Annotated in this window: 102 protein-coding genes (2 of these 102 only partly in view); 63 read left to right on the forward strand and 39 right to left on the reverse strand. The window is 63.9% G+C overall.

Annotated elements, in window-relative coordinates; translation table 11 throughout:
• On the reverse strand, nucleotides 1–144 hold the 5' end (the start) of the coding sequence (locus ABQF30_RS01175) for a DEAD/DEAH box helicase (RefSeq protein WP_448460351.1). It extends 1,785 nt beyond the left edge of the window; only the first 144 of its 1,929 coding nucleotides appear in the window; the start codon lies at nucleotides 142–144; its stop codon lies beyond the left edge, outside the window.
• 54 nt (nucleotides 145–198) lie between these two features.
• Here ABQF30_RS01175 and ABQF30_RS01180 point away from each other — a divergent pair, with 54 nt between their 5' ends.
• A complete protein-coding gene (locus ABQF30_RS01180) occupies nucleotides 199–585 on the forward strand; it encodes a DUF1801 domain-containing protein (protein WP_448460353.1) in 387 nt (128 codons plus the stop codon).
• On the opposite strand, the gene ABQF30_RS01185 is transcribed toward ABQF30_RS01180, so the two are convergent.
• Entirely contained in the window at nucleotides 582–2,957 is a 2,376-nt protein-coding gene (locus ABQF30_RS01185; RefSeq protein ID WP_448460355.1) for a flippase-like domain-containing protein, read from the reverse strand. The genes ABQF30_RS01180 and ABQF30_RS01185 overlap by 4 nt on opposite strands.
• A 182-nt stretch (nucleotides 2,958–3,139) precedes the next feature.
• On the opposite strand from ABQF30_RS01185, the gene stpK7 reads away from it, so the two are divergent.
• Nucleotides 3,140–4,945, forward strand: coding sequence for a serine/threonine protein kinase StpK7 (gene stpK7, locus ABQF30_RS01190; protein ID WP_448460357.1), 1,806 nt, complete (start codon nucleotides 3,140–3,142; stop codon nucleotides 4,943–4,945).
• Nucleotides 4,946–5,023: 78 nt separating this feature from the next.
• On the opposite strand, the gene ABQF30_RS01195 is transcribed toward stpK7, so the two are convergent.
• Nucleotides 5,024–5,158, reverse strand: coding sequence for a hypothetical protein (locus tag ABQF30_RS01195; protein ID WP_448460359.1), 135 nt, complete (start codon nucleotides 5,156–5,158; stop codon nucleotides 5,024–5,026).
• A gap of 76 nt (nucleotides 5,159–5,234) precedes the next feature.
• Between ABQF30_RS01195 and ABQF30_RS01200 the strand changes: the two genes are divergently transcribed.
• Nucleotides 5,235–6,065: a transglutaminase-like domain-containing protein gene (locus tag ABQF30_RS01200; protein WP_448460361.1), complete on the forward strand. Its 831-nt coding sequence runs from the start codon at nucleotides 5,235–5,237 to the stop codon at nucleotides 6,063–6,065.
• A 4-nt stretch (nucleotides 6,066–6,069) separates the two neighbouring features.
• Here the strand turns inward: ABQF30_RS01200 and ABQF30_RS01205 are convergent, their stop codons facing one another.
• Nucleotides 6,070–6,942 (reverse strand): NYN domain-containing protein, encoded by an 873-nt coding sequence (locus tag ABQF30_RS01205; RefSeq protein WP_448460363.1) that lies wholly within the window; start codon nucleotides 6,940–6,942, stop codon nucleotides 6,070–6,072.
• A 119-nt stretch (nucleotides 6,943–7,061) separates the two neighbouring features.
• Between ABQF30_RS01205 and ABQF30_RS01210 the strand changes: the two genes are divergently transcribed.
• Together ABQF30_RS01210 and ABQF30_RS01215 are read left to right on the forward strand one after the other, a co-directional pair.
• Complete coding sequence (locus ABQF30_RS01210; RefSeq protein ID WP_448460365.1) at nucleotides 7,062–8,159, forward strand: fatty acid desaturase family protein; 1,098 nt, start codon at nucleotides 7,062–7,064, stop codon at nucleotides 8,157–8,159.
• A gap of 515 nt (nucleotides 8,160–8,674) precedes the next feature.
• Nucleotides 8,675–9,925 (forward strand): KasA/KasB family beta-ketoacyl-ACP synthase, encoded by a 1,251-nt coding sequence (locus ABQF30_RS01215; RefSeq protein ID WP_448460367.1) that lies wholly within the window; start codon nucleotides 8,675–8,677, stop codon nucleotides 9,923–9,925.
• Here ABQF30_RS01215 and ABQF30_RS01220 read toward each other — a convergent pair.
• Complete coding sequence (locus tag ABQF30_RS01220; RefSeq protein ID WP_448460369.1) at nucleotides 9,922–10,806, reverse strand: cyclopropane mycolic acid synthase family methyltransferase; 885 nt, start codon at nucleotides 10,804–10,806, stop codon at nucleotides 9,922–9,924. The two genes, ABQF30_RS01215 and ABQF30_RS01220, sit on opposite strands and share 4 nt — an antisense overlap.
• Nucleotides 10,807–10,837: 31 nt before the next feature.
• The gene (locus tag ABQF30_RS01225) at nucleotides 10,838–11,758 is read right to left on the reverse strand and encodes a cyclopropane mycolic acid synthase family methyltransferase (protein ID WP_448460371.1); all 921 of its coding nucleotides are present in this window, start codon (nucleotides 11,756–11,758) and stop codon (nucleotides 10,838–10,840) included.
• A 423-nt stretch (nucleotides 11,759–12,181) separates the two neighbouring features.
• On the opposite strand from ABQF30_RS01225, the gene ABQF30_RS01230 reads away from it, so the two are divergent.
• From ABQF30_RS01230 to ABQF30_RS01240, 3 genes are all read left to right on the forward strand, one after another.
• The gene (locus ABQF30_RS01230) at nucleotides 12,182–13,600 is read left to right on the forward strand and encodes an alkaline phosphatase D family protein (RefSeq protein ID WP_448460373.1); all 1,419 of its coding nucleotides are present in this window, start codon (nucleotides 12,182–12,184) and stop codon (nucleotides 13,598–13,600) included.
• A gap of 79 nt (nucleotides 13,601–13,679) precedes the next feature.
• Nucleotides 13,680–14,678: a PQQ-dependent sugar dehydrogenase gene (locus ABQF30_RS01235; protein WP_448463343.1), complete on the forward strand. Its 999-nt coding sequence runs from the start codon at nucleotides 13,680–13,682 to the stop codon at nucleotides 14,676–14,678.
• 67 nt (nucleotides 14,679–14,745) lie between these two features.
• Entirely contained in the window at nucleotides 14,746–16,080 is a 1,335-nt protein-coding gene (locus ABQF30_RS01240) for a cytochrome P450 (protein ID WP_448463345.1), read from the forward strand.
• On the opposite strand, the gene ABQF30_RS01245 is transcribed toward ABQF30_RS01240, so the two are convergent.
• The 4 genes from ABQF30_RS01245 to ABQF30_RS01260 form a co-directional block, all read right to left on the reverse strand.
• A complete protein-coding gene (locus ABQF30_RS01245; RefSeq protein ID WP_448463347.1) occupies nucleotides 16,066–16,617 on the reverse strand; it encodes a VOC family protein in 552 nt (183 codons plus the stop codon). The two genes, ABQF30_RS01240 and ABQF30_RS01245, sit on opposite strands and share 15 nt — an antisense overlap.
• Nucleotides 16,618–16,708: 91 nt before the next feature.
• On the reverse strand, nucleotides 16,709–17,332 hold the full coding sequence (locus ABQF30_RS01250; RefSeq protein WP_448460375.1) for a DUF4352 domain-containing protein: 624 nt from the start codon (nucleotides 17,330–17,332) through the stop codon (nucleotides 16,709–16,711).
• A gap of 27 nt (nucleotides 17,333–17,359) precedes the next feature.
• The gene (locus ABQF30_RS01255) at nucleotides 17,360–18,349 is read right to left on the reverse strand and encodes an ABC transporter ATP-binding protein (RefSeq protein WP_448460377.1); all 990 of its coding nucleotides are present in this window, start codon (nucleotides 18,347–18,349) and stop codon (nucleotides 17,360–17,362) included.
• Between the two features lies 1 nt (nucleotide 18,350).
• Nucleotides 18,351–19,400, reverse strand: a complete 1,050-nt coding sequence (locus tag ABQF30_RS01260) for an ABC transporter permease (RefSeq protein ID WP_448460379.1) — start codon at nucleotides 19,398–19,400, stop codon at nucleotides 18,351–18,353.
• 240 nt (nucleotides 19,401–19,640) lie between these two features.
• Between ABQF30_RS01260 and ABQF30_RS01265 the strand changes: the two genes are divergently transcribed.
• The 3 genes from ABQF30_RS01265 (at nucleotide 19,641) to ABQF30_RS01275 (ending at nucleotide 20,698) form a co-directional block, all read left to right on the forward strand.
• Complete coding sequence (locus tag ABQF30_RS01265) at nucleotides 19,641–19,955, forward strand: hypothetical protein (RefSeq protein ID WP_448460381.1); 315 nt, start codon at nucleotides 19,641–19,643, stop codon at nucleotides 19,953–19,955.
• 278 nt (nucleotides 19,956–20,233) lie between these two features.
• Nucleotides 20,234–20,539 carry an ADP-ribosyltransferase gene (locus tag ABQF30_RS01270; RefSeq protein WP_448463349.1) on the forward strand — a complete coding sequence of 102 codons (306 nt, stop codon included), beginning with the start codon at nucleotides 20,234–20,236 and terminating at the stop codon, nucleotides 20,537–20,539.
• On the forward strand, nucleotides 20,540–20,698 hold the full coding sequence (locus tag ABQF30_RS01275; RefSeq protein ID WP_448460383.1) for a hypothetical protein: 159 nt from the start codon (nucleotides 20,540–20,542) through the stop codon (nucleotides 20,696–20,698).
• Nucleotides 20,699–20,770: 72 nt separating this feature from the next.
• Here the strand turns inward: ABQF30_RS01275 and ABQF30_RS01280 are convergent, their stop codons facing one another.
• A complete protein-coding gene (locus ABQF30_RS01280) occupies nucleotides 20,771–21,325 on the reverse strand; it encodes a protein-tyrosine phosphatase family protein (RefSeq protein ID WP_448460385.1) in 555 nt (184 codons plus the stop codon).
• 52 nt (nucleotides 21,326–21,377) lie between these two features.
• Here ABQF30_RS01280 and ABQF30_RS01285 point away from each other — a divergent pair, with 52 nt between their 5' ends.
• The gene (locus ABQF30_RS01285) at nucleotides 21,378–21,875 is read left to right on the forward strand and encodes an O-acetyl-ADP-ribose deacetylase (protein WP_448460387.1); all 498 of its coding nucleotides are present in this window, start codon (nucleotides 21,378–21,380) and stop codon (nucleotides 21,873–21,875) included.
• Between the two features lies 1 nt (nucleotide 21,876).
• Here ABQF30_RS01285 and ABQF30_RS01290 read toward each other — a convergent pair whose 3' ends face one another.
• Nucleotides 21,877–22,356, reverse strand: coding sequence for a hypothetical protein (locus ABQF30_RS01290; protein WP_448460389.1), 480 nt, complete (start codon nucleotides 22,354–22,356; stop codon nucleotides 21,877–21,879).
• Nucleotides 22,357–22,419: 63 nt separating this feature from the next.
• On the opposite strand from ABQF30_RS01290, the gene ABQF30_RS01295 reads away from it, so the two are divergent.
• The 3 genes from ABQF30_RS01295 to ABQF30_RS01305 are packed head-to-tail and all read left to right on the forward strand — an operon-like array spanning nucleotide 22,420 to nucleotide 25,330.
• A complete protein-coding gene (locus ABQF30_RS01295) occupies nucleotides 22,420–23,166 on the forward strand; it encodes a Mut7-C RNAse domain-containing protein (protein WP_448460391.1) in 747 nt (248 codons plus the stop codon).
• A gap of 24 nt (nucleotides 23,167–23,190) precedes the next feature.
• Entirely contained in the window at nucleotides 23,191–23,859 is a 669-nt protein-coding gene (locus tag ABQF30_RS01300; RefSeq protein ID WP_448463351.1) for a thioredoxin domain-containing protein, read from the forward strand.
• Nucleotides 23,860–23,911: 52 nt separating this feature from the next.
• Nucleotides 23,912–25,330, forward strand: coding sequence for an SDR family NAD(P)-dependent oxidoreductase (locus tag ABQF30_RS01305; RefSeq protein ID WP_448460393.1), 1,419 nt, complete (start codon nucleotides 23,912–23,914; stop codon nucleotides 25,328–25,330).
• A gap of 18 nt (nucleotides 25,331–25,348) precedes the next feature.
• Here the strand turns inward: ABQF30_RS01305 and ABQF30_RS01310 are convergent, their stop codons facing one another.
• The 8 genes from ABQF30_RS01310 to ABQF30_RS01345 all read right to left on the reverse strand — a co-directional run bounded on the left by ABQF30_RS01310 (nucleotide 25,349) and on the right by ABQF30_RS01345 (nucleotide 31,120).
• Nucleotides 25,349–25,768: a type II toxin-antitoxin system VapC family toxin gene (locus ABQF30_RS01310; protein WP_448460395.1), complete on the reverse strand. Its 420-nt coding sequence runs from the start codon at nucleotides 25,766–25,768 to the stop codon at nucleotides 25,349–25,351.
• A complete protein-coding gene (locus ABQF30_RS01315; RefSeq protein ID WP_448460397.1) occupies nucleotides 25,765–26,016 on the reverse strand; it encodes a FitA-like ribbon-helix-helix domain-containing protein in 252 nt (83 codons plus the stop codon). The genes ABQF30_RS01310 and ABQF30_RS01315 overlap by 4 nt, the downstream gene beginning before the upstream one ends.
• Nucleotides 26,017–26,107: 91 nt before the next feature.
• Nucleotides 26,108–26,314, reverse strand: coding sequence for a hypothetical protein (locus ABQF30_RS01320; protein ID WP_448460399.1), 207 nt, complete (start codon nucleotides 26,312–26,314; stop codon nucleotides 26,108–26,110).
• A 201-nt stretch (nucleotides 26,315–26,515) separates the two neighbouring features.
• Entirely contained in the window at nucleotides 26,516–27,796 is a 1,281-nt protein-coding gene (locus tag ABQF30_RS01325; protein WP_448460401.1) for an amino acid ABC transporter substrate-binding protein, read from the reverse strand.
• A 16-nt stretch (nucleotides 27,797–27,812) separates the two neighbouring features.
• Nucleotides 27,813–28,526, reverse strand: a complete 714-nt coding sequence (locus ABQF30_RS01330; RefSeq protein ID WP_448460403.1) for an ABC transporter ATP-binding protein — start codon at nucleotides 28,524–28,526, stop codon at nucleotides 27,813–27,815.
• Nucleotides 28,519–29,235 (reverse strand): ABC transporter ATP-binding protein, encoded by a 717-nt coding sequence (locus ABQF30_RS01335; RefSeq protein WP_448460405.1) that lies wholly within the window; start codon nucleotides 29,233–29,235, stop codon nucleotides 28,519–28,521. The genes ABQF30_RS01330 and ABQF30_RS01335 overlap by 8 nt, the downstream gene beginning before the upstream one ends.
• A complete protein-coding gene (locus ABQF30_RS01340) occupies nucleotides 29,232–30,248 on the reverse strand; it encodes a branched-chain amino acid ABC transporter permease (protein WP_448460407.1) in 1,017 nt (338 codons plus the stop codon). The genes ABQF30_RS01335 and ABQF30_RS01340 overlap by 4 nt, the downstream gene beginning before the upstream one ends.
• On the reverse strand, nucleotides 30,245–31,120 hold the full coding sequence (locus ABQF30_RS01345; protein WP_448460409.1) for a branched-chain amino acid ABC transporter permease: 876 nt from the start codon (nucleotides 31,118–31,120) through the stop codon (nucleotides 30,245–30,247). Before ABQF30_RS01345 ends, ABQF30_RS01340 begins: the two co-directional genes overlap by 4 nt.
• A 199-nt stretch (nucleotides 31,121–31,319) precedes the next feature.
• Here ABQF30_RS01345 and arr point away from each other — a divergent pair, with 199 nt between their 5' ends.
• From arr to ABQF30_RS01360, 3 genes are all read left to right on the forward strand, one after another.
• The gene (gene arr / locus ABQF30_RS01350) at nucleotides 31,320–31,748 is read left to right on the forward strand and encodes an NAD(+)--rifampin ADP-ribosyltransferase (RefSeq protein WP_448460411.1); all 429 of its coding nucleotides are present in this window, start codon (nucleotides 31,320–31,322) and stop codon (nucleotides 31,746–31,748) included.
• Between the two features lie 299 nt (nucleotides 31,749–32,047).
• Nucleotides 32,048–32,446 carry an HIT family protein gene (locus ABQF30_RS01355; protein ID WP_448460413.1) on the forward strand — a complete coding sequence of 133 codons (399 nt, stop codon included), beginning with the start codon at nucleotides 32,048–32,050 and terminating at the stop codon, nucleotides 32,444–32,446.
• A 260-nt stretch (nucleotides 32,447–32,706) separates the two neighbouring features.
• Nucleotides 32,707–33,552: a DUF3427 domain-containing protein gene (locus tag ABQF30_RS01360; RefSeq protein ID WP_448460415.1), complete on the forward strand. Its 846-nt coding sequence runs from the start codon at nucleotides 32,707–32,709 to the stop codon at nucleotides 33,550–33,552.
• Between the two features lie 142 nt (nucleotides 33,553–33,694).
• Here the strand turns inward: ABQF30_RS01360 and ABQF30_RS01365 are convergent, their stop codons facing one another.
• Together ABQF30_RS01365 and ABQF30_RS01370 are read right to left on the reverse strand one after the other, a co-directional pair.
• A complete protein-coding gene (locus ABQF30_RS01365) occupies nucleotides 33,695–34,144 on the reverse strand; it encodes a hypothetical protein (protein WP_448460416.1) in 450 nt (149 codons plus the stop codon).
• A gap of 208 nt (nucleotides 34,145–34,352) precedes the next feature.
• Entirely contained in the window at nucleotides 34,353–35,405 is a 1,053-nt protein-coding gene (locus tag ABQF30_RS01370; RefSeq protein ID WP_448460418.1) for a DUF262 domain-containing protein, read from the reverse strand.
• A gap of 613 nt (nucleotides 35,406–36,018) precedes the next feature.
• Between ABQF30_RS01370 and ABQF30_RS01375 the strand changes: the two genes are divergently transcribed.
• From ABQF30_RS01375 to ABQF30_RS01410, 8 genes are all read left to right on the forward strand, one after another.
• On the forward strand, nucleotides 36,019–41,169 hold the full coding sequence (locus ABQF30_RS01375) for a DEAD/DEAH box helicase family protein (RefSeq protein WP_448460420.1): 5,151 nt from the start codon (nucleotides 36,019–36,021) through the stop codon (nucleotides 41,167–41,169).
• 4 nt (nucleotides 41,170–41,173) lie between these two features.
• Nucleotides 41,174–43,984: a DUF8741 domain-containing protein gene (locus ABQF30_RS01380; protein ID WP_448460422.1), complete on the forward strand. Its 2,811-nt coding sequence runs from the start codon at nucleotides 41,174–41,176 to the stop codon at nucleotides 43,982–43,984.
• Entirely contained in the window at nucleotides 43,981–47,832 is a 3,852-nt protein-coding gene (locus tag ABQF30_RS01385; protein ID WP_448460424.1) for an Eco57I restriction-modification methylase domain-containing protein, read from the forward strand. The genes ABQF30_RS01380 and ABQF30_RS01385 overlap by 4 nt, the downstream gene beginning before the upstream one ends.
• A complete protein-coding gene (locus tag ABQF30_RS01390; RefSeq protein WP_448460426.1) occupies nucleotides 47,829–48,746 on the forward strand; it encodes a hypothetical protein in 918 nt (305 codons plus the stop codon). Before ABQF30_RS01385 ends, ABQF30_RS01390 begins: the two co-directional genes overlap by 4 nt.
• The gene (locus ABQF30_RS01395; protein WP_448460428.1) at nucleotides 48,743–49,504 is read left to right on the forward strand and encodes a hypothetical protein; all 762 of its coding nucleotides are present in this window, start codon (nucleotides 48,743–48,745) and stop codon (nucleotides 49,502–49,504) included. Before ABQF30_RS01390 ends, ABQF30_RS01395 begins: the two co-directional genes overlap by 4 nt.
• A 22-nt stretch (nucleotides 49,505–49,526) precedes the next feature.
• On the forward strand, nucleotides 49,527–51,797 hold the full coding sequence (locus ABQF30_RS01400; RefSeq protein WP_448460430.1) for an McrB family protein: 2,271 nt from the start codon (nucleotides 49,527–49,529) through the stop codon (nucleotides 51,795–51,797).
• Nucleotides 51,769–52,965, forward strand: coding sequence for an McrC family protein (locus ABQF30_RS01405; protein ID WP_448460432.1), 1,197 nt, complete (start codon nucleotides 51,769–51,771; stop codon nucleotides 52,963–52,965). The genes ABQF30_RS01400 and ABQF30_RS01405 overlap by 29 nt, the downstream gene beginning before the upstream one ends.
• Nucleotides 52,966–53,053: 88 nt before the next feature.
• On the forward strand, nucleotides 53,054–56,146 hold the full coding sequence (locus ABQF30_RS01410) for a DUF3427 domain-containing protein (RefSeq protein WP_448460434.1): 3,093 nt from the start codon (nucleotides 53,054–53,056) through the stop codon (nucleotides 56,144–56,146).
• Between the two features lie 86 nt (nucleotides 56,147–56,232).
• Here ABQF30_RS01410 and ABQF30_RS01415 read toward each other — a convergent pair whose 3' ends face one another.
• From ABQF30_RS01415 to ABQF30_RS01445, 7 genes are all read right to left on the reverse strand, one after another.
• Nucleotides 56,233–58,170 carry a hypothetical protein gene (locus ABQF30_RS01415; RefSeq protein ID WP_448460436.1) on the reverse strand — a complete coding sequence of 646 codons (1,938 nt, stop codon included), beginning with the start codon at nucleotides 58,168–58,170 and terminating at the stop codon, nucleotides 56,233–56,235.
• A gap of 125 nt (nucleotides 58,171–58,295) precedes the next feature.
• On the reverse strand, nucleotides 58,296–60,557 hold the full coding sequence (locus ABQF30_RS01420) for an AAA family ATPase (RefSeq protein ID WP_448460438.1): 2,262 nt from the start codon (nucleotides 60,555–60,557) through the stop codon (nucleotides 58,296–58,298).
• The gene (locus tag ABQF30_RS01425) at nucleotides 60,538–61,749 is read right to left on the reverse strand and encodes a hypothetical protein (protein WP_448460439.1); all 1,212 of its coding nucleotides are present in this window, start codon (nucleotides 61,747–61,749) and stop codon (nucleotides 60,538–60,540) included. Before ABQF30_RS01425 ends, ABQF30_RS01420 begins: the two co-directional genes overlap by 20 nt.
• Complete coding sequence (locus tag ABQF30_RS01430) at nucleotides 61,727–64,930, reverse strand: DEAD/DEAH box helicase (protein WP_448460441.1); 3,204 nt, start codon at nucleotides 64,928–64,930, stop codon at nucleotides 61,727–61,729. Before ABQF30_RS01430 ends, ABQF30_RS01425 begins: the two co-directional genes overlap by 23 nt.
• Nucleotides 64,927–66,255: a protein kinase domain-containing protein gene (locus ABQF30_RS01435; RefSeq protein WP_448463354.1), complete on the reverse strand. Its 1,329-nt coding sequence runs from the start codon at nucleotides 66,253–66,255 to the stop codon at nucleotides 64,927–64,929. The genes ABQF30_RS01430 and ABQF30_RS01435 overlap by 4 nt, the downstream gene beginning before the upstream one ends.
• Nucleotides 66,245–66,910, reverse strand: coding sequence for a vWA domain-containing protein (locus ABQF30_RS01440; protein ID WP_448460443.1), 666 nt, complete (start codon nucleotides 66,908–66,910; stop codon nucleotides 66,245–66,247). Before ABQF30_RS01440 ends, ABQF30_RS01435 begins: the two co-directional genes overlap by 11 nt.
• 6 nt (nucleotides 66,911–66,916) lie before the next feature.
• Complete coding sequence (locus tag ABQF30_RS01445) at nucleotides 66,917–67,957, reverse strand: FHA domain-containing protein (RefSeq protein WP_448460445.1); 1,041 nt, start codon at nucleotides 67,955–67,957, stop codon at nucleotides 66,917–66,919.
• A 414-nt stretch (nucleotides 67,958–68,371) separates the two neighbouring features.
• Here ABQF30_RS01445 and ABQF30_RS01450 point away from each other — a divergent pair, with 414 nt between their 5' ends.
• The 4 genes from ABQF30_RS01450 (at nucleotide 68,372) to ABQF30_RS01465 (ending at nucleotide 70,250) form a co-directional block, all read left to right on the forward strand.
• Nucleotides 68,372–68,761, forward strand: coding sequence for a hypothetical protein (locus tag ABQF30_RS01450; protein ID WP_448460447.1), 390 nt, complete (start codon nucleotides 68,372–68,374; stop codon nucleotides 68,759–68,761).
• A gap of 171 nt (nucleotides 68,762–68,932) precedes the next feature.
• Nucleotides 68,933–69,157 (forward strand): hypothetical protein, encoded by a 225-nt coding sequence (locus tag ABQF30_RS01455; protein WP_448460448.1) that lies wholly within the window; start codon nucleotides 68,933–68,935, stop codon nucleotides 69,155–69,157.
• Nucleotides 69,158–69,202: 45 nt separating this feature from the next.
• Nucleotides 69,203–69,583, forward strand: a complete 381-nt coding sequence (locus ABQF30_RS01460; RefSeq protein ID WP_448460449.1) for a hypothetical protein — start codon at nucleotides 69,203–69,205, stop codon at nucleotides 69,581–69,583.
• A gap of 22 nt (nucleotides 69,584–69,605) precedes the next feature.
• Nucleotides 69,606–70,250: a vWA domain-containing protein gene (locus tag ABQF30_RS01465; RefSeq protein ID WP_448460451.1), complete on the forward strand. Its 645-nt coding sequence runs from the start codon at nucleotides 69,606–69,608 to the stop codon at nucleotides 70,248–70,250.
• Between the two features lie 31 nt (nucleotides 70,251–70,281).
• Here the strand turns inward: ABQF30_RS01465 and ABQF30_RS01470 are convergent, their stop codons facing one another.
• Nucleotides 70,282–72,963 carry an SIR2 family NAD-dependent protein deacylase gene (locus tag ABQF30_RS01470; RefSeq protein WP_448460453.1) on the reverse strand — a complete coding sequence of 894 codons (2,682 nt, stop codon included), beginning with the start codon at nucleotides 72,961–72,963 and terminating at the stop codon, nucleotides 70,282–70,284.
• A 130-nt stretch (nucleotides 72,964–73,093) separates the two neighbouring features.
• Here ABQF30_RS01470 and ABQF30_RS01475 point away from each other — a divergent pair, with 130 nt between their 5' ends.
• The 5 genes from ABQF30_RS01475 (at nucleotide 73,094) to ABQF30_RS01495 (ending at nucleotide 79,017) form a co-directional block, all read left to right on the forward strand.
• Entirely contained in the window at nucleotides 73,094–73,651 is a 558-nt protein-coding gene (locus tag ABQF30_RS01475) for an Ltp family lipoprotein (protein WP_448460455.1), read from the forward strand.
• A 181-nt stretch (nucleotides 73,652–73,832) separates the two neighbouring features.
• Nucleotides 73,833–74,630 carry a hypothetical protein gene (locus ABQF30_RS01480; RefSeq protein ID WP_448460457.1) on the forward strand — a complete coding sequence of 266 codons (798 nt, stop codon included), beginning with the start codon at nucleotides 73,833–73,835 and terminating at the stop codon, nucleotides 74,628–74,630.
• Between the two features lie 206 nt (nucleotides 74,631–74,836).
• The gene (locus tag ABQF30_RS01485; protein ID WP_448460459.1) at nucleotides 74,837–76,099 is read left to right on the forward strand and encodes an ATP-binding protein; all 1,263 of its coding nucleotides are present in this window, start codon (nucleotides 74,837–74,839) and stop codon (nucleotides 76,097–76,099) included.
• A 90-nt stretch (nucleotides 76,100–76,189) separates the two neighbouring features.
• Complete coding sequence (locus tag ABQF30_RS01490) at nucleotides 76,190–77,854, forward strand: SWIM zinc finger family protein (RefSeq protein WP_448460460.1); 1,665 nt, start codon at nucleotides 76,190–76,192, stop codon at nucleotides 77,852–77,854.
• Nucleotides 77,855–77,895: 41 nt separating this feature from the next.
• The gene (locus ABQF30_RS01495; protein ID WP_448460462.1) at nucleotides 77,896–79,017 is read left to right on the forward strand and encodes a hypothetical protein; all 1,122 of its coding nucleotides are present in this window, start codon (nucleotides 77,896–77,898) and stop codon (nucleotides 79,015–79,017) included.
• A gap of 14 nt (nucleotides 79,018–79,031) precedes the next feature.
• On the opposite strand, the gene ABQF30_RS01500 is transcribed toward ABQF30_RS01495, so the two are convergent.
• Entirely contained in the window at nucleotides 79,032–79,883 is an 852-nt protein-coding gene (locus ABQF30_RS01500; protein WP_448460464.1) for a hypothetical protein, read from the reverse strand.
• Between the two features lie 251 nt (nucleotides 79,884–80,134).
• Here ABQF30_RS01500 and ABQF30_RS01505 point away from each other — a divergent pair, with 251 nt between their 5' ends.
• The 3 genes from ABQF30_RS01505 to ABQF30_RS01515 all read left to right on the forward strand — a co-directional run bounded on the left by ABQF30_RS01505 (nucleotide 80,135) and on the right by ABQF30_RS01515 (nucleotide 82,057).
• Entirely contained in the window at nucleotides 80,135–80,989 is an 855-nt protein-coding gene (locus tag ABQF30_RS01505; RefSeq protein WP_448460466.1) for a hypothetical protein, read from the forward strand.
• An 88-nt stretch (nucleotides 80,990–81,077) separates the two neighbouring features.
• Entirely contained in the window at nucleotides 81,078–81,461 is a 384-nt protein-coding gene (locus ABQF30_RS01510) for a helix-turn-helix domain-containing protein (protein ID WP_448460468.1), read from the forward strand.
• Complete coding sequence (locus ABQF30_RS01515; protein ID WP_448460470.1) at nucleotides 81,458–82,057, forward strand: PIN domain-containing protein; 600 nt, start codon at nucleotides 81,458–81,460, stop codon at nucleotides 82,055–82,057. Before ABQF30_RS01510 ends, ABQF30_RS01515 begins: the two co-directional genes overlap by 4 nt.
• 14 nt (nucleotides 82,058–82,071) lie before the next feature.
• On the opposite strand, the gene ABQF30_RS01520 is transcribed toward ABQF30_RS01515, so the two are convergent.
• Entirely contained in the window at nucleotides 82,072–83,493 is a 1,422-nt protein-coding gene (locus tag ABQF30_RS01520) for an ADP-ribosylglycohydrolase family protein (RefSeq protein ID WP_448460472.1), read from the reverse strand.
• 43 nt (nucleotides 83,494–83,536) lie between these two features.
• Between ABQF30_RS01520 and ABQF30_RS01525 the strand changes: the two genes are divergently transcribed.
• The gene (locus ABQF30_RS01525) at nucleotides 83,537–84,226 is read left to right on the forward strand and encodes an NUDIX hydrolase (RefSeq protein ID WP_448460474.1); all 690 of its coding nucleotides are present in this window, start codon (nucleotides 83,537–83,539) and stop codon (nucleotides 84,224–84,226) included.
• On the opposite strand, the gene ABQF30_RS01530 is transcribed toward ABQF30_RS01525, so the two are convergent.
• Both ABQF30_RS01530 and ABQF30_RS01535 read right to left on the reverse strand, forming a co-directional pair.
• The gene (locus tag ABQF30_RS01530; protein ID WP_448460476.1) at nucleotides 84,221–85,231 is read right to left on the reverse strand and encodes a metallophosphoesterase; all 1,011 of its coding nucleotides are present in this window, start codon (nucleotides 85,229–85,231) and stop codon (nucleotides 84,221–84,223) included. The genes ABQF30_RS01525 and ABQF30_RS01530 overlap by 6 nt on opposite strands.
• Nucleotides 85,232–85,393: 162 nt before the next feature.
• The gene (locus ABQF30_RS01535) at nucleotides 85,394–85,756 is read right to left on the reverse strand and encodes a hypothetical protein (RefSeq protein WP_448460478.1); all 363 of its coding nucleotides are present in this window, start codon (nucleotides 85,754–85,756) and stop codon (nucleotides 85,394–85,396) included.
• Nucleotides 85,757–85,854: 98 nt separating this feature from the next.
• On the opposite strand from ABQF30_RS01535, the gene ABQF30_RS01540 reads away from it, so the two are divergent.
• From ABQF30_RS01540 to ABQF30_RS01580, 9 genes are all read left to right on the forward strand, one after another.
• Nucleotides 85,855–86,475, forward strand: a complete 621-nt coding sequence (locus tag ABQF30_RS01540; RefSeq protein ID WP_448460480.1) for a DUF2510 domain-containing protein — start codon at nucleotides 85,855–85,857, stop codon at nucleotides 86,473–86,475.
• Nucleotides 86,472–87,278: a hypothetical protein gene (locus tag ABQF30_RS01545; RefSeq protein ID WP_448460482.1), complete on the forward strand. Its 807-nt coding sequence runs from the start codon at nucleotides 86,472–86,474 to the stop codon at nucleotides 87,276–87,278. Before ABQF30_RS01540 ends, ABQF30_RS01545 begins: the two co-directional genes overlap by 4 nt.
• Before the next feature lie 81 nt (nucleotides 87,279–87,359).
• Nucleotides 87,360–89,165 carry a DUF6398 domain-containing protein gene (locus ABQF30_RS01550; RefSeq protein WP_448460484.1) on the forward strand — a complete coding sequence of 602 codons (1,806 nt, stop codon included), beginning with the start codon at nucleotides 87,360–87,362 and terminating at the stop codon, nucleotides 89,163–89,165.
• Nucleotides 89,166–89,248: 83 nt separating this feature from the next.
• Nucleotides 89,249–90,394 (forward strand): hypothetical protein, encoded by a 1,146-nt coding sequence (locus ABQF30_RS01555; protein ID WP_448460486.1) that lies wholly within the window; start codon nucleotides 89,249–89,251, stop codon nucleotides 90,392–90,394.
• A gap of 44 nt (nucleotides 90,395–90,438) precedes the next feature.
• On the forward strand, nucleotides 90,439–90,654 hold the full coding sequence (locus ABQF30_RS01560) for an antitoxin (RefSeq protein WP_448460488.1): 216 nt from the start codon (nucleotides 90,439–90,441) through the stop codon (nucleotides 90,652–90,654).
• Nucleotides 90,651–91,034, forward strand: coding sequence for a type II toxin-antitoxin system VapC family toxin (locus tag ABQF30_RS01565; protein ID WP_448460490.1), 384 nt, complete (start codon nucleotides 90,651–90,653; stop codon nucleotides 91,032–91,034). The genes ABQF30_RS01560 and ABQF30_RS01565 overlap by 4 nt, the downstream gene beginning before the upstream one ends.
• 148 nt (nucleotides 91,035–91,182) lie before the next feature.
• Complete coding sequence (locus tag ABQF30_RS01570; protein WP_448460492.1) at nucleotides 91,183–91,422, forward strand: AbrB/MazE/SpoVT family DNA-binding domain-containing protein; 240 nt, start codon at nucleotides 91,183–91,185, stop codon at nucleotides 91,420–91,422.
• Nucleotides 91,419–91,850 (forward strand): type II toxin-antitoxin system VapC family toxin, encoded by a 432-nt coding sequence (locus ABQF30_RS01575; RefSeq protein WP_448463356.1) that lies wholly within the window; start codon nucleotides 91,419–91,421, stop codon nucleotides 91,848–91,850. The genes ABQF30_RS01570 and ABQF30_RS01575 overlap by 4 nt, the downstream gene beginning before the upstream one ends.
• 384 nt (nucleotides 91,851–92,234) lie before the next feature.
• On the forward strand, nucleotides 92,235–94,526 hold the full coding sequence (locus ABQF30_RS01580; RefSeq protein WP_448460494.1) for an esterase-like activity of phytase family protein: 2,292 nt from the start codon (nucleotides 92,235–92,237) through the stop codon (nucleotides 94,524–94,526).
• Between the two features lie 2 nt (nucleotides 94,527–94,528).
• On the opposite strand, the gene ABQF30_RS01585 is transcribed toward ABQF30_RS01580, so the two are convergent.
• Both ABQF30_RS01585 and ABQF30_RS01590 read right to left on the reverse strand, forming a co-directional pair.
• Nucleotides 94,529–96,889, reverse strand: coding sequence for an AAA family ATPase (locus tag ABQF30_RS01585; RefSeq protein WP_448460496.1), 2,361 nt, complete (start codon nucleotides 96,887–96,889; stop codon nucleotides 94,529–94,531).
• Between the two features lie 25 nt (nucleotides 96,890–96,914).
• Nucleotides 96,915–97,265, reverse strand: a complete 351-nt coding sequence (locus ABQF30_RS01590; protein ID WP_448460498.1) for a hypothetical protein — start codon at nucleotides 97,263–97,265, stop codon at nucleotides 96,915–96,917.
• A gap of 102 nt (nucleotides 97,266–97,367) precedes the next feature.
• On the opposite strand from ABQF30_RS01590, the gene cax reads away from it, so the two are divergent.
• Complete coding sequence (cax, locus tag ABQF30_RS01595; protein ID WP_448460500.1) at nucleotides 97,368–98,447, forward strand: calcium/proton exchanger; 1,080 nt, start codon at nucleotides 97,368–97,370, stop codon at nucleotides 98,445–98,447.
• A gap of 23 nt (nucleotides 98,448–98,470) precedes the next feature.
• On the opposite strand, the gene ABQF30_RS01600 is transcribed toward cax, so the two are convergent.
• Entirely contained in the window at nucleotides 98,471–100,081 is a 1,611-nt protein-coding gene (locus tag ABQF30_RS01600) for a peptide chain release factor 3 (protein ID WP_448460502.1), read from the reverse strand.
• A gap of 201 nt (nucleotides 100,082–100,282) precedes the next feature.
• On the opposite strand from ABQF30_RS01600, the gene ABQF30_RS01605 reads away from it, so the two are divergent.
• The 14 genes from ABQF30_RS01605 to ABQF30_RS01670 all read left to right on the forward strand — a co-directional run bounded on the left by ABQF30_RS01605 (nucleotide 100,283) and on the right by ABQF30_RS01670 (nucleotide 113,468).
• Entirely contained in the window at nucleotides 100,283–100,816 is a 534-nt protein-coding gene (locus tag ABQF30_RS01605) for an LOG family protein (RefSeq protein ID WP_448460504.1), read from the forward strand.
• Nucleotides 100,817–101,056: 240 nt separating this feature from the next.
• Nucleotides 101,057–101,656 (forward strand): hypothetical protein, encoded by a 600-nt coding sequence (locus tag ABQF30_RS01610; RefSeq protein WP_448460506.1) that lies wholly within the window; start codon nucleotides 101,057–101,059, stop codon nucleotides 101,654–101,656.
• A gap of 126 nt (nucleotides 101,657–101,782) precedes the next feature.
• Complete coding sequence (locus ABQF30_RS01615) at nucleotides 101,783–103,042, forward strand: L,D-transpeptidase (protein ID WP_448460508.1); 1,260 nt, start codon at nucleotides 101,783–101,785, stop codon at nucleotides 103,040–103,042.
• Between the two features lie 465 nt (nucleotides 103,043–103,507).
• Nucleotides 103,508–104,515: a hypothetical protein gene (locus ABQF30_RS01620; protein WP_448460510.1), complete on the forward strand. Its 1,008-nt coding sequence runs from the start codon at nucleotides 103,508–103,510 to the stop codon at nucleotides 104,513–104,515.
• A gap of 15 nt (nucleotides 104,516–104,530) precedes the next feature.
• A complete protein-coding gene (locus ABQF30_RS01625; RefSeq protein ID WP_448460512.1) occupies nucleotides 104,531–105,637 on the forward strand; it encodes a hypothetical protein in 1,107 nt (368 codons plus the stop codon).
• A gap of 334 nt (nucleotides 105,638–105,971) precedes the next feature.
• Nucleotides 105,972–106,931: a hypothetical protein gene (locus ABQF30_RS01630; RefSeq protein ID WP_448460514.1), complete on the forward strand. Its 960-nt coding sequence runs from the start codon at nucleotides 105,972–105,974 to the stop codon at nucleotides 106,929–106,931.
• A 94-nt stretch (nucleotides 106,932–107,025) separates the two neighbouring features.
• The gene (locus tag ABQF30_RS01635) at nucleotides 107,026–107,982 is read left to right on the forward strand and encodes an AAA family ATPase (protein WP_448463358.1); all 957 of its coding nucleotides are present in this window, start codon (nucleotides 107,026–107,028) and stop codon (nucleotides 107,980–107,982) included.
• 7 nt (nucleotides 107,983–107,989) lie between these two features.
• Nucleotides 107,990–108,862 (forward strand): DUF58 domain-containing protein, encoded by an 873-nt coding sequence (locus ABQF30_RS01640; RefSeq protein WP_448460516.1) that lies wholly within the window; start codon nucleotides 107,990–107,992, stop codon nucleotides 108,860–108,862.
• Nucleotides 108,852–109,328, forward strand: a complete 477-nt coding sequence (locus ABQF30_RS01645; protein WP_448460518.1) for a hypothetical protein — start codon at nucleotides 108,852–108,854, stop codon at nucleotides 109,326–109,328. Before ABQF30_RS01640 ends, ABQF30_RS01645 begins: the two co-directional genes overlap by 11 nt.
• Nucleotides 109,319–110,401, forward strand: a complete 1,083-nt coding sequence (locus tag ABQF30_RS01650) for a hypothetical protein (RefSeq protein ID WP_448460520.1) — start codon at nucleotides 109,319–109,321, stop codon at nucleotides 110,399–110,401. Before ABQF30_RS01645 ends, ABQF30_RS01650 begins: the two co-directional genes overlap by 10 nt.
• Nucleotides 110,398–111,474 (forward strand): vWA domain-containing protein, encoded by a 1,077-nt coding sequence (locus ABQF30_RS01655; RefSeq protein ID WP_448460522.1) that lies wholly within the window; start codon nucleotides 110,398–110,400, stop codon nucleotides 111,472–111,474. The genes ABQF30_RS01650 and ABQF30_RS01655 overlap by 4 nt, the downstream gene beginning before the upstream one ends.
• Nucleotides 111,471–112,799, forward strand: a complete 1,329-nt coding sequence (locus ABQF30_RS01660; RefSeq protein ID WP_448460524.1) for a tetratricopeptide repeat protein — start codon at nucleotides 111,471–111,473, stop codon at nucleotides 112,797–112,799. The genes ABQF30_RS01655 and ABQF30_RS01660 overlap by 4 nt, the downstream gene beginning before the upstream one ends.
• The gene (locus ABQF30_RS01665; RefSeq protein WP_448460526.1) at nucleotides 112,780–113,130 is read left to right on the forward strand and encodes a hypothetical protein; all 351 of its coding nucleotides are present in this window, start codon (nucleotides 112,780–112,782) and stop codon (nucleotides 113,128–113,130) included. Before ABQF30_RS01660 ends, ABQF30_RS01665 begins: the two co-directional genes overlap by 20 nt.
• A 188-nt stretch (nucleotides 113,131–113,318) precedes the next feature.
• Nucleotides 113,319–113,468, forward strand: coding sequence for a hypothetical protein (locus tag ABQF30_RS01670; protein ID WP_448460528.1), 150 nt, complete (start codon nucleotides 113,319–113,321; stop codon nucleotides 113,466–113,468).
• Here the strand turns inward: ABQF30_RS01670 and recD are convergent.
• Both recD and recB read right to left on the reverse strand, forming a co-directional pair.
• Complete coding sequence (recD, locus tag ABQF30_RS01675; protein WP_448460530.1) at nucleotides 113,465–115,114, reverse strand: exodeoxyribonuclease V subunit alpha; 1,650 nt, start codon at nucleotides 115,112–115,114, stop codon at nucleotides 113,465–113,467. The two genes, ABQF30_RS01670 and recD, sit on opposite strands and share 4 nt — an antisense overlap.
• Nucleotides 115,107–115,343 carry the final stretch of an exodeoxyribonuclease V subunit beta gene (recB, locus tag ABQF30_RS01680; RefSeq protein ID WP_448460532.1) on the reverse strand. It continues 3,000 nt past the right edge of the window, so the window shows 237 of its 3,237 coding nt (coding positions 3,001–3,237); the start codon falls outside the window, past its right edge; its stop codon occupies nucleotides 115,107–115,109. The genes recD and recB overlap by 8 nt, the downstream gene beginning before the upstream one ends.

Consider the following 115,343-nt stretch of genomic DNA (forward strand, 5'->3'; position numbering starts at 1 on the left):
CAGGCGCTCCAGAGGCGCCGACTGCAGGGCCTTGTCAACCACAGCGTCGGTGTTGGACCGGAGGTCCGCGGCGATCTCAGCGCGGAGCTTGCCGATGTCCGCGAGCAGGCCGTCGGCTCGGCGGACCAGGTCTGCGCGATCCATGACAGTTGATCATCCCACTTCACCAGCACACGCGCGGCCACCTAGCGTGGCGATATGAGTGACGATCCATCAGCTCAGTTCGTGGCAGGTCTCCCCGCTGCAACTCGCCCGATCGCAGAGCGTCTCGTATCCATCATTACCGGCTATGCGTCCTTCGACGCGGCCATCAAGTGGCGGCAGTTGACGTTCGCCGTTGATGGCGATTTCGACCACTGGATCTGCGCTGTGGCGGCCACCAAACATCAGGTACACCTGGTGTTTCACTTCGGCAGCCTGTTGCGCGAGCCCGGCGCGGGGTTCGAGCCGTCGGGATCATCGAAGTTCGTTCGAAAACTCGGGTACAACTCGGTCGATGATGTGGATGACGCCGTCGTGCGGGATCTCCTCACCCAAGCCCTCGAGGCGCTGCCCCGCTTCAAGGCGACATGGAAGGGTCGCTAGATCATCTCGTTCTTGGTGAGCCACCGCATCACCGGCCAGCCGACGAACACCGGTAGCCAGCACGTCAACACCCGGTAGAGCAGCACCGCGGGGACTGCGATCGCGGCGGGCACGCCGAACGCGGCCAAGCCACCGATCAGGGCTGCCTCGACGGCGCCGACGCCGCCGGGGGTAGGCGCGGCAGAAGCCAAGGTCCCACCGATCATCGTCACGACCGTGACAGTGACGAACGAGGTGTCCCCGCCGAACGCCTCGACACTGGCCCACAGTGCCAGCGCGGCACCGAGAGTCGTTCCGGCAGCGCCCAATACGATCAACGCCAGCCGTTGCGGCTCGCGTGCGAGCTTCACCAGGTCGTCGGTGACTTCTTGCAGCCGGGGTCGAACCGCTGATGCCAACCATCTGCGCAGGTTGGGGACCGCCAGAAACACACCGATGAGGCCCAGTGCGACGCCGGCGATCAGATACAGCACTGTCGCGCTGGGCACGAAATGCGACAGGTCGGCCGACGCGCCGGCCGCGGTGCTGAAGAAGATCAGCAATAGCACGTGCACGATCACCTGCACCGACTGCTGCAGGGCCACCGCCGCGGTGGCACGCGCGGTGCTCAAGCCGCCCTTCTGCAGGAACCGGGTGCTGAGCGCAAGCCCACCGACTCCGGCGGGCGTGGTGGTCGCGGCAAAGGTGTTGGCCACCTGCATGATTGACAGATTCCGGAAGCTCACCAGCCGATCGGCGCACGCCCACAACGCGGCGGCCGCACCCACATATCGCAAGGCCGACACCGCGAGGCCAAGTAGCGCCCACGACCAGTTCGCCGTGAGCAGCTCGGAGAAGAACGTCGGCACCGCGCTGATGAACGGGTAGGCGACATAGACCAACGCCACCAACAGAACCAGCTGGATCACCTGGTTGCGGGTGAACCGGGTGATGGTCTCGGCTTGGATCTGGTCGGCGCCGGTCTGGTGCATCACCTCGTCGCGGGCCTTGGTAATGACTCCCTTTGCGTCCGGAACGGATTCGCGGACCGGCGCGGGCACCGCCGACTTCGTGAGTCGGCGTGATGCGGTCAGCACGGTGTCGCGGCCGAACGCCTCGATGGCCGCATTCACCGCCGACGGCGCGTCGTACAACGCGGTCGTGGTGACCAGGAGCTGCGCGATGTCGGACTGCAACTGGGCGTCGGTGGCGCCGTACTCGGCGCTGCCGAAGCCGCCGAACAGCACCGCACCGTCGTTGACAGTGATTTCCTTGCTGCGCAGATCGCCGTGGGAAATCTGGTGGTCGTGCAGCATGCGCAGCGCGTTCCAGACCCGGCCGACGGTCGTCTCGTCGGTGCTCTGATCCAGCGGTGTGCCCCGCTTGTGGTTGTGGGCGTACAGCGTCCAGCCGCGGTCGAGTGCAGCGACCGACATGGTCGACGTGCTTGCCAGCCCGAGGTCGCCGATCGCGATGGCCATCAGGGCGCGATGCTCGACGGCGCGACGCATCGAGGTCTGCAGGGGAGCGGTTTCGTTGGAGCGCAGGCGAAACTTGCGCCACAGCTGGCGCACCGCACCGCCGCTGCGCTGGTTGGGTCCGTACAGCTCGACGACGGCGGTGACGTCGGGATCGTGGGATGCGGCGTCGAGCTGCAGCGGTCCGGCACCGGCCGGGCGAACCACGGTGAACGCGGAGACGTTGAATCCGCGGCGGGCCAGCGCCCGCACCGCGCCGTCGAGCGGCACTTCCAGCGCCGGGGTGCCGACCACCCAGACGACCAGGGCCCCGACGAACCAACCCACGGACAGGCCGAGCAGCGATCGGGCCGGCACCACGGCGCTGACCACGAGGTGAATCGGGACGAATGCCAGCAGCAGAGTCCACCACCAGCGGCGTAGCCGTCGCGACAGCCACGGCCCGGACACCGTGAGGACCGCGGCCAGCATGCCGATCCAGCGCGGGTCGTCGAGGAACTGCGAAAGCTGGGTGTCGAGCCGGTCACCGAGGTCGAAATGCCAACGCGGGGCTGCGATGCCGTTGGCGGTGATGGACAGCGACAACATGGTGATGAGAGCTGCGGCCGCATAGGCGCCGAGCAGTTTCCATTGCCGCGACAGGACCAAGCTGACCAGGATCACGAACGGCAACGCCACGATCGCGATGCCATACAGCAGATAGACGAGGTTGGACTGGGTGGGCGTCAGCACGCCGACGATCTCGGAGATGGACTGTTCCAGCGCCTCCCACTCGTAGCGGGTGATCAGCGAACTGGTGATGACCGTAGCCAGGAACACTGAGGCCAACGTCAGGCGCAGGATGTCGTTGGTGCGTCGGGTCAACGGTTGCAGCAGCTTGCCGGTGACAGCGATGTCCCGTCCGTCAACGCGCATATTCCCCCTTTCGCGGTCCGCCGACAAAGGTAGCCGGGTAGATGTGCGATGTCGGTCATTGGTCGCGATCTGGGCAATTACGAATTCACATCGGTCCCATCAGTCACTGCGGGCGTCAATTTTGCCAATGTGATGTAACTTCGATCGACGGTGCCGGGGGGCCTGCTGCTGAGGAGCGACGAGTGGACGCGACACCATTCGGGCACTATGAGCTGCAAAAGCTGATCGGCCGCGGCGGGATGGGCGAGGTCTACCAGGCCTACGACACCAACACCGACCGCATCGTGGCGCTCAAGGTGCTGCCACCGCACCTGGCCCAAGACACCACCTTCCAGGACCGATTCAAGCGGGAATCGCACGCGGCAGCCGGGGTCAACGATCCGCACGTGGTGCCGATCCACGGTTTCGGCGAGATCGACGGCCGGCTCTATCTGGACATGCGGCTGATCGAGGGGCGCAACCTCGGGGCCATGCTGGCCAGGGCCGAGAAGCCGCTGGAGCCCTCATTCGTGGTGGACATGGTCGAGCAGGTGGCGAAGGCGCTCGACGCCGCGCATGAGGCCGGCCTGATCCACCGCGACGTCAAGCCGTCCAACATCCTCATCACCGACAACGACTTCGTGTACCTCATCGACTTCGGCCTGGCCCGTACCGCGGGTGAGGCGGGCATGACCACCGTGGGCAGCACGCTGGGCACATTGGCGTACATGGCGCCGGAACGGTTCGACACCGGCAAGGTCGACCCGCGGTCCGACATCTACGCGCTGGCGTGCGTGCTCTACGAATGCCTCACCGGGGCAAGGCCCTATCCCGTGGACAGCCTGGAGCAGCAGATCGCCGGCCACATGGTGTCGCCGCCGCCCCGGCCATCGGAGAAGAACGCCCGGTTGGCAGCCTTCGACGAGGTGGTCGCCAAAGGGATGGCGAAGAAGCCGGCCAAGCGGTATCAGACGGCCGCCGAGTTGGCGTCCGCGGCGCGCGCTGCGCTCGCGGTCGCGGTCCGCGCGACAGGGCGCTCCGGTCGGCATTCGGCGCGCCAGGTGCGGGGCCGGCTGCGGGTCCCCCGGCGAGTGGTCGCGATTGCAGGGGCGACGGTTGTGGTGGCGGCGTTGTGCACGCTTGGTGTCTGGCAGCTACGCGATTACGGCGGATCGGGGCGTGCACCCGCACTGGCCGATACGGCGTCGACGACGGGGCCGGTCGAGGCGCCGCTGGGTGCGGTGCCCGAGATCGCGGGAACCGTGCCCGCCGAGATCCGGGAGACGGGCCGCCTGGTGATCGGCGTGAATGTGCCATACGCGCCCAACGAGTTCAAGAATTCCGACGGCGAAATCGTCGGCTTCGACATCGACCTGATGAAAGCGATCTCGCGAACCCTGGGACTGGTTCCCGATTTCCGCGAGACGGGATTCGAGGGGATCCTGCCGTCGGTGCACGACGGCAATTTCAACGCCGGGATGTCGTCGATCACCGACACCATGGAACGCGAGCAACAGGTCGACTTCGTGACCTACTTCCAGGCGGGCACGCTATGGGCGCAGCAGACCGGGTCGACGGTCGATCCCACCGCCGCGTGCGGGCTGCGAGTTGGCGTGGCCTACAGCACGATTCAGGAGACCGAGGAGATTCCGGCCAAATCTGACGCCTGCGTTGCGGCTGGATTGCCGCCGATCGAGAAGGTCGTGCACACCCATCAGGACGAGGTGACCGAGGCGCTGATCGCCGGGGAAGTCGATGCCATGACGGCGGATTCGCCCGTCACCGGGTTCGCGATCAAGCTCAGCGGTGGGGCACTGCAGCCGGCCGGTGACGTGTTCGACTCGGCGCCCTACGGGTGGCCGGTGGCCAAGGGGTCCGGGTTGGCGGAGTCGTTGCGGCTGGCGCTGGAACACGTGATGGGGACCGGGGAATACCGGACCATCGCGACCATGTGGGGCGTGGAGAAGGGCATGATCACCCAACCGGTGATCAATGGGGCGTTTCGGTAGGCGCCCTTCACGTTGACCCTGCGCTGATGCACCTAATTACTCACACGATCGCGCCATACGCGCAGAGTCAGTCCAGACTCAGTGCTTCTTGGGGTGCAGGAGGGTCTCGGTGGATGACGCCTCAGCAGATTTACCGCGTTTTACAGCGCGTTTCTCCTTGAGCGATTTGCCGGATTTCTTGGTCATGCTCTGACGCGGAGACTTGTCGGCCATCGGAGGCCCCTTTGATGTGGGGGCCTGTGTTGGTCCCGGTTCCTCGACCGTACACCTCGCTCGCGCGCGCGGAGGCATGCCTGGCTGTGGGATTATTGGCCTTGTGAAAAGAGATGTGGGCGCGCAGCTCGAAGTCGATATCGTCGCGCCGACGACGCTGGAATTCCAGATCGCCGTCGCGCCACATCCGAATACTCAAGTATTCGAATCACTTTCCTTCATGCTCGACGGAAAACCCGTGCAGGCTATGGAAATCAGTGGCACACACGGCAATCGCATCCACAAATTGGATGCCACGGAAGGCCGGCTGAGTGTCGACTACACGGCGACGGTCATCGGCCGGACCGATCCGGCGCCGGTGACCGAATACGACCTCTCCATGTACCTGCGGCCCAGCCGCTACGCCGAATCGGACAAGTTCTTCGGCTTCGCCGCAACGGAATTCGGTAGCTACACTGACTCCGCGACGTTGCTGGAGAAGGTCTCGAAGTGGGTGGGCACCCGGTTGAGCTATGTCCCGGGTTCCAGCGATCCCATCGACGGAGCGGTCGACACCATGCTCGCCGGCGCCGGGGTTTGCCGCGACTACGCACACCTGGTGGTGGCGCTGCTGCGGGCGGTCAACGTTCCGGCGCGTGTGGTTTCGGTGTACGCACCGGGCTTGGAGCCGATGGACTTCCATGCGGTCGCCGAAGCCTTCGTCGACGGTCGGTGGCGGGCGATCGACGGGACGTTGCTGGCGCCGAGGCAGAGCCTGGTGCGCATCGCCACCGGACGCGATGCCGCCGACACCGCATTCCTGGACAACCACCGCGGTTCCATCACGCTGACGGAAATGCGGGTCACCGCCGTCGTCGACGGCGAACTCCCCAGGGATGAGCTCGACCATTTGGTGTCGATCGGCTGAGCGCTCACTCGTCGCGGCGCAACCGCACCATGCGCGTCGTCGAACTCTCGTCCAACTCGACGACGTCCAAACGGGACCGCAGGAAATCGCTGAAAGACCGGAAACCCAAGGACTTCTCACTAAATGACGGATCCATCCGCTTCATCTGAGCCTTGACAGCCGAGTTGTGCAGCCAGTCGACGTCGTCCTTCTCCAGTCCGATCTGCAGGGCCCGCGTCAGCAGCGCGGTTGCCGCGGTCTGGGGGTCTGGCGCCTCGGGCTCATCGGGTTCGGCCTTCTTGCGGCGGGTGCGCTTGGGCGGCTCGGGTTCGGAGGCGGGCTCCGGTTCGATCGCGGGCACGCCCGGCAGCGCGTCGTAGATGACGAACTCGTCGCACGCGGCCGCCAGCGCCCGGCTCGACGACCCGGCCACGCCGATGCCCACCACGTAGCGCCCCAGCCGCTTGCATCGCTGAGCCAGCGGGATGTAGTCGGAGTCGCCCGCCACGATCACCACGTGGGTCAGGTCGGGCAGCCGGAACATGTCCTCGACCGCGTCGACGGCCAGCCGGATATCGGCACCGTTTTTGCCGTAGGCCGCCGCCGGGAACAACTGCACCAGGTCGACCGCCCGGCCCACCAGCTGCTGGCGGTACCCCGCATTAACGTCTGCTGACCAGTCGGCGTACGCACGGGTGAGAACCAGGGTCCCGAACGACGATGCGAAGTCCAGAACTGCGCCGACGTCGACAGTGGAGTTGTCCAGTTTGTCCTGTTCGAGGCCCTTGGCCTTGTCGCGCTGGAACGAGTTACGCCCGTTGACCTGGTCATACCGCGATATCACGATGTTGTCGAAATCGAGGTAGACCGCGACACGGGTCGGGATAGGCTCGGTCATGGGCCCAGTCTCGTCCATCGACCTCGCGTTATGGCACAGATCTGTCTTGGCGCATAGGCTCATGGTCAACGAGGTGGTCCGGAACCTGCCGCCGCACATCGACAGACCGGGAATCCCAGTTGGCAATCACTGACATCGCTGCGTACGCGAAATTGACGCCGGTGGAGATCGAGGCGTTCGGCGCCGAACTCGACACCATCCGCCGTGACATCGAGGAATCGCTCGGTGCGCGCGACGCCGCCTATATCCGGCGCACCATCGCGTTCCAGCGGGCGCTCGACGTGGCGGCACGGTTGCTGATCGTCGGCAGCCGGTCCAGGGTCGGCTGGTGGGCGGGGACGGCTGCACTGGCGTATGCGAAGTCCGTCGAGAACATGGAAATCAGTCACAACGTGGGCCACGGCCAGTGGGACTGGATGAACGATCCGGAGATCCACTCCACCACCTGGGAATGGGACATGGTGGGGCCGTCCGCGCAGTGGCGGTATTCGCACAACTATCACCACCACGTATTCAGCAACGTACTCGGCGTCGATGACGATCTCGGCTTCGGAGTACTGCGGATGAGCCGCGACCAGCAATGGGAACCGCAACATCTCGTGCAGCCGCTCCGAAATGTGTTGTTGGCGGTGATCTTCGAATGGGGCATCGCCCTGCACGACTTCTACGCCGCGCGGGACCGGGCCGACACCGAGGCCGGCAAGGATCTTGCCCGTAAGGCGTTGCGTGCCAAGATCGGCCGCCAGCTCGCGAAGGACTACGTGATCCTGCCCGCGCTGAGCGGACGGAAGTGGCGCCGGACGCTCGGTGCCAACTTCACCGCCAATCTGCTGCGCAACCTCTGGGCGAACGTGGTGATCTTCTGCGGTCATTTCCCTGACGGCGCCGAGAAGTTCGGCCCGGAGACCCTGCAGGAGGAGACCAAACCCGAGTGGTACCTGCGGCAGATGCTCGGTGCGGCCAACTTCAAAGCCGGTCCGGTGATGGCATTCTCCAGCGGGAACCTGTGCTACCAGATCGAACACCACCTGTTTCCCGACCTGCCGAGTAATCGCCTGGCTGAGGTCGGCGAGCGCGTGAGCGCACTGTGCGAGAAATACGGGCTGCCCTACACCACCGGGTCGATGCCACGCCAGTACCTGCAGGTCTTGCGGATCATCTTCACCCACGCGCTGCCCGATAACGGGTGGCGTGGGGTTCTCCGACCGAAGCGCTGAGCTCAGACACGAAAGAGCGACGCCACCACGCTGGCCGGGATCCCGAAAAGGAACATCACTTCTGTTGTCCCTGTGCCGTCGAAAGTCGAACAGGGAGAAGCTGTCGGTCAGCGGGGCGGCGCGCCCTGTAGGTCCAGTACACGCCGATCTGGGGACCCTGTCAACAAGCCCGCAAATATGTTGCGGTACTGCGCATTACGCGCGCCGCGCGAACCGCTCCAGTGCGCGTCGATGCGCAAGACGGAGTAGTCGGCCGCTGACGGCGCCGGGTGGTTGGGGAGTCCCGAGGAGCTTGCCGGTCCGGGTGAGATTCGAGAATGCTTTAAGCGTCGTGCGGTCGAATATGAGCGTGCCCAGCAATGGCAAGGCACGCGGCCGGCGGGCCATTCACCGTAGGCCGCCAATGCGGGACTCGGCGCTGAACGGTACGAATTCGACTTGAGCGGGTATGTGCAGCCCTAAAGTAGTAAGTGTCACCGTGACAGCTCGCAAACGCAGAAACGAGAGCACACCTCATGGTTGCCAAGACCACCGGCGATGGGTTGGCCGACGTCGTTGTTACTGCGGTCGCATCGACGACGCCTCTTGCGACCCACGCCGAGGACACCTGGCAGCTGTTGCTGGAGGGCCGAAGTGGCATCGGCGTGCTCGACAAGTCGTTTGTCGCCGAGTTCGATTCGCCGGTGCGTATCGGCGGGCACGTGTTGGAGACTTTCGACCAGACTCTGAGCCGCATTGAGCGGCGGCGGCTTTCGTATATGGAGCAGATGTCGACGGTGCTCGACCGCCGGCTCTGGGACAGCGCCGGATCACCTGACATCGACACCAGACGCTTGCTCGTCTCGATCGGGCTGGCGCTGGGCACGACGGAGGAGATGACCCTCCAATACGACACCTGGCTGGAAAAGGGTTTGCGCGCTGTGCCCCCGACAGCCATCCAGAAGTACATGCCGAACGCGCCGGCGGCTGCGGTCGCACTGGATCGTAAGGCGAAGGCGGGAGTCATCTCTCCGCTGATGGGGGACGCCTCGGGCGCGTCGGCCATCGCACATGCGTGGCGGCACATCATCCTTGGTGATGCCGATATCGCGGTCTGCGGTGGGGTCGAGACCTGGATCGAGGCGGTGCCCGTCGCGGCCTTCTTCGGGTTGGGCATGTTGTCGACGTACAACGACGATCCGGCCGCCGCGTGCCGCCCGTTCGACAAGGACCGCGACGGCATGGTGCTCGGTGAAGCCGGCGCGCTGATGCTCATCGAAACCGAACAGCACGCCAAGGCACGCGGTGCGCCGATCCTGGCCCGTCTCATGGGGGTGGGCATCACGTCTGACGGCTATGACGTCATCAAGCCCGACCCCGGAGGGGAGCGGGCCGGTGCGGCGATCAGCCGGGCCATCCAACTTGCCGGCCTCACCGCGGCCGACATCGACCACGTCAACGCCCACGCCACCGGAACGGTGTTCGGTGACCAGGCCGAGGCTCGTGCCATCCACCATGCGCTCGGCCGTCACGCACCCGCGGTGTATGCGCCGAAAGCAGCTTTGGGCCATTCACTCGGCGCGGCCGGAGCGGTGGAGGCGGTGCTGACGGTGCAGGCCCTGCGCGATGGCGTCATACCGCCCACCCTCAACCTGAAAAACCGCGACCCGGAGATCGACCTGGATGTGGTGGCCGATCAGCCGCGCCGCGGCGATTACCGCTACGCGATCAGCGACTCATTCGGCATCGGCGGGCACAACGTCGTATTGGCGTTCGGCGCGTACTAGTTTCGCTTGTTGAAGGTGAACTGTGCGACCTCGGCGAGCCCACGCCGGAAGAAGTCCGCGCAGCCGGTCATGTAGTGCATGTAGCGGTCGTAGACCTCTTGCGACGTGATGGCGATGGCCTCGTCGCGGCGCTCGGCCAGGCTCGCCGACCAGGTGTCGAGCGTCCGAACGTAATGCTCATTCATGAGCTGTATCTCGTCGGTGGAAAACCCTGCTCCGGATGAGAATTCGACCATGTCCACATCGGAGGGCAGCTGTCCGCCGGGGAAGATCTCCTTACCGAGGAACCGCGTGAACTTCATGTCGCTCAAGGTCACTGCGATTCCATGCTCAGGCCAGTAGCTGATCGGATGGGTGAAGATCGTCTCGATCACCATGCGCCCATCGGCGGGTAACACCCGGTTGGTCATATCGAAATATGCCGCATACCGCGACTTACCGAACGCCTCGAATGCCTCGATGCTGACGATGCGGTCCACCGGGGCGTCGAATTGTTCCCAGCCCTGCAGGAGAACCTGGTGCGAGCGGTCAGTACTTGTCTTCCCCAAAAGGCTTTGGCAGTAGGCGTATTGGTTCTTGCTCAGAGTCAGGCCGATGACGTTGACGTCGTACTTCTCGATCGCGCGTTTCATCAGCGCACCCCAGCCGCAGCCGACCTCGAGCAGCGTCATGCCGGGCTGCAGACCCAGCTTGTCGAGGGCCAGGTCGACCTTGGCCATTTGCGCTTCTTCGAGTGTCATGTCGTCACGCGCGTAGAACGCGCAACTGTAGGTCCGCGACGGGTCCTGAAACAGCCCGAAGAAATCATCGGAGAGATCGTAGTGCGCTTGTACGTCCTCGAAATGGGGTCGCAGTGGCGCCGTTTCCGTCGTGACAGCCATGTGGATGACCTCCTCGATGGATCGTGCTGAGTTATGTTTTCTCGCAGGTGAACTGGCAAACGTCGGTGTAGCCCTTGCGGAACAGGTCCGCACAGCCGGTCAGGTACTTCAGGTACCGCTCGTAGACCTCTTCGGAGGTGATCGCGATCGCCTCGTCCTTCTTGGCCTCCAGGTTGGCGGCCCAGGTGTCGAGCGTTTTCACATAGTGCGGGCGCAGGCGTTGTTTGCGGGTGACGTGGAAGCCTGCACCGACAGCGCCGTCTTCGACCATCTTGATGAGCGGTATCCGGCCGCCGGGGTAGATCTCGGTGACGATGAACTTGAAGAACCGCAGCAGCGACATCGTGGTCGGGAGGCCCATCTCGGCCACTTCTTCTTTGCTCGTCGACACGATGGTGTGCAACAGCATCACGCCGTCGTCGGGCATCAACTCGTAGGTCTTCTTGAAGTAGTAGTCGTACTTCTCGAAGCCGAAGTGCTCGAACGCGCCGATCGACACGATCCGGTCGACCGGGTCGGTGAACTCCTCCCACGGCTGCAGCCGAACCTCTTTGCTGCGCTTGCTGCCAGACTCGGCGAAGCGCTGTTCGATGTGCTCGAGCTGGTTGTGCGAAAGCGTCAGGCCGATGACGTTGACGTCGTACTTCTCCACCGCCCGCATCATGGTGGAGCCCCAGCCGCAGCCGATATCGAGCAACGTCATGCCAGGTTGCAGGCCGAGTTTGCCCAGCGCCAGATCGACCTTTGCCATCTGGGCCTGCTCCAACGTCATGTCGTCGCGTTCGAAGTAGGCGCAGCTGTAGGTCTGGGTGGGGTCTTGCCACAGCCGGAAGAAGTCGTTCGAAAGGTCGTAGTGCGACCGGACTTCGTCCGCCGTCGATCCGTGTCGCTCGCCTGGGGGAGCGCCGATGAACGGTGCTGCGGTCTTCGCTTTATGTGGCGTTTCTGTCAATTTCCGGCCCCGCATGCTCTCGGATTCCGTAGCTGACTGACGTACCGCTTTCTACATACGTCGTCTCGCAGATTACCCCGGAGATGGGGCGCGGGGTAGGTTTTGCGAATACCCCGCCTGTCGCGTTCACCGGTTAGGGGCGTTAAGGAGTTTGCGTCGACGAACCGGACGGATGGCTCTTCACGTCGGTTCACTCGCCCGTTCTCGCAATACATCCGCTGGAAAGGGAACGTACGCAAGTTGTTTGCGTAATCGCGTTGCCGCGGGAGGACACCGTATGGCTGCCCGTCACCGCGCGGCAAGGTGCGCCACCGACACTGCGACGTGTCGCTGCGTCCAGCCCGTCGCACCGTGCTCAAGGGAGCAGTCGCGCTAGCTGTCTTGCCGGTCGTCGGGTTTACTGCGGAACGTCGGCTGACCCTGATGCCAGCTGACCCCTTCACCCTCGGTGTGGCCTCGGGCGAACCCACCCCGGACGGTGTGGTGATCTGGACCCGGCTGGCGCCCGATCCACTTGCCGACGACGGGTTCGGCGGCATGCCCGCCCGGGCGGTCGAGGTGGAATGGGAAGTGGCGACCGACGAGCGGTTCATCCGCATCGAGCAACGCGGAACAGTCACGGCTACACCGGAATACGCACACAGCGTGCATGTCGAACTGGCCGGGCTGCGCCCCGGCAGCGATTACTTCTACCGGTTCCGCACCGCCGGACACCTCTCACCGGCCGGGCGCACCCGCACCGCACCGTTGCCGGGATCGCTCGCGCCGCTGACCATGTGCGTCGCATCGTGCGCCAACTATGAGCAGGGCCTGTTCACCGCCTACCGCCGGCTCGCCGACGAACATCCGGATCTCGTTGTACACCTTGGCGATTACCAGTACGAGTACGCCGCCCGTGACGGCGGGGTGCGACGCCACGTCGGGCCCGAGACGGTGACGCTCGCGAACTACCGGCAGCGCCACGCCCAGTACAAGACCGATCCGGACCTGCAGGCCGCGCACGTGTCGGCGCCGTGGCTGGTGGTGTTCGACGACCACGAGCTGGCCGACAACTGGGCCGACGACGTTCCTGCCAAGCCGCAGGGTGGGTTCCGGGTGCGACGCGCTGCGGCGCTGCGTGCCTATTACGAGAACATGCCGCTGCGCCGGGCATCGCTGCCGCGTGGCATCGACATGCAGCTCTACCGCCGCGTGCGCTGGGGCGGGCTGGCGACGTTCCATCTGCTCGACACTCGGCAGTACCGCACCGACCAGGCCTGCGGTGACCGGATTTCCGACTGTTTTCAGGGTTTCGATCCTCACCGTTCCCTGACCGGTTCGGATCAGGAACGTTGGCTGCTCAACGGGTTTCAGCGTTCGACAGCCCGGTGGGATGTGCTGGGGCAGCAGGTCTTCTTCTCGCAGGTCGACCTCACGCCTGGGCCCGGCCGCGGTGTCAACCCCGACGCCTGGGACGGCTATGCCGCCAACCGGGACCGGCTCGTCGCCGGGCTGGCCGCCTCGTCGGTGCGCAACGCCGTCGTTCTCACCGGCGACGTCCATTCGCATTGGGCCGCCGAAGTGCGGGACAAGTCGGAGTCGGTGGTCGCGACCGAACTGGTCACCACCTCGATCAGTTCCGGCGGCGACGGAACACCCGACGACCGCGCAGCGATACGCGCCGAAAACCCACACATCCGGTACTTCGCCGATCGCCGCGGCTACATCAGCAGCCGCATCACCCGCGACGAGCTGCGCGCCGACTTCCGGGAGCTGCCCTACGTGACGCGGCCGGGAGCGCAGGCGAACACGGGTGCGTCGTTCGTGGTGCCGGATCGCGAGCGCGCATTGCACGCGATGTGACGCTCATCGGGGTCATACTGCCTGTGTGGCGGTCCGCAGATCGTTGACGCGTGCGGTGGTCGCAGTCGCGGCCAGCGTGATGCTGGTGATCGCGTGCGGAGACGACGTCGAATCGCGCGGACAGCCCAACGCCGCGGGGCCCTCTGACATCGCTACCAATCTCGATGTGCCGTGGGGTATCGCCTTTCTGCCCGACGGCAGCGCGCTGATCGCCGAACGTGACAGCGCCGCGATCAAACAGCTGACGGCACCCGGTGTGGTCAATCAGGTCGGTTCGGTGGCCGGCGTGGCGGCGCGCGGCGAAGGCGGTCTGCTGGGGCTGGCGACCGCGGGTACGACGGTGTTCGCCTACTTCACGACGGCGCAGGACAACCGGGTGGTGCAGATGCGCTTTGACGATGGGACCCTGAGCGCTCAATCGCCGATTCTCACCGGCATCCCCGCGGGTTCCCGTCACGACGGCGGACGGATTGCGTTTGGGCCTGACGGCAAGCTCTACGTGGCGACAGGTGAGGTCGGCGACCCTGGGCTGGCGCAGGACCGATCGTCGTTGGGCGGCAAGATTCTTCGTATCAACCCCGACGGCTCGATCCCGGCGGACAACCCGGATCCGGCCTCGCCGGTGTGGTCGTTCGGCCATCGCAACATTCAGGGGTTGGCGTGGGACTCGGCCGGTCGACTGTGGGCGACGGAGTACGGCGCGAATCGGGTGGACGAGCTCAACCTGATCCGGCCGGGCGCCAACTACGGGTGGCCGATGGCCGAAGGCCGCGCGGACACCGAGGGATTGGTCGACCCGATGATCGAGTGGGGCACCGGCGAAGCGTCACCCTCCGGGTTGGCGTACTTCGGCGGTTCGCTGTGGGTCGCGGCGCTGCGCGGTCAGCGACTGATTCAAGTACCGGTCTCCGGTGACGGTTCACTCGGCCCTGAGACGCTGCAGTTCGTCGGGCAGTACGGGCGGCTGCGCACGGTCGTCGCGGCACCGGACGGCACGCTGTGGTTCACCACCAGCAACCGTGACGGCCGGGGGAGTGCCCGCGACGGCGACGACCGGATTCTGCAGTTCCGGCCCTGAGCCCGCACTGGTTTGTGACTCGTTGCGGCGAGGACGCTCGTAGGGTGGGGGTGTGAGCGCGTCGACCATGCTGCCGCCCGGGCCCCGGCTTCCGTCGTCGGTGCAGGCCGCGCTGATGCTTCGGTATTGGCCGCGGTTCGTGTCCGCGTGCCGTCGCCGCTACGGCGACGCGTTCACGCTGCGGATCGCGTCGATGGGCACCTTGGTATATCTGGCCGATCCTGCTGACATCAAGGTGGTGTTCGCCGGTTCTCCGACGGTTTTCCATGCCGGGGAAGCGAACTCGATGCTCAGTGGGCTGCTCGGGGACAGTTCGGTGCTGGTGATTGACGAGGAAGTCCATCGCGATCGCCGGCGGTTGATGCTGCCGCCGTTCCACCGCGATGCCGTTGCCCGGCAGGCCTCTGTGATGGCGGAGATCGCTGCGGCCAACATTGCAGGCTGGCCGGTGGACCGGACGTTCGCGGCGGCGCCGAAGATGGCCGAGATCACGCTGGAGGTGATCCTGCGGACGGTGATCGGCGCCTCTGACCCGGCCCGGCTGGCCGCGCTGCGCGAGGTGATGCCGCGGCTGCTCAGCGTGAGTGCGTGGGAGTCTCTGGCTATCGCGACCCCAGGCCTGCAACGTCGACGTCCGTGGCGGGCTTTGGAGCGCAACATCGCGGCGGCTGACCGACTGCTGTACGCGGAGATCGCCGATCGTCGCGCCGACCCTGACCTGGCCGGCCGCACGGATGTGCTGGCCATGTTGGTCCGTGCCGCCCACGATGACGGCCGCGCCATGACGGATCGAGAACTCCGCGACCAACTGATGACGTTGCTCGTGGCGGGGCACGAGACCACCGCGACCGCGTTGTCGTGGGCGTTGGAACGGTTGACGCGGCACCCGGCGATCCTGGACAAGGCTGTGCGGGCTGCGCAAGAAGGGGACGACGAGTACCTCGACGCGGTGGCCAAGGAGACCCTGCGGATCCGGCCAGTGGTGTTCGACGTGGGCCGGATCCTGACCGAGCCGGTCGAGCTGGCCGGCTACCGGCTGCCTGCCGGGGTGATGGTGACGCCGGGGATCGGGCTGGTGCACGCCAGCGGCGACGTGTACCCGGACCCTTCGCGGTTTGATCCCGACCGGATGCTCGGCGAGACATTGAGCCCCACCACGTGGTTCCCGTTCGGTGGCGGCAACCGTCGCTGCCTGGGCGCGACGTTCGCCATGGTGGAGCTGCGGGTGGTGCTACGCGAAATCCTTCGCCGCGCTGAGCTTTTAGCGACGACGGCCGCCGACGAAAAGCAACGGGTCAAGCATGTGACGCTGGTGCCCAAGCGCGGGGCCCGGATTCGTGTGCGGGCGCTGCGGGACGTGCCGTCTTCTGTGGCGCAGGTAGGCCGATCACCGGGGCGGTAGGGTTCGCCTCGCCTGCCACATAACGCCGGGCACGGTGTTCGCCAGGTCTGGGCGCCGCTGTGTTTCGCTGCGAAGTGCACGATAGAACGACCACATTTGGCGCGGGGTGGGAATTTTCGGCATCCAGGCCAGCTCCCAATGAATCCCGTTGATCGGGTCGTCGAAGAACACGGCGTAATAGCCGGGCCGGTACTGCGGGTATTCCTTGGGTTCGTCGGTGACAGGGAGGTCCCGTTTGATCAAGAAGTCGCGATGAAAGCGGTCGACCTCGGTTCGGCTTCGGGCCCACAGCGCAATGTGATTGATCCCGACTGCTTGGTCGGTGTGCGCCAGCTTGTTCCCGGTATGCGCCGGCTGGATCCCGATGTAGCTGTGCGGGTTGTCAAACCGTGTCATGTAGTAGATCGACTGGTACTCCATGTCCAGCGTCGAGAAGGCGCTGTATCCGAGCCAGCCGAACATCGCGTCGTAGAACGCGATCGAATCGTCGTAGTCCAACACCGCGAACTCGACGTGAGAAACTCCGCGCCACCGCATCATGCCCCCTCGGCCTCGGCTACTACGGACTGTAGTACGAAGGGCCGTTGATGTGAAGGCCGCCCCGTGGACCAAGGGGCGGCCTTGCACCCTATGGCGTCAGATTCACCATCACTCCGCCGGAGAACATCGAATCGTGCAACTCGATGCTGGCCGGCGTCGCCGCGGCCGGCATGTCGTAGACAAGTGACACGTCGACCGTGTTGCCAGGATTGATGTTGTCCCACACCGGAATATCGGAGCTTCCCAACGCGATCTGAGCCATTGAGTCGCTCTCGAAACTGCGGCCCTCGGTGTCGAACAGCTTCTGGTTGGACGGGCTGAACCCCTGTGCCTGGTCGCCGATATTCGCCACGCTGAGCGTGACGATGACGAACTGTCCCTGAGCCTTCTCAATCAGGTACGGGTTGTCGCCGACCTCGGCGAGGCCCGGCTGGACAGCCTTGACGACGAACTCGAACTTGCCGTCGCGGACCGGGGTGTTCATCGTCGCGGCAACGGGTTCCGGTTCGGGCGCCGGGGCCGGGGCCTGAGCGACGGCCGTCGGGGCGGGCCGTGCGTCGTTCTCCGGCTCCTTCTTGTCGCCGCCGGAGAACGAGGACACCGCGATCAAAAAGACCACGACACCGGCGACCCACGGCCACTTCCGCTTCTTGGCGGGTACAGCGGGCTGCGGGTACTGACCGCCGGGCGCAGGAGGATATGGAGTACTCATGGGTACAAAACACCACCGACAAGTGCGTCAGTCCTCTGATTCAGGCTGCCCGATCAGGTTGCGGGCGCCGGTCGGGCCGAGCAATTCGCGGAACGCCTGCACCGTGTAGCCGATGAGGTTCACGTCGGTCTTCGCTCGCGCCGTGGCCGACCGGGGCAGGCTGAACAACGGCCCCATCTCCCCGAAATAGTCGCCAGGGCCGACCACTTTGATGACTTCTTCACCGCCGCTGGCCAATTCGCGGGCGATCTCCACTTCGCCGTCAGTGACCACATAGATCAGGTCACCCATCTCGCCTTGCGAGAACAGCACCTCGCCGGCATCGAGGTGCACGGACTCGGTGTTCTGATGTTCGACGGCGACGTGCGGGACGAGTTCCACGACGCGGTCGGCGAGCGGCAGGATGCGGGTGTCGTGGGTCGCGACGACCACGACATGTTCCCCGCTGGCGAGCTCGCGGATGAGCCTGAGCACTTCCTCGACCTGGATGAAATCGAGGTGAGCGGTGGGCTCGTCGGCCAGGACCAGTGGCGGGTCGAGCGCGATCGCGCGGGCCACCGCGACGCGTTGCTGCTGCCCGCCGCTGAGATCGCCGGGGCGGTGGTGCATCCGGTGCTCCAGCCCGACGCGCGTCAGCAATTCTTCGGCGCGTTCGCGCGCGGCGTGCCGGGTCCGGCCTGCGGCGCGCAGTGGCACCATCACGTTTTCCAATGCCGTCAGGCTGGGCACCAGGTTGAACGCCTGGAACACGATCCCGACCGTGTCGCGCCGGTACTTTGACAGTTCTTTCTTGGTCAGGGCCGTCAGGTCCACGTCGCCGAACTCGATGCGGCCCGCGGTGGGTTTGAGAATCCCGCCCAGACAGGAAAGCAGCGTGGTCTTGCCGCAACCGCTGGGGCCCAACAGAATTGCCAACGATCCGGCTGGCACATCGAGATCGAGGCCATCGATGGGGCGCACCGCGTAACCGCCGCTGGAGTACTCCACGACGAGGTCCTTGATGCGTAGGTCTGCCATGTCAGGGTCCTCGGAACGCCAGGGCGGGGTCGATGCTGACGGCGCGGCGCAGCCCGGCAACGCTGGCCAGCAGGCCGATCGCGACGGCCAGAACCGGCAGCGCGACGAACGCCAAGGTGGGGACGTCGCAGCGCATCGGAAACGGGGGTCCGAGCACCAGCGATAGGCCCGCGCCCAGCAGCGCCGCGAGTAGCGCGACCGTCACCGCCTGCATTGCCAATCCGGCCATGATGGACCGGGTAGCCACACCGACGGCCTTGAAAACCGCGAAGTCGCGGGTGCGTTCCAGCGCCGACAGGTAGATCACCGAGCCGACGATCAACGCCGCGACCGCCCACAGCAGGCCCGCCATCAAGCTCATCGCCTGGTTGGCGCCGCGCAGCGGTCGCACCATGTCGTCGATGGCGCCGACCCGGTCGACGATGCGGAAGTCGGGCGGTGGCGGCCCAGCAGTGCCGACGATGCCGACCGACGAGATCAGCCGTTGCCCGGAGAACAGCAGTTGTTGGGCGCCAGGGACCGTCAGGTAGACGTTGTCCTGGCCGGCCAGGGCGGTGGCGTCGTCGACCAGGCCGACGACGCGCAATTTTGCCGCGCCGATGTCGACGTCGGCGCCGATCGGGCGGTCCATTGTCGTCGACACCGCCACCTCGTCGGGGGCGTGGGCTGCCCGGCCGGCTGCTAGCGCCGGCGCGCCCGGGCCCTCATCCGGCACGCCGAATACATTGACGTTGCGCGGGGTGCCGTCGGCGGGGATGGTCGACGACCCGTAGACGAGCGGGACCGCTGTTTCGACGCCAGAGAGACGGGCGGCACGCTGAACTTCATTGGGCGGCAACGGAGATGAGCCGAGAAATGGGCCTGCCGCACCCGACTTGATCATGAACCCGTCGAGACCCAGTGCGTCGACACTGCGTTCGGCCTCGACCCGAAAACCATTGGCCAGGCCCGTCAACACCAACGTCATGGCAAACACTAACCCGGTGCCGACCACGGCGATCATGAATCGCCGTCGCCGCCACTGCAGATCGCGTAACGCCGCGATCAACACGTCGGTGACCCGCTCATCTCATTCGACGTTACCGAGATGGGTGTTGCTGGTGGTTGTTATTGGGGCATTTGGTGTGCGGCCGTGCCACTTCCGCCACATCTGCACCAGGTTGGAGGTGGCATATGGGTTGGAAATGCGGTACTACCGGCGGTACCGCATTTCGAGGTCGCTGCCCACGCGCTCTGGTTGTCGGTACTGCGTGCAACGATGCGCGGTTCACTTCCAAACCAGGAGGTTGTGATGAAAAGTGTGTTGGTGGCCGCGATGACGGTTGGCTTGGCCGTCGTGTTGAGCCCGGTGGCGTCGGCCGAGTCGGCGTGGACGATGCCGAATCTGATCGGCAAGGACCTGCAAGGCGCGCAAGATGCGATCCAGTCGTTGACGGGCGGTGAGGTGTGGTTCAGCAGCTCAACCGATCTGACCGGGCAGGGCAGGGCGCAGATCAGTGACCGCGGTTGGCAGGTGTGCACCTCGACTCCGCCGGCGGGGGCGAAGTTCACCGTGAGCACCGAGATCGATTTCGGTGTGGTGCGGATGTCGGAGGAGTGTCCCTGACGGGAGCAGCTATGGGCGTCGACGGGTCGAGTCGGCGGCGAATTCGCGTGCCAGGTATGCGTTGTGGGCCCCAATAATGGGTGAGTGGCAGCCGGTGACGATGGTACGGATGACCCTCTGCGGAAATACTGCTATGCCAGTATCGCTAGCGAGACACGATCACTCGATCGACTTTCAGATGAGGAGCGCGCAGCGATCGAATCGTTTGCCTTCAACGGCTACGAACGGATCAACGGTGCGTTGCGGGGCCGCGGGAAGTTAGTGGTGCTGTTTTCGGTATCACCGGACCGACTGCGGCGAGAGCTACCGAGGACATCGTCGGGCAGGTGTTTGATGAGCCTGGGTTCATGTCGACGTCCATGGCGGCAATACCGGCGCACTCTGAGCGGCGTGTAGAACCTCAGACGTTGGATTTGCTCGTGCCAGTCGGAACGCCGGCTCTGCCCGTTGGCGAGTTGTCTGACTATCCGTTGGAACACGAGATGCTGATCATCGATGCGCGGCGTTATCAGATCATTGGTGCGGCGTACGATCGGCAGCAGAACAGATGGCGGCTGTTTGGCGTTGTCGACCCGGAGGCATAAATGGGCAGCATGATCGATGACGAGCTCCAGCCGCGGCGCGTGAAGATCACCGCGGAGCAGGCGACCGCTCGTCGAAAAGCCGCTGAGGAGAAGCTGGGTGTCCCGTTGGAGGCGACGAAGTATGAGCTGCGCTCTGGCGAACCCGTGAAGCGGCAGTAGCCGTTTCGCCAAGTGGGCTTTGCTCGGATGGCAGACAGTGGGGGGCCTTGGCGTCGAGAACTATGCCAACGTTCAGCGAGCACAGCGCTCGCGCAGCAGGTCGTGCTGGACAGTACTTTCCGGGCAGGGAAATCCGGCTTTCCTTGTGCCTACACGCAATTCGGCGATGCGGGCGATGACAGCCTCGTAGCTCAGCCCGGACTCGGCGAGTAGACATCCAATCACGGTGCTGGTGCGGCCTTTACCGCCCCAGCAGTGCACGTACACGATCCGCCCGGCGTCCAACTCGGTGTGGATGCGTTCAAGGATGGCGTCGTAGCCTGCGTGATCGAGGACGCCGTAGTCGGGAATGGGATGCGCGTAACGCCGCACTGTCCGCCCAGCCTCGTCGGCTGCTACCCGGAGTTGGTCGTCATACGGCGTCAGACCGTCTTGCTCGGTGGTCAGGTCGATGACGGTGTCGACGCCGGCCTCTGCCAACAGGCGCAGCTTGGCCGCAGCCTTCTCCGGCGTCGTCGCACCCGGGTATTCGCCGGCGAGGAGTCGGCGAGGTTGCACCCACCATGCGTGCAGGACGTCGTCGTGTGGCCACGGCGTGCCGGCCGCCGGATGTTCGTTGCTTGTCATAGGCCGACCTTCACTATTCCGGACTGACACAGTGTGCTCGTACGCTGGAAGCGTGCCAACCATCACCGCCGTGCACGGGGACATCACCGCGCAGGATGTCGACGCGATCGTCAACGCAGCGAACAACGCGATGCGCGGAGGCGGCGGCGTCGACGGCGCAATACACCGCGGTGGTGGCCCGGCCATCCTGCGTGACTGCATCGAGAGGTTCCCCGACGGGCTCGCCACCGGGGACGCCGGGTGGACGACCGCAGGTGAACTGCCCGCCCGATGGGTCATCCACACGGTCGGTCCGAATTACAATGCGGGACAACGTGACCGTGCGCTGCTGCAATCCTGTTACCGCCGTGCACTGGAGGTCGCCGACGAACTGGGCGCGCGAAGTGTCGCATTCCCACTCATCAGCACCGGCGTCTACGGCTGGCCGCGTGACGACGCCATAGCAGCCGCCGTCGAGACCATCGCCGCGGCAGATACCCGCGTCGACGAGGTGAGGTTGGTGGCCTTTGACCGCGCGTCGTATGACGCAGTGTCGGCGGCGCTGGCTTGAATCAGCCGGCCGGAGTCAATCGGATGGCGGCGAGGTGCTCTCGGTCGACGGCTTCGGTGAACTCCTCCACGGTGGGAATCCGCTGCTCGCGGAACGTCAACCCCATCATCAGCTGCGCGCGTTTGACGCCGTAGGACTCGGTGCAGCGCCGCAACAGTTCGGCGAGCACAACGGGGTCCTCGATGAGTTCGCCGCGCATGGTCGTCGTCTGCCCGTCGTAAAGGACCTCGGCGGTCGCACCGTCGCGGAAGTTGTGCTTCCACGCCGCGTCGGTGATGGCGTAGAGGTCGTTGCCGATTCGATGTGCGCTCAGCGGAATCGTGTACTGCCGCCCGGTCTTTCGGCCACGGACGGTCACGACCATGAAGTGCTTGCGCGCGGGCCCTGCGACCGGCGTGCGCAACAATAGCCGCAGGATGCGGTTGACGGCACGCATCATCGGTTCCGGTGGATGCGCCACAGTGATCGCGTGTTCTGCCATGGTCCTACGGTAGGCCCGATATTCGACGTTGCCCAGGTCGTCGGCCGCGTGCACCATGGCGGTATGACCGGCTTCGTGGACATCCGGGCATACGCCGAGCTCAACGACTTCTTGGAACCCGAGGCGCGCGGTGTGACCGTGCGCCGTCCCTGCGAGAGCCATCAGACCGTCAAGGATGTTCTCGAGGCGATGGGCATTCCGCACACCGAGATCGACCTGATCCTGGTGGACGGCAACCCAGTTGGGTTCGAGCATCGACCGGCAGTCGGCGACCGCATCGCGGTGTATCCGATGTTCGAGGCGCTCGACATCGAGTCGACGGCCCGGCTGCGGCCGCAGCCCCTGCGTGATCCGCGGTTCGTGATCGACGTCAACCTTGGTCGGCTGGCGAGGCTGCTTCGGGTGCTCGGGTTCGACGTGTGGTGGTCGAGCGACGCCGACGATCAAACGCTGGCCGATATCAGCCTGGATCAGCAGCGGATCCTGCTGACTCGCGACCGCGGGCTGTTGAAGCGTCGCGCAATCACCCATGGCTTGTTCGTGCACTCCGATCAGGCGGAGGAGCAGACGCTGGAGGTGATACGGCGGTTGGATCTGCGGCGGCGGGTGGCGCCGTTCACCCGGTGCGTGCGGTGCAATGGGCGGTTGGCCGCGGTGCAGAAGGAAGAGGTGATCGACAAACTTGAGCCGTTGACCCGCCGCTATTACGACGAATTCGGCCGCTGCGCAGACTGCGGACAGATCTATTGGCCGGGAACACATTTTGCGAGATTGACCAGTCTGGTGGACGGACTGCTCGACCAACTCTGATCCGACCCGACCCGACACGACATGATGGGACCCATGCATCGAACAAACGTGGTCCGTGCCGTCGGGGTGGTTCTTGGATTGCTCGTGGCACTACTGATGTCCTTGCCGACCGCCGGAGTGGCCCACGCGGCGGCTGCGGCGCCGGTCGGGGATGCCATCTCGATAGGCGACCCGGCCGCGCCCGGGCAGATCGACCTCTACCTGGATCCGATGTGCCCGTTCAGCGGAAAGATGGTCCAGACCCAGGGCGACGACATAGGCAAACGCATCGAGGCCGGCACACTCCACGTCAACCTTCGATTCGTGGACTTCCTCGAAAAGTATTCGGCCAGCGGCACATACGACAGCCGAGCGATCTACGCGGCGTACGTTGTGGCCGGCCAATCACAGTCGAGCGACATCACGTGGCGCTTCGTGCAGCAGATCTTTTCGGCCGAGCAGCAGCCGGAAGAGCAGGGGGCCAGCGATCTCGACAACAATCAGCTGGCCGGACTGGCCAACCGCGTCGGCGCGCCCCCACTGGCCCAGGATCTCATCAGATTCGGTCTGCCGATCGGCCACGACCCCCATGCCGTCGCAACCAACAACCTCACCGTTCTGCGCCAGTTCCCCGAGCCTGGGGTCCCGCTCGTCGTGATCGACGGCCGGCCGGTCGACGGACAATCGGACTGGCTCGACCAGCTGCCGGGCTGACCGGCCGTTCGCTCGATATGGGATTTGGGCCCAACCCCAGTACCCTTCCACGGTGACCGCGATCGACCCCGACCAGCTCAGCGCGTGCCTGCGGGTGCTCTCCGAGGTGCAGGCCCTGCCGCCCGAGCACCCCGACGCCGTTGCTGTGCGCCGGGCCACCGCGGGCCTGTTCAAGGCAGTGAAGAAAGCCCGCAGGGACGCCAAACGCGACGCGATCGCTGCTGCTGACCGCGCCGTCATCGCCGCCACCGCCACCGGTGCGCCCGGCCGGATCGACGACGAAACCCAAGGTCTGCCGCTGGTGTCCACCGCGGTCGGGGCCAGCGCAGGCACGCTGCGGCGCTCGCGGGCCTGCTACATCTGCAAGAACCACCACACCGTCGTCGACGCGTTCTACCACCAGCTTTGTCCGGAATGCGCCGCGGTCAACCGCGCCAAGCGCGACGCCCGCACCGACCTGACCGGGCGCACCGCCCTGCTCACCGGCGGGCGCGCCAAGATCGGCATGTACATCGCGCTGCGGCTGCTACGCGACGGCGCGCACACCACGATCACCACCCGGTTTCCCAACGACGCGGTGCGCCGCTTCGCCGCGATGGAGGACAGCGCCGACTGGCTGCACCGGCTGCGGGTGGTGGGGATCGACCTGCGTGACCCGGCTCAGGTGGTCGCCCTGGCCGACGAGGTGGCCGCGCAGGGGCCGCTGGACATCCTGATCAACAATGCGGCGCAGACGGTGCGCCGCCCGCCGGGCTCGTATGCCGCGCTGGTCGAGGCCGAGCGCACCCCGCCGCCGGAGTTGGTGGACGTGGTCACCTTCGACCATGTGAGTGACGCGCATCCCCATGCGCTGGCCGGCAGTCTCGGCGAGCATCCTGCGGCGCACGCTTTGACTTCGCTTGCTCTGGAAGCTCGGAGTGCGTCGCCGGAGCGGATCGCAGCCGGGATCGCCATTGACGCGGGCGGACTGCTGCCCGATACTGCGTCGGTCAACAGTTGGACCCAACGCGTGCACGAGGTCGACGCGATGGAACTCCTCGAGGTGCAGCTGTGCAACCAGACTGCGCCGTTCATTCTGGTGAGCCGGCTGCGCCCGGCGCTTGCCGCGTCGTCGGCCCGGCGCAAGTACGTGGTGAACGTGTCAGCGATGGAAGGCCAGTTCAGCCGCGGCTACAAGGGCCCCGGGCATCCTCACACCAACATGGCCAAGGCCGCGCTGAACATGCTGACCCGCACGAGCGCGGGGGAGATGCTGGAGCAGGACGGCATTCTCATGACCGCGGTGGACACCGGGTGGATCACCGACGAGCGCCCGCACCCGACCAAGCTGCGGCTGGCCGAGGAAGGCTTCCACGCACCACTGGATCTGGTGGATGGTGCTGCGCGCGTTTATGACCCGATCGTGCGAGGAGAGTTGGGTGAGGACCTCTTCGGGTGTTTCTTGAAGGATTACTCGCGTTGTAATTGGTAGGTGGGTCGTCCAGGCTTGCTAGGGCTGCCAGGGATTGATCACGGGTACGCCCGCGGCATCGAAGGCCGTGGTATCCCGAGTGGCCACGGCCATCCGGTTGGCGGCGGCTGTTGCGGCGATATAACCGTCGGCGGCAGCGATTGCCCGCCCGGCTACGCGGGCCTTGCTCATCAGATCGGCATACGCTTGAGACGCGGGTAGGTCGAACGCCAGGACTCGGTTCGCGAAAAGTGGCAGCACACGGGTTTCCAGGCTCTCGGCGAGGCTCTTTCGGCGTTTGCCGGCAGGCAACGACGCGACCCCGAAACGCAATTCGGCAACGCTTATCGCCGAAAGGTAGAGCGTTTCGAGCGGTTGATTGTTGATCCACTCGATGACGCGCGCCTCGGGTGATTTACGCAAAGGTTCGGAGATGACGTTGGTGTCGACCAAGATCATTGCAGGTCAATCGGCTGTGCGGCGGTTTTCTCGCGCTGCTCGAACACGGCCATGTCCTCATCGGAAAGCGCGGCCCCACGGCCGATCTCGGCCAATAGGGAACCGAGCTTGACGTGGCCTTCGGGCTTGACGGCCTCTTCCAGGATTGCCCGCACCTCAGCCTCGGTGCTACGGCCATGGCTGGCGGCGCGTACCCGCAGTGCTCGGTGCACCTCGTCGGGCAGGTTCCGCACAGTGAGGATTGGCATGAGTCACCCCTTTGGTTTGCATTCGATGCAGTCATTATAGGACTGTGCAGTCACCCATGCCAGGCTCGCGCGGTAAGGGGTGGCGGACAAGTCAGCGGCTGGAACCGGCGTCCGGCGGCATCAGGCGCATAGCGCCGTTTCCCCACGGCTCGATGAGCACGTTGGGTCCAAAGGTGTAGCCGTCGGCGCGCAGGTAGTCGCCACCGACCGTGACGCTCTTGACGACGGCGCCGCGTTCTTCGAACACCAGCAGGCTGCCTGATTGGTGGGAGTCGGCCGAGATGACTGGGGATCCCACGATCTTCTCGACTGCCTCGCGCCGGGTGTATTCGTTGAACAGATCCGTCTCTTCATGTATCCCCTCGTCGAAGTCGGGGTTTCGGTTCGCACCCGCGAGAAACTCAGCAACTTACCCTCCTGCCGAAGGGTATGGCGGCATTCGCGGACGAACCTGAACGGCGCGTAGGGATTACGCCACCTCCGAGCAGACGGCCGGCGTTCAGGTCAGCGGCGGCAGCGGGTAGACGATCGGCGCTTGTGCTGATTCGGGCGGCGCGATCGCCTTGATCTGCCCGCCCTGGATCTGGACTAGCATCGGGTCGAGCGCGGTGTTGTTGTGGAAGTGGTCGCCCTCGGTGGCGAATTTGATCGGCCCGTAGAAGGTCTGCAGGTCGGTCGCGGCGATCAGGTCGTTCAGCTTGACCCGGGCGTCCTCGGACAGCGACGGTGTCTCACCCAGTGTCTCGACGGCGGCCTGCAGCACCCGTCCGGCGGCGCTGCACCCGGCGGCGGTGTAGTCCGGCGGTGAGCCGTACGCATCCTCGAATGCCTTCGCGTAGTCGGCGGCCGAGCCGAACAGGTCGTCGCTGAAGGACGCGGTCGGCAACCACACCGAGATGCCCATCACGCCATCGGCTTGGCGGCCAAGGGCTTTCGCGAAGGAAGCATCGGTAATCCCGTAGTGCTCGATGATCGCCTTCGGGGTGTAGCCCGTCGCGGCCATCGCCTTCACGAAGTCGACCAGCAGGATGTCGTGGCCGCCGACCGCCACGATGTCGGGCCGTTGCGCGGCGACCACCTGGGCGACCGGCGCCAAGTCGGCGTTCGGCGGGAACAGTGAGAAGTGCACCACATTGAGCTTCGCCGCCTCGGCGCCCGCGCGGAACCCTTGGGCAGTGTCGTCGGAGAACGGCTCGTTGGCGCCGACGACCGCCGCGGTGACGGGCTTGGGATTCGCGGTGTCCACGATCGACTGGATCGAGCGGGCCGCCGTGGTGTCGACGGCGGGGATGACGCCAAAGGTGAAGGCGGGCTGCTTCCTCCAGACGTTGGGCGACTCCGCGGAGCCGGCGATGCACGGGATCCGGTACTTGGCGCAGATCGGGTCCATCGCGAGCTGCACGCCGCTGGTGTACGCGCCGAAGATGGCGTTCACGCCTTCCTCGGTGACCAGTCGGGAGGTCGCGTCGGCACCGGTGGCGGGATCGCTCTTACAGTCTTGCACGACCAAGTCGACGTTGTACTTCCTGTCGCCAATGGTCAAGCCGCCCTTGCTGTTCACCGTGTCGGCCCACAGCTGGTATCCGCGCTGCGCGATCTGGCCGCCGGTCGCGGACTCGCCGGAGAGCTCGAGCACGGCGCCGACCTTGAACGTGTCGGTCGTCCCGCCGCCGCCTGTGTCGCCGCCGCACGCGGCGAGCACGCTTGGGGCGGCCACCACACCGCCCGCGATGAGGCCGGCCCGCGTCAGAAAGATGCGGCGGTTGATGTTGTTGGACATGATGTTTCCTCTCATATCAGCGGCCCCCGAGATAGAGGTGCATAAGTTCGCGGTCGTCCGCCACGTCGGCAGGGGTGCCGTCGAACCGGTTGCGACCTCCCACAAGGACATACATCCTGTCGGCCACCCGCATCGCTTCGCGGATGTTCTGCTCGATCATGATCACGCCGACGCCGCGCTGGGCGAGTTCGGCGGCGCGTACCAGGACGTCCCCGACGAGCTTGGGGGACAGGCCCGCCGACGGCTCGTCGAACAACAGGAACCGTGGATTCAACACGAGCGCACGGGCGATCGACAGGATCATCTGCTCACCGCCCGAGAGCTGGCCCGCCGGCACGGAATATCGCTCCCGCAGTCGGGGGAACTCCTCCAGCAGCGCCTCGATCCGTTGGTCCAGCTGCTCTCGGGAGCGAATCGTGTAGCCGCCGATGCGCAGGTTCTCGCGTACCGAGAGGTGGTGGAACACGCCGCCGCCCTGGGGCATCATCGCCAGCCCGCAGCCCAATGTCTTATGCGACGGTAGGTGGGTGATGTCGTCGTCGTCGATTTTGACGCTGCCCGCCCACGGGTCGATCACTCCCACCATCGCTTTCAGCAGAGTGCTCTTCCCGCAGCCGTTGGGCCCGAAGATGCAGGTGACCTCGCCGGTGCGGGCAGTCATCGACACCTGGTGCAGGATCTGCACGCTGCCGTAGCCCGCGTCGAGGTCCTCGACGGCAATATCACTCACTCGTTGGCACCCCCAGATACGCCTCCATCACGTGCGGGTCGTGCGAGATCTCCTCAAAACTGCCCTGCGCCACGATCTTTCCGGCATCCATCACGATGATCCGGTCGCAGATGTCCTGCGCGAGCTCCATGTCGTGCTCGATCACCAGGAACGTCGTACCCGCGTCGCGCAGCGTGCGAATGGCGTCGAGCATGATCTGGCGCAGCCGCGGGTGTACACCGGCGGCGACCTCGTCGAGCAACGCAACCTTCGGCTTCTGCATCAACACCCGGCCCATCTCCACCAGGCGCTGCTGGCCGCCGGACAAGGTGTTGGCGAGGTCGTCGGCGACATGGGTGAGCTCGAGGCGCTCCAGCACCTCGTCCGCGTCGGCGCGCGCGTTGTCCCAGTCGAATTGCACCGCGGCGGTCCAGAGATTCTCCCGCACAGTCATATTCACGAACAGCGCCGGGATCTGGAAGGTGCGGCCGAGGCCGGCTCGGGCGATCTTGTAGGCCGCCAGTCGGGTGATGTGCTTGTCGAACAACGTGACCGTGCCCTTGTCGGGCTTCAGGGCACCGGTGAGCAGGTTGAACAGGGTGCTCTTGCCGCTGCCGTTGGGCCCGATGATGCCGACGATTTCGGCCTGCTCGACCTCGAACGTGACGGCGTCGACCGCGCGGATGCCGCCGAACGAGCGGGATAGGTTCTCGACCTGTAACACGGTCATCGCCCGGCCCCGGTCTTCTGGGGCAAGAGGTCGTCGCGGGCACGGCCAAGGAGTTGGCGTACCAAGCGCATTCGTCGAGCGCGGCGCGCGAGGCTCACCAGCCCGTCAGGCAGGAACAGCACTACCGCCATCACGATCGCGCCGACGACGATGATGTAGGCGGTGGTCTCGCCGTAGCTGACCCGCAGCTGCTCCTGCAGCAGGTACATCGCGGTCGCGCCGAGCGCTGGGCCCCACGCGTGCCCGAGCCCGCCGACGAGCACCATCACCACCAGCTGGTCGGTGATGAGGGTGTTCAGCACGCTCTGGGGGTTGATGAACGTGATCCAGTACGCGTTGATGCCACCCAGCACGGCGGGGATGACCGCGCTCAGCACGAACGCGCCGATCTTGACCAGGGTGGTGTTGATGCCCTGCGCGCGGGCGGCGATCTCGTTGTCGCGCACCGCCTTCACTCGGAAACCGAACCGGGAGCGTTCCAGCAGCAGATAGCAGACGGCGTAGGCGATCGCCGAGGCGGCGAGCATCGTGTAGAAGAAGAAGTTGTCGTCGGCGCGGATCGGCGTACTGAGTCCGCCGGAGCCGCCGGTGAACTCGACGACCGTGGTGAGCTCGCGGACTGCCTCGGCCAGCGCCCAGGTCGCGATGGCGAAGTACGCGCCTTTGAGTCGAAGCGCAGGCCAGCCGACCAGTGCGGCAACGGCGCCGGCGATGACGGCCGCGACGGGAAGGGTCGCCCAGAAGTTCCAATCGTGTTGGGGCTGCATCAGGATCGCCGTGGTGTAGGCGCCGATGCCGAAGAAGGCGACGTGGCCGAAGCTGATGTAGCCGGCATACCCACAGATGACGTTCCAGGACAAGGCGATTCCAGCCCACAATGCGACGCCGGTGGCCACCCGGACGTAGTACGGCGACGTCATCATCGGCAGCAGACACAGCGCCGCGACGACGAGGGCGAGCACGCCGAGGTTGAGGAATGGATTGCCGCCGGAGGCGGGCCTTTTGGTTCTCATGCCAGCCCCCGCCGCGAGATGCCTTGTGGGAACAGCAACAGCGCGACGAACAACACCCCGAAGACCACCAGCAGTGTGTAGTTGGCGCCGACGTAGGTCGTGACCAAAGACTGCAGTACGCCCAGGAACAGTCCGGCGACCAGGACCCCGACCACCGAGCCGAGCCCGGCCAACACCACGACGAAGAACGCGAACAGCGTGTAGCGCAGGCCGACTTCCGGAGTCATCGCGTAGATGGCGCCCAGCAGCGCGCCGGCCATCGCGGTGAGCCCGGTGTAGATGGCGTACACCAGGCTGCTGATCCGCTTGACGTCGATGCCCATCAACCCGGCGTTTTCTTTGCTCTGCGCGGTGGCTCGGATCGCGAGACCGGTGCGGGTGTAGAACAGGAACGCCAGGAACAGGCCGGTGGCGACCAGTGCGAAGGCGAAGCCGGCCACCCGGATCGTGGGTGCGGTGATGCCGAGCACCTCGATGTTGCCGGGAAAGAGGTTGGTGGGCACGGTGCGTGGGTTGTAACCGAACACCGTGAGCAGGCCGCCGCGGATCATCGTGGCGAGCCCGAAGGTGAACGCCAGGCCCATCAGCGCCGGCAGGGCGTACTTGCTTGTCCGGACCCGATAGATCAGGGGCGCGATGAGCCAGCCCACGACCCCGAAGACCACGAACACGGCCGGGAGCAGGGCGAACGCGTCGATCTTCAGCTTCTCGCTGGCCACGATCGCGGCGAACGCACCGATGACCACCCACATCCCGACGGCGAGGTCGACGACATCGAGAACACCGAACGACAACGAGAAACCGATGCTGATGGCCACGTACAGCCCACCGATGAGAAACCCCCCGACAAGCGCTTGCGCGAGTGCGGTCATGGAGTCCTCTCGACGGGAGGTCAGGACTCTTCGGAGCGTATCCACGGCGTGGGTGGGTTTTCAGCGGATCGATCGGAATCGCTGTGCGCCACCGGTTCTGGCGCTGTTCCCACTCTCACTATAAGGCGGGGGGTGGGGCTTGCGGCAAGGCCCCGTGTGTGCTGCACAATCGTCCGACCGTGAATGACAGGGGGATGTTGTGACGAGTACGCCGAAACCGTTTGAAGTGCACGAGTCGGGTGCGTTCCTGCACGGCACCAAGGCTGACCTTGCGGTGGGGGAACGGCTGGTGCCCGGGCGCGAGTCGAACTACGAAGCAGGACGCATCATGAACCACGTCTATGTGACCCAGACATTGGATGCCGCGGTGTGGGGAGCCGAAATGGCAACCGGCGAGGGACGGGGCCGCATCTACATTGTGGAACCCGAAGGTGCGCTGGAAGACGACCCGAACGTGACAGACAAGAAGCTTCCCGGAAACCCGACCCGCTCCTACCGGACCCGCGAGCCCGTGAAAATCGTCGGTGAGGTCACCGACTGGGTGGGGCATACGCCTGAACAACTGCAAGCAATGCGGGACACTTTGGCCGATCTTCGGAGGCGGGGATTGGACGTCATCTATGACTAGGGTGCTTGGGTTGGCGGCTCGCGCGGTCTATCGGGGCAGTTTGTGCTTGTGGAAGTCGTCAAGGTTATTGACGACCATCTGCGGCTGATGTGTACGCCTGGTCAGTGTCAGCTCCCGTTCGAATTGACACAGCCTGTCACCCCGCCGCGCTAACCTCCCCGCGTGGACGCCGGACGGTACGTATCTTTGCTCATCGAGCGACTCAATGCTGCCTGTGGTGGTCACACGGTGGACTGTCGATCGAGTATGAGGCCGGCCGGTCGGCGCACCGCCAACCCAGCACTACAGATTGGACGTTCGTGGACTCTGAGTCGCCCTTCTTCGACATTCCCCAGGCAGAGTGGATCGCGGCCAATCGATCGGCGTTTGCGATCTGGGACGGTTACCCAGTTTCGCCCGGCCATGCGCTGGTGGTGTCGCGACGGCTCATCACCAACTGGTGGGAGGCGACGCCCGGTGAGCGCGCCGACATCTTCGACTTGGTCGACATTGTGCGAGACAAGATCGCCGAAATGCATGGCCCAGATGGGTTCAATGTCGGCTTCAACGAAGGATCCGCGGCAGGCCAGACGGTCGATCACCTGCACATCCACGTGATTCCGAGGTTCGCCGGCGACGTGCCCGAACCCAGCGGCGGAATCCGCAATGTTCTCCGACGGTCACCCAATCATTCGACTGGACCGACGCCTGCATCCTGATCTTCCCGAGGGCCATGTGTCGTTCATGGCCGAGGGGATCGAGTTCGAAGCGTCGTTCGCGAAGGGAGCGGTCGCTGCGGCTACTCGCGCGGATTCGACGGGCCACGCCCTACCTGCCTTGCTGCGGGGCTGGTTTGGACCATCGGCAGGGCGCCCGGGAACATCGCATCGGGTTTCGATCGAACAGATCGACGGCATTCTGTTGATTCAGCCTGACCGGTCCGATCACGCAGAGGTGCCAATCGACTACGTACCGCTCTTTGGACTACACGGTCGCTTGCGGATCGGGAGCGCAGGCATCCTGGAGCGATCATGCGTCGACCGAGGTTCCGATCAGAAGGGTTACAGGACAGCCGCTTACGCCGTCGTCGCACTTCGTGTGCTTCGCCCATGGCGACTCCATGGATGGTGGCGCGGACCCGATTCGGCACGGCGATCCGTTACTCTTCGAATGGATCACCGGCGGGTCGGCCCGCGACTACCTGGGCCAACCCGTGCTGGTGGAGACGGCCGGGACGTCGGGTGTCGCAGGGACGTTGAAGGTGCTTCGGCGAGAAGGTGGGATCTACACACTCGAGTCCAATAACCCTGCTGTCCCGCCGATCGAGGGTCAGTCCGACATGCGGCCAGTGGCCCGGCTCGTATCCAAGCTCGGCCAGCAAGAGATCAATCCGCTTGCTTCCCGCATTGGCGAACAGTTCAAGAGCATGGACGTGCCGCCGCTCTACGGACAGGTGTACAACCCAGGCAACTGGCGTTCAGGCCATGTGTCGCTCGAGAAGCACACGATCCTCTTCGTCTCATTGCAGAAGCGCGCCGACCGCACACAGTATGTCGAGCACTTTGAGGGTCCGGATGTCTTTGTATGGAGCTCGCAGACGTCGACCAAGCCAACAGGCAAGAAGGGTAAGGAGATCCTCGAGTCGCTGTCGACTGGCAAGTCGATAGAGCTCTGGATGCGACGACGCGGCGATGATGTCGCGTTCACCTACCTTGGGCGGGTGGTGCCGCTGAGCTACTCAGGGTCTGAGCCGATGCTGGTGACCTATCGACTGCTGACGCCGCTGACGAGCGATCTTCAGTCGCAACTTGGGCTTTCGTTGTGACGCTACTGTGGAGGAAGGCAAGCACGCCCGTTCATAAGCACTGGCCCCGAATTGCCGCTCGACCAAGCCAAGTGAGCGCCGATAATTGTCAGGGTGAGCTTCGTGCACGGTGTCGGAACCGTTACTGGCGAACGTTCTCAGGTCATTGCGCTGCAGATTCTGCGATGGCGATCATGCAATCACCCCACTCGTGAAATGCTTCCACGCCTGCGTTCTTGCGCCGCAGATGATCAGACAATGTTGAGAACACGTATGCTGCATAAGATTGAACCCTAGATAGCGTTGCCGAAGATTTGTGCGCAACGAAATTTCTGCACTCGCGAACCTCCTCTATTGGGTTGTTAACTACGATCGGGTCAAGCCTCACAGTGGCCGCCCCTAAAGCTGAGATTATGACGTGGGCGTTAGGTGCGTCGAGTGTGCCAAGGATATCGACCAAATGTAATAAATTGTGCCAATTTGGCTCACCATTTATTAATGAGTAGGATTTCCCCTTCTTGTTTGCCCGAAGATGTGCAAGAGCTGCTATTTCATTTCTGGGCGCAACGGGTGTGTACACGGTGCCACTCAGGCCCATGGAATTAGTGGCCACCGAGGAGAGCGTAAGGTTGCGAAGGAATCTGTTCCAAGCGTCCCAAAGGGAAACGAGGCATCCATCTTCGAACGGGCAGTAGGGAAAGAGGTAGCGATCTACAGTTCGGGAACCACGACATGTATCGAAGATTGACCGGATCTGGTCAATCTCTGCCGTGAACTCATCGATTATGGCCACAAGTGGCTGGGGATTCACAGGTCTCTACCTATTGAGCGTACTGTCCCGCCAGCGCTCGCGTGAAGTACTCGAACCGTATTTGACGGCTTTTTGTTCGCTGGCTTGTGGAGCGAGCCGCGCGGAAAGCCGAAAACCCATCCTCTTGATCATTGGTCAGTGCCGTATTGAGCACGGCAAATGATTCCTGTATGGCGCTGTCGTGGGCTCGCGTAAGTTCTGCTGAGCTGGGAATATTCTCAAAATCGAGTCGCCCAACGGGGAGCTTGTCTTTCTTGTATAGAATTGCGGCATAGATCATCAGGAAATGAGGACGAGCGACGATGGCTTCATCTTTGAAGTCCTGAAGCAGGGTAACGGTAGAGTCGAGAGCATCGTCCACACTCGCACTGCTCGGAAGCTCTGCGTGGGCCTTACTCATGCTTTCATAGAACCGAGTAATATCGGCCTCCGCGCCGTCGCGGACGCCATTGGCCAGGATCGAGTACGCTTCAGCAATCAGCGACTGATCAACCATGCGTACCCTTTCTCTTTCGGAAATGACGCCCAACTGCCATAGGCCTCTGTGGTGTTCGACGGATTCTTTGACTAAGTTACTGAAATCGTTGTCGAAGCGGGCATTTCTCAATTCTGCTTCAGAGACTGGAACGGCATATGAATTGATTCGAACGAAAACTTCCAGAACGTCCTCATTGCTTGCATTAAGTAGCTGTTCGCAAGTGAGTTTGTACGAAAGGAACTGGTCTTTTAGATCGTTCTCCAGCTGGCTGTATTTGAGTCCTTTAAACTCCCGAGCCTTTGTTCCCAGGGTTAGTTTATCGGCACTGAAATCTATTATCGTTTTAAGCCGTTGCTGCCCATCCACCACGTCACGTTTCGTGCGTCTGGTGTCACGATCGACTTCTGTTCGAAGCAGGAGCTTTGGGATCGGATAGCCTCGGAGGATTGAATCGATCAAATAAGTTCTGGCTTGCGGTGACCATACGGATCCGCGTTGGAAGTTGGGATTCAATACGAGTTCCTCGTCATCGTGCCATTTCAGAAAATCGGCGATCGTATATACCTGAGGTGTGCTTCCCTGCATGATCTCTCCCTCTGGAACGGCGCTCCGTGAGCTATTCGACCTTGACCCGCGCTTCGCATCGTCCGTCATACATAATGGATTCACTGTCCGGCAACCATGGAATCGAATCTGGGACAACCGTTGCCGCCAGCCCTCGAACACAAACTAGCCTCTGAGGTCTGCAGCCAGATCCTATAGACGACACGAGGGCCACGACGGGCTCACCTCATACCCTTTGACGGCCAACGAGCCCAGATGGGGCGAGGCTGCAACCATGGGGGTCATCTGTCGATTGCTTCGGGAAGGCAGCGAGTAGCCGTGGCGGCGACGCTGGGCCTTGTGGTCGCACCCTACCCGCGTGGACAAGTGACAAGGAGGCTGATTGCCGCCGATCGACCACTTGTCGGACGCAAAGGCCATAATCATCGCTAATTGACGGGGGTGATGGATAGGCTCCGTCGGTTGCCGGCGGCGGTCACGTCGAGCTGGAGGGGGGCAATGCGTGCGCATCTGGTCGCTGAATCGGGATCTCATTATCCGGTTCCAGTGGGTGTACCAGCACTAGGTTGATGGCGGAGTTGGCTGACGGCGAGCGGATGCCGGTCTTGGATTGATCTAGCGGGTGGGAACAGCAATGGATATTTTCCAAGTACACAAGGACCTGATTGACGACTACAAGTCCTTCACGACCAGCGCCGTCGCGCCGCGCGACCCGAGGATCAACCAGCATGTGACCGAGGAACTGGCCGAAGGCAAGCAATGGCCCGAGCCGTGGTTGTCACTCAACCCGATGTTCGCCTCCGGAGGCTCGATCGACCAGCTCGTGGCCGAAGACCTGCTGCACCCGGAGTGCTCGAAAATCTTCCGGCCAAAGGCGCACCTCGAAGACACCGGCACTGCACCAATCACGCTGCACCGTCACCAGCGCGAAGCGATCGAAACGGCACGATCGGCCAAGAGCTACGTGCTCACCACCGGAACGGGGTCCGGCAAATCCCTGGCCTACATCATCCCGATTGTCGACCGCGTACTAAGCCAAGAGCGAACCCCTGGCGTCAAGGCGATCATTGTCTATCCGATGAACGCTCTGGCCAATAGCCAGGTGGGCGAACTCGAGAAGTTCCTCCGCTACGGCTACGGCGAGGGTCGCGAACCGGTGACGTTCGCGCGCTACACCGGCCAGGAACAAGGCGAGAGACGGGAAGCGATCCTCCGCAACCCGCCGGACATCCTGCTCACCAACTACGTGATGTTGGAGCTGATGCTCACTCGGCCGGATGAGCGCCGCAAACTCGTCGGTGCGGCGCAGGGGTTGCAGTTCCTGGTCTTGGACGAATTGCACACCTACCGCGGCCGCCAAGGCGCTGACGTGGCTATGCTGGTCCGCCGGGTTCGCGACGCCTGCCAGTCGCCCGACCTGCAATGCGTGGGCACGTCGGCCACCATGGCCAGTGCTGGCACGGAGGCAGACCAGCGCCGTGTCGTCGCCGAGGTCGCCTCCGGTCTGTTCGGGACCCAAGTGACGCCCGACCGCGTGATCGGCGAGACCCTGGACCGCGCCACCACCGGCGATCCGCAAGACGTCGACGCCCTTACCCGTGACGCCCGCCAGGGGGGTGCGCAAGGTGACTATGACACCCTGGCCGGCTCCGCGTTGGCCGCGTGGATCGAAAACAGGTTTGGACTCGACACCGAACCTGAAACAGGGCGAGTGATCCGGCGCAGTCCCGCCCGGGTGCGTGAGTCAGCCGCGCACCTGGCCGACGTCACCGGCTGCACCGTTGACGAATCCGAGCAGGCCATCCGCACAACGCTACTGGCCGGGTCGGCCGTGCAGCACCCGGCAACGCGACGGCCGTTGTTCGCGTTTCGGCTGCATCAGTTTCTGTCCAAGGGTGACACGGTCTACGTATCGGTCGAGGACGAGCCGCGCCGCCACATCACCTCGCAGTACCAGGTGACGGTTCCGGACCGGCCCGACCACCTGCTCATGCCGTTGGCCTTCTGCCGCGAATGTGGGCAGGACTACCTGGTGGTTGCCCGATCGACCGAGGGCGCCGACGTGATCTACCGCCCGCGCCGTGACCGCGACGCCAGCGGTGGCGACCAGGCCAACGGCTACCTCTACATCTCGACCGTGCACCCGTGGCCGGTCGATCCGCTGCCCGAGGGCCGCCTACCGGACTCATGGCTGCTCGACGGTGCCGTCGCCGACCGGCGTCGCCCATACCTCCCGCGCCGGGTCAGGGTCGATGTCGGGGGCACGGAGGTGACCGCCGGCAGTACCGAGGCGGCATTCGTTCCCGCGCCGTTCCGGTTCTGCCTGCGTTGCAAGGTGTCCTACGAACAGGCCCGCGGTAGCGACTTCGCCAAGCTGGCCACGCTCGACATGGAGGGCCGCAGCTCGGCGGTATCGATGCTAAGCACCTCAATTGTGCGGTCACTCAACAAGATTCCGTCCGAGGAGCTCAGCCCGGAGTCGCGCAAGCTGCTGACGTTCGTCGACAACCGTCAGGACGCCAGCCTGCAAGCCGGCCATTTCAACGACTTCGTGCAGATGACACAGCTACGCGGGGCGGTGCACCTCGCAACTCAGCAAGGCGCGCTGCGGCACGATGACGTCGCGCAGCGCGTTGTACAAACCCTCGGCATCCGGTTCGAGGATTATGCCGCCAACCCGGAGGCCGTGTACGGGGCACGCAGCGCCGCTGAGCGGGCGTTCAAGGAGTTCATCGAGTATCGGCTGTATTCCGATCTGCAGCGGGGCTGGCGGATCACCATGCCGAACCTGGAGCAGACCGGGCTGCTACGGATCAAATACGAGTCGCTGGGCGAGATCGGCGCCGACGTCGGCCTGTGGGGCTCGACCTATCCGCCACTGCGCGACGCCAGCCCGGGGCAGCGGGAAGAGTTGTGCCGCATCGTGCTTGACGAGTTCCGGCGCGAATTGGCGGTCGATGTCGACTGTCTCACCGACGACGGATTCGATCGGATCAAGCGCCAGTCAGATCAACACCTCACCGGCCTGTGGTCGGTGCCGCCCCGCGAGCCTCGGCCCCGACCCGGTGTGGTGTCCACCCAGTCCGGCGCACCGGGCCGCCCGCGCGACGAAGTGCGGTTGACCGGCCGTTCGGCCCTTGGCCGCTACATCCGCGAGGCCAGCGGGCTGCGCATGCCCGACGCCCCCTTGGACACCGGTGACTCTCAGAAGGTCATCGAAGATCTGCTCACCGTCCTCGAACGGGCCGGATTGTTGACGAAAGTCGATGTCCAAGGCATTGCCGGCCCGAACTATCGCCTCAAGGCATCCGCTGTGATCTGGACACCCGGTGACGGCACGCTGGGAGCCCCCGATCCATTGCGCAAAGGTTTCGACCCCGATCAAGGCACCCGGATCAACCCGTTCTTCCTCGATCTGTACCGCCGTATCGCGCCCGAACTTGCCGGAATGCAGGCCCGGGAACACACCGCGCAGGTCTCCACGGTTGATCGGGAAGATCGCGAAAAGGCTTTCCGCAAGGGCGAATTGAAGGTGATGTACTGTTCGCCGACGATGGAGTTGGGGGTCGACATCGCTAGCCTCAACGCAGTCGGCCTGCGCAACGTTCCACCGACTCCGGCGAATTATGCCCAACGCAGCGGCCGGGCGGGCCGCTCCGGACAACCCGCTTTGGTGACGACCTACTGCGCGACCGGTAACGCACACGACCAGTACTACTTCCGGCGGTCGGCCGACATGGTCGCGGGTTCGGTGGCCGCGCCGCGGCTGGACCTCACCAATGAAGCGCTGCTGGCGTCACACCTGCATGCGTTGTGGCTGTCGGAGACTGGGGCGAACCTGCATTCCCGGATGCCGCAGTTGCTCGACCTCGAAGCGAAAGACATGCCGCTGGCTCCGGATCTGCAACGGGTGCTGGCAGATCCCGATGCGGTCCAGCGCGCGACCGACCGCGCCGGCCAGCTAGTCGCCCCGTTAATGGACGAACTGCAGCGCACCTCGTGGTGGCATGACGCATGGGTATCCGGCGTGATCGCTGGGGCACCTGAGGGGTTCGATCGGTCCTGCGATCGGTGGCGGGATCTCTACCGCGCAGCGCTGGATGACCAGCAAGAGCAGAACCGCATTGTTTTGGACATCTCGGTGACCAAGCGGGCCCGCGATGCCGCCGAGGCCCGACGACGCGACGCCGAAGGCCAACTGCGGCTGTTGCGCAACGAGGACACCGACCGCATGTTCTCCGACTTCTACACCTACCGATACTTCGCATCGGAGGGTTTCCTACCGGGATACAGCTTCCCGAGACTGCCTCTGGCAGCATACATTCCGGGAATTCGGACTGGCGCAGGCGTCCGTGACGGTGGCGACTACCTGCAACGCCCGCGGTTCCTGGCGATCAGCGAATTCGGCCCCGGTGCCATCATCTATCACGAGGGCGCCCGCTACGAGGTCAAGCGCATCCAAGTGCCGATGACTGCGGGCGGTATCGGCACAGTCGAGCTGCAAGATGCCTACCGGTGCGAGTCGTGCGGCTATCACCACGTTCGCCGGCCCGGTCTCGATGTGTGCGAGCATTGCGGTGATGCGCTGGGAACACCGCAGTACGGGCTCATGCGCATGCAGACGGTGTTTGCCCAACGGCGAGAACGAATCTCCAGCGACGAGGAAGAGCGGCGCCGGGCTGGATTCGAGCTGCGCACGTCGTACCGGTTCAGCCAACACGGGCCGCGGACAGGACGCTGCGACGCAGTTGTGACGGTCAGCGAGAGTGGTGAAACCCGCGATGTGGCGACCTTGAGCTACGGCGACACCGCCACCGTGCGCGTGACCAATGTCGGCCGGCGGCGCCGCAAACGACCCAATGAACTCGGGTACTACCTGGACACCGTCAAAGGAAACTGGCTCAGCGAGAGCGCCGCCGAGGACGCGACGCCCGAGGACGGGTCGTTAGAGGATGCTGCCGATGTGCCGACGAAGCAGAAGGTGATTCCGTACGTCGAGGACACCCGCAACATCATGGTGTTTCGGCTGAACGATGCTATTCCCGACGAGGTCTCGACCACCTTGCGCTATGCCCTGGAACGAGGAATCGAAGCTGCGTTCCAACTGGAAGACTCCGAGCTGGCCAGCGAGGCCTTGCCGGACAACGAGGGCCGGGGCCGGATGCTGTTGACCGAATCGGCCGAGGGCGGCGCCGGGGTGCTGCGCCGCCTGTACGCCGAACCTGACGCATTGGCCCGGGCGGCGCGCCAAGCGCTCGACATCGCCCATTTTGCACCTGATGGAACCGACCGCGGTCGCGCCGAAGGTGCGCGTGAGCGCTGCGAAAAGGCGTGTTACGACTGCTTGTTGTCGTACGGGAATCAGGGTGACCACGCCGACATTGACCGGCATGTGGCGCGAGACCTGCTGGTGGCGTTGGCTTCTGCCGTTACCTCGCCAGTAACCCAGGAGAAGCCGCGCGCCGATAGAGCCGATGAGATTCGCCTGCAGTGTGAATCAGAGTTGGAACGTGATTTTGTTGAGTTGCTGATCAAGCATGAGCTCGCACTTCCAGATGGAGTCCGTCAACTCGTAGGGTCTGCAAAGATTCGCCCCGATTTCGTATTTCACGGTGAGGGCGCCGGGTTGGCAGTCTTCGTCGAACAGGCGGCACCGCGCGATGCGGCCGACGTCGAGGATCAATTGATCGACGCCGGGTGGTCGGTGCTGCGGTTGCATCCTGGCGAGGACTGGCTCGCGAAGGTGCGCGAGCACGCGTACGCATTTGGTGAAGGAAGGGTGTGACACGGTGGGATTTGCCCCCGGCAACTTGGTAACCGCACGCGGACGCGAATGGGTGGTGCTGCCTGACAGCACTGACGACTTTCTGGTGCTGCGCCCGCTCGGTGGGGTCGACGACGACATCGCGGGTGTCCTGGTCAGCGAAGGGGTCAGCGCCGCCACGTTCCCGCCGCCGCTACCCGATGATCTCGGCGATCACCTCAGCGCCTCACTACTGCGCAGTGCCCTTCGGATCGGATTCCGTTCCACCGCAGGGCCATTCCGGAGCCTGGCCTCCATCGCGGTCGAGCCGCGGGCCTATCAGCTCGTGCCGCTGATGATGGCATTGCGCCAGGACGTGGTGCGGCTGCTGATCGCTGACGACGTCGGCATCGGAAAGACAATTGAAGCCAGCTTGATCGCCGTCGAACTGCTCAAGGTCGGCGACGCGCGCGGGCTCACCGTGCTGTGCAGTCCAGCGCTGGCTGAGCAGTGGCAGGGCGAACTGCGAGGGAAGTTCGGGCTGGAAGCCGAGCTGGTGCTGCCCAGCACGGTGCGTCGCCTGGAACGCGGACGCATCGGCGCTGAGTCGATCTTCGAACGCTATCCCATCACCGTAGTCTCTACCGATTTCATCAAGAGCCCACGGCGGCGCTACGAATTCCTGCGCACTTGCCCGGATTTGGTGATCGTCGATGAAGTTCATACCTGTGTTGCCGACACAACGGGTGCCAGCTCGGCGCGCACCCAGCGCTATGAGTTGGTTCGTGATCTGGCCAAGGACGCATCGCGGCATCTGATTCTTGCCAGCGCAACACCGCACAGCGGCAAGGAAGGCGCCTTCCGCAACCTGTTGGGACTCCTTGACCCCGAGCTAGCCACCGTTGACCTGGAGGATCGTCGGGGGCGTGAACGCTTGGCCAAGCACATGGTTCAACGGCGCCGCGCCGACATCCGGCGTTACCTCGACGAGGACACCCCGTTCCCCAAGGACCGGCTCACCAAAGAAGTGCCGTACACACTTAGCCCTGAGTACCACGCGCTGTTCACCAAAGTCCTTGACTACGCCCGCGAAACGGTGCGCAGTGGCGACGGCGGGCTGGCGCGGAGGGTCAACTGGTGGTCGGCGCTGGCGCTGCTGCGCGCGTTGGCGTCCTCACCGCGGGCCGCTGCCCAAACCCTTCGCACCCGCGCCGCCTCCGCGGCCGCCGGGACACCGGAGGAAGCCGACGCTATCGGGCGTGCCATCGTGCTCGACCAATCCGACGACGAGGCCCTGGAAGCCGCCGATACGACCCCCGGGGCCGACAGCGGCGACAGCGACCCGACCACCCGGCGGCTGCGCGGGTTCCTCGCTGAGGCGATCAAGCTGGAAGGCAAGCCCGACAAGAAGGTTGCCGCGTTGGTCAAAACCGTCAAGGAGCTGCAGGCCGACGGCTGCGACCCGATCGTGTTCTGCCGGTTCATCGAGACTGCCGAGTACGTCGCCGAACAGCTCTCCGGCGCGCTGGGCAAGAACGTGACCGTTCGGGCCGTGACCGGCACCCTGCCGCCAGCCGAGCGCGTCGCCCGGATCGAAGAGCTGCCCGGGCTGCCGGGCAGGCATGTGCTCGTGGCGACCGACTGCCTTTCCGAGGGTGTGAACCTGCAGGAGAACTTCCAGGCGGTAGTGCATTACGACCTGGCCTGGAATCCGACCCGGCACGAACAGCGCGAGGGCCGGGTGGACCGCTTCGGGCAGCGTGCCGACGTCGTCCGCGCCGTCACGATGTATGGCCGGGATAACCAGATCGACGGCATCGTGCTGGAGGTGCTGCTGCGCAAGCATGAAGCCATCCGCAAAGCCACCGGCGTATCGGTGCCCGTCCCGGACAACACCGAAGCCGTGGTTGAAGCCCTGATGGAAGGCCTGCTGCTGCGCGGCCAGGACGCCGAGCAGCTCAGCCTCGATCTGGGTGTGCAGGAAAAGCAGTCACACCTGTACACCCAATGGGATTCGGCCGCCGAACGCGAGCGCGTCGCGCAAACCAAGTATGCCCAGCACGGGATCAAGCCCGAAGAGGTTGGCACCGAGCTGCGGGCAGCGCGGGAAGCGCTCGGCACCAACGCCGAGGTAGCCGAGTTCGTGGAGCAGGCGCTGCGGTCGTTGCGATCTACTGTGACAGCCGCTGATTCAGGATTCACCGCTACGCTCGGGCCGCTGCCACTGGGCTTGCGTGACGCGCTGCCACCCCGACGCAACGACCCGCTGCACTTCGCAGCGGATCTTCCGGTGCCTCGCGGCGATGCGGTGCTCACCCGTACCGACGCGACGGTGGAGGCCGTCGCACAGTATGTCCTCGAATCCGCGCTCGACCCGCAACTGCCCGCCGAGCAGCGCCCTGCCCGGCGTTGCGCCGTCGTCCGCACCGACGCGGTCGACACTCGGACCACCTTGGTAGTGGCGCGTTATAGATTCCATCTGGAATTGCCGTCTCGCTCAGGCGTCAAGCAGTTGGTCGCCGAGGATGTGGCCACCCTTGCCTTCAAGGGTGCGCCCGCCCAGGCCCGTTGGCTGTCACCGGAATCGGTGCCACCGCTGCTGGCCGCCCGCCCCGCCGGGAATGTGCCGGGCCCGCAGGCCACCCAGTTTCTCAGCCGCAGCCTCGACGGCTTACCCGACATCGTCGGTCACCTTGAACAGCACGGCCGCGACCTGGCTGACCGGCTGCTCGACGCGCACCGTCGGGTGCGGCAGGCGGCCGCCGAGATCGTCCGCGGCCTCAAGGTCACTGTGGAACCCGGTGCCGATGTGCTCGGAGTGTTCGTGTTCGTCCCGCCGGCAGGAGCCACCAAATGAGCAGCGATGCCACCGCGACCTTCATCGGCGTTCGCGTTCAGGGTGGCCTGCTACCGGCGGACCTGCTGGCCAAGCTGGTCACTGGCGCCGACGTGCCGGGCCTGTCCTCCAAGGACTTTCATCTCGCCGCTGGCGAATCAGTGCGTGACGCCGCCAACCGGGTGTGGGCGTATCTGCGGGGCGCATGGGCTGGGTACCGCGACGCGCTGGCCGCGCTGCCGGAAGGTGACCCCGCGACATCGCTGACCCGCGAACGATTCACCCTGGTGCTCCTGGATCAACTCGGCTACGGCCGTGTCCCCACCACCGGCAAGGGCGGTATTACCGTCGGGCAGCACAGCTTCCCGGTGTCGCATCACTGGGGCGTGGCGCCGATTCACCTGCTCGGCCGGGTGGCGCTGGACACCCGCACCAAGGGGGTTGCGGGTGCGGCGGGTGCCTCACCGCAGTCGATGATGCAGGAGTTGCTCAACCGCTCCGATGAGAATCTGTGGGCCATCCTGGCCAACGGCACTACGTTGCGGCTGCTGCGGGATTCCACGTCGCTCGTCGGGTCGGCCTACATCGAATTCGACCTGGAGGCGATTTTCGACGGCGACCTGTTCGCCGACTTCCTGCTGCTGTACACGATGTGCCAGGTGTCGAGGGTTGAAGTGCGTGACCCTGAGATCGGACCGGCTTCGTGCTGGTTGGAGGAGTGGCGCCAGGGTGCGGTCGAATCCGGTTCGCGCGCACTGAATCTGTTGCGCGACGGTGTCATCGACGCGCTGCAGACCCTCGGTGCTGGGTTCCTCACGCATCCCGACAACGGCGCGTTGCGGCAAAACTTGGCTGACGGCACGGTGTCGGTACATGATGTGCACCACGCGCTGCTGCGGGTGGTGTATCGGCTGCTGTTTACCTTCGTCGCCGAGGACCGCGGCGCGCTGCTTGACCCGGCCGCCGACCCACAGGCCCGGCAACGCTACTGGGACTACTTCTCGACCGCGAGGCTGCGTCGCACCTCCCGCCGCCGCCGCGGCGGTCGCTACGGCGACAAATGGCAAGCGCTGACCCTGGTGTGGCGGGGGCTAGGCGACGAGAGCGGGCTACCGGAGCTGGCACTGCCCGGCATCGGCGGCCTATTCGATGCCGGCGAGTTGGATTTCCTCACCGACTGCATGGTGAGCAACAAGGCCCTGCAGTCGGCGGTGCGCTCGCTGTCGTTGGTGCGCGAGTCCGGTTCGCATGTGCTGCGCGTGGTCGACTACCGCAACCTCGGCGCCGAGGAACTCGGCAGCATCTACGAGGCACTGCTGGAGTTCGTGCCGCGCTGGGACCCGGCAACCAAAACCTACGACCTGTCCATCGCGTCGGGCAATCAGCGCAAGGACACCGGCTCGTACTACACCCCAACCTCACTGGTGGAGTCGCTGCTGGACACCGCGCTGGACCCAGTGCTCGATGACGCGCAGAAATCAGCCAATCCAGAAGAAGCGCTGTTGAGTCTCGCCGTGTGCGACCCCGCATGTGGCAGCGGGCACTTTCTTGTTGGCGCGGCCCGCCGAATCGCCAAGCGGGTAGCCGGTATTCGGACCGGCGATCCCGAGCCCGCGCCCGAGGCTGTGCGCGCTGCGATGCGTGATGTGACCGCCCGGTGCATCTACGGTGTCGACGTCAACCCGCTCGCCGCCGAGCTGGCCAAGGTGTCGCTATGGATGGAAGCGCTCGACCCCGGTCGGCCTCTGACGTTCCTGGATGCCCAGATCAAGGTTGGCAATGCGTTGGTGGGTGCCACCCCAAAACTGCTCGCTGACGGTCTGCCCAACGACGCGTTCAAACCGATCGAGGGTGACGAGAGAAGCATCGTCGCGGCTATTACTAGACAGAACAGGGCGGAGCGCAGCGCACAGGGCAGCCTATTCGACTTCGACTTGGTGGCGGCCAACGCCAAACTGGCACAACAAGTCCAGAAGGTAGTTGCCGCGCCGGCACTGTCGCTGGCCGACGTGCATGTGCAGCAACAACGACTACGCGCCTATGCCGATTCGGCGGACTACCGCAGCCAGCGGCTGGCGGCCGACGCGTGGTGCGCCGCGTTCGTATGGCCCAAGCACGCCGGTGCGCCCAAGGCGATCACCCACCGCAGCATTTCTGCGTTGGCTGAGGGCGAGAATCCGCTGAACGCGGAAACTCAAACCGAAGTCGATCGGTTGGCCGCCGAGTATCGGTTCTTCCACTGGCACTTGGAGTTTCCGCACCTCTTCCCGACCGCAGCGGCCAGCGGTGACACGGTCAATCCGGCCACCGGATGGACCGGCGGGTTTTCGGTGGTGATCGGGAACCCGCCGTGGGAACACATCGAGCTCAAGGAGCAGGAATACTTCGAGGCGCGCGACGCGGAGATCGCCAAGGCGGCAGGGGCTAAGCGTAAGAAACTAATCGCCGAGCTGGTCGCAACCGACCAGCCTCTCGGCCGCGAGTACTTGGCCGAGAAGCGGCGGATTGACGGGTTGCGCCACTTCGCCGCCAACTCGGACCGCTATCCGTTATGTGGGCGTGGACGCATCAAAACCGATCCGCTATTCGCCGAAGCGGGACGCGATCTGCTGGCTGGTGCAGGCAGATTCGGAATGATTCTGCCGACCGGCATCGCCACCGACGCCACCACCCAGTACTTCTTCAAGGATCTCGTGGTGAGCGGATCGATCGCCAGCCTGTATGACTTCGAGAATGCGAAGCCCTTGTTCGAGGGTGTGCATCGAAGCTACAAGTTTTGCCTGATCACCTTGGTAGGACGCGATACCCATGAACAGGCAGCCGATTTCGCGTTCTTCGCGCACGATCCCGTCGACTTGCAACGCCCGAACGCGCGCTTCACCCTGACGCCCGAGGAGATCACGCTGCTCAACCCAAACACCGGCACCTGCCCGGTGTTTCGCACCCGTCGCGACGCAGAAATCACCCTTGGCATTTACCGGCGTGTACCCGTCCTCATCCGCGAGGGCGACCCCGACGGGAACCCCTGGGGCATCAAGTTCATGCAGGGGCTATTCAACATGACCAGCGACTCGCACCTGTTCCACACTCGCGATGAGCTGGCGGCTGACGGGTGGGTGCTGAACGGCAATGTGTTTGAGAAGAACGACGGGGGGGGGGTGACTCAGATGCTGCCTCTGTATGAAGCGAAGATGATCCACCACTACGACACCCGCTGGGCGACATATGAACCCGACGGTTCGACGAGGTATCTGACAGAGATCGAGAAGGCCGATCGAGTCGCGCCGATGCCAAGGTACTGGGTGGCGGAAAGAGAGATCGACTCCAAGGTCGGCACCACCTGGAACAAGGACTGGTTCTTGGGCTGGCGCCGCATTGCCAGGTCGACGGACGAGCGCACGCTCATCGCATCGATGGCTCCTAAGGTCGGATTCGGCGACAGCGTCTTCCTGATGCTGCCAACCAAGGCGCCGAGCCGTCGAGCAACGCTCCAAGCTGCATTGACTTCATTTGCCTTGGACTTTGCGGCCCGGCAGAAGATCGGCGGCACCAACGCAAGTTTCTTCCTCATCGAGCAGCTGCCAGTGCCAGGCCCCAGTGCGCATCTAGTTCAAGTTGATGCCGAGTGGGTCGGTTCGCGCGTAGACCGCCTCAACGGCTGGGTTACAGACATCGACGAACGCGCCCGAGTTCGGGCCGAGCTGGACGCCTACTTCTTTCACCTGTACGGCCTTGACCGCGACGACGTTGACTACGTGATGGAGACTTTCCCGATCGTGAGGCGTAAGGACGAGGCCAACCATGGCACCTTCCGGACGAAGGATCTCATCCTTGCTGCTTATGACGAGCTGGCGGTGGCAACGGGGTGATCACCGTACCGGAGGCATTAGCTGCCGAAATGGATGAGTGGGCGCGCCACTCGCGCTCACTCGTTGCCGCCTGGTTCGTGGTAGGGAAGCAAGCTGGCGCAGCCCCGACGTCCGGACCTAGAGCGCAAGACGCGCGTGGATTTCGCAACGCCTTGCCGATGGCACCCGTCAACTTGGCGTACGCACCAGGCGACTCCGCCGGTGTGTACGTGGATGCGATCGCTCAGCACGTCTTGGCGATCGCCGCGCTATTCGAGGCGCGACAGGTGGCCCTGTCAGTGTGGCCGCTCATCAGAGCGGAGCTGGAGATCGCCGGTCGGGTTGGATGGTTGCTCGATCCGGGAACTGATTCCGAGCCGGTCACTGCTGACGCTCGAGTAGCTCGTTTCAGCATGGAACTTCTCGCGTCATGGTGCCGGGAAGGCTTCACCGCGTCGAAACTGCGACAAAAGAACCGGAAGCGGGCCGCGAAGGCGGAACGAGATCGCCAACGAGACGCGCTGAAACCAGTCTTTCCTGAGGCGCACACCGACTGGGGGTCTCCTGGCGACGAGACGGAATGGAATGTGCGCGACGAGCCTTGCCTGACGCTCGGTCGCGGTGTCGAGAAGTTTGCACAAGTGCACTTCAACGGGATGCACGGTCTCTACGACCTGCTCTCCGATTACTCGCACCCATCGCTCATCCGATTGAGCAATCAATCACGCCGACATGACGATGGCTCCGTGGTAGCAGTGTTGTCCTACGAGCTCGACCGTGAGCTGCTTGAATGGCAGGTCCGGCTTGGCTGCCTGATTCTCTACAAGGCCGCCCACCTGGCGGCCGGATACTTTGCCCTCGATGATTCACCGCTTGAGGCGTGGGCCGTTGCGGCGCCGAGGAATTGGTTCGACGATGGGATAGAAGAATCGTGACAACGCACCGCATGTTGCCGCTGTACGAAGCGAAGATGATCCACCACTATGACCATCGGTGGGCGACGTACGAGCGAGACGGTTCGACGCGAGACGTGACTCCGCAGGAGAAGCAGGATTCCAATTTTGTTGTACTGCCCCGCTATTGGGTGCGTGAAGAGGTTGTTGCTGACCGGCTAGGTACCCGCCGTGACCGCGACTGGATCCTAGGGTTTCGCGATATATGCCGGTCAACTGACGAGCGGACGATGATCGCCGGCCAGCTGCCCACAACGGCAGTCGGCCATACGCTGCCCATCGTGTTTACACAGAGGGGACAAGCGGTGCTTCAGGCTGCTTGGTCGTCCTTTGTGTTCGACTATGTGGCAAGGCAGAAGGTTGGCGGTACTCACATGACCTACAGCTACCTAATGCAGCTGCCCTTTCCGCTGCCGTACCTTTATCCGGCCGGCCAGATTGATGTTGGGTGGTTAGCAGGACGCGCGCAGGTCTTGCAACGCACAGACAGCTGGGTCGGCATCGACCGGGATACCATCCGCGCTGAACTAGACGCCGCGTTCTTCCATCTCTACGGCATCGAGCGCGACGACGTCGACTACATCATGGACACCTTTCCGATCATCAAGCGCAAGGACATGGCCGTGCACGGGGAGTACCGCACCAAGCGGATGATTCTTGAGATCTATGACGCGATAGCCCAAGCGGAGCTGACCGGTGTGCCATACGTATCGCCGTTCGATGATGCGACCGCTAGCTGAGTGCTGATGAGGAGGATGCAGCGTGACTACCGATGAAATGGCCTCGTTCGGTCGGAACACGGCGCCGCAGGTTGAGGAGATCGGCCGTCGCCTGATCGAATCTGGTTTCGGACATGATGATTCGCTGCTTACACCCGGGCATCCAATCTGGACCGCCGAGCATTTGGCCGAGCTCAAACGCGACTATGTGGACCGACCCGACATGGGACCCGACGATTTCTTCGAGAAGCTCGAACAACAGCTGGCCGCGAGCTCGTCTGGTGCGATCCAGCTATTCGCCGAGCTGCTGATTGTCAATGTCTTGCCCCTCACCAACCTCGGCGGGCCACTCAAGGTTAAGCATGTGCGGACGGTCTTGAACCTCACGGACCCGTCAGTTGAGATACCGGCCGACGTTGAGCAGGTCCTGGCCGCTGGCGGTGTCTACCACGGTGGCCAGGCGTTTGGGAACTATCGGTGGAAGCAGCTGGTCTACCTCATCGAAGTGGCTCAGCACTTTAAAGCCCTGACCGAGAAACGCACGGCGGACGCCCTCGCCGGTCCGCTGGTGTTCCGGGCCGAAGTCGATGCCGTGCCGACTGGGCAAGCCGCGCAACGACAGTCGCTACTGTACTTGGCATTCCCGAAGTTCTTCCTGCCGATCGTGAACGGGACGCAACGCCGGACAATCCGTGATGCGTTCGCTTCGCAGTACCTAGACCGCCCCGTCGGTGATGTCGACAGCGACCTGCATGACATCAACGAGGCGATCATGGCCGAACAAGGCGGGCCGGTCGACCTGTACGCGTCCCCGTGGGTCGAACGATGGCAACAGGTCCAGCCACCTCCTCCTGCCGATGTTCAGCATGCGTGGAAAGTGCACGGATCCAACGTCAAAGGCCAAGACATGGTGCCGACTTGGCGGAGGAAAGGAACGGTCTCCCTCGCCGCCAGCCTGCTTCGGGCCGTCGATCCAGATGTCAGCCGGGACGAACTCAAGGCATTTGTGGATGAGGACTATCGATCCTCGGGATACGCCGCCCGCCAAGAGAAGTTCGACGAGTTCTACACCTTCCTTGCCCGGATGCATCCCGGAGACTTGATCGTCACCGTGAGCCAAGGCCAGGTGTACTTCGCCAGTGTCACCGGCGAGGCTGAGTTCGCGAAGAGCAGTGACGGCCGCTCTAACCTGCGTCGCACCGTGAAGTGGCATGACCGGCCGCTGCCGTGGTCGGAATTGCCCAGTGAAGTCGCCGCGCGTATGAGCGCACAAGGCGAAGTGCTCGATCTCAGCCAGCATCTCGACACCATGCTGGCACTTGCTGACCGCCGTGCTCCGGCACCGCGCGCGTCATCGTTGAACCTGCCCGACGCATCCGACGAGTTGGCAACCCGCCTGCACGTGTCCAAGGGTTGGCTGCAGGAATGTATCGACCTGCTCCGGGACCGTCCCCAGCTCATCTACTACGGGCCACCTGGAACCGGAAAGACCTACCTTGCCAAGGAACTCGCTCGATACCTGACCGATGCGGCGAACGTCACCATCGTCCAATTCCATCCCGCGTACTCCTACGAAGACTTCTTCGAGGGCTTCCGGCCGCACGGCGGTAACGGGGGACAGGTGGGCTTCGCGCTCACCCCAGGCCCCTTGCGATCGCTGGTCGATCGTGCAACCGACAATCCTGACGCCGTCTACGTACTCATCGTTGACGAGATTAACCGTGGCAACCTGCCGAAGATCTTCGGAGAGTTGTACTTCCTGCTGGAATACCGTGACGAAACCATCGATCTGCTGTATTCGTCGGACAACACCGAGCCGTTCTCACTGCCAAAGAACATCATCATCCTTGGCACCATGAACACCGCGGACCGCTCGATCGCCCTCGTCGATGCCGCGATCCGTCGGCGCTTTGCGTTCCTGCCGCTCCATCCATCCGAACAACCCACCAACGGAATCTTGCGCAGCTGGCTGGCGGCGAAGGGGCACACTGGGGAGGTTGCCGACCTGCTCGACGAACTCAACGCGCGGATCGCCGACGTCGACTTCAAGATCGGGCCGTCGTACTTCATGCGGCCGGCAGTGTTCGACAGCAGCGGGAAGGGCCTCGAACGGGTGTGGCGCACCGATATTCTGCCGCTGCTGGAGGAACACCACTATGGCGACCGCACCATCGACGTGCGCTCCCGATATGGACTCGATGCGATCCGCAAGGCTGTGAAGGCGAAGGAGGCTGTCGCTGTGGGCGTTAGCGGCGAGCCCTCCGCGTCGACGGATGCAGGTTCCGATGGCACCGCCACCGCTGACGCTGACTGAGGGCGGGTTAGCGGCGCCTGTCGCATTTACGTCGTCGGAGTATCTGGCTCTGCAGCTGGTGGGATTCGTCTCCGTTACGCCCACGCTAGAGGCAGGGATTTATGAGCTGGCCGCGGGCCGCAAGGTCGGGGCTGTGGCCCTGGGTGAGCGGCAAATCGTGGTCCGCCCCAAGATCACCGATCTGAACCGCCTGCTGTTTCTGTTGGGATATGCGAGGGATCCCAGTATTTGGCGCGATGATCCGGTGGACCTCGCCGGCGCGGACGAGTTGCTGCCCGGCATCGCCGAAGCGTTCGCGCGCATCGCATCCCGGGCAGTCGAGCAGGGGCTGTTGCAGGGGTACCGAACGATCTCCGAGCGGCTGCCGGTGTTGCGCGGACGAATGCTGGCTGGGGAGCAGATGACCCGCCTGTACGGATTGCCGGTCCCGCTGGCCGTCGAGTACGACGACTTCACCGTCGACATCGCCGAGAATCGGCTGCTACTCATGGCGACCATGCGGTTGCTGACGGTGCCGCGTCTCAGCGAGACAGCCCGCCGACGGCTACTGCGGTTGCGCCGCTCTTTCGCCGACGTTTCTGCCTTGCCGCGCGGGGCCGCACTGCCCAGCTGGCAGCCGAGCAGGTTGAATACGCGCTATCAACCCGCTCTGCGGTTGGCCGAAATCATTCTTGCTGCAGAGTCTTTCGAGCATCAGGTCGGCGACGTCAGGGTCACGGGCTACATGTTCGATATGTGGCGGGTTTTCGAGGATTTCGTGACGATCGCACTCAGCGAGGCATTGGGGAAATTGGGCGGACGATGCGTGCCGCAAGACCCGCTGCACTTGGATGACGCGGATCAGGTCGACATGAAGCCTGACCTGGTCTGGTATTGCGACGATGAGCCGCGGGCCGTCGTAGACGCGAAGTACAAGGCCGAGCGGCCAGACGGCTTCCCTAATGCCGACCTGTATCAAATGTTGGCGTATTGCACCGTGCTCCAGCTGAGGGAGGGACACCTTGTGTACGCGAAAGGGAATGAGCCAGTTTGCGCCCACGCGGTGCGGGGCTCTGATGTGGTGATCCGTTGTCATGCTTTGGATCTGGCGCGGTCTCCGATGCGACTGCTTGCACAAGTCGAGGAACTGGCCCAACTTCTCGCTGATGATTGGGTGTTGCGCGAGTGAAACGGTTTTGCGGTAGCCCTATACACCGCGAAACGCGGGCCCCTCACTGCTCGCTGCTTCTGTCACCTCTATCTCCTAGGGTGAGGCCGTGCCGGAACTGAATCCTGGAATCTACGAGGTACTCCTCACCGAGGCGCTGCGTGCAAACCTCGACCCAGCCGAAAGTTCGTTTCGCAAAACGCGACCGCTACGCAATGTCGAGGCCGCAGATCGGATCGCTCTGCATCTAAGCCGGCAAATCGAACAATCCCTAGCGGCGGTAGGTGAGGAGACCCGGGTTCAAGTCGGCGTCGAAGTGGCACGAGCGCTCATCGCACGGCTTGCCGAAATCATCAACGTCGACACTTCCGACACACTCATTGAACCGGGCGAGGTCCTGCACGCGATCCTAGGGCGCCGGCCGGACGGGACACCGCGGCCGATCGCGGAACCGCTCATCCCTCTCCTCGACACGACCCTGCTCACCAATGCCCCTGGCGAGCCGGGCCTGCTGAACCAGCTCGATGCCGAAATTGACTCGGCCGATGCGATCGACGTCGTCATGGCCTTCATCCGACGCAGCGGCATCAATCCCCTTCTCGGGTCACTGCGGGGGCACTGCGAGCGCGGCAGACCGCTGCGCATCCTCACCACGACCTACACCGGCTCCACCGAGCGGACTGCGATCGACCAACTCGTCGGTCTCGGCGCAGACGTCCAAATCTCGTACGACCTCAGTACTACTCGTCTGCACGCAAAGTCCTGGATCTTCCACCGTCGTTCCGGCTTCTCCACCGCCTACGTCGGATCGTCCAACCTGACCCACTCCGCCCAGGTGACCGGACTCGAGTGGAACATCCGCGCCTCCTCGGCCCGAAACCCCGACATCCTCTCCAAGTTCGAGGCGGTGTTCGAAAGCTACTGGCAAAGCACCGACTTCGTCCCCTACGACCCAGCGCAGTTCGACGAGGAGTTACAGCGGGCCGGCCGCACCGACACCGGTCCCACCGTCATCCTCAGTCCCATCGAGCTGCGTCTCGAGCCATTTCAGGAACGCCTCCTTGAGCAGATCGAGCTCTCACGCGAGCGCGGCTACCATCGCAATCTGCTCGTCGCCGCTACCGGCACCGGCAAGACCGTCATGGCCGCCGTCGACTACGGGCGCCTGCGTGAAGAGTTGCCACGCTCAAGGCTGTTGTTCGTGGCGCACCGCAACGAGATCCTCGATCAGAGTCTCGCTACCTTCCGCTATGCGCTGCGCGATGCGTCATTTGGTGAGAAGTGGATCGGGGGTTCGCGTCCGCAGCGCTTCGATCATGTCTTTGCCTCGGTGCAGAGCCTCAACGCCGCCGACCTTAATGACCTTGCCCCGGAACATTTCGACGTCGTCATCGTCGACGAGTTCCACCACGCGGCTGCACCTTCATACCGCAAGCTCCTCGATCACCTGCAGCCCGTCGAGCTACTCGGTCTCACCGCCACACCGGAACGCAGCGACGACCTCTCGATCCTGCATTGGTTCGACGAACGCATCGCCGCGGAACTGCGATTGTGGGACGCCATTGACCAGCAGCGTCTTTCGCCGTTCATGTACTTCGGCATCCACGACGGCCTTGACCTCACGGAGATCCCCTGGCGCCGGGGTCAAGGCTATGACCTTGAAACCCTGAGCAGCCTCTACACAAGTACCGACGCCTGGGCCCGCACCGTCCTACAAGAGGTGCTCCGCCTGGCCGATGACCATCGCGTCATGCGCGCCTTGGGCTTCTGCGTCAGCATCGACCATGCGAAGTTCATGGCGAACCACTTCAACAAGGCCGGCGTACCCGCCGTCGCGGTATGGGGTGACAGCCCGCAGGCCGACCGCAAGGCGGCGCTTCAGGACCTCGCCGCCGGGAAGATTCGCGTCGTCTTCTCGGTCGACCTCTTCAACGAAGGCGTCGACGTGCCCACCGTTGACGTCGTGCTCATGCTGCGCCCGACAGAGAGCCCAACGCTGTTTCTGCAACAGCTGGGGAGAGGTTTGCGGCGTTCCAAGGGCAAGACCTTCTGCACCGTGCTCGACTTCGTCGGCATACATCGCCGTGAGTTCCGTTTCGACCGGCGCTACCGTGCGCTCATCGGTGGCACCCGCCGTGACATCGAGCGCGCTGTGCAGCAAGGCTTTCCCTTCCTCCCAGCCGGGTGCTACATGCAACTGGACGCAAAGGCGTCCGAAATCGTGCTGCGCAGCCTGCGTGAAGCGATTCCCACACGGTGGCCCGCGCGCATCGAAGAATTGCGAGTCATCCACGCGAAGTATGCCGACGTGACGTTGTCGACGTATCTCGCCGAGTCCGGTCTCGATTTGCCGGACGTATACGACGGCTCGCGCGGCTGGTCGGATTTGTGCGAGGCGGCAAGGGTGCCGACCGAACCCGCAGGGGAGCACGAGAAGCCGCTGCGCAAGGCGCTCGGCCGCCTACTCCATATCGACGACGACCAACGTATCGCCACCTATCGGCAACTCCTCAAATCACCGACCCCGGTTGATGTTTCGGGATTGTCGGAGCGCCAGCGACGCCTCATCCGGATGCTCGTTGCCAGCACTGGCGACCAGGTCTTGAACAAGGAGACTTCCTTACAGGAGGCGGTTGATCTCTTGTGGGAACACCCGCAGGTGCGCGCCGAGCTTGCCCAGCTGCTGTTCGAACTCGACAACCGGGTTGACCACCTTCATGGCGCTCTCGACGATCACCCCGACGTGCCGCTGCAAGTGCATGCCCGCTACTCGCGGATCGAGATCCTGGCTGCTTTCGGCATTGGTGGCAACGCCAAGGTTGCCCCCTGGCAGACCGGCGTGTACGAAGCCAAGAGCGCCAACGCCGAGCTGTTCGCCTTCACCCTGGACAAGAGCAGCGGTGCATTTTCGCCGACGACCCGCTATCGCGACTACGCCATCAGCCCTTCGCTCATCCATTGGGAGAGCCAGTCAAACACCCGAGCAGATAGCGACACCGGTCTACGCTACCGAAACCACGAACGTGACGGCCGCTCGATCATGCTGTTCAGCCGCCTACGCGCCGACGACCGTGCCTTCTGGTTCCTCGGCCCCGCCACGTATCGCGGCCACGTCGGCGAGAAGCCGATGGCCATCACCTGGGAGTTGCACACGCCGTTATCTGGAGATCTGTACCAGTCCTTCGCCGCGGCGGTGGCGTGACGGGTCAGCTAACCATCGAGGATTCGCGCAGAATTCCTCGGTGGATACCTTTTCGGGGACCTCAAGTCTTCGCCTTACGGTAGCTGTCAACGTTCAGGTGCCGTCGACACAGTGTTGCAACGTTGGCATTCTGCACTCGCTGTGGAGGATTCAGAACATGACCCGCACTCGGTGCAGACGTACTTTCCAGTAACCGTCATCGCCCAGCACGGTGACGCGAGGGCATCCTGGCCGTAGGTCCGTTCGACCCAACCCGGCTCGCGTACTTCGGGGTTTCTTAACTCACGTTCCGGCTCGATGATGGGGATGCGTGCTCGGCAGACTCCACATCGCTCGAGTCCCCATCGGCAACCACATGATCGGCAGAGGAGGGAGAAGACATCTCCCTCGCGCTTCACCTCGGATGTGTCGGCACGCTGTTGGCATGAAGGGCAGTTAAGCAGCGGGACAAGGGATTCTGAGGCATCCTCGATCGCACTGCTCAGGACGCCGATAGGCCCAACGAAATCCTTTTCCCACCCAGTCGATTTCGCTCGATCCTTTAGTTGGCGGATCGCATTGTTGAGTGTCGTCCTTTCGCTAGGCGCCAACGGCCGGCGGAGAGCCAGCTTGTCAGGGCTGGCGCTGTGGAACAACGGACTGAGACCTCGTTGAGTGGGATCAGAGCTGAGTAGGTGTGCGATCAGGCGTCTCGGAACACGCTCTTCTCCGAGTTGAATTTCGCGTGGAAAGTCTTGCAGGGCAGGGGATTGCAACGCCAGAGCAATCGCGCGGGCGACGCGTTCGAGGCTGGTCGTTTCCAGAGGCGAAACCGGAACTCCTGAGACGAGCGCACGGCCGTTGGTGCTGTCAGGTCCGGCGGACATCATTGCCCTGGCTACCCGTGGTGGAAGCTCGCTAACTGCCGCACTCGCGGTCAGGTGTAGAACGACGGTCTGGACCTTGACCGCATCCGTGATCGACTCCCACCGATCCACGATCGCGGGTTGGTCGTCGTCTGGCCCGATAACGTCGCTGAGCGGCACAAATCGGGTGTGTACGCCGTGGCTCGACAGGGCAATGGACCCATCGGCGTGTCGCAGCAATTCCGCTTGGCCCCATGGCCCGTGGAGAACGATTGGCATCCCAGAGGCTGGAAGGTCGTCGTCGGCGGGCTCGTATCCAAGCTGGGCGAGGGATCTGATGACAAGACCCTGGGCGTAATTGTCGAAGGCAACGTGTCGCGAGAGATATCGGGCCGTGCGTTCATCCGGGGACTCCACGGCTTCTTGTTTGCGTTCGTACGCGGACCAGACCAGGCTGGCGGCTCGGTAGTGGCGGTCGTTGGCAATCACGTTGGTAGTCCGCAAACTTCGTTGCCCGGTCCGCTTCCCGCGCAACTTCACCCCGAGCGTGCTCCCTCGGAGCGTCTGGATCCGAGCAGCCATCGCCTCCAGCGTCGCAATGGTGCCTTCCGCACGGTTCGATGTTTCGGCGGCGCGGGCAGCGTCCGCGCCCCAGAACGAGTACAGGCGGTCCCTCCGCCTGTATGTGCCTTCATCCTTCGCCCGCTCCAGATCGGCAAGATCGGATGTGAGCCGTCGAAGTTGACGAATCCGACTCGCCAGCGTCGATGACAAAATCGGATGAACCAGCTCGATCACCATCCGGTTTTCGTAGAGGTCTGCGTCAAGCTCCCGAGTGACGGCGAGCGCGCGCCGTGGCACGGGGCCTGAGAGCGTTCGAGCCGCCCAGTCCTCAGTGTGGGCCGACAGGCGCTCCAGAGCTCGTCGCGCGGGCCGTTTCACGCGGGAAACCGGTAGCAGTTCCGACCGTTCACCGAGCCGCGTGACAAACCGTTCGCAAATGCGAGCAATCGACGCGAGGTTCACCTCAAGGATGTGCTCACGATCTTCGAGGTCGAGCGTGTTGTCATCATGCCTGGCAAGCAGTGGTACCTCTGCGAGTGCGAGCCATGATCCCGATTTCACGGCGGCAGCGAGACTTGTTTCCAGCGAGGCGACAGCTTCTAGGTCATCTGACATTGTGGTGTCGCGGCTAGCACTGCCTCCTACAGGATCAAGCAGATGCTCGGCACCTTGGGCCCACCGACCCGTCCAACCCTCGGATGGAGGTCCAGGAACGCCGGTAACCCGGTCGTGAGGAACGATCACGAGCCGTACCCGCCCCGAAGACGGTTGGCCTCCCTGCGAATTCGCTCGGTTGTCTTCGTTGGAGATTCACCGTCGAGATCCCAGATCATCTCTAGGTTATCGGCCAACTCGCCCAGGTCGTCGGGGCTGACGCCGAACCGGTCCTCGAGCTTGCGGGCCAGCTTGGTTGAGACGAGGTGATCGACGGCCTCCGTGAGGCTACCGCCGGCCTGCACTATCACCGGAACGAATCGCTCAAGCTGACGTTCCAGGCGGTTACCCCATCCGACTCCAAATCGCCCGAACTGATCGTGAAGCTTTCCATTCAGGAACGTGCGCACCAGCTTGACCTCCTCGCGAAGGTCTTGCGACGCTGTGGCAAAGGCGGCTTGGAGATCCTGGAACGAAATCGGGTCGTCGACTCCTTGTCGGCGGGCGTCGAAGACTTCGTGGCGCGAGGGGAGTTCTTGGACGTGGGCTCGGTCGTACGTCTTGTCGGCGAACGCGACAGTCGTCTCGTCGTGGTTCGCGGTTCCGACGAACCAGACATTCCGAGGTAGCGGCAGACGCGAACCGTCAAATTGCTCAGGTAGTCCGGGGATTTCACTGGTCAGCAAGTCGACGTAGCCGACCTCGGTGACTGCATTCTCCAGAACCGACAGCATGGTTCCGAAATACTGCTCGGGGTGAGCGAGGTTCATTTCATCCAGCACGATGACCATCGGCCGATCCGCGTTCGCCGGAAGCAAGGCTCGGTAAAGCGCCTTGGTGAATTCACTTTCAGCGAACCGCTTCTCGAACGCGTTGTAGAAGCCGAACAAGTCGTCTTTGTCGCGCCAGCCGGCCTGGACCTCAACAATTTGCGCTGATCCTGGCTCGCCGCTGTTGAGCGCCTTGAAGAATTCCCGGGGGAGGCTGGTCTTTCCTGTCCCCGAAATGCCTTGCAGGAGATGCAGGCGACTTGACGCCAGACCGGCCAGGAAAAGCCGAACGTCCGATTCCGAGTAGTAGAACGGGGTCGTTGAGTCTGTCGCCATGCGGTGGCGTACCTCGGAGACCAAGCCAGCCAGCGAGTCAAAGCCACGTGTGTCGGCCGGCTGTGAGAGCGCAGAGTCACGGTCGTAGGCCGAGCAGGCCGGAAAAGGTTCCTTTGAGCCCTCTTTGGCTTGAAGCTCTTCCCAGTCGGTGCGCTGTTGTGTGATGGCTTGTCTCAGCGTTTCACGTTGCGCCGCCAAGGCGTCACGCTCGTCACGAAGGACCTCCAGCTCACCCACATTCGTTAGTTGATAGCGGAGCTGACGATCGATCTGATCGTGCCGTTGACGCCAATGCGAGGCTTCATCTTGGGCTTCGACAAGCGACTTGGCCTTCTCGCGAAGCTCGGCTACGTCATCGGCGGGCGGTCGCCGTGAAAGCTCGTCGCGCAGTTCATTGACCTGTCGCACAAGTTCGTCATTTCGGTGCTTGGCGGCGTCTGGATCGGCGCCATACCGCGCGAGTTCAGCCCGCAGTCTGCGCAGTTCGTCCTCACGCTCGCTCTGCCGCTTGCGCTCCAACTCTAGGATCGCGCGTTGCTCGTCAAGCTGCTCATTGGAATGAGCGACCTGAATTTTGAGTCGATTCTCGAACTGCTCCTTAAGCATCGTGACCTTTTTCTGGGCGAACGCCAGATCGTCTTCCATCTGGGATTCCCGCTGGCGCAGGGCCGATTCATCGTGTCGAAGCTGGGCTCGCTCCGCTGCCAGATCCGCACGCTCAGTGTCCAGAGCTTCTTGCGCGTCGCTCACGACGGCGTTTGTGCGGACGCGCGCGTCGTCTTCCAGACGCGCAGCTTCGGCGAGTATTTCATCGCGCCGTTTCGCGGCCTCCGCGGTCAGCGTGCGGAGTTCTGAGGCGAAGCCAGCTCTGGCATCCGATCGGTGCTGCTCAAGCTCCAACTCGGCCTTCGCAAGATCAGCCTCTCGGGAGGCCAACTGGTCGAGTCGCTCGGTTAGCGCTGTCTTCTCCACCTCCAGTGACGCGCGCTCGTCCTGGAATGCTTTCGTCTCGCTCTCAGCCTTCTCGCGAGCCTTGATCCAAAGGCGTTCGAGATCTTTGACCTTGATCCAGATGTTCTTGAGTTTGGTCGCGTTACTGATCTCGGACCCTGGGGGCTCAAGTGGTTCGTCATCCATGTCGATGTCCTCGAGCCACTCGGTTGCGGCGACCTCCGCCTCCAGCTCGGCGATCTTGTCCTCTTCTGAGACCGCGGCGCGGTTCTTACCCTGCCTGCTTGCCATCCGTACCTTCCGATCCGAGTGCGAGGCGATCGCAAATATCAATCGTTCTGTCAACGAGGTCGTCGACTGCTGGGCGCGCAGCAGACTCCGGCGAGATGGCGGTGAAGGCGGCGGCGCTTCTCACGAAGTCCAGTAACAGCGGATCGAGGTTTGGTTTGGCGAGAAGTAGCCGCAAGACCTTATGGCCAACACTTCCACGTTCCGACTGCGCCATCTTTGCTGATTCGCCCTTGCTGAGGCCCGCACGCCCACCGGCGCGGATCGCCGCATCGACGTCAATATCGGAGGTGCCACTGATGCCGTGACTGTATTGGAACTGGTCCACGAAACGGCTCAAACACAGTCCAATGCGGCTCAAAACCGTTACGGTGTCCAGTGTCTGGTGGCCGGACCTGCGTTCATCTGTAACTTCCCGCAGCTCGGCGATGGCTTGGCGCAGCGGTAGTTCGTCGTGTGGCGTCGCGACCGACATCGGCACCTTGGCTAGCCATCTTCTGACGGCTTCCCGTTCCTGTCCCAACTGTGTAAGGCGTTGGCTCAGGGTCAGATGAGGCGCTCCGCGAGTCGTCCAAATGGCATGCCCGGCTGCGTTACCGATAACTGGGCTCGCCACCAGGCAACGTTCGCCGGAGCTCACGAGCGCCGTGCGGCGGTTGATGTCTGCTGATGTGCGACTGAAGCGGGCTAGTTCGATGCTCGTTGGCTCGGCCGCCGTGGTCTGTGTGGTGTCCATGAGGAGGCATTCGACAGGCTGCGGCCGGCCCGCCGTACCGCGGTCGAACCGTGCTCGTTGAGGCGTTGTAAAGCGAAGCTGCAGCGGCGGTACTTCCATTGAGGGGTGCGGCCACAGTTCGCCGGTCTCGACGTCGCGATAGATCCATGACACGCGCGATGCGCCCGCCTGGAGTCGCCCATCGTGGGAAACTTCCATGCGCGCCGCCGCGGCGTGAGACAGCAAGTGTCGCACTAGGTCCTCGGGTAGTTGGAGTAGATCGGCGATGCTGGTTGGCGACTCTTCGCCTGCCGCCCGGATCCGTAGTACGGCGTCGAGCATGACGTCGTGCTCGATCTCGACAACGTCTTCGACAACTACACGCCACCGGACCGCGGGGGTGAGTGCGACGTGTCGCGTTCGGGGCGGTAGCTCTGCGAGCGTGTAAGCGGGAAGGTCACGCCAGTCGACGGAAGCCATGGGCACCTCCCGTCAGCTCATGGAAGGCGGCGAGGGCCGGCACGGCTTCTCGTCCTTCTGCCGAGGTCATCTGATCTGCATCCCCGACCGCAATCAGCAGCTTGCGTTGGCGGCTCATCGCAACGCACAACCGGTTGGGGAGGACTAGGAAGCCGAACCTGTTTCTCGGTCGTTGGCTCGGCTTGCTTGAACGAGTCGTCGACAGGAATACCACGTCGAACTCGCGCCCCTGGAACGCGTCAACTGAGCCGATGCGGACCCGCGGGAGACCGCGGTCGGTGTGAAGCCACGGGACGGAGCGGTTGAGGCCAAAGGTGTTGTCCTGTCTAAACGCCATGCCAGCGTCGGTCATGGCTTCCCAGATCGCCGACACCTGACCCGAGTAAAACGTGATGACACCGAACGTGAGGTTGGCGGACGCCTGGAGGGCAGCGATCAACTCCTCGACGATGACCGTTGCCTCCGCAGGACGACTGATGCTGGTTCCCGCGGTGCGCTCAGACCCGTATGTCAGCGGGACATCGATCCACCCACATGCCGATGTGCCGTAACGCTCAAGGCCGTGTGCGAACGCTGAAGCCTCGGGGTTTCCATTTCGCAGATGTTCCCCGAACGGCTCATAGAACTGCTCGCTGACGAAGGTGCCCAGGATTGGATGAGTTCTGAACTGACGATCCAGCGTGATCACTCGCTTGGTGCCGTCAACGCGCTCACAGTCGCGAAGCTTCAGGTAGAGCCGCTCGAACATCGACCGGTTGAGCACGGTCGAGACCGTGTCCTGGTCGTGCCTCTTGGACAGGTTCGGCACCAGGCTGTCGTCGAGGAGCTGCGGTAGTTGCCTGTGGTCTCCCACGAGGATGACCCGTTCCTGAGCCAAACTCAACGGCACCATCAAGTCGAGGGGGTTCGCCCGTGCAGCTTCATCGACGATCACCGTGTCGAACGGGACGGTCTGGGCGTTGCGCATGGGGCCCGAGACTGACTGCTGACAAGTCGCGGCCAGCGCTCGCGTATGCCGCTTGAGCGACTCGCGGAGCGCGGTCTGTTGGTGATCGACAGCGTCTCGGAACTTTTCAACGGCCAGATCGATTGGGCTGGTTGACAATTCAACTTCTCGGTCGGCCGCCTCTAGAGCACGGTGTAGCACCGCCTCTACGGCCGGCATCGTAGCGACGACACTCGCACGGGCCCGGGCATCAAGTAGCCGGTCCAGCAGACTCCGCTCGATTTCTGCGAGGTTCACGGCTGCCAGCTCGGCGTCTTGCCCCTTGGCGGCAGTCTCAAGTACATCGCGCTCATGCTCATTGAGCAGATCGAACACAGCCTGTGTGTCGTACGCAGCCGTGGCCGTGAGCGCACCGTCGTCGGCGTAGGACTCGGCGGTCGTTCTGAGCCGGCGTGCGCACGTCGCTACCAACGCCTGAGAACGTGGTACGGAGTCCGCCCCAAGGTTATAGGCAAGTCGCTTAGCCAACTTGCCGGCCTCGTGGGCTACGTCGCTGCCCACGAGATGTAGTTGGCCGGCGACCCATTCGAGTAAGTCTACGGTGTTGCGGACGTCGAAGGGCTGCTGGCGGTACGCGGTTGTCCTGTCCAAAAGTGCCCGGCGAGCCCGCACCGCCTGATTCATTGGGACGTTCTCGTAGCGCATCGCCAGGCGCTCCTGAAGGTCGCCCGTCCATGCAACCAAGTAGGTGTCATCCTCGGCACTTTCGTTGCGGCCCAGTTTGACTGGTGGCAGGTTGCCGTCATTTGCGGCGAGCACGAGGTTCGCCACGGCATCGTGCTGGTAGCTGGTCAACAACACTCGCTTGCTGAGCGCGGAGGCGTGCTGGTTGAGTTCCGTGAGCCTGGCCTGGATTGCCGCGATCACCCGGGTTTTGCCAGTGCCCGGTGGTCCCTGAATTAGCACAACGTCCCGGGAGTTGATCGCGAGATCGATCGCCTCCACTTGGGCATCTGTCGGGTTGCCCCCCAACAGTTCTCTGACTCTGTTAGACAACGGATTGTGGCGCCGTATTCGACCTACGGGCTGAGGGCGTCTGTCAGCGAGGATCAGGCCCAGTTGACGCGCAGGCATCGTTTCACCCTGGGCGATACGCTGTTGCGCGCTCTCCCGTCGTCCAACCCTGATCTTGTCCAGGGTGTACGCCCCCGACAGAGATCCGCGAGGAGGCAGGGTGTCAGGCTCATACGCTTTGTCGGGACGAAGCCGCACTTTGTGGCCGTGCAACCATGCTTCGCCGATGACGGCAGTCCGCGAGTCGTCGTCCTTGAATGCGACGCCACGTCCTGCCTCAAGTCCGACCGTTTCAGTACCGATCCGTTCACGTAACTCGTCCGACTGCCGGTGCTGAACCAGCTCGAATTCCAGCGTGCCGTCACCGAGCTCACGAACGCGGTCATAGTCAGCCCAGCCGATGTCTCTCGCGGCATGCTGCGCCGCCTTGCGCTCCAGGCTGTTGTATTCCTCCCAGATAGCAAGATAGGCGTTATCGGCTTCAGCAAGTCGCCGAATTTCCTGCTTTTCGGCGACGCTGAGACGCCCCAGCCGCGTGGCGTCGACGACTTCAACCTTGCCGCGAGCCAGGACGAGTCGTTGTTTCTCGGACTGTTGTTGGCGCCGGGTGATGCGGGAAATGATGAGGCGGTCGTCGACCATTCGGAAGTCGGCGAAGATCGATGCGCCGACGATTCGAAAGGCGCCGTCATTCACTTCGCCGCCTCCTGCAGCAAGCACGGCGAACGGTTCCCCATCGTCCGGGATCAGCTCTCGATGGAGCCACTCAATTACCCGAGTAATTGAGTCGTTGGAGTCGCGAAATCGATTCACGTCCTCGACAGTGGTGTCATCTACACCGAGCGCGCGGCCGTCCGGCCAGCGTTCGGCCCCGTCGAAGGTGACGATGCGGACGACAACCTCCGATACCCCGGCCTTCGGAGCGCGTCCGGCCGAGATCAACTCAGCTACGTACGCCCCTGTGGCAAGCGTCATCTCAAGCCACTCGGAGTCCAAGGTGTCCGGCCGTAGACAGAGCGCGGCATCCGAGCCTGCGTGGACTGTTACACCGGTCGGCGTCATGTGGAGCCGGACTGAGCTTCGTTTCTTGACGTCGACCGTTCCCGCCGGTGTGAGTCTCAGGATTCGCTCAGAGGTATGGGCAATCTCGTTGAGCTTCATGCTGGTTGCACCGAGCGGATCGCGAGGAATCGGGACGGGCGCCCGGCGACTTCGAGGCGCAGGTGATAGACCTTGTCGCCTTCAGGCTTTGGAATCGAGGTGACACACTTACCGGAGCTGTCGACTATCTGAGTCTCGTCTTGAGCGCTGACCTCGAATCCGCTTGACACGGGCCGGAATATCACGACGGGATCGGGTTGCTCGAAACGTCCCCAAAGGTGACGGGGCATCACCGTGGTATCACGATTCGGGCTCGCCGCCAGGGTGTCACGGGCTGGTAGCGACTGCTCCTCGGCCGCGGGATACACGGTGATCAGCGTTGTGGCTCCGGTGGGAGTTCCACAGCTCGGACACTTCGCTTGGAGCCGAAAGTAGGTCCATCCGCATCCGTTTGGGCAGTCGATCACGTTGTCTAGTGCGTTGAAGAGCACCTCGCGCCATCGCGCGGATCCAGGCCGCTGCGTCGGGTCGAGTCTCCCTGCGCCGAAGGTTTGTTCGGCGAGTTTGCGCATACGTCCACTCATCACAAGGGGAAAGATTCCAGCCGGAAAACTCTGTTGCGCAAGATGATTTGAGAGATCCTGAGGATCGGCGACATACGGCAGCTCGCCCTGATCCATCAGCTGTTGGGCTGTGTCGCCGTCGACATCGTCGGCAGCGACCCCTTCGAGCGGATGCTGCATAACCAACATGCGGAACACGTGAATGGCGAGGGTGTACGCGTCCGCCAATGTTGACGGTGGGCTGTCAGGCCGTCTGGCACGCTCGGGGGCCATGTACCCGGGGAACCCGCGGATGTCCCACCTCGGATTCGACCGCGATGTGACGTTGTCGGTGTCTATCAGCCACGTCTCGGTCCGGGTGAGGTCGTTGGAGACCATGACGTTGTTCGGATTGAGGTCGACGTAGGCGAGTCCGCGCTCGTGGAGCGCGGCGATGCTGCCAGCCATGTTGGCGGCGATCGCCAGTCTCCGCTTGAGGCCACCCGTACTGGCGTACCACTCTGTCTTGGTTTCGCGCGGGCCGAACACTCGCGGAAGATACGGCTCCCTGGCCGCGGTCATGTCGCTGGCCAGGCGCATGAGGTAACCAAAACCGCCGCTTCGGATCAAGGTGAGCGGTGCCGCGACGGGGAGCCCGTCGAGGGGCAGCCGCCGTACCGTGGCGATCCGTTCGAGGTCACTTGGCCGATCGAGCAGTTTGATGGCGTATTCGGGATAGCCCGCTACACGATAGACTGCACCTTGGTTGCCTCTTGCAATTTCCGTGTCGAGGGTGAACTCGACTCCCGCGTCATCGGCAACGCGCCGTAGTTCAGAAGGCATCGTCACTCTGTAGCCGCAGGATCGACTGCTGCGAGTCGACCTCGGCGGGGACGTCGGGAGCGAACACGGACAGCGTGGCTTGAGTGATAGTCATCGTCACAAACTGAAGAAACTTCCGGATCTCGGCTGCTTCGCTGGCTTGGTGTACTTCACCGCCGCTGAATCGTGCGAGCAGGTCGCGGTCTGCGTCTGCCCCGATCGCCAGGGCAAACCGGCTGGCCTTTTGCCCGCGTTTGCTTGTTAGCAAGTGATCCAGCTCCGGCTCCCAGCTCGGGTCGGTAGGGATGCCATCAGAAACGAGAGCAACGGTGGGCAGAAAGGAACGGGACGGGAAGTCTTCGATGAGCTCGCGGGCAATGCGCAGCGCGGAGCCCATGGGGGTCCGTCCCCTCGCCATAAGTGACGAGTACTCGATGTCGGCGACTGGGACATTGTTTGTGACCATTGTTGCGGAATCCCCGCCGAAGGTGATGATGGTCAGAGTGATGTAGCCGTGGCCCGCATCGATATCCGTAAGCGCCTCGACCATCTCGGTCACGCTCTCATTCAGCACGTCGATCTTGTCGTCTGCCCGCATGCTGCCGCTCGTGTCGAGCAGCAGGACAACGGGCAGCGTTCGCGCAGCAACAGGCTCGTAGGCATCCAGAAGAGACATGTGGGATTAGTTCCTCTCGTTGAGTTGCTGTGGAGGTGCCGTGAGGTCGGGTTCATAACGGCCGTGGGCACGTCTTCGCCCCGACGGCCTGATCTGCAGAGCGCCCCGGGCGAGGCTTAGTCGGTCCGACTTCTCGAGGTTCTGAAGCATGCCCGCTTGAAGCGGAGACTCGTTCCCGTCCTGACGAATCAGCGACGTCCCATTGCGTGATCCGAGGTCCTCGACGCGCAGCCGCCCCGAATCGTTGGTAATTCGCAGGTGGTCCCGGCTGACGGACGCGTAGTCATTCTCGTCGAGGACAGTCCGGACGTCGTACCGTGACTTGCCACGTCCGCGACCGACCACGAGCGAGATCCCTTCGGTCATGGGGAATCTGTCGACTTCACCGTGGCCGAGAAGGACCACGATCTCACGTGTGTCCTCACATGCCCCCACCTTTCGCGCAGGCACTCGGCACTCTGGGCAGCACACTTTCCCGTCTTTGTACGCAGGATCGTCGTCAATGACCGCCGTCCCGCCCCAGACACAGGCCGGGTTTGTACACGACCACTCGAATCGGAGTGCTTGGCGTGCCTCGGGGCTATTGACACCTTTGGGCTTGAGGTCAGCCTCCTCCGCCCGCATAGATACCTCGTAGTCGGCGATAGGTGAATAGTCGAGCTGCTCGAACGTCACGGTTTGGTTGTTAATCAGTGGTCCTACTACGCGCGTCGTCGCTTGAAGCCACGGGAATTTGCGCCGGTGGTCGCGGAACAGGTCGGTCGTGATGATGGTCGCGTCGGGATGCTCTGCAGCGAGTTCGAGAACCTCGGGGTCTGCCCATGAGACAGACCGAGCCCGTCCGTTCTTCTTCCAACTGTTGAGGCCCCGCTTACCGTAGTCATCCAACTTGTACCAGAGGCTGTTGTCGGCGATTCCGTAGAACACCGCTCCGGCATCCTTTTGTTCGCGCCAAGCCGTGACGACCATCTCTACATGACGCCAATCGTTCTTTTGGTCGAGTCGCACGATGGGGGAAAGGTCGATGATGACTGTCGGTGCGGTCATGCGTTTCCCCTGGTCCTTCGCTCTTTGACGCTCATGTCAGGAAGACCCTAGGCGGTGGGTCCGACAGAGTTGTGCCCTGGGCCTGCTCCAGACGTAGCGAGCGCGGGTGGGTATCAGCGAACCGGTAGACCGGCGCTCGCAGGGACTGCACGGGAGGCCGGACCCTGCTGATTGCCTGGCGTTGACTCCCGTCTAGAGCGTCAAACGAATGCGACACTTGATTAGGTCGGTCGATGGCTGAAGTCTCCGGCCCGGGGCTTGGCGCTCCGCAGTTCTCCGACTTGGAGAGCCCCATTGGACGGCTGCGCGAAATCGGCTGTTTGTCGGAGGTCTCTGTCATTCTGTTCGGCTCGCTTGAGTGCGTACACGGCGCCACCAATCGCGAGCGGATTGAACGATGGGAGGCAAGAACGAATGACTCGTGATACCGGAGGTAGTCGCAAGGCGGCGGAACTCGACGACGACCTGCTGCAGCGCATCACGGAAGTGGTCACCGGCAGCGATGTGATCGAGACGTTGAGTAACAAGCGCACCAATTGGATGGTGTCGTTCGACCGTACGGGCGTGTGGGTGGAGACGGAGCGGTCCAGGGCCCGGGCATCCGGACCGCAGCTGGTGCCGGCATGGATGATCGTTATGGCCTGGGAACAGTTGTGTAAGAACGGAACTCTCAGCCACATCGAACTGCTCAACGACCTTAAGGTCATGCGGTCGGCGTTCGTCTGCGCATTGCTCGCGCAGTTCGATGATGTCGTGGTGGTGCAAGATCGTCCGGCACTCCTGGAAAGGATCACCGCCCCGTGAAGTCGAACACGATTAGGACGCCAAGGCAGGGCTGGGAGTATTGGCAACCGCATCGACGACGACAGTCTGCAGTGGCTGGCCATCAGCCGCCCGGAGGCGCGGGCAGTCATCGACCGACCCAAACTGTGGACGTTGATCCCGGATCGGCAGATATTTCTCGCCAATTGGGTTGTGACTGAGGATCATCACCGTCAGGAAGAACCGGGCATCTGGATCCACGAGAACATCGACATCGATGAGGCCCGGGAGATGGCCCTCGAGGTGCCACGGGTGCCCTCGGAGGACCTGGCCCGGATTCTGCGCCCGGAGCGCTGCCTCAGCCTCGATCAACTCGACCGGTATCCGGCGGACAAGATCCTCGGCACGCGGGTCGCCCGACTCCTGCGTCGCGAATGATCCGCAGTTATTGCGGATACCGCAGTTTTTGCGCTATGGTTGGTCATGTCCAACCCCTACGAGAAGATCCGCAGCCACCTGGACCACGCAGAAGCCGCCGACACCGCTGCCCAAGCCCTGCAACACCTGCGGCTCGTCCTGACAGAGGTCGGCGCGTTACTCGACGAGCAGCTGGCCCGTGCGGTCGTCGACGACGAAATATCAATCGCGGCAGCGGGAAAGAGCGCCGGCCTGACCGAGAACGCTGTGGGACCGCGCCTGGCCAACACGGCCCGACTGGCTCCGTACGCAACAGCTGGAGGCCGCGTCACCGCCGAGGACGTCAGGCGTGCCCGCAATGACAAGTGGGCCAACACCCCGCTGCCGCCGGCAGCTCCACCCGAACCAATGCGGTTCAAACCGCGCCGAAACAGCAAGCGCTCCTAGCTTTTCCCGGAAAGGACCAATCATGACCAACCCGAACCTCAGCCACCTCGTGTTCCTGCTCGACCGCTCCGGGTCGATGCAATCGATCAAGTCCGATGTCGTCGGCGGATTCGATGCCTTCCTGACCGAGCAGCGTGGTGCGGACGGTCAGTGCGTCGTGACCCTGGCGCAGTTCGACAACGAGTACGAGGTCGTCTACCACGGTGTTCCACTGGACCAGGTGCCGGCACTGGATCTGTCCCCGCGCGGATGTACCGCGCTGCTGGACTCGATGGGCAAGCTCATCACCGACACTGCTGCCGAGATCGATGCGCTGCCCGAGGACGACAAGCCGGGCACAGTGGTGGTGGCGATCATGACCGACGGTCTGGAAAACGCGAGTGTCGAATGGCAGCGGCCGGCAATCAAAGCCCTTGTGGAGCAACAAACCAACGACCACGGGTGGGAGTTTCTCTACATGGGTGCCGACCAAGATGCCGTGGAGGTCGGCGTCGGCCTGGGCGTCAAGGCTGAGCAATCCGTCACCTACGGACGAGGGAAATCCCGCGAGGCGTGGGCGGCGGCAGCCGGCAACGTCCGCAGGTACCGCGGCGCGAAGCTCATGGACCCGGAAGCCGCGATGCCCGAGTTCACGGACGAACAACGTTCCGAGTTGTCCGACGGGTAGCCTGTCGAGCTGTGACCATGGGTGCCGGCTCCTAGTCGGCACCCAGTCGCGTCAAGAACTCCCGCACCTGATCGCCGACGGTGTGCTTCCCGCTCGTCGCGGTCAGACTCACGAGTTCCTTGAGGGGCTTGATCAACTCCGATTCGCTCTTCGTGAGATCGGCGTAAGACTCATCGAGGAAGAACGCCGCCGGTGGGACGGCCAGGTAGCCGACGAGGTCGAGGAACAGCTCGAGCTGCCGGGCCGCCCCAGAGAGGTCGTCCTTGCATTCATCGCCGACCACAAGCGGTACGGTGTCCAGGTCCTGCTTCCACAGTTGGCGCTCGAGATCGTCGTCGCTCAACGTAAGCACCGTGCCGCGACCGGCTTCGACGTTGTCGCCGCGGGCCGCCCGCACCTCATCCACCAGATCGTGAAAATCCTCGTCGCTCAACGAATAACCGACGAATACCATCTTGCGCATCATGAGCAAGCCTTGAACCAGCCCCATCAAGGCGCCGTACTGGCGCGGCATCCTGAGGTAGTCGGCTCGCGTCAGGATCATGTCTTCAGGCTGGTCGATGCTGCCGTGGAGTTTGAGGAGCAACCGGCCATCGGTCTTTCGAGCGTCTTTGGGAAGGACTGCTATGGCCTCACGACCGACGGCATCCTCAAAGAGTTCGTCAAAGTTGGTGGTAACTGCCTCCTTGCTCGGCAACGAGGCAAGCAACCCGTGGGCCAGTGAGTAGTGCTGCCTCTCGCAAATGCGCTCCGCGACGCGCTTCTTGAAACTATCGCCCGTCTCGGGCAACGCGGATTCGATCAGCGTCGCTTGGTCCCGCAAGTCTTTTGCCTTGAGGAGTTCTCGTTGGTCGCTGGTGAACTCGGCTTCGACCGCCAGGTTCTCCAACAAACCCTTCCAGGTATCCACGCCTGCGCCGGCGCTCACTCCGGCGCCGATGAACAAAACGAGTTGGCGTTCTTGTGCGTCGTCGGCCAACGCTTCCGCTTTCGATATCAGGTCGTCACGCAGCGGCCAGGCATCGGATTCTTTGGCTTCTCCGAGCAACTTTCGGCGTGCCCATTGCGCGGCCGCGTAGGCCTTGTCGCCGCGGGTGACCAGGATGATGTCCACCTCGTGCTCTTGCGCCAGTGTGGTTAAGGTCCCAACCAGGCCCACGGTCAGATCGCCCTTCTTCCCGCGGCCACCACCCTTCCCGGATCCCACCACATTGACAGCGAGACGTGGCAACGGCCAGTCATAGATACGCTCCCGGTGTGGTGTGTCGGCCGCTTCGGCGGCGGCGTTGTCGACGAATTCTTCGACGACGGACGCGAATACGGAGAACTCCGAGTGCTCGCCGTACTGTCCGACGTTGCCCAGCCACACCCGCGGCTTCTTGTGTCGCGCACTGAGCGGAATCACGTTTCGCCCGTCCCACATATCGGGTATTTCGTCGTTGTAGTCCTCGACCAAGCCATCCCACTTGGACTCGATCGTGAACTCGTTGTCGGTCGGAAGCAGTACCGCGTCGCACGCGATCTTGTTTAGGTCGCCGTTGATGATGAAGAGATGGCCCCTCATGGACGCAGAGGGTAACGAGGGCGCGGCTGGACTCTCGTCGGAATCGTCTTTCTCAACCGGCGGGATGGACGGAGGGCGATTGGCCGGCGATCCAGCAGTGCCGGCCCCGGGGTAGGAGTCCGGCAGCGCTCGGGTGTGCAGGGCCTCATTGGCACGGACCGCGGGGTTGATGTCGGTGAGTCGTCGCAGGAAAGCCTTGGTGTGGCTGATCAGTTCGGGTGACAGGTCGCATCTGAGGAGGTAGCGATAGCCGTAGGAGTTGGTCATCGCTGCGGACTTGGTGGCGGGCAGAGCGCCGGTGAGCATCGCGTCGACGCTGTTCTTGAACTTCTGCGCGTTTGCGCGGCTTGTACCCATCTGCTCGACACTGTGCCCTTGTTCCATGGCGCGGAAGACTTCTCCGTGCCGTACAGGATTGCCCCTCAGGTGTCGCTTGATCTCGTCTAGCAGCTCAGGACTCAATGTGCTCGCGGTGTGTTGCGGCAATTCGATGACTTCCGTGATTGAGGGAGTAGGTGTGAAATCTGTTGAAACGACGGGATTGTCGTCAATGGATTGGTGCACCTGGACGGGGTAACCAGACCGCAATGCTGCTACCGACAGCGGAGGCGTGATGACTTCGGCGGATACGAACCCTGCGTCGGCGATTGCGACCGCATCTGTGTAACTGTCGTGCGACCAACGGTGCAGCGCATTGTTCCGGACAAGTCGAAAATCGTTGTCGCCGTTCATGATGAAGGTGCCGTCGGGCAACTCCGCGATCGGAGCCGTCAACCGCGGCCGCCTGCGTGATTCATTCAGCAGCCTGTCGAGATCCTGCGCGCCGCTGATCCGATTGTCTCCGCCGACATTCGCAGCGTCGATGAATGCCCGATACTGCCTGCGCCGGCACTCACCACACGGGCGGTGACCTGCAGCGAGTGCAACGGCCTCATCGAGAAAGAACAGCTCGGTGTACGTGCCCGGCCCCATCACCTCGCGACGGCGCCCATTGAACTGGAGGCGGCAGATCAGCCACATCGAGGACCGGGATTGTCGGACGATGCGCTTGGTTTCGTCGTGCAGGATTCCCCGATTGCCCATGAAGGTTCCCCGCGTGGTCGTCGCGACGATCTCGCCGGTAGGAGTGACCCGATTCTGCAGAGGCATGAGGTGACGGTAGCGGGACGATCCGACGACACCGATCCAGAACCACAGAACACCTACTTGTCGGTGGGCCCTGTCATTCTGTTGGGCTCGCGTGTGCGAGCGATCATGAACAACAGATGGAGCACATACGATGATTAACTACTTGGTCAAGACGGCCGCGACCCTGGATCACGAGGCGAGCCGCACTATGACGAGAATGAACCAACTCGGCGCCCTTGCCGTGAGCACGCTGTTGGCCATCGGTTGCGCCGCGGCGTGGTGGGTCTATGCCATCACCGGCGGACTCGACGTGGCTGCGCAGTCAGTGCAGTTGGCCGGCACTGCCACGAGCATCGAGGAGCACGGTGAACCGCACGTCCGAACTCTCTCCGGACCCACGATCCCGTTGGAACCTGCTTCGACGGTAAGTCAGCGCAATGCGGTGCGCGCCGCCGAGGACTACCTCGACTACACCGCCTTTTCGAGACAGGGCCTGATCGAGCAATTGGAATACGACGACTTCTCAACCGCAGATGCGACTTTCGCCGTCGACCACATCACCGTTGACTGGAATGAGCAAGCCGCGGAAGCTGCGAAGGACTATCTGGACTATTCAGCGTTCTCCCGTGGCGGACTCATCGACCAGCTCGAGTACGACGGGTTCACCTCGGCACAGGCGGCCTACGGAGTGACCGCAGCGGGGCTGTAGTGGCGATGGTCTCGGCCTCCCCGACCACTACGCGATGCCGGCTGCGTACTTGCCCAAAACTTCTCGGTGGCCGGTGTGATACTGAGCGGCTCCCGTGAGCCCGGCCAGCCGGGGGAGCCGTTCTGGCCCAACCGAATCAACGACATGACGGCGTCCATGGACGCATCTCAGGAGGTGTTTCATGAGCAATAAGAGCTCCTCGGGCGTGGGCGGCCTGATCTTCTTCGTCTTCTTGCTCATCGCGCTGGTCCCGAAACCGGTCTGGATCGCCCTCGGCGTCATCACTGCGGTAGTTGTGGTGAGCTGGGGTGCCTACAAGATTGCTGTTGCGCTGGAGCAGCGCAGTTACGAGGCGCAGGAGCGAGCTCGCATCGAGCAGGCGGCGCGGGCCGCGGACGCCAAACGTCAACGCGAAGAAAGGATCCGCAAGGAAAAGCAACGGCGCATCGACACGCTCGGCAAGGAGAACGCCGCGCTCTTGGAGTCCGCGCTGAGCGCTGTGAAAAAGGTAGCCGCATCCGAAGCCGCCCGCGCCGGATGGCTGGGCGACGTCGACTTCAGCGCCGACATCAAAGGGATCACCGACAACTTCGAGAAGGCGTATGCATTGCATGGCGTCATCGGAAAGTTGTCGGCATTGGACAATCCCAGCGCCGACGATCGCAAGATTCTCGCGGAGGCCAAGATCACTGCTGCGAACCTGGAAGTCGTTGCGATCGAACGGGTGGAGCTCATCGGCAAATGCGCCAAGGAAGCGCAGCTCATCGACAAATCACTACGCACCGAACGCGAGGACGCCCGGGTCGCCGAGCAGCGCGCCGAGTTGCACGCGAAATTGAGCGCCATGCTCTACGGCATCGAGGCCACCCCAGAAACCACGCAGCAGGATTCGGCGGTGGATGCCGTGATGGCACGTGTGCAGGCCTATCGGGAGATTAGGAACCAGATTCAACAAGCCCGTGACGACGGTGCCGCGTAGTTGCGCCGCGCGTCGAGGACACACAACAGTCACAGGGCCGTCGTCTTGCTGAGCCCTCACCCGGCGACTCCGCAGTAGTCCAACTGAAGGTCGTCGAAAGAGGCGAACCCACAGTGTCGAAAACAACGAGTCTAATATGTCGAAAACGAAGAGTAATTCTTGTCGAAAAAGAAGTGCAGCAACGGCCAGAAACGTAGACTGATGCCGTGTTCGACTATCGTGCCCGTGTTGCTGACGCGGAGTTGTCAGACCGCCTCGCCTCGATCGGCGCTGTCCTGATCGACGGCCCTAAAGGCTGCGGGAAGACGGAAACCGCACTTCAGCAGGCCAAGAGTTCGGTCCGCTTCGACACAGATGCAAACGCACGGGCGCTCCTGGGGCTCAACCCGGCCGAGTTGTTTGATCAAGAGACGCCGATCCTCTTCGATGAGTGGCAGCGCGCACCTGAGGTGTGGGACCAGGTGCGGCGGCACGTCGATGATCTGCGTGCTCGTGGCCTGTACATCCTCACCGGTTCGGCGACTCCGAAGTATGAGCGTGAGTTGCACTCGGGCGCGGGACGCATCGGCACGCTGCGGATGCGACCGATGAGCCTCTTCGAGTCTGGCCACTCCACGGGGGAAGTGTCGCTGACCGCTCTTCTCCGTGGCGAGGACCAGGCGGCGAAGCGCACCGCAATGACTGTGCCGGGCCTCATGGAGCGAATCGTGGTCGGGGGTTGGCCGGCGCTGCTCGACCAATCGGAGCGGACCGCTCGGAATTGGCTTGGGGACTATCTCACGCAGATCGTCGACATAGATATTCCGGACCTCGGCGTCGGTAGGCGGACTCCGGCGCGACTGCGTCGCACCCTCGCGTCGCTCGGGCGATCCGTCGGGACGGCGATCAAACTGACTGCACTGGGCGCGGACATCGCTGGTGATGATCAACGTCCTCCGGCAAAGGAGACGGTGAACTCCTATCTCGATGCGCTTGATCGGCTCAAACTGACGGAGAATTCACCTGCGTGGAAGCCGCACATGCGTTCTCGCACGGAGTTGCGCGAGGCCCCGGTCCGCTACTTTGTCGATCCATCACTGGGCACCGCCGCGTTGAAGGTCGGCTCGAAGGATCTGCTCGCGGATCTTGCGGCAGCAGGATTCCATTTCGAGGCGATGGCCGTACGCGACCTTCGCATCTATGCGCAGCCTCTTGGCGGCGCGGTCTACTCCTGGCGAGAGTCTCATGGCCGCAAAGAGGTTGATGCGATAGTCGACACACCAGACGGCTGGGCCGCGTTCGAGGTCAAGTTGACGGGCGATCAAGAGGTCATTGACAGGGCGGCGAAGGGCCTTGTCGATTTCGCGGCTGCGGTGGACGCCTCGAAGCACGGCAATCCGTCAGCGCTCGTTGTCGTGACGGCGACAGGCGGTGGAGGGAAACGCGCCGATGGGGTTCACGTGGTGCCGATCTCCGCATTGGGGCCGTAGGGCTCTGGCGCGCCCGTCGCGCATAGCGGCTTCCGACGCGCGCGCAGTGCCGCCCCAAGCCTCGACGGCCGAATCGGGCACGATGGTCATGTGCCGCTCTCCGAAACGGCCCTGTTCAGCGTGGCCGGTGACCTGATCTTCGCCCGGGGCGAGGAATACGTCCGGTATGTCCGAGGGCTTCGCATCACCGAGTTCAAGGCTTACGCGTCGATCCAGGCCAAGAACGTCTACACCGTGGAACTCGACTGGTCCGGTCCGCTGCCCGACGGCGTCTGTACCTGTCCGCACAACGCCGACGGCAACTTCTGCAAGCATCTGGTTGCGACCGGGCTCGCCGCGATCGACAGCGGTCGGGTCTCCGTCGACGACGCACCGGGCGGTACGGCCGACGCTGCGCTGCAAGCCGTGGTGCGGGCGATGGACGTCGACGAGCTGCGCGAGCTCGTCATGACACTCGCCCAGCGCGACGGCGAGGTACGCCGGATGCTGGAGATGCGCGCTGCGACAGTGTCCGGTGACGACGCGCAGGCCAGGGCCGAGTTCGAAGAATATGTGCTAAACACGTTGGCGTTTCGGGGTTTTGTCGACTACCGACGTTCCTTCGAGGTCGCGGAAGCGGCCAGTGACATGCTCGATGAGCTCGAGAGCCACTTGGACGCTGGGGCGGCTGAAATCGTGCGCCCGGCGTTGGTGCTCGCACTCACCGAATTGCGCGACATCATCGGGCAGGTTGACGATTCCGATGGCTGGATCGCTGAGCAATGCGAACGTGCTGCAGACCTCTACGCGCGGGCCTGCCGGCTGGGTGAGCCCGACCGTGTGGCACTCGCCAAGTGGCTGGTCAAATTCCGTGCTGACTCGCCAGGGTGGCCGAATGTGGGCCTGGCGGACTTCGTGGACGCGTTCGACGAGAAGGCACTCGCGACATACCGCCGCGCGGTGGCGGCGCTGGACCGAAAGCTCAAGGACCGTGGGGAATTGCATCGGTTCGAGGCCGACCGAATGCTGCTGGAGCTCGCCGATCACGACGGCGATGTCGACCAAGCCATCCACCTGCTCAGCCAGGGAGATCACCCCAAGTACGGGGCGATCGTCGATAGGTTGCGTGCCGCCGGACGCCACGGGGAGGCGGTGGGATGGATTGATCGCGCAGTCGCCAACGGTCGAATCAGCAGCCACGGCGGTGGCAACGACTACTGGCTGAACCCCGACCGCGTCGCCGCGACCTATAAGGCACTGGGCCGCATCGAAGATGCGATCGCCGTGCTTCGTGCGGACTTCGTCCGCCGACCGACGGTCCAGAACTACCGCGTCCTACTGGATTTCGCCGCCGGCGTCGACCGCGCCGACACCGAACGAGTCTGGGCCTACGACCGCGCGCGAGAACTGGCCTCCGACCGCTTCGCCGCCGGGGCGGTCCTGGTCCAGCTCTATATGAGCGACGGCGATATTGATGCCGCGTGGCAAGCCGCCGACCAGTACGGCCCCGGCTGGGCCTGGCGGGAACTGGCCGACCGCGGCGCCGAAGCCCGGCCCGTCGACGCTGCAGACCTGTACCGCCCGGAGCTCGAGAAGGATCTGCGGTACCCCAACTCAAAGCTTTATCCGGACATCGCCGCAAGACTGGCGACGATGGCCAAACTCTACGAACGAGGCGGTCGCAGCGCGGAGTTCGCGTCGTTCATCGCGCAGATCCGCCAGGAGTACGGCAGGCGGCCTTCGCTGATGAAGGCGCTGGACGCTAAGGGGCTCTGAGCGGCAGCGACTTGTCACAGCGCGTGAGTAGCGTCCGCGGCATGACCGACAAACGACGAGCGCGCAAGGCCAAACAGGTCCGCCGTGATGTGCGGCGGGCGAAGAAGCGCAACGGCGAAAGTTCTGGAGACCCGACGTTCAGGGATCAAATTCGCAGTGCCCTGAGTGGACATCCTGTAAGGCTGCTGAGCTTGGCGAGCACGGTGATCCATGTGGGGAAGCCTGACCCGCTCCGCGATGAGACGTACCTAGATAAGGTCCTGACCGGCTTGATCGGTGTGCGGAATCGGGAGATTACGGCGCTGCTGGCCGTGATTGCCGAACTTCTCGTCGACGAACCGGCGGCACAGCTCGGATGCCGGCAAGAGTTGGCTGACCGAGACGTGCGTCTGCCGCGGTGGATCTCGGCTCTATCGCAGGTCGACGTGTACCGGGCGGTGCGCAGAACCCATGTGCTCGGTGATGTCGACGAACTCGTGATCGGTATGCGACTCCATGGTGGGCACGAGTTGACCATCGCGGTAGGGCTCGACCACAACATGTTCTCGAGCATTGACGGCGCAGCTGCTGTGCCTGAGCCGATCGACGAGGCTCTGGCACGGGCGGCCGAATCCAGCAGCGATACCGAAGTGGTCGAGATGAGCCTGGCCGATGCGCGAGCGTGGATCGAAGATGCCCTCACCAAGCCGACATTCGCACGGGAGACCGACACCTGGCCGCTCTACCGGGCACTGGTTCAGTGGTTGGTGGCGCGGCTACCCGAAGGTGGTGAGCGCCGGTCACCGGCCATGGACTGGGAGCCGACCGAGCAGCTGTGCGACGCGTTCTTCGCGACCGATGCCGCAGCGCCGTTCACCGACCTCGGCCATCGGCAGCTGCTGCTGGAGCTACTTGATGACGACAGAGATCCCTTGCGGTGGAGTGCCGCGCGCGTCGAAGGGGCGATCGGCAGCGCGCACCACTACGACCACGGGATTCCATTGGAGGTAGCGCTCGACGCTCCCGACCTATTGCGAGCGTTCATCCCATATGCTCAAGCGCAGAGCGGAATTCGTGACGAACTGACATCACGAGCACTCGCGGTGATCGACGAGCTGAGGTCGGGCTACAAACGGGAGGTTCTGCGGCAAGCGGAGTACTTCGGTCTCGACGACGCGGTCTAGCAGTGGATCCGCCATCACCCATCGCCCAAATCAGCCGCCAGCTCATCGAAATCGATCCGCCCGGCCATGAACTGCTCAATTGGCGCTAACCGATAACCCTGCGCAGCAAGATATTCCAGGTACGCCACACCCTGCGGCGACGGCGTCCGTCGGCGCAGCGCCCGCGTCAGACCCCACTCGAACGCCCCGAACACCGACGCGACGACCCCGAGCGCGGCCTGCCCCTGCATCAAGCTCCCGAACACGTCCTCGTGCGCGCCCTCGACCCCCAGCAGTTCATTAGCTGCCACGGTCATGCTTGCCGGGCACAGATCACCCACGATCGAACGCATATTGCGGGCCGCGAACAATTCCGCGTCAGCCAGCCCACCCTCGGATCGCAGATACTCACGCACCCAAGTACGCCGCGGCCCCTGGCCTTTCCTGCCGAGGGCATCGAGCCGTCGCAGCAGTTGCCAATCCTGGTTCGCATCGTCATCAGCTTCGGACGCCAACCGGATAGGCTCGGCGCCCGTCCAGGACGGACGTGCTGCCACTTCACTCAGCGTCACTGGACGCGCCGCCGGGAAGGTTAGATACGCGGCCTTTACAACCAGCAGGGGTGCTCGACGCGCCAGATCAGCCACCGTGCGCGGATACTCACCGGCCAGGCATAGGTACCGCTCCTGCTGAAGATGATCACGCGTGTAGATCAGGCCGAGCGTCCAACCTGGCCCACCATCGCCTAGATCCTGATAGACCCGCCACCCGGCGAAACCACCGACACCTGGAAGGTACTGCTTGGCCATAATCGCGAGAAGTTCATCGATCGACGTGGCGCCGGGCAGCTCCCATACTTCACGATGCGAATCGACGTCGTCACCCATCGCCACCGAGCCCCGGTCGACAATCAACCTGTATTGGTCCTGAGCGGCCTGTTCCGTTGTCACGCTTGGTTGTCCTCCCACGTCGTCAACTCAGACACTGACAATGTGCCATCAGTTGCCGCTGACTATGCGCTGACTACGGCGGCACGGGCCGCTATCGCACCTCCGAGCGTCGCAGCTCCGATTATGGAGCGGTCGAACAGCTAACAGGCAAATGGTCAATTGTCATACCCCACTGGGATAATTGACGAATGTCGCAAACGGTCCATCACCGTCTCCACATCCTCGAAGCCGCCGATTGGAAGGACGGTGTCATCACTCTGTTGGAACCGCGTTCGCCGTATCAGCCATGGCGGTATGCGTTCGGAGAGTCTCGCCCCGGCGACTACGCGCTCGTGGTGCTGGGTACCGATCCGGCCTCGGTGTTGACGGTGCTTGCCCGCATTGATCTTGAGGGCAACCTGGGTGGTGCTGTGCTGGACGCGTACGGGGCTGATCTCGTTGACCTGACCACGCTGGCCATGGTGCTCGACCTCAGGGATGCGTTCGTTAGCTGGTGCCTGGATGACGATGATGCCGAGCGGGTGATCCTGGCGATACACGAGAGCCCGGTGTATGGCGGTCCGATCAATCTGTGGGGCCATTCCTCGGTCGTCGGCGCGCGGAACCTGTTGCGTTTTAACGGCGACTGTCAGGGCTGTGGCACTGCAATCGACTTGAGTGAGGCCGATGCTCGCGACAAGGTGCACATCCACACCGTCGACCCGATGCCGCGTTCGGAACCGGATTCGCCCATCAGAACCTCCGACCATCCACGGGTGCGCGGTGCGTTGCGGGCGTCGGTGCGGGGAGAAGCCCGGGACTGGCCGGCGGTCATCTGCCGCCGCTGTCGTGACCGCATGCGCGACGGTAACTTCCGCTCCTTCATCGACTTCAAGTTCGCCCAGAATCCGGCGTGCTCCCGCTGCGGTTATCAACGGACACAGACGATTCAGTACGGCATGCCGGACAACATCGATGCGTGGGGCCCGTGGCTGCACGTCGGTGGATGCTGCCCCCGCAACGAGAAGTGGGCGTGCACGGTGTGTGACCACGAGTGGTCGTGATTGGCGTGCAAGACGCAGTGGATGTTCCTATTGGCGATTCAGATACTACACTTGTTTCAGATGGAGCAGATAGCTGGGAGGTGGATCGGTGACTGAACTGCTTAGCCGGGATGCCGCTGCGTTGCATCGCGCGCTCGACGAAGGTGGTGATGAGGTCAAAATTAGCTTGTCGCGGGAGACCGCTGAGTGGCTCACGCGGATCGTCGACGCCAAGGCTCATGGGCAAGAGGTTGTCCTCACACGCGGCAACGCGGAGATTACCCCGGGCGAGGCAGCCGGATTGCTCGGTATGTCCCGTCCTCAGGTTCGCAAGCTCATGAACGAGGGCAAGCTTGCTTTTCGCAAAGTCGGTACCCACCACCGGATCACTGTTGCGTCGGTTCGAGAGTTTCTCGCGGCGGAGCGGGCCCACATGGAGGCCGGCATGGAGGACCTCTCCCGACTGCAGAACGAGTTGGGCCTACTGGAGTGACGAGTGGGGAAGTCGACGCGGGCATTCCGTTCCGCGTCGTACTCGCAGACGCCAATGTCCCCTATTCGCGCGTCCTACGTGATTACCTGCTGTACGCGGCTGCTCATCAACTCATCCGAGTGACGTGGAGCAAGGCCGTCCTCGACGAGGTTGTCGAGCACTTGATCGAGAACATCGACGGTTTCGACGACGAGGCGGGTAAGCGCCTGGTAGACGCGATGAACAGCACCTTTCCGAACTCCGAGGTGATGCCGTCCGGGGAGTCGATCGAAGCGGTCGCTGGGTTGGATCTGCCGGACGAAGGTGACCGACACGTGCTGGCAGCAGCGGTCGCCGCAGAAGCCGATGTGCTGTGTACCAATAACATCAAGCATTTCCCACCTGAAGTTATGGCCGCTGTCGGCATTGAGGCTCTCATAGCCGACGCGTTGCTCAGCGCGCTGGTCGAGGAGTTCGGTGACGAGATGCTGACTGTCCACCACACGGCTGTGTCTCGACTTCGAGGAGCAACTGACGAATCGATGATCGCGGCGCTCCGTCGGGCGCAGGCTACGAGAACGGCCGAGCTGATATCGGCCTTGCTCGGGTGCGGGTGACGGCCAAGGTCGCCTCAGCGACGGTCATGCGCCGTATTGCCCAACCGCCGCAACGCCTCCCGGAACACCAGGTTCGGATTCGCATCCGGCAGAACCCCGAGCACGTCGCCCAATGCCTCGTCGGCGCCGATACCCCGCAGCCGCGCACCGTACAGCGCTGCCACCGTGGGTGTGCGACTGTACGACTCGACGCAATGCACCAGCACCGTATGTCCCTGTGCGCGAAGCCCTTCGAGTGTGCGTACGGCATCGAGTAACACGAAATCCAGATGCGGGTTCTCGTCGAACTCGGTTTTGTCGATCAACCGCACCTCGACATGCGGCATGCCCAGGGGTACATCGCCTTCCGGAATCCGGCAGAGCGACACCACCGCGTCGACCTCGGCCGGCAACCGGCGCAACGCGCTCACGCTGCCAAGCAGAACCTTCCGATCATGCGGGTGATGAACGAGGATGTCGGCCCAGGACCAGGAGTAGTCCGGGTCGGTGCTCGGACCCTTGCGCTCGATCGCCGTGGCCAGCCCCACGAGATCGCGAGCCGTGATGCCCGGCCAGCCATGCAGCAGGTAACGCCACCGCAGGGGGACCGCCGAGGCGCCATAGGCCGCACCGAGCAGTCCACCGGCGATCGCGGCGACGGTGTCGGTGTCAAAGCCGGCGCGCACGGCCGCGTCGAGCCCACATCGGAGGTGCTCGGGACCGGAACCGTCGGTAGCGGTGGTGACGATCGCCGACCAGGCGGCCTGCAGCGCCGCGACCACCCAGCCGTTGTTGGGGATGTCGGCCGGCTGGGATGCTTCGGCCCGCTCGATTCTTGTGGTCCAGAGCTCCCGGCGCGCAGCGTCAATGTGGCGCAACCCGATCCGGACGTCCAGCTCGGTAGTCAGCACTGCATGACGGATCGCACAGCACCACAACACCGCAGCATCGCCGGCATCGGGGTCGAAATGGGTGAGCTCGCTGACAGCCCGGGCAGCCTCGACCAGGGCATCGTCATCGTCGAGATAGGCCAGGGCCACCGGCGCGGTCCGCATCAGCGAGCCGTTACCGCCGCTGCGTCCGGTGTGTTTGTGCAGGCTTGCGGCGGCTGCACGAGCGCGGGCCGCCGAGATGCCTCCGTCGGCCGCGTCAGCCAAGACCCGACGTGTCTGAATGCCAACATCCTTGGCGCTCAACGACCATTCGTGCCAGCGGGCCACGATAGCGTCTTGTGCTGCGGCCTCGCGCAAATCCGCACCGGTGGCGGCGACTTCCGCGATCGCGACCGCCATCGCGGTGTCGTCGGTCCATTCGCCCGGCTCCCAACCGCCGCCGCCGACCATCTCCACCGGCAGCTCGGGGCCGCGAGGCGGCTGAAACTCGTACGGCGCACCAAGGGCGTCGCCGGCCGCAGTGCCCAACAGCACGCCCTCGATACGGTCATTCAGTGATGGCATCGCAGTCTCCTGACTAGTTCGCGCATATTTGCGCTAATTACTGATGACTGTACGCTGGGGCACTGACATGGACGAGCGAATGCATCGAGACACCAGCGGGCGCAGCCTCACGGACTACCCGCGCCCGTCGGTCGCCGTCGACACCGCGTTGCTGACCGTCGCTCCCGATCGCGGCCTCGTGGTCCTCCAGGTACGTCGGGCGAAAGGCCCCGGATGGGCGTTGCCAGGCACCTTCCTGCACGCGGGAGAAGTCCTCGCCGACGCCGTCAACCGGTCACTAGCGCAGAAGGCCAACATCCACGATCTCTCGCCACGCCAACTGCACGTGTTCGACGCGCTGGACCGCGACGACCGCGGTTGGGTGTTGTCCGTTGCGCACGTTGCCGTCGTCCCGGCCGGACGCTTGTCGACGCGGTTTGTCGACCGAACGCGACTGGTGCCGGTGGGCGCACCGGGCCGGTTGATCTACGACCACCCCGACATCATCGCGTTGGCCGTCGCCGACGTACGTGCCCACTACGAAGCCAAGCCGGATCCGGACCGTCTGTTGGGCGACGAGTTCACCGTACGGGACCTGCGGCTCGTCCATGAGGCGGTCGCGGGATATCCCTTGCAGCGCGATACTTTCCGGCGCGCGATGGAATCACATCTCGACGCAACGGGTACGACCACAGTGAGCGGTAGGGGCAGACCTGCCGAGCTGTTCCGACGGCGCGCGGACTGGGCATCATGATGTCACGGCGTGTGACACGTAGTGGTCGGGCCGGATCTGGCTCTCACCGGACCAGCGGTAGGCGGTCAGCGTCCCGCCTTTGACGGCGCTGAAGTCGACGCAAGCGGTGTAGTCAGTCCAGTCATGCCGATGTTTGGGTGACCCCTGGCGCCAGTAGTGGCCGTAGACCACAGGGACTCCTCCGGTGTAGACGTAGGACTGCGTATCGCTTGGCAGTTTCAGTTCAGGCAGCAGGGGATAGGGCAGACCGGATTTCGTCGTAAAACTGCCGCCCATTTCGGCGACGTCGCGCAACGTGCGAGCGTCGCTGTTCCACCATTGCACGCGGGCGTTGTCGCGCGGGATGTTGTCTTTGTCGTGGTACGGCAGCTGACCGTGGTCGACGAGACTGATCTCGGGCCCCTTGAGCAGAATTTCGATCGCGCCGTGCAGCGGACTGCCCTCCCTGGTGGCCGCCACGAGATGGTTCACTTCGGTGAACGGGGCGCTTGACCCGCACTGCTGCTCGACGAGCGCGATCGAGCCGTCGTGCCAGCAGGCATGCACCACGCGCACACCGCCGAGGTCCAGCCACAGCGGAATCATCTTGAACCACTCCAGATATCGGCGTCGATCATCGCCGGTCACCTGGTCGAGGAACGCCCGGTGCTGCTTGGTGTTCTTCTGCGACCACGGGTTATCTGGGTCGTCGTGTGGGCGAAGGTACTTCCCGCTGCCCTGCGGCCACTCGGTGTCATAGGCGATGGCGTTGAACTCGTGATTGCCCATGACGATCTGCGCGCTGCCCGCGTCGACCATGGACTTGACGATCTGCAGCACGCGAAGTTGTTCGTCACCGCGGTCGATCAGGTCGCCGACGAAGATGGCCTGACGGTCCGGGTGGCGGTATATCCCTACCCGGTCAGTCTTCTGGTAGTCGAGCTCGACGAGCAATGCCTCCAGTTGTGTGGCACAACCATGGATGTCGCCGATGATGTCGTACCCCTGCACTCTTGCTTCGGTCATCTGTGGCTCCTTTCGTTGAGTGATGGAGCTTTCAATGCGAAGCTTGGCGAAGGCATCTCATGAACGCAGCCAAACCATAGCGCGGCGCTCTGACAATCAGATTCGAAATGCACACCGGCTACCGCGTCGCCGGATCGTTCGGTGCGGCGTCGAGACGTACCGCTACACCAAGACCGCGATGCCGTAGCCGATCGGAATCATCGCGAGATATCCGACGATGCCGACAGGGATGCCGAACACCGGTGTGCGCCTGAGACGTTCGGCTGCACCGGCACCCGCCACAGCCGTCGCGGTTCCTGCGGCCAGGCACATCCAGGGAATGTAGACGAGGACGTTCTGGCCGCGCGCCGTCAGTTGACACACGTTGTCGGTACTGCCGTCATAACAGCCGTCGGTGGCCATGGCGAGCGGCAGCATCATCACGACGGCCCCGACGATGCCCAGCAAGAGTAAGGCGGTTAGGACACCGGAAAACCACACCCAGTGCTTCTCCCGTGGCGTCCGCCCGCCGGCTGGCTCGGTCATGGATCTTGAGGGTACGGGCAGGATGACGGCACTGCGGTGACTTGTCGGTGCCCCCTGTCATTCTGATCGGCTCGCTTGACCCATGAAAGGAGTCAGAAATGACCGATCAGAACCGACCTCAAACGCCGGCTCCGGGCTGGTATCCGGATCCTGGCGGCCAGCCGGGCCAGCGTTATCACGACGGTCGACGCTGGACCCAGCACTTCGCGCCCACCCCGCCGAGCGCCCCTCCAGCTCCTGCGCCGGCAGTTGCCGTGGCGGTGTCGGCCGGCGGCGGAACCAACCACGCACTGCACCTGGTGCTCACGGTGTTGTCGTGCGGATTGTGGCTGCCGATCTGGATCTTGGTGGCCCTCTTCGGCGGCGGCTCGTCGTCGTCGGTGGCTGTCGCGGGTTCGGGCGCCGTCGTACAAACGTCGAACCGCCGGCCTCTCATGGTGGTGGCCGCGGTGCTCGGAGGACTGTTCGTCATGGGCACCGCCGCTGAAAACCCTTGGCTGATTGCTGTTCTGGCACTTCTGGGAATCGCCGCCGGGTTCGGATTCTGGGCTCTGAAATCCGCGCAGCGCCGCGAAGAACAGCAGCGCCAGGAGCAGTTCCAGCGGGACATGCTCGCGAACCGTGCCGAGTACGAAGACCAGCTCTATCAGGAGGGTGATCCGCGGGGAGTCCATGGCCGGTACATGCCGCCCGGATGGTTTGAGGGCCGATCGGGATGAGTAGCAGGCGCGCTTCCGACGGACCCAGTGTCGGCGGACTCATCTTCTTCATCATCGTGCTTGTGGCGTTGGTCCCCAAGCCGGTGTGGATCGTTCTTGGCATTCTGGCCGCAGGTGCAGTTCTCACCTGGCTCATTGGGCGGATTGTCTCGGCCGAGCAGAAGCGTCGAGTGGTGGCAGCGGAGCGGGCACGCGTGGAGCGGGCCGAACAGGCAGCCGCCGCCAAACGTGAACGCGAAGAACGAATCCGGAGGGAACGGCAACACCGCATCGATACGCTCGGCAAGGACAACGCCGCATTGGTGGAATCGGCGCTGAGCGCTGTGAAGCAGGTGGCCGCGTTCGAAGCCGCCCGCGCGGGTTGGTTGGGCGATGTCGACTTCACCGCCGACATCAAGGGGATCACCGTCAACTTCGAGAAGGCCCACGCCCTTGGAGCCGTGACCAACAAGTTGTCCGCACTGGATAAACCCAGCCCCGACGACCGCAGAATCCTCGCTGAGGCGCGGACCACCGTCGCGAACCTGGAACTCGTCGCGATCGAGCGCGTCGAACTGATCGGCAAGTGCGCCAAGGAAGCGCAACTCATCGACAAATCACTACGCACTGAACGCGAGGACGCCCGGGTCGCCGAGCAGCGCGCCCAACTGCACGGAAAGTTGAGCGCCATGCTGTATGGGATCGAGGCCACACCCAACTCCACACCAACGGATTCGGCGGTCGACGCGGTCATGGCACGCGTGCAGGCGTTCCGGGAGATCAAGCATCAGATTCAACAGGCCCGCGACGGAAGGCATCCTTGATGGACGGCGACTACGACCCGCTGGATCCGGTCATCGATGCAGGCCGCGCTCCTGTCGTGACGGCGACGTAGCCTCAAACTCATGTCGAATTCGAACCGCCGACGCCGGGCCGCGGAGGACCGAAAGGCTCGCTGGGCCGCCCGTTCTATGCATCACGAACCGGCCGAGCCGGACCTGTTGGCGCAGGTGGGAACGGCCCTGGCCGATCCCGATCCGCTACATCTGCTCGGCTACGTCAGTAGCTTGCTGACCGCAGTCGACCCACGTGGCCGCAACCATCCGTTCGCCCAATCGAAGGATGCCGCGGATGCGCCGACCCGCGAAGAACTCGCCGCGATGTTCATCGACGTCCCCACACCAGAAACCACCGCACTGCTGTCGGTGATCGCCGAGTTGGCCAGTGATGACGACGTGTTGCACGCACGTATTCGGCGTGAACTGGCCACCAGGCCCGAGAGCGGTCCACCGTGGCTGCGAAGGCTGGCGGAGACGTCGGCCTACCGGGCGGTACGAATGAGCCACGTCCTTGGCGACGGCGACAACATCGTCATCGGGGTGCGGCTGGCAGGCAGCTACGACCTCACCCTCGTCATCTACGTCGACCACAATCTCGGCCGCCTGGTAAAGGATGCTTTTGTGGTGTCCGAACCGATCACCGAGATCGTCGCCCAATACCAGCGCATCGCGGACGAACCGGAAGTGAACTGGGAGGAACTGAGCCTGGCCGACGCGCGCGCCTGGGTCGACGAGGCAATCGAAATCGGGGCCATCACCTTTCCGCCGCTGGAAACAGAATCATGGCCCGGTTGTCGACCGCTCATTGAATGGATCACCCGGGAGTTACCCGAAGGGGGAGCTGGCTATGAACGGCCCCAATGGGATTCGGCACGAGTCGATCAGCTCGCGGATCGATTCTTCGCCTCCCAGTGGGGTCGTGCGCTCGACGACGCCGATCATCGCAACCTGCTCGAGTCGCTGCTCTGGTACGGCACCGACTACGGCCCGGGCGATCCGTTGCGGTGGAGTGGAGTTCAGGTCGAGATTCTGTTCATGGATTGGCTGCCACGCAAGATCGTCGCACCTACCGAGTATTTGGCCGAGGCGCCGGAACTGCTAGGGGCCTTTGTACGCTTTGCGCACAACGAATCTGGCGTACGCGCCGAGCTGACTGACCAGACGCTCGCCGCGATCGATGCCTACGCCCCGGAATACCAGAACCTGATCCGCTCACCGCGTCCGCAGGGGCCGGCAGCACTGTTCCAAGCGCTCGGCGTCGGCGGAGAGCCCGCTGACGGCTTCTCTGAGCTCGACGAGCCGTACTGGTTCCAGGAGATGGAGCTGGAACGTCTGGCGCGGGAAGTCGGAGGCGACGAGCAGTTGGACCAGCTCGATACGGTGCCGTTGCCCGACGAGCCGTTCGACTGGACCGGCATTGCCGACGACGTGACCGCGCGGGTGGCCGATGTGCTGGAGCTGTCGGACCGCTGCTGTGATGCGTTGCTCGATGTCGAATACCGCACCGTCGCTCGCCGTGTTCTATCGCGCGTCGCTTCCAGCGGCCCTGCAGTGTTCAGGCGTAAGGGGAGCGCGGACACAGCCGCTGCGGCCGTGGTGTGGATCGCCGGTAAGGCGAACGGCCAGTGCGCGCTACACGCGGGACCGCTCCGCCTTCGATCCTCCGACATCATGAGGCATTTCGGGGTCAAGAGCAGCCCATCGCAGCGTGCCGCAGTCATGTTGCGGGCCAGCGGCTTCCCGAATGACACCTATGACGTGGAACTCGGCTCACCTGACTATCTGACCGCCGACCGACGCGAACAGATCATCCGACGGCGGGACCACCTCCGCCGGCAGATCGCGTCGCAGGATGCGGATGGCATCGAATGATCGGCAACTGCTTTCGTCGGTAGGGCCCGCCGTGCCGACTCGCGTCAGACGGACATGTCACTGGCCCTGAGTAGCCTCCGCGTATGAGAGACAAACGACGTGAGCGCAAAGCCAAACAGGCTCGTCGTGATATGCGGCGGGCCAAGAAACGCGACCGGGAATCTCGTCCCGACACGACCTTCAGGGATGCGATACGCATAACCGTTTCGGGCAGACACCCCCACAGTCTGCTTGGCGCCGCCAGCTACGTGCTCCAGAAGGGCAAGCCCGATCCATTGGACTGGCCGAAGTCGGAGCACGACGCCGGATTCCTGGATCGGTTCGTCGACGGCATGATCGGTGAGCGGAATCAGGAGACGACGGCTCTGCTGGCCGTGTTGGCCGAACTTCTCATCGATGATCCAGAGCTCCAGCTGCGATGCAGAGAAGCTGTCGCTGACCGCAACGACCGTCTGCCGCAATGGATCACCGGTCTATCGCACGTCGAGATGTACCGCGCGGTGCTCCTCGCTGATGTGCTCGGCGACGTCGACGAACTTGTGATCGGCGCGCGATTCGACGGCACACACGAGCTGACGGCGTCCGTTTTGATCGACCACAACGCACTGTCCGGCGTCGTCGATGCCATCGTGGTGTGGGATTCGATTGACCGGTGTCTTGCGCGGTCGGCCGCATCCGATAGTGATACCTGTGTCGTCGAGATGACCCTGGCCGATGCCGGGGCGTGGATCGAGGATGCGCTCTCGGTGCCGACCTTGACACTTGCGACCGATACCTGGCCGCAGTGCCGAGCCCTGATTCAGTGGCTGGTACGGCAGCTGCCCGATGGTGGTGCGCACCGGCCATCCACGGACTGGGTAGCGGCTGCGGAACTGTGCGACAGGTTCTTCGCCACCGACTCAGCAGCGCCCTTCGCCGACCCCGGCCACCGGGATCTGCTGCTCGAGCTCATCGAGACTGGTTGTGGTGATCCGCTGCGGTGGAGCGATATCCGCGTTGAACGGGCGATCGGTAGCCCGTACTACGACGACTCCTACATTCCGTTGGAGATCGTGTTGGACGCGCCTGACCTACTGCGTGCCTTCATCCCATTCGCCCACGCGCAGAGCGGGATTCGCGAGGAGCTGACGGCGCGCACGATCGCGGCGATCGACCGGCTGAGGTCGCGATACAAGAGAGACATCCTGAGACAAGCGGAGAACTACTGGAGCCTCGACGATGCGGGCTAAAAGGATGGATCCCATTCCGCTGACAATCTGCTTATCCTGAGGGGGTGCGCACTCTGCATCTGCGTAATGTCCCCGACGAGGTCATGGATCGACTCGAGCGGATGGCGCGCGCCGCGAGCACGTCGGTGACTGCCGTGGCAATCCGTGAACTCGATGCGGCAACTCGCCGAGTCGACAACGCGGCACTGGTCGCCACACTGCCTGATCTCGAGATTGCAACAGAAACGATCGTCGAGCAGTTGGCATCCGAACGCAGGTGATCGTCCTCCACGCGTCCGCGGCTGTCTCAGCATTGATGAATGATGGACCGGCCCGCCGAATTGTTGCTGCCGAAGCGATTCACGCACCGCACCTGGTCGACGTGGAAGTTGTCAGTGTGCTGCGTCGGCAGGTCTCAGCCGGCCTGGTGGGGACAGGGGATGCGCATGAGGTTCTCGATGTCTGGCGAAGGCTTGCGCTGATTCGCTACGCAGCTTCACCTCTCCTGGAAAGGGTTGGGGAGCTTCGGGCCGCTGTGACGGCGTACGACGCAATGTATGTCGCGCTTGCTGAAAGCCTCGATTGTGCCTTGGTGACCGCGGATGCGCGGTTATCAGGCGCCAACGGACCTCGATGCACTATCACGGTCGTACCCCGATGATCGGCGTAGCCCAGTAAATCTCGGATTACTGCTTGATACCGACATGCTTGATACCGACCGCAGTCCCCGGCGTAGATGCCGCCCGCATAGAAACTGCGCGCGTCAGAGAGCCGAGATGGAAATGGGAGCTCATTGGTAGTCTGGTCCCATGGAGGCTGTCATCGATTCCGGCGGTCGAGTCGTCCTGCCCAAGCAACTGCGCGATGCTCTGGGGCTCGTTCCAGGAACGAAGGTCGATATTTCTGCCTACGGCGGCGGACTGCAGATCGTCCCGGGAGGGCGAACCGCACGCCTTGAGCGAGATGACGACGGGCGCTTGGTCGCTACCTCGGACACGGTCGTCACCGACGAGATGATGTTCGGCCTCATCGATTCGGGACGGCGCTGACGTCGGTGCCCGGTACAGCTGTCGACACCAGCGTCGCCGTGCCACTCCTGGTGAGCTCCCACCAACAACACGCCATGGTCGCGAGGTGGGCGAAGGGTCGGACACTCGGTATCAGTGGGCATGCGTTGGTCGAAACGTATTCGGTGCTGACTCGTTTGCCTGGCGATGCTCGCGTCGACCCGGCCGATGCGGTGGTGTTGATCGACGAGAACTTCGCTGAAGCCTTCCCGCTCGGCGCACGCGCCGCGCGCACAGCCCACCGCGAGTTCGCCCGGCTGGGTATCGCCGGCGGCGCGACGTATGACGGACTTGTGGCCTTGGCGGCCCGTGAACATCGAGCCGTCCTCGTTACCCGCGACGCACGTGCACGGGCGACCTACGAAGCGCTCGGGGTGACCACGCAAGTACTGGCAGATACCAGCGCGTGACCGAGCGCCGTGTCGCTGATGTCCCGATGAGTGAGGGGTTGGTGGCCAAGCGAGGGCCTGAACGAATGGCCGATAGCGAAGTGGCCCGAAGGTCTATCCGCGAGGGGTCCATGGCCGGTCTATGCCGCCGGAATCGCCACGACGAGCTGGGGCGGTATGTGGCCTGCAAGTGTGATACCGCATGTAGTACCGCATTTCGAGATCGCATAATCATTGGCTCCGCGGTGCTGATGTGACACATGAGGCCAACTAACAGCGCGCCACCCACCTGTCGCCGCGCGTTCACCCATACGCCCCCACCCGGCTACCTGTCCACGCAAGGCTCAGCCGACGCATCGGCACAACTGAAGAGGGCGATGGATGAGAACGGCAAGGGCTGCGGCAATGACCACGGCAGCGGCGCTGATTCTGGCGGGGTGCTCCACCGAGGAGCCTGACCAGACCCAAGCTGACACTCCGAAGGCCACCTCACCCATCGACTGGAACCTTCCCGACGGGCAGAGCTACCACCGCACCGCCACCTACCCGGTGTTCCTCAACAAGCCTGCCGAGGACCCGGTCGACAACGAAACCGTCGCTGAGATCTCGACCGTCACGCCCGACGGCAACACCGTCATCTACACCGATGCCGCCGCCAAGCGCATCGGCTTCCTCGACATCCGCAACCCTGCGAAACCGGTTGGCCAAGGCACGCTTTCGCTCGAAGAACTCGGCCACGCAGACGATCAGCCCACCTCGGTGGCCGCGGTCGGCGAGTTCGTGCTCGTCGTCGTCGACACCACCGGCGATGACTTCGCAAACCCCAAGGGCCGCGTCGACATCGTCAAAATCGCCGACCGCACCCGCGTGCACAGCATCGACCTCGGCGGTCAGCCCGACTCGATCGCGATCAGCCCCGACGGCGCCTTCGCCGCGATCGCGATGGAGAATCAGCGCAATGAGGAGTTCACCCCTCCGGGCAAGGAGGAGGGTGACCTTCCGCAGCCGCCAACGGGATTCGTGCAACTCATCGACCTCAAGGGCGCGCCGAACACCTGGACACCCCGCAAGGTCGACTTCGACCCAGAAGCGGCACGACAAGCCGGCCTCGACACCCCCGAGGATCTCGAACCGGAGTACGTCAGCATCAACTCCCGCGGCCAGGTCGCGGTGACCCTGCAGGAGAACAACGGCCTCGCCGTCATCGACGGTCGCACCGGCCAGGTGCAGAAGATCTTCAGCGCCGGAAGCGAATCCGTCCAAGGCGTCGATACCAAAGAGGACGGCAAGCTCGACCAGAGCGGCTCCATCGACGACACCCCACGCGAGCCCGACGCCATCGGCTGGATCGGCGACGACCACTTCGCCACCGCCAACGAAGGCGACTGGAAGGGCGGCACCCGCGGCTGGACCATCTTCGACGCCAACACCGGTGAACCCGTCTGGGATGCCGGCAACTCCGTCGAGCAGCTCGCCGTGCGCACGGGCCTGCACATCGAAGGCCGCGCCGAATCCAAGGGCCCAGAGCCGGAAGGCTTGGCCATCACCGAGATTGGTGGCAAACCCACGGCGCTGATCGCGTCGGAACGCAGCAACTTCGTCGCCGTCTACGACGTCAGTGACCCAAAAGCGCCACAATTCCGGCAGATCCTGCCCACCACCCCTGGGCCCGAGGGCGTGCTGCCGATCCCGTCGCGCAATCTGCTGGCCATCTCCTCGGAGGCCGACGACGCCGAGGCAAACGTACGCGCCTCGGTCAACCTCTACGGCTACGGCGAGCAGTTCGCGGCGGCCGGCAAGGCGTTCCCGTCCATCGTCTCCGGCGACATCGACGGCACGCCCATCGGCTGGGGTGCACTCGGCGCGCTGTCGGCCGATCCAAAGAACGAAAACCGGCTCTACACCGCCACCGACGTCGCATACGGCCCGGCCCGCGTCCTCGGCGTCGACGTGTCCCAGAAGCCGGCGCTGATCGACACCGAGCTCCCCATCACCGAGAACGGCGAGCCCGTCACGCTCGACATCGAGGGCGTGTCAGCCCGCCCCGACGGCGGTTTCGTCCTGGCCGTTGAAGGCGAAGAAGGCCCTGGCAACCAACTGGTGTACGTCGCCGCCGACGGCACGACCGAGAAGCGGGTGTCGCTGCCTGAGGACATCGCTGCGGGGCTCGGCGGCCAGGGCTTGGAAGGCGTTGCCGTCGACGGTGATTCGGTGTGGGTCGCCGTGCAACGCGAGACCAAGACCGACCCGAAAGGTGTAGTGCGGATCGGCCGCTACACCCCGGAGGGTGACAAGTGGGAGTGGTTCGGCTACCAGCTCGACACCACCGCAGCCGAGGGCGACTGGATCGGCTTGTCGGAGATCGCCGTCCACGACGGCCAGCTTCTGGTGCTCGAACGCGACAAACTCAACGGCTCCGACGCGCGGGTGAAGTCCATCTACCGCGTCGCCATCCCGGAGGGTGTCGGATTGGCCTCGGCCGGTCAGGCGCCAGAGGTATTGCCGAAGACGTTGGCGCGCAACCTGTTGCCTGACTTGCAGGCGACCAACGGCTTCGTGCAGGAGAAGGTCGAAGGGTTCGCGATCGCCGGGAACCAGAACCTGTATGTGGTCACCGACAACGACGGACTCGACGACGCCAATGGGGAGACGGTGTTCCTCGACCTCGGGCCGGCCGCGGAGGCACTGAAGGGCTGAGCCTAGTAGGCGCCCTTGCCGGCCAGCCACCCGAAGAACTCGTCCGCGGAGAACACCGGCTTGCCGTACTCCTGCGCTTTGCGTGCCTTTCCGGACTGGCTGCCCGCCTCGGCGGTCACCAGCACCTCACACCGGGTCTTGGTGACCGACTTCACCGGCGTCAGGCCGGCTTTCGCCGCGAGCCGCTCCATCTCCTCACGCTCGAGGATCCGCCCGCTGGCGTTTTGAGCCGTTCCCGTGAAACAGATCCGTGCGCCCGGAACCAGGACCGCCCCGATGTCGTTACGCTCGACTACACAAGCGCCGGAGACGATCTCGGCACCGAGAAACGCCTCGGCTTCCCGCAGCCGCTTGACCACGACATCCGTCAGCGTTGCGCGCGACGCCGCCGCGCACAGCTGATCGGCCACCGACTGCCGTGCCGCCGCAATCCACGGCGTCTCCTCGGCTCCAGAAACCTCCGACGCCGCAAGCCCTCCCAACACGATCGCGCTGACATCCCGGCTCACCCGAAGAATCGCCGACAGTGCCGGCAGGTGTTCGGCCGCGGGTGTTGGCGCGTCATCACGGCTCACCAGCAGGCCCGACACCGATTCGGCTGGTTCCGGTTCCTCGAAAGCCGACGCGCCGCCGTCGTCGATCTCTGACCGGGCGTGCGCGTCAAGCGCCGCTCGTGCCCGCTCCAGCGCCGTCGTCGCGTGTGAAGATCCAGAAATCTCCAGCCCCAGCGGTATTGGCGTCACGTGGCCTAGCCGCTTCAACTCGAAGTCGATCAGGCCCAGCGTCTCGTCGATGCCGAACCCGACTGGTGTGCACCCCGCCAACATCGGGGCGATCACCGCCCACGCTTCGCGCAACGTCGGCGCCAACAGGACGTCCGACACCGAGATCCCGTACGCCTGACGGGCATCCGCCAGATCCCGCTGCGGATTCACCACCGTGGAGACCGCCGTCCCGTCGTCGAAGGCCACCGCCAACTCCACTGGCCGCGGCCGCGACATCCGCCCCTCCTCGCCGACCGTCAAGATGCCGAGAGCGCAATACCGCCGCACCCGATCGTCGCGCACCGCGCTGCGCAGGAACCGCGCGATGCGACGGTCGACCTTCAAGTCCTTCGGCAGCACAGGGCGTTTCAGCACCAGCCCGCGCATCGATGTGCACCGGCTCAGCGCGACGTACAGCTGACCGGTGGAGAACATCCCGCCCGTCAGATCCACGATCAGCCGGTCCAGTGTCTGCCCCTGGCTCTTGTGAATCGTGATCGCCCACGCCAACTTGAACGGCAGCTGCGTGTACGAGCCGATCACTTCTCGGCTCAGCGAACCGCCGGCCACCACCGGCCGCGTCGCCTCCCACGTGTACGGGGTCACGTCCGCGCATGACCCGTCGGCGAATTCCACCTCGACGACAGCGCCGAAGCGGTCGTAATCGACGCCGACGACCCGGCCGATCGTGCCGTTCACCCACCGACCACCTTGGTCGTTGTTGAGCATCATGATCTGCGCGCCGACCTTGAACCGCAGCGTCTCCTCGACGGGCGGATCGAACAGCGACAGGTCACCCGAAACCCGCGCGTGGTGGACCAACTCGTCGCCCTGTAGCCGCTCAAGGTGCTGTCGGTTGCGCGCCGTCACCAGCCGGTTCGTCGGCGCCAGCGTCAGCCAGAACTCGTCGTCCGGCGGGACGAAGTCGGGATTCGTCCGGGCGTTGAGCTGCTCCTGTGCGTGGCCGAGGAGCACTCCTTCGCGAATCTCGTTGAGGATGGCCGTCATTCGATCGTCGCCGAGTTGGCGGAACACCGTCGTCAGCGCCACGGTGGGGAAGTCGTCACGCCGGAAACTGTTGGCGGAGAAGAAGTACGGGGTCTCGTATGTCGTCGCGAAGAAACCAGCCTCGCCCTCGCTGACCACCGGCGGCAGCTGGTACAGATCGCCCACCAGCACGATCTGCACGCCACCGAACGGCTGCTCCGGCGACGGCCCGAACCGCTCCAACGCCGCGGCCAGCATGTCGAACACGTCGGCACGCACCATCGACGCCTCATCGATGATCAACGTCTCCAGCGACGCCAGCGTCTTCGTGAATCGCCCCGGCCGATATCCTCCGGCGTGGACGTCGTGCAGCGTCGTCGTCGTGCGGAATCCGAACAGTCGGTGGATCGTGTAGCCGTCGACATTGAGCGCCGCGATACCCGTTGGCGCGACCACCACGACATTTCGCTCGTTCTCGGCCATGAAGCGGCGGATCAGCGTCGACTTACCCGTGCCTGCCTTGCCGGTCAGAAACAGGTGCTCGCCCTCGGCCAGCAGCGCCAGCGCGTGCTTGAACTCGTCGGTGATGACGATCTCGCGTTCGGCGGTCATGTTGTCAGCCAGTGTCGAGCAAGGGCTACTCGGTCGTTTTGTTTTGCCCCTGATCGGTGACGATGGTGTGAAGAAGGTCGACGATCTGTTGTTGTCCGGCGGCCATGACGTCGAACTTGCCGCGCATCTCTGTGAAGCCGTTGTCGAAATGCGTACGGAGGTCAACGAAGTCCTGCCGAAGGGCATTGAAACTTGCAGTGGTTGCCCGGCGGAACTCGCGGATCTCGCCGCGGAACTCGCTGACGTCACGGTCGGCGGCTCCTGCTAGAACACGAGCGGCCGCCGCGTCCTGCGCAGTTGCCCGTACTTGGCCGGCTAGGTCGCGCACCTGCTCCTCAAGAGCACTGACGCGTGGTTCGAGATCCCCAGACTCCACGTCGACCACCCTACGCGGACGCCGCCCACCATTCGGAAGTTATCCACAGGCGGCCGCCACGCCGTATGAGAGTCAGAGGTACATCACTACCAAGGTGCGATGATGGCGCGCATGAGGACGGCGCTCATCCGGTCCGACAAGCTGCTGATCTTCGGTGGTCTGGCAATCTGCGTGGTGGCGGGGCTGTCTCACTACGGTGGCTGGCCGCACCTGCTCGCCTTCGTCGTCAGCGCGGTGGCGGTGGGCGTGTTGGCGTCGCTCGTCGGGCTGGCCGTAGAGCAACTCGGCGACCGGTTCGGCCCGGGAGCTACCGGGGTCCTGCAGTCAGCACTGGGCAATCTGCCGGAGCTCTTCATCTGCATCTTCGCGCTCAAGGCCGGATTGGTCGGCGTGGTGCAGGCCGCGCTCATCGGTTCGATCTTGGCGAACCTGTTGCTGGTGTTGGGGCTCGCCTTCCTGGTCGGTGGACTGAAGCATGGGCCACAGAAGCTCGGTTCCGCCCAGGTGCGGACCATCCTCGTGCTGATGGTGCTGTCGGTGTTCGCCATGGCGATCCCGTCCATCGCGCACGAGGTGCACGCTCCCACCTCTGAGCATGAAGTGGCCTTCTCGATGATCGTGTCGGTCATCCTGCTCGCGCTTTTCGCGCTGTCCCTGCCGTATTCGTTGCGTCGGGACGCCACGGCAAGCCCGGTTCCGCAGCCGCACAAGGAGCCGCCGCGTTGGCCGATCGGCTTGGCGATCGGCATGCTCGCCGTCGCAGGCGCGTCGGCCGCGTTCGTATCGGACTGGTTTGTGGACGCGCTCGAACCGGCGATGGACTCGTTGAACATTTCGCACGCATTCGCGGGCTTGGTGATTGTGGCCATCGCCGGCAACGCCGTCGAGAACGTCGTCGGCGTGCAGTTGGCCGCCAAGAATCAGGCGGAGTACGCCTTCTCCATCATCTTGAACAGCCCGATCCAGATCTCTCTGGTGCTCGCCCCGGTCCTGGTGCTGGTCAGCCACTTCTTCGGGCTCGCATCGCTGACGCTGGTGTTCGGGCCGATGCTGATCGTCGCGCTGATGGTCGCCGTCGTCCTGGCCGCGATCATCGCCTTCGACGGGGAATCGACGTGGCTTGAAGGCGCTGCGCTGATCGCGTTGTACTGCATCATCGCGGTGTCGTTCTGGTGGGGTTGACGTGCGTGCCTGATTGGCGGCGACTACCCGTCGGCCGCCACCAACGACCGCAGCTTGATGTTCGGGTTGTCCCGTTGGAAGCCCTCCAGCCGCCACGGCGTGGAGAACAGCACGAGCATGACGCCGTCGGTGCGGGTCAGCACCTCCGCTGACACCTGCTTGTTCATGAACTCGGCGTCCTCGGGGTCGACGATCCGCGCGACCTGATAAGGCAGGGATTCCAGCGAGATGGGTGCGCTGAGTTCGGTGGCCATCCGGTGGGTGGCGACCTCGAACTGCATGGGGCCGACGGCTGCGAACACCGGCGCCTGCTCGCCACGCTTGTCCGAGCGCAGCACCTGAACGACTCCTTCTTGCTCGAGCTGTTCGATCCCGCGGCGGAACTGCTTGTGCTTGCTGGGATCGGTTCCGCGGGCCACCGCGAAATGCTCGGGGGAGAAGCTCGGAATCGGCGGATACTGAACGGGCACATCGCGATACAGCGTGTCGCCCGGGCGCAGCGCGGCGGCGTTGGCCAGCCCGATCACGTCGCCTGGCCAGGCGTCGTCGAGCGTCGAACGCTGTTGACCGAACACCGATTGCGCGTATTTGGTGACGAACGGCTTGCCGGTAGCGGCGTGGGTCAGGACGTCGCCGCGCTCGAACGTGCCCGAGACGACGCGCGCATAGGCGATCCGATCGCGATGCGATGAGTCCATGCCGGCCTGCACCTTGAAAACGAAAGCGCTGAACGGTGATTCGGTGGCGCGCCGGACGCCGTCGACATCGACCGACCCGCTGGGTGGGGGCGCGAGCTCGACGAGCACGTCGAGGAGTTGGTTGACGCCGAAGTTCAATGCCGCCGAGGTGAACAGCACCGGCGAGGACTCGCCGCCGAGAAAGGTGTCGCGGTCGTAATCGGAGCCGTCCGCGGAGAGCAGTTCGGATTCCTCGACGGCGGTGTCCCAATCGTCACCGGCGGCGGCATGCGCGTCGGCCGCGGCGATGTGCTCCTCGGGAGCCGCGGTGGCACCGCCGGCGGTGCGGGTGAACCGGATGTACTTGCCGGACCGCCGATCCATCACACCCTTGAAGTCACCGGCAATGCCGACCGGCCACGTCAGCGGAGTGGTGCGGAGTCCGATCCGGTCGTGGATCTCGTCCATCAGTTCCAGGGCGTGCCGACCGGGCCGGTCCCACTTGTTGATCACCGTGATGATCGGGATCCCGCGGTGCTTACACACCTGGAACAGCTTGAGGGTCTGCGGCTCAAGACCTTTCGCGGCGTCGATGAGCATCACCGCACAGTCGACGGCCGTCAGCACCCGGTAGGTGTCTTCGGAGAAGTCGGCGTGCCCGGGGGTATCGAGCAGGTTGATGACGCAGTCGCGGTAAGGGAACTGCAGCGCGGTCGACGTGATCGAGATGCCCCTGGCCTTCTCCATGTCCATCCAGTCCGACACCGTGGAGCGTCGGCCCGCCTTGCCGTGGATCGCGCCGGCCTCGGTGATGACCCTGGCGTGCAGGGCCAGCGCCTCGGTGAGGGTGGATTTACCGGCGTCGGGGTGGCTGATGACGGCGAAGGTTCGACGGCGGCCCGCTTCGGCAGCGATACGGCCAGGTGGGGAGGTCGGAGCTAGGGCATTGTCGGTCATGTCGCCTGACATGGTATTGGCGGCTGGGTGCAAATCCGTAATCGGACGGATCGGCGAATGCGGTAAATCCGACCGATATGTTGATCCGCAAACGCGATACCGCATGTGGTACCGCTTTTCGAGAGCGCCTATGTGCCAGCCTCCCGGTGCTGGTGTGACAGGTGTGGTCACAGCGGCCGGGTCGGGCACCATCATTAGTGCATGAACATCTGTGTCTTCCTGTCCGCCGCTGATCTCGACGAGCGCTACACCGAGCCGGCGCGTGAATTCGCCGAGCTCGTCGGCGCGGCCGGCCACACGCTGGTCTGGGGAGGATCGGACGTCGGATTGATGAAGGTGGTCGCCGACGGCGTACGAAAGAGTGGTGGACGGCTGGTCGGGATCTCCGTCGAGTTTCTGCGGACGAAAGCCCGGGCCGACGCCGACGAGATGGTGTTCACCGCGAATCTCGCTGAACGCAAGGCGACGCTGCTGGCACGTTCGGACGCGATGGTGGTGATGGCCGGCGGCCTGGGCACGCTCGACGAAGCGACCGACATCCTCGAGCTGCGTAAGCACCGGCACCATGACAAGCCCGTAGTGCTGTTGAACACCGCGGGTTTCTACGACGGGTTGGTGATCCAGCTGCGGCGGATGGAGCAGGACGGCTTCCTGCCCGTGCCGCTCGACGAGTTGGTGTACGTCACCGACGATCCTGCCGCTGCCCTCGCTTACCTGGAGCGCGGGTCAGCCTAACTGCGACCAGCGTGGCGGCCAGCCCCGCTGCGAGCGGGCCGAGGGATATGTTGACCACCCAAATGCGATACCGCATGTGGTACCGCATTTCCAGACCGTATGTGTGCCGCGCTCGCGGTGCTGATGTGACAGAAGTGGCCTACCGCCGTTGGTAAGCGGTAATAGCCGGGTGGCGATGCGCCACACTGATCGTGCCGGGGAGAAGACGCCCGCGGTGCAGATATCGGACAAGGAACACCAATGACTCAGCCGCCTCAGTGGCCGGCCCAGCCGTACCCCACTCCACCCAAGCGCAACCGCGTGTGGCGGTGGACTGTCGCCATCGGAGTCGTGGTGGCCCTGGCAGTGGTCGCGGTAGCTGCGGTGGTGTTCGTCGGCAACAAGAACGACAGCGAGACGGGCGGGCCTGAAGAACGGCTCGCAGCTGGACAGTGTGTGACATCCGACGACTTCTCCGCAGGCCGAATGGCACCGACCGACTGCGACGACCCCCTCGCCGTCTACGAGTTGGCCGTCACCACCGACAGCGATGTCTGCCCGGATGGCCAAGGCGCCAAGGGCAGCTATTTCGTCTCGGAGTCGACGGATACCGGTGAGCTCAGGTGCTTCGTGCCGAATCTCATGAAGGGTGAGTGTTATCTCGTCAACCTCGCCGACAAGCAGCTGAATCGCGTGGACTGCGCTGATGCCGCAGAAAAGGCGGACGGTCCGGTCAGGGCATTCGAAATGCGCGAGCGTATCGAAAACAGCAGGGACACCTCACAGTGTGGTGAGGGCACGACACTGTGGTCCTTCGGTAAGCCGCTGCGGCTGTACTGCCTCAAGAGCATCGCCAACTGAGATAACAACGACTCAATCACGACTCGCCCACATCCCGGAGGCGTCGCGCTGGGGAACCTGGTCTCCGGCTACGATTGAGGCACCGATCGATCCCGATCAATACGGCTTTCGCCGAACCACATTGGAGTGATGTTGTCGTCTGTTCGTCGTGCCTGCCTGGCGGTCGCACTCGCTGTGCTGTCCGTGCTGGGCGGTGTCGTGGTGACGGCGTTGCCGGACTGCACCGAGCACTGCCAGACGATGGCCGCCCCGCCGCAGGGCGTCCCGCAACCGTCACCCACCGAACCGGCCAAGATCACCATCACCCCCAGGCCGAACGCGGAGGTCGACCCGCTGGCCCACGTCCTGGTCACCGCCACCACGGGCACCGTCGCGAGCGTCAAGATGGTCAATGACGCCGGCAAGGAGATCCCCGGCGTCCTCACCCCGGACGCCAAGACCTGGAAGCCGACGACGGCGCTCGGGTTTGGCCGCACTTACACGCTGACGGTCAACGGCCGGGGCCCCGGCGGCATGCCGACCCGTCAAACCTCGACGTTCACCACCCTGACCCCGAGTTACCAGGCCCAGGTGTACCTCAACGGCACCTCCGGCGCCCCGCTGAAGGACGGCGCGACCTACGGCGTCGGCATGGTGATCGTCGCGCGCTTCGACCAGACCATCACCGACAAGGCCAACGCCGAACGCCGCATGAAGGTGACCACCACTCCGAAGGCCGTCGGCTCGTGGAACTGGATCGACGATCAAACCGCGCACTGGCGCCCGGAGAAGTACTACACACCACGCACGAAGGTCACCGTCGACGCCGGCCTCTACGGCGCCAGGCTCGGCGACGATCTCTACGGCGCGCAGGACGAAAAGGTGTCGTTCACCATCGGTGACTCGCACGTGTCGATCGCCGACGACAAGACCAAACAGGTCAGCGTCTTCGAGAACGGCAAGCTGGTGCGCACCATGCCGACCTCGATGGGCATGGGCGGCACCGAGACCGTCGCAGGCACCACGATGAGCTTCTGGACCCCGCGCGGGATCTACACCGTGATGGACAAAGCCAACCCGGTAGTCATGGACTCCTCGACCTACGGCCTGCCCGTCAATTCCCGGCTGGGCTACAAGAACACCATCCCGTTCGCCACCCGCATCAGCATGGACGGCATCTACCTGCACCAGCTGAACGCGACGATCTGGGCGCAGGGCAACACCAACGTCAGCCACGGCTGCTTGAACCTCAGCGGCGAGAACGCCGAGTGGTTCTACAACTTCTCAGTTCCCGGCGACATCGTCGAGATCCGCAACACCGGCGGTGATCCGCTCAAGCCCGACAACAACGGCGACTGGAGCGTGCCCTGGGAGCAGTGGCGTAAGGGCAGCGCGCTGAAGCCGTAGCGGCCGGCGAGAAATTGGTGTCTCTGGCCCCCAATTCCTCTGGTTAGGATCTTTACGGTCACTCCAAGTGGCTACCAGACACCGCGCGATGGTCTGGTCAGTGGTGAGTGATTCGGGGGATGCGGTGCAATCCACGCTGACTGTCGGAGCGAGCCTGTGACAGGCGGGGGCTTTGGCGGCCCCGGTCCGTTCGGTGGTCAACCCGGTTCTGGCCCGCATAATCAACCACCGCCGCAGCCGGGATGGGGTGGCAGGCCCGGCCCCCAGTACCCGCAGTGGGGCGCCGGTGGACAGCAGTTCGGTGCGCCGCCACCACCTCCGCCACCCTCGCCGCCCCCGCCACAGTGGGGCGCCGCTCCGCCGCAACCTGGACCGTTCGGACACCAGCCGCCGTTCAGCGGCCAACCTTCCGGCCCTCCGGGATTCACGCCGATGCCCAATCCCAAACCCGCAGGCAGAGGATGGTTGAGGCTCCCGTCGAGCAAAGGTGGCCGTCGGATCCTGATCGGCGCGGGCGCCGTCGCGGTCGTGGCGGCGTTGGTTGCCGCCGGCGTCATGGTGTTCGGTGGCGGCGCGTATGAGGACGGCACGGGCAAGGCCAGCGAAGCGGTGACGGCCTACGTGGAGGCTTTGCAGCGTGGCGATGCGAAGACGGCGTTGTCGCTGGGCCGCGCTCAACCGCCGGACACCTCGATGCTCACCGATGACATCCTCAAGAAACAGATGGAGAAATTCCCCATCACCGACGTCAAGATTCTCGGGGACATCCCCACCGCTGACGGCGGTGCCCTTGTGCACGTGACCGCGAAAGTCGGAGGCGTCGACAGCGACGAGAGCATCAAGCTGGAAAAGCCGCCGCCAGGGGAGGGGTGGAAGCTGAAATCGGGTGCGATGAGCGTCGAATTCAAGCTGGAAGACATCAACCCCGACCTGGCCAAGTTCATCACGGTGTGGGACAAACCAGTTCCCAAGAGCGGCAAGGCCTATACCTTTCCCGGGTTCGTCGAGGTAGGTAGTTCGAACCCGGCTCTGAAGGTCGATGACACGATGCGCATCATCGGCAATGAGACCGACCCGTCGCTGTACGAGATTGCGACCATGCAGGACCAGAAGTTCCCGGACATCACCGTCAGTGACGACGGGCGTCAGATCGTGTTGGACGCGCTGAAGAAGGCTCTGGAGGAGTGCGCCAAGAGCACCAGTCTGGAGCCGCCGAATTGCCCGAACAAGGCTGCGCGCCCTGATTTCGTGCCCGATACGGCGAAGTGGACGGCTCCGACCGACCTCGATGACATCACCATCAATTTCATGGATGAGAAGACGGGCAAAATCCGCGTCATCGGCAGCCCGGAATTCGGTATCACCGTAGAGACCGAGAGCGGCTCGACTGAAACGGGCACCTTCTCGCCTTCGCTATATGCCAGCGCCGACATGACCCAAGACCCGCCCGTAATCGATTTCGAAAAACCGTAAGCGCGGAGACCCAACGTGACCAATTTCTCGAACTGGCCCGGTCCAGACCCGACACGGGGTACACCGCCCCCGCGCTTCAATCAGCCGGCGCCGCACCCAGGCTTTGGCGGACCTTCGGCGCCGCCGGCCAAGAACCGTAAACCGCTGTTCATCACCGCCGGAGCGACCGTCGCCGTCCTCACGGTGATCGCGGTCATCGTGGCGTTCCTGATGAGCAGGGGGGAGGACGGTGCCAGCTTCAATCCGAGCGGCTCGCCGACCGACGTCGCAAAGGCGTATATGGATGCGCTGGCTGGGGGTGATGCGCAGGCTGCGCTGGACCTCAGCGCTACTGAGCCGGCGACGACTGAGCTGCTGACCGATGACATCTTGAAGATGCAGCTGGAGAAGTTGCCTATCACCGAGGTCGAGGTGGTCGGGGAGGAAAAGGAACCCGATGCCGACGAAAAGACCTCGGCGGTCAAGGTCACGGCGAAATTCGGTGGTGAGCGCACCGAAGGCAAGCTGGACATGGTCGTGGTCGACAACGAGTGGAAGATGTCGGCGGCATTTGTCAATGCCACCACCGAAGATGTCCACGGGTTCGGAGATGCCAAGGTCGATGCCGCCTTGACGGTGCTCGGCAAGCCGCTGCCACAGAGCCGCCACATCTACGTGTTCCCCGGCTACATCCAGATGGATTCCACCACCCCATATCTCAACATCAACGACCTGCCGCCGACCACGCTCGACGACGTCACAGCGCGCAAGGACACGACGGTCGAGCCCAAGTTCTCGATGACCGACGAGGGACTCAAAGCCGCTCAAGACGCTTTGCGGGCGTGGATCGACAAATGCTTCAACCCGGGCGACAAGCCAGATGAGTGCGGAGGTATCGGCAGCGGAAGCTGGACGAACAGCTATGACATGAGCACGCTGCGGGTGCGCGGCCCGGTCGACCTACCAGCGGATCTGTTCAGGCTCGCCGATCACACGAGTGTGGTGCAGGTAGGCAGTCTCCGCGTGCCCATCACCGCCGCCGAGAAGGGGAGCGGGCGGGTCATAGACAACTTCATCAGCATCTCAGACCAGGTCGAGGTGAACATCGGCGAGCAACCGCCGCGAGTTTCTCTGAACAGGTGAGGCTGACGGTGATTGACAGGGAGACGCGGTGACAAACTTCGGGGGAGACAATCCCATCGGTGGCGGTCCATCTCAGCCGCCACAAGGGTTTCCGCCTCCCGGCCGTCCGCAGTCGCCGCCGCCGGGACCGTATCCGCCGGGTCCTCCCGGCGGCTTCGGCGGCCCGGGCTCCGGCGCGCCACCATCGGGTCCACCGCCCTTCACCGGCGGCGGGTACGCGAATCCTCCTGGGAATGCACCCTTCCCGGGAGGATCATCCGGGTTTGGCGGCCCGTCATTCGACCCTCCTTCCTACAGCAGCGCTCCGTCCAAGAATCGCCGCAAGCTGTTCGCCATGGTCGCCGGCGCCGTGGTCGTCGTGGTCGCCGTGGTTGTCGGGATCGTCGTCGTCGGTGGTTCGAGCTCTGATGCCACGACCGCCAGTGGCGCGGTGGAGGGATACCTGAAAGCGCTGGCAAATGGGGACGCCGAAAAGGCGTTGTCTTTCGGGATCAACGAACCTCCCGACAAGACCTACCTCACCGATGAGGTGCTCGCCAAGCAGCTCGAGAAGATGCCGATCACCGACATCCAGATCCTCGGCGAGGACTCCAACTCGGTGCATGTCCTGGCCAATTTCGGGGATCAGGCTCTCGACGAAGAAATCCCGGTCAAACAGTCCGGCGATGGCTTGTTCAAAGTCGAGTACGCCACGTACGCATTGAATTTCGGGAAAGAGAAAGCCAAAGGTTCGACCGCGCTGTTGGACTCGTTCAGCATCTTCGGCACTCAGCTGCCGTCGTCGGGCATCGCTTACCTCTTCCCGGGAGCCATCGAGGTGACCAACTCGAACCCGAACTTCGATCTGACATACCGGCGGGATTTCTACCTGCCGTCGGGAATCTCCTACAAGGAACCCGAGGAGGAGGCCGATTTCGAGCTCGAAGTCAGCGAGGAGGGCAAGAAAGCTGCCGGCAAAGCGATCCTGGATGCCATGGATGAATGCGCCAAATCCACCTCTCTGGCACCGCCCAAGTGCCCGATGGACGGCGACGTCAACTACGGCATGATCGAAGGCAGTGCGCGCTGGACCGCACCGACCAACACCGACAAGGTGATGCTGAGTATTCCGTCGCCTCTCTTCGGCGAAGCGTTGAGTGGTCGCGCAACAGTCAGTGGCGCTGTCGATTTCAAGCTGACCGCGCAGTCCACCGAGCCGATGTTCAACGTCAACAACGAGAACGTGCGCGTGAATCTCAGTGGCGCCGTCGATTTCACGAAGTCCCCCCCGACCTACACCAACGAAGAGGATTAGACCAGTGGAGCTTCAACAGCCCGGCGTGGAAGCGGGGGAACGTACAACACTGACCAACCGGGTTCAGCCCGGTAATCAGGAACTGCAACTCGCCATGCAGGCGGTGCGCGAGATCGGCTATGCCTTCGGCGCCAAGGTGGTAGGGCAGGAGCAACTGCGTGAGACGTTGCTGATCGGCTTGCTCGGTGGCGGGCACATTCTGCTCGAGAGTGTGCCGGGGCTGGCGAAAACTACTGCAGCGCGCACACTCTCGGATGCGATCGCGGGTAGTTTCCAACGTATCCAGTGCACCCCGGATCTGCTGCCCAGCGACATTCTGGGTACCCAGATCTACGATGCGAACACGGCGGAGTTCAAGACCCAGCTGGGTCCCGTGCACGCCAACATCGTCCTGCTCGACGAAATCAACCGCTCGAGCTCGAAATCGCAGAGCGCCATGCTCGAAGCGATGGAGGAACGCCAAACCACCATCGCGGGAACGACATACCCGCTTCCCGAGCCTTTCCTGGTGATCGCGACACAGAACCCGGTTGACCAGGAGGGCACCTATCCGCTCTCCGAAGCCCAGACCGACCGGTTCATGCTCAAAGAGGTGCTGCGTTACCCGACTCCCGAAGAAGAGGTCGAAGTGTTGCAGCGCAGAGACCGCGGTGTCTATGACCGGACGGGCGTGCCGCGGCCGGTCGTCGACCTGGGAACCATTCGGCGGCTGCAGATCACCACTCGCAACGTGCACATGGATCCGGTGCTGATGCAATACGTCAGTCGGCTCGTGCACGTCACCCGTGAACCGCAGCAGTTCCTGCGTCCCGAGGTGGCCCGGCTCATCGAGTACGGCGCCAGCCCGCGCGCGACCATCGCATTCGTCAGCGCGGCGCGCGCTGCCGCGCTGATCGCCGGCCGCAACCACGTTCTGCCTCCGGACATTCACAACGTGGCGTACCGGGTGTTGCGGCACAGACTCATCCTCGGATTCGAGGCACTCAGCGCCAAGGTCACCCCCGAGTCTGTGATCGACCAGGTGCTGCAAGCGGTTCCGGTACCCGGGTAATCCGGCGATGGGCAGGCACCTCAACCGCTCGCGGCAGTTTTTCGGCAACGTCAGCCGCAGCATGCTGCAGGGCGGTAAGCACGCGCTGCTGCACACCCGCACGCTGGAGTTCGACGACCTGCGTCCGTACGTGCCCGGCGACGACATCCGCGACATCAACTGGAAGGCCACGGCGCGTTCCAGCGACACACTGGTAACGAAGTTCGTCACGGAGAAGCACCACAAGATCCTGCTGGTCTGTGACACGGGCAGGAACATGTCCGCCCTGGCGCCCAGCGGCGAATTCAAACGCGACGTCGCCGCCGTGGTGGCCGGTGTCATCGGATTGATCAGCATGAGCCGCTCAGATGAACTCGGCATGGTCTACGGGAATGCGCATGGCAGCGCCACCGTGCGAAGCCGCAAGGGAGAGAACCACATTGAGGCGATGCTCGATCAGCTGTCGACGCAAAGCCACGGCGATGTCGGCGAAAGTCGTATCCTCACCCAGCTGAACTATGTGGCACACAGTCATCGCGCGCGGCTGTTGATGGTTGTCATCGCGGACGAACCGGAGGTCTCCGAAGACCTCGAGGACGCCGTGAAGCGACTGGCGGGACGCCACGAACTGCTCTGGGTGGCGATCTCGGACATGCCGGCCGTGGGCGCGGACCAGGGCGAGATGGACGGTTATGACGTCGGTACCGGGCGGTTCGTCCCCGACGGCACCACCTTGGGCCAGACGGTGGTCGACGCCTACCGCCGAGCCGAACAACAGCGGATGGTCGAGCTTGACCATTTCTTCGAAAGGATGGCAGTCCCGTTCGTGCGGATCGGCGGCAGCGCTGAAGTCCGGAACAGGATGACGCACCTGACGGAGGTGTACAGCAATGCCCGGTGATGACCTGCTGAGGTTCATCGGCGGCCCGTTCGCCCCGTCGGGATGGTGGCTGGTGCTGGCGGCCTTGATCGTCGCTGCGCTTGCCGCCTGGTGTGCCGGCGTGGTGATCTGGACGCTGCCACCGCAACGGCTGCGGACAATCCCCGTCCTTCGTGACTGGCATGCTCAGCTGACCCGGCGCCGGTTCACCCGCGCCATCGAACAGACCACCGCGCGCTACGGCCGACGTGAGCTGTCCCGGGAAGACGCCGCCACCGCGTACAACCACACTCTGCGCAGCTTCCTGTACTTACGCACCGGGGTGTATGCCAAGAACCTGCTGACCGACTACCTCGCCGAAGGCGAACTGGCGACTGCTGTCCCACTGCTGACGCTCCTGCACGATGCCCAGTTCAATCCCGAATCCCGTACTGATGTACCGGCTTTAGGGCATTCGGCCAAGGAGTTGATCCACTCATGGACCTGAGATGGAGCTGGCTGCTCATCGCCGGCGTGCTTGGCCTCGCCATAGCCGTGATCATCGCTTGGCGACTGCCGGTGGCCAAGGTGCAGCGTCGGATGCGACCGCTGGCCAACGTGAGCCGCCTGACTCGGCTGCCCGAATACGCGCGGGTGCAACGCATCTACCTGATCTCGATGGCAGTCGTGGGATCGATGGTGGCAATCGCCTTCCTGGGCGCCATCATCGCCGCGGCCCGGCCCACCAAACTTGCCTCAGCCAACGACGGCTACGAGGCCGCCTACCCGCGCGACATCGTGTTGTGTGTCGGGCAGCCCGTCAATGACCCGACCACCGCTGATTTCCTGAACTATTGGGCCGAGAAGGCGAAGAATTCCACCAGTACCGCGTTCGGTATCACGTCCCAGAACCTGCGGGCGCTGCCGATCACGCGTGACACCGCGTTCGCCGAGCAGCGGATGCGGTACTTCGCCGGACTGGCCGGCATCCAGCAGAGGCTCGACACCCACCAGAACGTGCCGGTGGAGCAGAAGCTTGAGTTGTCCGCCGGCATGGAGGGGTTCGCCCGTCCGGTCAAGTACGCCGACTACGCGCCGAGCCTCGAAGACACCCTTGCCATGTGCCTGTCGGGATTCGGGCCCAGCAGCGGTTCCCATCGCCGCCAGGTCGTCTACATCGGTTACAGCAAGTTCCGCACCGATGACGAGAAGAGGCCGTCCGTCTTCGACCAATCCCAGGTGCTGGCGATGGCGCAGCGTCAAGGCATCCAGATCAACGCCGTTTCTCGGGCCGACGTCGAACAGATCAGCCAGGCGGGCAACGATTCTCTGCGCGCACTGACCGAGGCCACCAAGGGACAGTTCTCGCTCTACAACCCGGCCGGCACCGGATCCTCGGACGGCACCAACGACATCCTCAACGGCGATCTCGACAAGATCAACGACAACCCGCCCGCGCCGGCCTACCTCGGGGTGAACCAGGACTCGAAGCGGAACTTCGACATCCCGACGGTGCCATTGGCGATCGCGGTCATGGCGGCGTTGGCACTGTCGGTCGGGCTGGCGGTGTTGCGCCGATGAATTTCGCCCCGGTCCTACCTGTCTACCTGCTCGCGATTCTGGCTTTCCTGATCGTGGCCGTGCGGGTGTTCACCCTCTACCAGCTGCTGATGCGCACAGCTCCGGGTCGCTACCGGCCCGTCGTACTGCGCTGGCTCGGGCTGACATTCGCGGCACTACTGCTGGTGCTGGCGGCGTTTCGGCCGGGTATCGCCGACGACGGGGAACGCGAGGCCTCCGCCGCCGGGGAGGCAGTCTCCGACATCAACGTGTTCTTCGTCGTCGATCGATCGGTGACCTCGCGGATACCCGACTACGGCAACGGCCAGGCTCGCATGGAGGGCATTCGCGCCGATATCGCCGCGCTGATGGAGAAGTACCGATCTGCCCGGTTCAACATGATCGGCTTCGCCACCAAGGCCAAAGTCAACTGGCCGTTGTCTCCGGACACCGACAGCTTCGAGGCGTACGCCAGAAACTTGTCGTCGTACTCCCTGACGCCCTATGACGCTTACAGTTTCATCGACCCCGTCGCCGCCAATGCCCTGCTGCGCGAACAACTCGAAGCGGCGAAGAAGGCCTACCCAGAGTCCAAGAGCCTCGTGTTTTATTTCGGCGACGGGGCCAGAGGCGACCAGGCCAAGCCGGGTGTCTTCGACATCCCCGAAGACCTCTTCAAGGGTGGGGCAGTGCTTGGATACGGCACCCCCGCTGGAGGGCCGATCCCGCACAGCTACTCCAACGGCCGCAAGAACTATCTCGGTGAGCCGAACACCGGGGTGGTCATTCGGTCCGGACTCGATGAACCCCGTTTGCAGGAAATCGCGAAAAACTTTGGGGTCAAATACTTTCACCGCGAGGCAGGCAAGGACATCGTGCCGGTGTTGCCGCCGATCGCCTCGGGATCCCTGGTCGACGGCGGTGAGCTCAGCGGTAAAGAAGATCCGCTCGTCGGTCGCACGGAGTGGTACTGGGTGTTCGCGTTGATCAGCGCAGCACTGTTGTCCATCGAGGCGGTGCTGATGGTGCGCGAAGTCCGGCGCAACCGCCTATCCCGCAGCGACCTCACCGCAGAGGACGTGGTGGCCCAATGATGTTGCGTCAAGCGCCAACCCAGCTGGTGCGACAGCTCGGGTCGTTCCTGCGGCACTTTCTGCTCACCGCCCGCACGCGCACGGTGGCGTGGTTCAACCCACGGCAACGGCGGCTGCGGTTGCGCCGACGGCTCTTCCTCTACACCGTGCCCGTCGCGGCGCTGCTGGCGCTGGTCGTGGCTGGGCTGATCACCGTGGTGATGGTCGGGAATTCGGCCGTGACCTCGTTCAACGAACACGACATCGAGGCGCTGCGTCGCGACGTCGACAAGCTCAAGACGTTCGGGGTGATCGAACCCGGCACCATCGCCTTCGCAGAAGGCGATCTGCTTGTCCTGGAAGGCAAACTCAACGACGCCGAGAAGCGGTTCGGCGAGGCGCTGGACCGCTTCGGCGGCGAGGATTCCTGCCCGGTACGGATCAACCTCGAACTCGTCCGGGAAACGCTCGCAGACTTGGCCGTACGGTCCGGACGTCCCGACGATGCCGACCGGCTCTACAACGGCGCCCTGACCGTGGTGAAAGAGGCGCCCGCCGGGTGCTTCCACGAAAACTCCGATCCGAACGAGGACCGGCGGGCGGTACGTACCGATGCCGAGCCGCGACTGCAGCGCAAACTGGCCGCGCTGCATGCCCCGCCGCCGCCTCCGCCGACCGGCCCGGCGGTGGTGACTCCGGAACCGCCTCCGCCTCCGCCACCTCTGCCGCCACCCCCCGGCGGAGGCCTCGGCCAAGGGCAGGCGCCGGGTGAAGGCCCGGGGCAGGGTCCGGGTCAGGCGCAGGCGCCCGGCCAGGGGCAGCCGGGCCAGCCAGGTGAAGGCGCCGGCCAAGGGCAGGCGCCGGGTGGAGCCCCAGGCCAGGCTCCCGGTCAGGCGCAGGCACCCGGCCCGGGTCAGCCGGGCTCACCGCTCCCGCAAGGGCCAGGTGAGGCACCTGGGCTGCCGCCGCTCGGCCAGGGCGAGGCGCCTGGACCACCGCCGTCCGGAGGACCCAGTGGGCAGCAGCCGCCCCCCGCGACTCCGCCGTTGCCGCCGCTGCCCGGGGAGAACCTGCCGGCACCGCCGCCGCCACCGCCGGGCCCGTCCGGTCAGCAAGCACCGTCCGGCGGCCCGGGCGATGGCCCACTGCAAATGGCGGACCCCAACGCACCGAATCCGCCGCAGATCCTCGGACCTGTGGGGTCGGACGGTCTGCCGTTGGGGGACAAGAACACCAGCGCTCCAGACCTCTATCTCGATGAGCGAGAAGGTGTTCCACCAGGCCCGGCGGGCAAGCTGCAGTCGATCCTGGAGGACGCCAGCTCCTATGGGGGAGAGCGCGAATGAGATCGCGTGGCTCAGCGACGGTGTCGTGGGCGAGCCACGCGTGATTGTCTGGCGGTGTCTGGCAGGCGCGTTCGGAGCCGCCACCGCCGCTGTCTGGGTCTTCCTTGTGTGGACGATTCTGCGCTCGGCCTACTCGACGGACCCGGCCGAAGATCCGCATGGCTACGGCTTGATCTTCGGGGTGCTGGCCTATGTACCGTTCGGCCTCGCGACGGTGCTCGTCCTTCCGCTCGCGTTGCCTGAGCCGCTTCGGACCCGAGGCATGCGCATCGCGATGCTGCTGTTCCTTGCCGTGACTGTGCTGGGCGTCGTCGCGTTGTACCTGTCCTGACCTATCCCCGCGTACCCGTGCGGCGACAGCGACGGCGCTTGTTAGCCATCATTCAACTGCTGATCGCATATACCAAGCTCAGCTATACATTTTGCCGGGAAATTGTTAACCAAATTGGTGCGTGATCTGCATGTGATTCAGCTTACTGACGATGTACATTGTGACCGCAGTCATAGAAAGGGCGGTCAATGATCGGAGCACTTGCAGGGGTTCTGATGCTGGTTTTGGGCATCGGTGCGATCACTGGTGTTGTAGTGGCCGTCGTGATGGGCTTGCCCACCCTGGCCATCGTGATCGGGCTCATCTCAGGCGCGTTCTTCGCCGGGCAGGCCGTTTAAGGCCGAAGCCGCTTCCGCAGGCCGGTAGCTCGTACGGCCTGCCGGTGAATCGCCGCGCGCACTTCGGATTCCACACCGACGACGCGAACCCGGGTTTTCGCCCGGGTCACCGCGGTGTAAAAGAGTTCCCGCGTCAACAACCGCGAGTCCTCGGGCGGCAACAGCACGGTCACCTCATCGGCCTGGCTGCCTTGAGACTTGTGGATTGTCATGGCGTGCATGGTCTCCACCTCGGTGAGCCGGCCGGTCGCGAACGATCCGGAACCGCCAACCACGGCGCGTAATCCGTCTGGGGTGGCGACGGCGACGCCGGTGTCCCCGTTGTGCAGCTTGAGTCCATAGTCGTTGGCGGTCACCAGGATTGGTCGCCCGAGATACCACGAGGCCCACAGCGGCTCGCCGGTCTCCTCGGTCAACCACCGCTGGACCTGGCGGTTCCAGTGCGCGACGCCGAACGGGCCACGCCGGTGGGCGCACAGCAGACGATGCTCGTCGAGCGTCGCCAACGCCGCGGGGGAATCGCCGAGGATTGCCGCCTGTCGCAACCGAAGCGCGTGCGGGACAAGCACATCCCGTAGCCGCTCCGTTGCGTCGTCGCGAACCCATTCGATGTGTTCACCGCCGGCCGCCAGCACCTCGAGCGCAGCCGAAGCGTCGCCCGAGCGGATCGCCGATGCCAGCGCACCGATGGATTCGCCGAACCGGTGCGACGTCTGCAGAGCGGCCACACCGCGGGTACCCAGCCCGTCGACCAGATCGGCCAGCACCGCGCCTGCCTCCACGGAGGCCAACTGATCGGGGTCGCCGACCAACAGCAGCCGCGTCTGCGGGCGCACCGCTTCCAACAACCGGGCCATCATGGTCAGCGACACCATGGACGTCTCGTCGACGACGATCACGTCGTGCGGCAAGCGGTTTGCGCGATGATGCCGGAACCGCGACGACGTGTCCGGCCGCGGCCCGAGGAGCCTGTGCAGCGTGGTTGCCTGCAGGCCGGAAATCCGTGACCTGTCCACCGGGTCGAGCCGGTCCACCTCCAGTTGCACGGCCTCCTGCAACCGCGCGGCGGCCTTACCCGTCGGTGCGGCCAGCGCGATCCGCAGCGACGGCCGCCCCACCAAGGCAGCCTGCTCGGCAAGCAGTGCCAGTAGCCGCGCCACGGTCGTCGTCTTGCCGGTGCCGGGCCCGCCGGTCAGCACTGTCAAGCCCTGTGACAACGCGACATTCGCCGCTGCTCGTTGCTCCTCGAAGCCCTCCGGGAACAGCCGAGACACCTCGGGTTCGGCCCCGCCGGGACGCGCAGCCACCAGCGCCAGCACGTCGTCGCACACCTGTTGTTCTTCCAGCCAGTACCGGTCCAGGTACAACAGATCGCCGAACAGCCGCAGTACCGGGGGAGTGTCGAGCAGTGGGCTGGCGGCGACCGCGGCCAGCCAGTCATCGGGAGTCGGCCATGGCAACGCCGGCAGCTCGACCTGCGCGGCCACCGACCGCAGATCCACACACACCGACCCACCGCGCAGAGCACGCACAGCGAGCGCGACGGCCAACTCCACCGACGGGTCGGGCTCGGAGGCCAAGGCCGCCAACCGTTGCGCCACATGTACATCGGCGGGTTCGAGGATCTCGGCGAAGGCGTCAAGCATCGAGCAACTCCGATACAGCGACCACCAGATCCGCGGGCGGCTCCCAGCTGAACACCCCGGTCGGGTGTCCGTCGACGACGGGCGTCGCGGGCCCGCACATGCCACGGACGAACAGGTACATCACCCCGCCCAAATGCGTCGCCGGATCATAGTCCGGCAGCCGCCAGCGCAGGAAGCGATGCAGCACAACGCTGTACAGCAAGGCCTGCAACGGATAGTCGGAATGCAG

The sequence above is a fragment of the Mycolicibacterium sp. XJ870 genome, from assembly GCF_053483975.1.

What these genes read in the sequence shown, in the direction of transcription:
- ABQF30_RS01430 (WP_448460441.1), bottom strand. Translation starts at nt 64,930, where the DNA reads ATGAAGCTCAACGAGATTGCCCATACCTCTGAGCGAATCCTGAGACTC.
- ABQF30_RS01280 (WP_448460385.1), bottom strand. Translation starts at nt 21,325, where the DNA reads ATGACAAGCAACGAACATCCGGCGGCCGGCACGCCGTGGCCACACGAC.
- ABQF30_RS01185 (WP_448460355.1), bottom strand. Translation starts at nt 2,957, where the DNA reads ATGCGCGTTGACGGACGGGACATCGCTGTCACCGGCAAGCTGCTGCAA.
- ABQF30_RS01370 (WP_448460418.1), bottom strand. Translation starts at nt 35,405, where the DNA reads ATGCAGGGAAGCACACCTCAGGTATATACGATCGCCGATTTTCTGAAA.
- ABQF30_RS01660 (WP_448460524.1), top strand. Translation starts at nt 111,471, where the DNA reads ATGATGTTGCGTCAAGCGCCAACCCAGCTGGTGCGACAGCTCGGGTCG.
- ABQF30_RS01470 (WP_448460453.1), bottom strand. Translation starts at nt 72,963, where the DNA reads ATGCCTCTGCAGAATCGGGTCACTCCTACCGGCGAGATCGTCGCGACG.
- ABQF30_RS01445 (WP_448460445.1), bottom strand. Translation starts at nt 67,957, where the DNA reads ATGACCGCACCGACAGTCATCATCGACCTTTCCCCCATCGTGCGACTC.
- ABQF30_RS01450 (WP_448460447.1), top strand. Translation starts at nt 68,372, where the DNA reads ATGACTCGTGATACCGGAGGTAGTCGCAAGGCGGCGGAACTCGACGAC.
- ABQF30_RS01340 (WP_448460407.1), bottom strand. Translation starts at nt 30,248, where the DNA reads ATGAGAACCAAAAGGCCCGCCTCCGGCGGCAATCCATTCCTCAACCTC.
- ABQF30_RS01600 (WP_448460502.1), bottom strand. Translation starts at nt 100,081, where the DNA reads ATGACCGACAATGCCCTAGCTCCGACCTCCCCACCTGGCCGTATCGCT.
- ABQF30_RS01670 (WP_448460528.1), top strand. Translation starts at nt 113,319, where the DNA reads ATGATCGGAGCACTTGCAGGGGTTCTGATGCTGGTTTTGGGCATCGGT.
- ABQF30_RS01290 (WP_448460389.1), bottom strand. Translation starts at nt 22,356, where the DNA reads ATGGCAGAACACGCGATCACTGTGGCGCATCCACCGGAACCGATGATG.
- ABQF30_RS01635 (WP_448463358.1), top strand. Translation starts at nt 107,026, where the DNA reads ATGCAGGCGGTGCGCGAGATCGGCTATGCCTTCGGCGCCAAGGTGGTA.
- ABQF30_RS01650 (WP_448460520.1), top strand. Translation starts at nt 109,319, where the DNA reads ATGGACCTGAGATGGAGCTGGCTGCTCATCGCCGGCGTGCTTGGCCTC.
- ABQF30_RS01255 (WP_448460377.1), bottom strand. Translation starts at nt 18,349, where the DNA reads ATGGCAGACCTACGCATCAAGGACCTCGTCGTGGAGTACTCCAGCGGC.
- ABQF30_RS01535 (WP_448460478.1), bottom strand. Translation starts at nt 85,756, where the DNA reads ATGACCGAGCCAGCCGGCGGGCGGACGCCACGGGAGAAGCACTGGGTG.
- ABQF30_RS01235 (WP_448463343.1), top strand. Translation starts at nt 13,680, where the DNA reads ATGCTGGTGATCGCGTGCGGAGACGACGTCGAATCGCGCGGACAGCCC.
- ABQF30_RS01435 (WP_448463354.1), bottom strand. Translation starts at nt 66,255, where the DNA reads ATGCCTTCTGAACTACGGCGCGTTGCCGATGACGCGGGAGTCGAGTTC.
- ABQF30_RS01385 (WP_448460424.1), top strand. Translation starts at nt 43,981, where the DNA reads ATGAGCAGCGATGCCACCGCGACCTTCATCGGCGTTCGCGTTCAGGGT.
- ABQF30_RS01335 (WP_448460405.1), bottom strand. Translation starts at nt 29,235, where the DNA reads ATGACCGTGTTACAGGTCGAGAACCTATCCCGCTCGTTCGGCGGCATC.
- ABQF30_RS01580 (WP_448460494.1), top strand. Translation starts at nt 92,235, where the DNA reads ATGACCACGGCAGCGGCGCTGATTCTGGCGGGGTGCTCCACCGAGGAG.
- ABQF30_RS01250 (WP_448460375.1), bottom strand. Translation starts at nt 17,332, where the DNA reads ATGAGTACTCCATATCCTCCTGCGCCCGGCGGTCAGTACCCGCAGCCC.
- ABQF30_RS01315 (WP_448460397.1), bottom strand. Translation starts at nt 26,016, where the DNA reads ATGCCAATCCTCACTGTGCGGAACCTGCCCGACGAGGTGCACCGAGCA.
- ABQF30_RS01295 (WP_448460391.1), top strand. Translation starts at nt 22,420, where the DNA reads ATGACCGGCTTCGTGGACATCCGGGCATACGCCGAGCTCAACGACTTC.
- ABQF30_RS01540 (WP_448460480.1), top strand. Translation starts at nt 85,855, where the DNA reads ATGACCGATCAGAACCGACCTCAAACGCCGGCTCCGGGCTGGTATCCG.
- ABQF30_RS01460 (WP_448460449.1), top strand. Translation starts at nt 69,203, where the DNA reads ATGTCCAACCCCTACGAGAAGATCCGCAGCCACCTGGACCACGCAGAA.
- ABQF30_RS01475 (WP_448460455.1), top strand. Translation starts at nt 73,094, where the DNA reads ATGATTAACTACTTGGTCAAGACGGCCGCGACCCTGGATCACGAGGCG.
- ABQF30_RS01425 (WP_448460439.1), bottom strand. Translation starts at nt 61,749, where the DNA reads ATGGCTTCCGTCGACTGGCGTGACCTTCCCGCTTACACGCTCGCAGAG.
- ABQF30_RS01495 (WP_448460462.1), top strand. Translation starts at nt 77,896, where the DNA reads ATGACCGACAAACGACGAGCGCGCAAGGCCAAACAGGTCCGCCGTGAT.
- ABQF30_RS01545 (WP_448460482.1), top strand. Translation starts at nt 86,472, where the DNA reads ATGAGTAGCAGGCGCGCTTCCGACGGACCCAGTGTCGGCGGACTCATC.
- ABQF30_RS01275 (WP_448460383.1), top strand. Translation starts at nt 20,540, where the DNA reads ATGGGCAGCATGATCGATGACGAGCTCCAGCCGCGGCGCGTGAAGATC.
- ABQF30_RS01655 (WP_448460522.1), top strand. Translation starts at nt 110,398, where the DNA reads ATGAATTTCGCCCCGGTCCTACCTGTCTACCTGCTCGCGATTCTGGCT.
- cax (WP_448460500.1), top strand. Translation starts at nt 97,368, where the DNA reads ATGGCGCGCATGAGGACGGCGCTCATCCGGTCCGACAAGCTGCTGATC.
- ABQF30_RS01630 (WP_448460514.1), top strand. Translation starts at nt 105,972, where the DNA reads ATGGTCGCCGGCGCCGTGGTCGTCGTGGTCGCCGTGGTTGTCGGGATC.
- ABQF30_RS01300 (WP_448463351.1), top strand. Translation starts at nt 23,191, where the DNA reads ATGGGACCCATGCATCGAACAAACGTGGTCCGTGCCGTCGGGGTGGTT.
- ABQF30_RS01325 (WP_448460401.1), bottom strand. Translation starts at nt 27,796, where the DNA reads ATGTCCAACAACATCAACCGCCGCATCTTTCTGACGCGGGCCGGCCTC.
- ABQF30_RS01245 (WP_448463347.1), bottom strand. Translation starts at nt 16,617, where the DNA reads ATGCGGTGGCGCGGAGTTTCTCACGTCGAGTTCGCGGTGTTGGACTAC.
- ABQF30_RS01570 (WP_448460492.1), top strand. Translation starts at nt 91,183, where the DNA reads ATGGAGGCTGTCATCGATTCCGGCGGTCGAGTCGTCCTGCCCAAGCAA.
- ABQF30_RS01345 (WP_448460409.1), bottom strand. Translation starts at nt 31,120, where the DNA reads ATGACCGCACTCGCGCAAGCGCTTGTCGGGGGGTTTCTCATCGGTGGG.
- ABQF30_RS01585 (WP_448460496.1), bottom strand. Translation starts at nt 96,889, where the DNA reads ATGACCGCCGAACGCGAGATCGTCATCACCGACGAGTTCAAGCACGCG.
- recD (WP_448460530.1), bottom strand. Translation starts at nt 115,114, where the DNA reads ATGCTTGACGCCTTCGCCGAGATCCTCGAACCCGCCGATGTACATGTG.
- ABQF30_RS01525 (WP_448460474.1), top strand. Translation starts at nt 83,537, where the DNA reads ATGACTGTACGCTGGGGCACTGACATGGACGAGCGAATGCATCGAGAC.
- ABQF30_RS01505 (WP_448460466.1), top strand. Translation starts at nt 80,135, where the DNA reads ATGTCGCAAACGGTCCATCACCGTCTCCACATCCTCGAAGCCGCCGAT.
- ABQF30_RS01180 (WP_448460353.1), top strand. Translation starts at nt 199, where the DNA reads ATGAGTGACGATCCATCAGCTCAGTTCGTGGCAGGTCTCCCCGCTGCA.
- ABQF30_RS01220 (WP_448460369.1), bottom strand. Translation starts at nt 10,806, where the DNA reads ATGGCTGTCACGACGGAAACGGCGCCACTGCGACCCCATTTCGAGGAC.
- ABQF30_RS01375 (WP_448460420.1), top strand. Translation starts at nt 36,019, where the DNA reads ATGGATATTTTCCAAGTACACAAGGACCTGATTGACGACTACAAGTCC.
- ABQF30_RS01440 (WP_448460443.1), bottom strand. Translation starts at nt 66,910, where the DNA reads ATGTCTCTTCTGGATGCCTACGAGCCTGTTGCTGCGCGAACGCTGCCC.
- ABQF30_RS01645 (WP_448460518.1), top strand. Translation starts at nt 108,852, where the DNA reads ATGCCCGGTGATGACCTGCTGAGGTTCATCGGCGGCCCGTTCGCCCCG.
- ABQF30_RS01550 (WP_448460484.1), top strand. Translation starts at nt 87,360, where the DNA reads ATGTCGAATTCGAACCGCCGACGCCGGGCCGCGGAGGACCGAAAGGCT.
- ABQF30_RS01200 (WP_448460361.1), top strand. Translation starts at nt 5,235, where the DNA reads ATGCCTGGCTGTGGGATTATTGGCCTTGTGAAAAGAGATGTGGGCGCG.
- ABQF30_RS01420 (WP_448460438.1), bottom strand. Translation starts at nt 60,557, where the DNA reads ATGGCAAGCAGGCAGGGTAAGAACCGCGCCGCGGTCTCAGAAGAGGAC.
- ABQF30_RS01465 (WP_448460451.1), top strand. Translation starts at nt 69,606, where the DNA reads ATGACCAACCCGAACCTCAGCCACCTCGTGTTCCTGCTCGACCGCTCC.
- ABQF30_RS01230 (WP_448460373.1), top strand. Translation starts at nt 12,182, where the DNA reads ATGCCAGCTGACCCCTTCACCCTCGGTGTGGCCTCGGGCGAACCCACC.
- ABQF30_RS01530 (WP_448460476.1), bottom strand. Translation starts at nt 85,231, where the DNA reads ATGACCGAAGCAAGAGTGCAGGGGTACGACATCATCGGCGACATCCAT.
- ABQF30_RS01240 (WP_448463345.1), top strand. Translation starts at nt 14,746, where the DNA reads ATGCTGCCGCCCGGGCCCCGGCTTCCGTCGTCGGTGCAGGCCGCGCTG.
- ABQF30_RS01605 (WP_448460504.1), top strand. Translation starts at nt 100,283, where the DNA reads ATGAACATCTGTGTCTTCCTGTCCGCCGCTGATCTCGACGAGCGCTAC.
- ABQF30_RS01265 (WP_448460381.1), top strand. Translation starts at nt 19,641, where the DNA reads ATGAAAAGTGTGTTGGTGGCCGCGATGACGGTTGGCTTGGCCGTCGTG.
- ABQF30_RS01665 (WP_448460526.1), top strand. Translation starts at nt 112,780, where the DNA reads ATGGGGGAGAGCGCGAATGAGATCGCGTGGCTCAGCGACGGTGTCGTG.
- ABQF30_RS01640 (WP_448460516.1), top strand. Translation starts at nt 107,990, where the DNA reads ATGGGCAGGCACCTCAACCGCTCGCGGCAGTTTTTCGGCAACGTCAGC.
- ABQF30_RS01215 (WP_448460367.1), top strand. Translation starts at nt 8,675, where the DNA reads ATGGTTGCCAAGACCACCGGCGATGGGTTGGCCGACGTCGTTGTTACT.
- ABQF30_RS01480 (WP_448460457.1), top strand. Translation starts at nt 73,833, where the DNA reads ATGAGCAATAAGAGCTCCTCGGGCGTGGGCGGCCTGATCTTCTTCGTC.
- ABQF30_RS01405 (WP_448460432.1), top strand. Translation starts at nt 51,769, where the DNA reads ATGGCACCGCCACCGCTGACGCTGACTGAGGGCGGGTTAGCGGCGCCT.
- ABQF30_RS01555 (WP_448460486.1), top strand. Translation starts at nt 89,249, where the DNA reads ATGAGAGACAAACGACGTGAGCGCAAAGCCAAACAGGCTCGTCGTGAT.
- ABQF30_RS01610 (WP_448460506.1), top strand. Translation starts at nt 101,057, where the DNA reads ATGACTCAGCCGCCTCAGTGGCCGGCCCAGCCGTACCCCACTCCACCC.
- ABQF30_RS01310 (WP_448460395.1), bottom strand. Translation starts at nt 25,768, where the DNA reads ATGATCTTGGTCGACACCAACGTCATCTCCGAACCTTTGCGTAAATCA.
- ABQF30_RS01520 (WP_448460472.1), bottom strand. Translation starts at nt 83,493, where the DNA reads ATGCCATCACTGAATGACCGTATCGAGGGCGTGCTGTTGGGCACTGCG.
- ABQF30_RS01205 (WP_448460363.1), bottom strand. Translation starts at nt 6,942, where the DNA reads ATGACCGAGCCTATCCCGACCCGTGTCGCGGTCTACCTCGATTTCGAC.
- ABQF30_RS01415 (WP_448460436.1), bottom strand. Translation starts at nt 58,170, where the DNA reads ATGTCAGATGACCTAGAAGCTGTCGCCTCGCTGGAAACAAGTCTCGCT.
- ABQF30_RS01195 (WP_448460359.1), bottom strand. Translation starts at nt 5,158, where the DNA reads ATGGCCGACAAGTCTCCGCGTCAGAGCATGACCAAGAAATCCGGCAAA.
- ABQF30_RS01500 (WP_448460464.1), bottom strand. Translation starts at nt 79,883, where the DNA reads ATGGGTGACGACGTCGATTCGCATCGTGAAGTATGGGAGCTGCCCGGC.